We start from the raw sequence: 115,343 nt of genomic DNA on the forward strand, positions 1-115,343 counted from the left end.
GCGCCCGCGAAGGCCTCCGCCGCCTCACGCCGCTTCTTGGCCTCCTTGGTCAGCACCTTGACGACCTCGTCGTCCGAGAGCTGCCTGGCCTCCTTACCCGCGACCTCCTCCGTGCTGACGGCCGCCAGAGCCATGCGGAGCGTCCGCGTCCGCAGCTCGTCCCGCGCCTTCATCGCCGTAGTGAGATCGGCCTTCAGCTTGTCCTTCAGAGCACTCATGGCGACCATCTTGCCGTGAGGAGGCATGGGCGGGTGGGCTCGGGCATCATGAAGGGGTGAGGAAAGCTGCCGCGATACCCCTGTCCCTGCTAGGTCTCGGCGTCGCCGGGCTCGGCTACGCGTCCGTCGTCGAGCGCAACTGGTTCCGGCTGCGCCGCTTCGACGTGCCGGTCCTCCCGCCGGGGCAGCGTCCGGTGCGCATTCTCCACCTCTCCGACCTGCATCTCACCCCGGGGCGCACCCATCTGATCAACTGGGTCCGCTCGCTGGACGCCCTCGAACCCGATCTCGTGGTGAACACCGGCGACACCATCGCCCACCCGGACGCCGTCCCCGCCTACCTGCGCGCGGTCGAGCCCCTGCTGGCCCGTCCGGGCCTGTTCGTCTACGGGTCCAACGACCTGTACTCGCCGCACTTCAAGAACCCCGCACGCTACCTGTGGCGCTCGTCCAAGTCCGACGGCCGGCGCAGCGTCCCCGACCTGCCCTGGCCGGAGCTGGGCGAGGGCATGACGGCGGCGGGCTGGCTGGACATGAACAACACCACCGCCAGCATCAAGGTGGGCGATCTGGACGTCTTCGTGGGCGGCATCCACGACTCGCACATCAACCGCGACCGCTACGACGAGATCGCCGGCCCCGCCCCCGCGGAGGCCGACCTGCGCCTCGGGGTCATGCACTCCCCCGAGCCCAGCAACATGTCCCGCTTCGCCGCCGACGGCTACCAGTTGCTCCTCGCCGGGCACACCCACGGCGGCCAGCTCTGCATCCCCTTCTACGGCGCCCTGGTGACCAACTGCGGCATCGATCGCGCCCGCGTGAAGGGCCTGCACCGCCACGACTCCGCCTGGCTCCACGTCTCCGCGGGCCTCGGCACCTCCCCCTTCGCCCCCGCCCGCTTCTCCTGCCCCCCCGAGGCCACCCTGCTCACCCTCGTCCCCCGCCGCCCCACCCGCCGCTGACCCCTCCGCTCCCCCCTACGAGATGACGCGAGCACCGCCAAAGTCCGCTAGACTCATGCGAGCACAAGCAAAACCGCCAGTGCACCGGGGTGTAGCGCAGCTTGGCAGCGCGCTTCGTTCGGGACGAAGAGGCCGTGGGTTCAAATCCCGCCACCCCGACCCAGCAGTACCAGCTCAAAGGCCGGTTCCGATCTTCGGACCCGGCCTTCTGCGTAGGTGGGTGTCGAGACAACCGGCACGGTCGGCCTCTACGACGCCCGCCACATCATCCGCCTACACCAGCGGAGAGGTACGCCGACAGTTCGCCCTCTGCCGCACGGCATACGTGGAAGGTCGGCGGGTTCTCTCGCATCGCGGCGGCGCAGCTCGGCGACGATCGTGATGAGGTCGGCCAGGGTGCGGGGGCGCCGCTCACAGGCGTGGCCCAGAAATCGGCGATCGCGGATGTAACGGGCGTCATGTCGCCGCGCCGCTTGACCCTGACGCAGGGTCAAGCTTTCAGCATGGTGGCATGGCCACGGAAACCAGGGCGATCGAGGTCGCCGTGCTGTACGACGAGCACAAAAATCATGGAGAGCGGGCGGAGAGAGGTGACAGGACGGTGCGGCACTTCACGATCCACCACGACGGTGTCACGATCCCGGTGTCTCGCGGCGGTCAGGGACGACCGCTGGTCCTGTGCCCTGGCCTGAGCTCGACCCAGGCCGACCTGCGCGAGTTGACCGAGCTGCTGAGGCGCGATCACGACGTGGTGACCTTCGATCTGCGGGGGCATGGCCTCGCCTCGGCCGCCGAGCGGTACTCCTTCGAGGACTTCCTCAGCGATCTCGTCGCGGTGATGGCGGAACTGAGGAACCTCGGCCTCCCAACAGCGCCGGTGCTGGTGGGCTACTCGCTGGGCGCCGACCTGGCCGTGCACTATGCCTCCGAGCATCATGACACCGTCGCCGAGCTTGTTCTCATCGACGGGGCGAACCCGGTGCCCGAACCGTTCATCACCGAGGCGGCCCTGCCGGCGTTCCGCGCCATGTGGGAGGACTTGGCGACGCAGCAGGAGGCCGAGCGGGGTACCGCGCGTCAGGTGCTGCTCACCGCCCAGGAGATTCTCGACCTGAACCTCGAGATCGACGTGATCCGGTCCGAGATCCTCGACCGGTACAGGAAGATCGACCGGCCCGTCAGAATGATCATGTCGACCTCGATGGCCGGCGACAGCAGCGAAGGGCCTGCACCGCGGTTCAGCCAGAACTGGCGTGTCGGCGTCGAGCGGCTTGTCCGCGAGTATCCGCACATCGCCACCAGCTGGCTCGACGCCGATCACCAGCTGGTCTTCACCCATGCCCCGCAAATCGCCCAGATCATCCTTGACGCACCAGGCGCAGCCGGTCGGGCGATCTCTTGAGGAACTCCTGGAGACTGGTCTGATGCTGACCATCGGCGAGCTGGCGTCGTATGCGGGAGTGACGGTGCGCGCAGTGCGGCACTACCACGCCAAGGGGCTGCTGCCGGAGCCCGACCGGGATCACTCCGGCTACCGCAGATACGACGCCGGCGCCGTGATCGAGCTGATCAAGATCCGGATCCTCGCCGACGCCGGGGTTCCGCTGGCGCGGGTGCGGGAGCTGCTGCGGGCCGGAGAGGAGGAGTTCGCCGCGGCGATCGCGGACATCGATGGGAGGCTGCAGGCGGAGATCCAGGAGAGGCAGCGGCACCGCGAGCGAATCGCCCGGCTCGCCTCCGGGGACAGCCTGGTCCTGCCCTCGGAAGTGGTCGAGTATCTCGACCGGCTGCGGGCGCTCGGAGTCGACGAGCGGATCGTCCAGGCGGAGCGTGACGGCTGGATCCCGCTGGCCGCGCACTCACCCGAGCGAGTCCCGGAGTGGATGGCACGCAAGCGGGAGCAGCTCGACGATCCGCGGCTGGTCGACTTCTACCTCACCCTGGGCCAGGCTCTTGAGCGAGCCGACGACAACCCGCGGCTGGTCGAGCTGGCCGACAAGCTGGCCGCCTACATCACGCGTATGGCCGACGAGCGGGGCGAGGACTATGTCGACGACACCGCTATCGAGCTACCGCTCGTCGAGCTGATGGACACGCTGGCGTTCGACACGGTGCCTCCGGCGCGTCGGCTGATCGAACTTCTGAAGCAGCGAGGCTGGAAAGGCTGGACCAAGCTCGAGCGCGTGGCCCCCATACCGGGTGTGACACCCTAGTAGCGCCAGTACGCGCAGGAAGACGCCACAGGCGACGATCCGAGCGCTATTTGTGATGGCGGGCGGGGTACTTTTGGGCGAGGCTTGGTCCAATCGCAACAGCGACCCAGCGACGGATTGCCCTCATGCACCGCCGAGCGAGCCGAGATCGCCGATGCTCAAGCGGGCGCTCATATCAAGGCGCACCTCGCCGTATGGGTTACGTGCGGCCAGAACATTCTCCCAGCTCTGATTCCCGGCGTCCGGTGAGATCGGCGAACGTCCTCGCCATTGAGTCGGGCTGAAACCGTGCAGAAGCTGCTGCCCCCAACTGACTCGCAACACACACCACTGCAATCGAGGGCAGCCATGAGTCATGCAGTCATCTATGAGGCGTTCGGAGATCCCGAAGGTTCTCACGCTCCGAGAAGTCTCAGGGCCGCATGCGGGGGTCGGCGAGGTCCGGGTGCATGTGGCGGCGTGCCAGGGGACCAATACCGGGGCGAGGGGCGTGAGCGGGTGCCTGGGAATCGGGGGAGGGCACTGTGCCTGAGCCGGCTGCCAGGGCGGCGATCGTCTGGGTGGCCGCGGTGGCGCACATCAGTATGAGCGGTGTTCGCCAGCCGGAGGTCAGCGTGTGCAGGAGGCCGAAGATCACTGGGCCGGCGGCGGCCAGCAGGTAACCGATCGACTGGGCCATCGCCGACAACGCGCCGGCCACGGACGCGTCCTGCGCGCGCAGGCTGATGAAGGCCAGTGCGAGCACGAGGCAGGCTCCGCCGCCCAGGCCGAGGATGACACTCCACAGCCACGCCAGTCCCGGCGCCGCGGAAAGTCCAAGGTAGCCGAGGAGCATGATCGCCGAGCAGATCGTCGCCAGGGCGCGCTGGTCACGTGCCCGCCGCAGTGCGCCGGGCACCGCCAGGCTGGTCAGCACCGCGACCGCCTGGAACAGGAAGAGAAGCCATCCCGCCGTGGCCGCGCTCATGCCGTTGTCCTGGAAGACCTGCGGCAGCCACGTCACGACGACGTAGAAGCCGAGCGACTGCAGGCCCATGAACGCCGTGACCGCCCAGGAGAGGCCGGAGCGCCACGGCAACGGGTGCCGGCGAATCGCCTGGGCGGCACGCCGCGGAGCGCGCATCTGAGGGATCCACAGCAGGACGGCCACCAGTGCGAACACGAGCCAGCACCCCAACGCGGTGTGCCAACCGCCGGGCGCGACCGCGCTGATCGGCACCGCCACCCCGGAGGCCACTGCGGCGACACCTCCCATGACGGTGGCGTAGGCGCTGGTCAGCAGTCCCACCTTGGTGGGGAAATCGCGCTTGATGAGGCTCGGCAGCAGCACGTTGCCGACGGCGACGCCCGCCCCGATCAGCACGGTTCCGCCGAACAGACCGGCTGCCGTCGGCACCCACCGGAGCGCGATCCCCAGCGTGAGCACCACGAGCGCACCTCCAAGGAGCCGCTCGGCTCCCCACCGCCCGACCAGTCGGGGCACCAGTGGGGACAGCGCCGCGAACGCCAGCAATGGCAATGTGTTGAGCAGGCCCGCCACGGCCGGGGTCAACCCAAGATCAGCCTGCACGTGGTCCAGCAACGGCCCGACGCCGGTCAAACTCGCCCGCAGGTTCGCCGCCACCACGAGCAGCCCCCATACCAGCAACGCCTGCCCCGAACGCCGCGTCAGCGTCTTCTCCATGGACATCACGATCGAGCAGCACCGCAGCCGGCAACCAGGCCGTGTTCAGGGCTAGCCCTCGCAGGGCCACCCTGCGCACTGCCACGATGGAACACTGTGCGATCAACGGGCCCGGGTAGCCTGTCGGCGTGGGGTCACCACTGGGGAACTTCATCAGGTCGAAGCGTGACAGCATCCAGCCGGAATCCCTTGGTCTGCCGGACCGCGGCCGCCGCCGGTCACCGGGTCTGCGCCGGCTGGACCTCGCCACGTGCGCCGGCATCAGCGTTGAATACCTGACGCGCATCGAGCAGGGCCGCGACCGCAATCCATCGCCGACGGTCGTCAACGCCCTCGCCGACGCGCTCCGCCTCGACTCCCCGGAGCGCAACCACCTGCGCTACCTCGCGAAGATCACCGGTGACGAATGCTCCATCCTCATCCGTCCCGTGCCACCGTCCCGGCGCGTGCGACCGCCCGTCCTGCGGACGCTCCGCCTCCTCGAACCCAGCGTCGCCATCGTGACCAACCGGCTGGGCGACGTCCTCGCCCACACCAGCGGCTACCGACTGGTCACCAGCGGGACGGGCCTGCTCGACGACGCCCATCCGAACCTCAACCGCTACCTGTTCACCGACCCCCGCGCCCGGACGTTCTTCGTCGACTGGGACGACGTCGCGGACGAGCAGGCCTTCGATCTTTGGCAGGCGCCGTCCCTGGAGAACCTCGAATGGCTCACCGCGGAGCTCACCCCCATCGCCGGGCCTGACTTCACCGACCGCCTGAACCGTCACGTGGTGCCGCGACGCGGCGTCCTCCGGCTCGACCACCCGTCCGGTCACCGGCTTCGACTGCTTCGTGAGACCCTCGAACTGCCCGCGGAGGCCCAACAACTGGTCGTCTTCCTCCCGGCCGACGACCAGACGGCCGAGGCCATCGACCAGCTCGAGCACGAGTCCCGCGGCCGACCCGGTCCATCTCGTGACACACCGCGAACTCAGCACTCCCAACCGGTCCAAGCCACGGTGTGACTCGTCGTGATGGGTTCTATCGGGCGGTTGGGTCACACAGCCTCGACACTCCCAGACTCCTGCGCTTCCTTTGGGACGAAGAGGCCGTAGGTTCAGTTCCTGCCGCCGCGACCACGTAGTACGAGTACCGAGGCCGGTTCCACAGATCGGAGCTGACCTTCTGTGCTCTCTGCGGGCCCATGGCTTCGAGCCATTGCGGAGCATGCGGCCCTGGCTGCCGGACCAGTAAGGGTCGCACGGCATCACCCCTTCAGCCTGTACTGACCATGCAGACGTCGCGGCTCAATGATCGTGGCAAAAAAGGGCGCCTACTCTAACTTCCTGTCACTATGACAAGAAGTTACGGTGTACTCATGAGCGTCGAACCTTGGGAACCGCCCAGCGTTCTGCTGGCAGTGGACCTGGTGATCTTGACTCTGCGGAGTGCCCGCTTGCATGTGTTGCTCATCGAACGTGGTGTTGAGCCTTATCGCGGTTCGTTCGCCTTACCTGGAGGATTCCTCAGCCATGGAGATGAGGACATATTCGTGGCGGCGCGTCGTGAGCTGTCCGAAGAGGCCGGTCTTGCCGATGTGCCGCATCTTGAGATGCTGAGTGTGTACGGTGAGCCAGGACGCGACCCTCGTGGCCGAGTGATCTCGGTGGCCTACCTGGCGATCGCACCGCGCTTGCCGGAGCCTGTCGCCGGCACGGATGCGGCGGGTGCCTGTTGGAAACCCGTAGAAGATGTTTTGTCCTCCGGTCTGAAATTGGCGTTCGACCATCGGCGGATCATCGCGGATGGCGTCGAATGCGCGCGCGTGAAGCTGGAACATTCGGCACTCGCCACGGCGTTCTGCGCTGACACCTTCACCATCTCGGAACTACAGCAGGTGTACGAGGCGGTGTGGGGTGTCCGGCTTGATCCTCGGAATTTCTATCGCAAGGTTCAGAACGCCCGCGGCTTCATCGTCCCGGCCGGCCCTATGCGGCGAACGGAGAATGGGCGGCCTGCCCGGCTCTTCAAGCCGGGCCCGCTCCAGGTTTTGTATCCCCCGATGGCCCGTTCGGCGCAGTCCGTATCCGCGCCCCCTGGCGACTCGACGGCGCAGAACCCTGAAGGAGGTGTGCTCTCATGAACGAGCGCCCCGTCGTGATCCTCACCGCTCTGGATCTGGAGTACGAAGCAGTCCGGAGACACTTATCCGACCTACGACTACATCGCCACCGGGCTGGGACGCGATTCGAGATCGGTCGTCTCCCGAACGGCTGCCACGTGGCCCTGGGACTGGTCGGAAAGGGTAACCAACCCGCTGCCGTGCTCACTGAGCGGGCGATCACCGAGTTCGATCCGTTCGCCTTGCTGTTCGTAGGCGTCGCCGGTGCCCTCTGGCCCGACGTCGACTTAGGCGATGTTGTGATCGCGACCCACGTCTACGCCTACCACGGCGGCACCAGCGAGGACGACGGGTTGAAAGCACGTCCTCGCGTCTGGGAGATCTCGCACGAGCCGGATCAGATTGCCCGTCATCTGGTCAGGAACGGCACCTGGAAACGCCGCCTTCCTGCCGATCAGGCCGCGGCGGAAGTCCGCTTCGGGCCGATCGCGGCCGGCGAGGTCGTGCAGGATTCCGCGATTTCAGCACATGCTCAATGGGTTCGCCAGACCTACAACGACGCGCTGGCGATAGAGATGGAAGCCGCCGGGGTGGCGCAAGCCGCCCATTTGAACAGATCGCTTCCGATGGTCGTGATACGCGGCATCAGCGACCGGGCCGACGGCACCAAGGTGAAGACCGACGGCGTTGGCTGGCAGGCGAAAGCGGTGACGAATGCCGCAGCACTCGCTCTCGCCCTCGCCGAGGAACTTGCTCGGGAGACGCTCCGTGGCAACGTCGCCGACAGGACAGAGAAGGCGGAAGGCGAATCCATGCCCGAAATCGTGAGGAACGTTGCCAAGGGAAGTGCCCATGTGGGGGTACAGGCCGGCCGTATCTACGGCAATGTGTCGATCGGGCAGCCGTCTCAGGCCGTACTCGATCCGGCAGGACAACTCGCGGACCTCCGCCACAAGCTCTCAAAGGCCTGCGCGGCCGGAGATGTGGACGTGGCCACCTTCACTGCAGCAGAGGAAGAGATCGACGTCGCCGCCCAATCGCTGTCGGAGAACACCGACCAGGGCAAGAACAAGGCGATGATCGCACTCCGGAGGCTGCGGGGGCTGCTGATGGATGTGGCCGACCTGGCCTCGAAAGTCGCCTCGGTCATCGCCGCGATACGAGGCACGTTATGAACGCGTCCACCGTTACCTCGGCCAACATCGCTGAGGAGGGGGCAACCGTCGGCGTTCAGACGGAGGCGCTACACGGAGACGTCTATGTGTATCAACTGCCTCCCGATGCGACGCCGCAGCAAAAATTCGAGGTGGGAGTCAAATGTCTGCGCGGTGGCATGTCGGCGAGGGCGAGAGAGTACATCAGCGATGCCGTGGTGCAGGGGCATGTGACGAGCCGCTCATGCTTCTATCTGCTCCTCGCTCTGCTGAGCGGCCGTACACTGCAGCAGGTCCCGAAGGAGGACCTCGACGTATTGCGGTCCGTCCAGGCGCGAATCGTCGAGCGGCCTGGTGACACGTGGGTAATTGCGGTCAGGATGCTCAGCGACCTTCTGACGTCGCTCCAGACCGGTTCCGTGGATTCGGAAGCCATAGAGCGGGATCTTCAGGCATTAGGCACCCGTCAGCGGGACGAGATTTTCCGGCATCTCGAAATGCTTCTGAGTGGTCCCGCTCTGGACGGGCTCTGGGCGCGTGCGTTTGCGTCGGCGAAGGCGGAGCGGTGTGACTATGAGCGCCTGCGGCGGGTCTGGAAGTTCTTCCAGCCCGAGCCGATCGGCGCACGGGTACGGTCGCCGCGTCCGGCAGCGATCACGGTTGGCGATTGGATCCGATCGATCGCCACCACGATGCTGTCGCTGACATCCGTCAGCTTCATCGGAGCGGTGTCGTGGCAGCACGCCTGGTCATCGACGGCGCTGGCCCTACCCCTCTTCACCGCTGGTTGCCACGCCTGTGCACGACACGGCGTGGAGTGGCGGTTCAGGGTGCAGCGCCGTCAAGAGAAAGACCGACAACATTGGACCGCGGGGCAACGACCGATCGCCGCCCCGCAAGGCGGTTTCGCGAATCAGATCGACCGTCAGTTCGACTACTATTTCGCGAGGTACGTTCCACGAAACACTGACAGGGCGGAGTGGCTCACCCGGACGGCCGCTATCCGCCGATGTCTACGTGATGAAGTCGTGGAGCTGTACCGGGAGAGCAGGGTCGATGCGAAACGAGTGGCCTGGCTCACCAGATATCTCGTCAGCGACGTGAAAGGACGCTGGCAGGACGGCACGCTATGGGATTACCGCGACCGACTGAGGGTCACGGCATCCATGAAGGTGCTGTTCACTCTCGGGGTAGCCGCCCTTATCGTGGGCGGGGCGATGATGACGTGGAGCGCGCTGTACGTCAGACCGCTCAGTGTCGTCGGTGCCACCGTCGTCGCCATATGGGGCGGATGGATCGCATGCGCGACCTGGTTACGCATAATCCTCGAACACAAGAGGCTGACCGCGGAGCAGGCGGAGGCGGATCTACTCCTGGCCGAGCGCCGTGCGGCCTTCGAACGATGGAAGAGCAAGCTGGCGGACAAACCCACCGATTTGGAGATGGCCCACTGGCTGGACTGCGATCGTAAGGCGTTGATGGAAGAGGCGATGCGGCACTACAAGCTCGCCGCAGCCGATGTCATCGCCCATGCCTTCATCGAGGCACCTGCGAGCTACTACAAGCGGGCCAGGGTGCGAAAGGGCCCCTGGCGCTATTCGAGGTACAAGCTGCTGACCTTCCTGCTCACCGCCGATGGTGTGCGCCAACTGACCGTTGAACTCGACTTCGAGAAGGCCACCTTCCATGATCGGGCACGTATCAACTACCGCTACGACGCTGTCGCGGCGGTAGAGGTGACCGAAGCCGATGATGGCCACAAGACGTTCGAACTCACACTCGTCAACGGTCATCCGATCGAGGTCGAGGTGACCGGACCCCCACCCGGAACCGACCAACTGGGGGAGGACACGCGCATGGTGTCCCAGGCGACTCTCGATACCGCAGGATTGGGGAACACCCTGCACATTCTTGAAGGTGTCGCCGCCGAAGGAAAGGAATGGATCAGGAACGAGCGCGAGCGTGAGCGAGTCGGGTCAGCCGATCTCGCGGATGCGGCCCGCAGGCTTCTCGCTTAGCCGCTGCGGATTCGAGATCATCGACGGGACGACCAATTCTCGTCAGGAGCGTCCGGAACCCCGCCCACGTCGACCGCGCGCTCCAGGCGGGCGTGGCCTGGCGGCAGGTGGCCACGGCGACCGGACGGGAGGAGCGGGACGCGCGCCGGGACTATCAGATATGGGCCGACGACCGGTACGACCTGCATCGCAACTATCCCGGTACCACAAGCGGCATGACCGGCGAAGAGCACGCGCAGGCCACCGCTCGAGCGGCCATGCCCTGATCGGTACGGCCGCCTCCCCAACGCCTGTTCCGCTCTGGAGCGGATGGGGAAGGTGAAGGGTGAGGGGAGGAGGCGGATATGAAGGCTGAAGTTGGGGATCGGCTGGTTCTTGAGGGGACGCGGCCGGGGAGTCATCGCCGGGTCGGCGTGATCACGGCGTTGCATCATGACGATGGGTCGCCGCCGTATGACGTGCACTGGCTTGATCAGGATCACGAATGCCTGGTCTTCCCTGGGCCGGACGCCCATATCGAGCATCCGGCCACCGGGCGCCAGGGGGGCTGACGGCCGGCGGACCAGGTGTCACCGGGGCTGAACGCGGCCGGGTGAGGGGGTGCCCGGACGATCGCGTCATGCTCTCCTCGCCGGTCATGGGCCGATGCGGTAGGGGCGCATCATTTCGTTGTCCTCGTGTTCGAGTAGGTGGCAGTGCCAGACGAACAGGCCGGGGCGGTCGAAGTAGGCCTTGACGCGGGTGATCTGGTGGGGGTAGGCGATCACGGTGTCCTTGTAGCCGCGTTCCCAGGGCTCGGGGGGCCGGGTGCCGTGGTCGAAGCCTCGGCGGTCGGCGACCTGGAAGGCGATCTCGTGGATGTGGATCGGGTGGGCGTCGGGGGTGAAGTTGTGGATCTCCCAGATCTCGGTGGCGCCCACGGCGGGGGTCTCGGTGAGCCGGTCGGACCACATCATGGGCATGGGACGGTGATCCTCATCGAGGGTGCCCAGCAGCACGGCGGCCGGACCGGCGCCGCGCACTACCGCCGAGTTCCGTTCGACCAGGGCCACCCGGCGGGTCGCGTTCTCCGTGCCCAGGTGGGGGAACGACGGCAGGGTGAGGCGGTCGGGCGGCACGCTGCGGTCGGGTCCCCGTGAGTCGCGGACGGCGAACTTCATCACCTGCCCGGTGGTCGCCGGGTCGGCCGGCGCGGCGTGGGGGTCCCCTTTGTAGGCACCGTCCGGGCCCTCGTTGATCAGGTAGAGATCCGTGCCGGGCCGTACGCCGGTGAAGTCCACGATGACGTCGGCGCGTTCGGCCGGGGCGAGCAGGACGTGGCCGAGGCGCACCGGGGCGGGCAGGAAGCCGCCTTCCGATCCGATGTGCCAGAACGGCAGGGCCGCCCGCGCGGGTCGCCTTGCCAGCGGGTCGGTCACGATCTTCAGGTTCAGGACGCGGCCGTTGGAGCCGTTGAGGATGCGGAAACGGAACCGGTGCGGCTCGACCTCCAGGTACGGCCAGGTGCGGCCGTTGACCATCATCGCCGCGCCGAAGAACTCGGGGTTCCAGATGGGCGGGATGTCGCCGCGCGGCGCGTACGGCCCACTGAAGCGGTCGAAGTAGGCGCGCCCGCCGGGGTAGAACAGCGCGCCGTCGGCGGTGAACGAGCGGTCCTGCACCACGATCGGGATCTCACGGTACCCCCTGCGCCCGCCGTCGCCGGCCGTCGGCGCCGGCCCGGGGAGCACGCCGGGGGGAAGGTCGGAAGGGCCGCCCCGCAGCAGGTAGAAGCCTGCCAGGCCGGCGTAGGTGTTCAGCCGGGTGATGCCCAGCGCGTGGTCGTGGTACCACATCGTGGCGGCCCGCTGGTCGTTGCCGTAGTGGAACACCGCCGACCCCGGGGGCCAGGACCCGCCGTGCGCCGCGGCGTACGCCGCGGCGAACTGCGCGTACCACGATCCTTCCGCCGCGTAGCCCGTCGGGAGGTTCCGCGCCGCGGGCAGGTACCACGCCTCGGGAAAGCCGTCGCTGTGGTCGGCGCTGTGCCCGCCGTGCAGGTGGGTGACCAGCGGGACCGGCCCCCGGTAGCGGCCGGGGGTGGCGTCCAGGTGCGGGCGGCCGTCCCTGCCGGTCGGGCCGCCCGGAGGGTTGGCCCAGTGCAGGGTGGGGTCCACCGGGAGCAGGTGCGGCAGATACCTGCCGTCCTGGTCGACCAGCTCGTTGGCCCACCGCACCCGTACCGGACGGCCGGCCACGGCCTCGATGGTGAACCCCGGGCTGCTGAAGGTCCGCGGGTCGTGCGTCGCGCCGTAGCCCCACACCACGGTCGGCGGATGGCCGGGCGGCAGGATCTGCTGCCGGAACCGCCGCACCCCGATCGTGTACCGGTCGAGGGCCCCGTCCTGCCCCGGGGTCTGCGGCATCACCGGCGGGACGATCAGCGGCGTGACGTACTTGGCGATCCGCCGGGGGTCCGCCGGCGGCACCGCCCGTACGCCGCCCGCGATCGCACCGGTGAGCAGGACGGCCGTCCCGCCCGCCGCTCTCAGGAACTCGCGTCTGGTGAACACTCCGGCCTCCCCTCGCCGGATCGGACGCCCGGCACGCCGAAACCCCGGGTCCGTCCTCCCTGCGAAGCCACCCCCCACAAAAGCCCCAAATGTGGACATACCCACCGGCCGAGCTAGGACATCGACGTACGGCTGGGCTCTGGTCGGCGGTGCGCCGGGGCGGCGTTCAGTGGGTGGTTCTCGGGTTCACGCGGCAGTTGGTGTGCAGGTATTGGGCCGGGCCGTTGGTGAAGTCGTAGATGGCCACGGTTTGGGGGTCCTCCTGGGGGGCGTCGGAGAGCATCAGGAAGTGGGTTTCGCTGACGGGGAGGAGTTCGTAGTCCAGGCGTTCCGATTGGCGGAGGAAGGCGGCCTGTGCGGGGTTCTGGACCAAGGTGAGAACGAGCCTGCCGGCCTCGGCACGCACTTCGTAGCGGATGCCGGGGCGCCCGTAGACGCCTTCGTAGCGGGAGAGGTCGAGGGCGAGCGCGGGGTCGGGGTGCGGCAGGCCGGGGATCGTGGGCAGGTTCAGGGCGGAGAGGATCTCGTTGAACGCCTTGCGGTAGAAGCCGTCGCGTGGGCCCGCGTTCGCCAGCATCGTGAGGGCGGTGCCCGAGTCGGGCAGGACGCGCAGGCGGGCGTTCTGGCCGATGGTGCTGCCGTCGTGGGCGTAGACGGTCTCGCCGTGCCAGTCGCAGACGATCAGGCCGAGGGCCCATTCCTGTCCGAAGGTGTACGGGTCGGGTATCGGCACGCGGGACCGGGTCATCTCGTGGACGGCCTCCGCCGAGAGGACGCGGGCGCCGTCCGGCGCCTCTCCCCCGCTGAGGAGGACGTGCGCCATCGCGAGGACCTCCCGGGCGGTCGAGGAGATGTTGCCTCCGGGGCCGAACGCGCGGGGCAGATGGCTCACGGGTGAGACGACCGGGTCCTCGTCGAGGGACGGGATCAGATATCCCGTGGCGGCCCGGGCCGGGTCCACCTGCCCGTGCCACGTGGTCGTGGCCGTCAGGCCGAGGGGGACGAAGAGGCGGTCGCGCATGACGGCGTCCCACGGTTTGCCGTCGATCACCTCCATGACGCGGGCGAGGATCGCGTAGCCGAGGGCGGCGCTGTACCCGTGGGTGTGGCCCAGCGGGTGGACCTGGGGGGCGTCGGCGATGGCGGCGACCATGCGCTCGTACACGTCCTCGCCCTCGCCGGGGTTCCCGATGTCCTCCTCGATGCCGTGCGTGTGGTTCAGCAGGTGCCGGGGGGTGACCTTGGCGCCGACCTCGGGGTCGGCGACCCGGAAACCGGGCAGGTACGTCCGCACCGGCTCGTCCAGGCCGGCCTTCCCCTCGTCGACGAGTCGCATGAAGGCGAGGGCGGTCCAGGTCTTGCTCATGGATCCGCACTGGTAGACGGTGTCGGTCGTCGCGGGTTCGCGCGTCTCCAGGTTCTTCAGGCCGACGGCGAAGTCGGTCACCCGCCCGTCGTGGAGGACGCCGACCACCGCGCTCGGGATCCGGTACTCGGCGAGCAGCTCGGCCATCCGGGCGCGGACGCGCGTCAGATCCGGTTCGTCGGTCATCGGGGCGGCCGCTATCGCGGAAGGCCGACGGCGTTGGCGGCGTCGGCCTCGAAGTACTCCGTCGCGGCGAAGGGGGCGGCGTGCCCCTCGAAGAAGGCGCGGACGTCGTCGAGCGAGTCGTGGACGATGACGTTCACCGCCCTGGCGCCGTCGGTGCTCGCCACCGCGAGGGTCCATTTCGCCCCTTGGGGCAGACGGCCGTGCGCCTTCTTCAGGGAGTCCCAGAAGCCGTTCTCGTCGGAGATCGCGGAAATCGCCATCACGTGCATCGCCGTGTCCTTTGCGTGTTCTGCGTCGGTGAGTGCCCAGTGCTCTGTGATGCGGAGGGGATGTCCGCCATGCGCTTTCCAGGCGAGCAAAGGCTACGTTGCGTTTTAGAAAGCGTCAACGATTAATAGGCAAGATGGTGGGTTTGTGTGCAGGTATATCCTGCAATCGTTGCAACAGCATTGCGGTCTAATGCAATGCCCGCCGAGAAGCCGTTGCAATGTAGTGTGGGTGAACGCACCGGAGCGTGAACCGTCGGGACAGGAGGCGAGCGGCGTGCCCGGAAGCAGGCTGACCCACGACGACCGGCGGCGGATCTCGGCCTGGCTCGCAGAAGGGCTCGGGTACGCCGAGATCGGGCGGCGGCTCGGCAGGCCCACGTCCACGATCAGCCGCGAGGTCGCCCGCAACGCCGACCGCGGTGCCTATCAGGCCGACCACGCCCAGCGGGTCGCGGGCGGGCGCGCCCGCAGGCGCAGGCCGGTGCCGGGCGCGGAGCCGCCACCCGGCGGGCGGTCCGAGGCGGCGCGTGCCTTCGTGGAGCGGTTCGCGGGCCTGCTGGCCGGGACCGGGCTGCCCCGGATGGCCTCCCGGGTGTTCGTCTGCCTGGTCACCTCCGACTCCGGGAGCCTGACGGCCGCCGAGCTGGTCCACGGCCTGCGGGTGAGCCCGGCGTCGGTGTCCAAGGCCATCGCCTACCTGGAGGCGATGGAGCTGGTCGGGCGCGAACCGGACCGTGGCGGACGGCGTGAGAGGTACTTCGTCGGCGACGACGTGTGGATCCGGGCGTGGCGCGCGGACACCGGGGCGCACGCGGAGGTCGCGGAGGCCGCGCGGCGGGGAGTCGAGATCTTCGGTGACGGCACGCCCGCCGGGGATCGCCTGGCACGGATGGGCGGGTTCTTCCGCCGGATCAGCGAGCAGATGGGCGGCGTCACCGGCACGGCCGGGCGCGACGCGCTGACGGTGCTCGCCGCGCTGGTCTACGCCGGCAGGCCGCTCACCGTGGAGGATCTGGCCGCGGCGCTGGGCTGGCCCCGGGAGCGCGCCGCCGCGGCCCTGGACATGGCGGAACACCGGCCGGACGTCACCGGCCCGCTCGTGCTGCGGCGCGCCGGCCCCGGCACGTACACCGTCAGCCCCGGAGAGGACCGTCTGAGTGCGGCGCAGCGCGCGGCGCTTCGTCCGGAGGAGTCGCGGGAAACGGCACATGGGGGGCCGGTCGTTGCCGGGCAAAGGGGCACGTCACCTACCCGTTAGCCTGACATGGTGATGATGGATGGCACGGCCAAGGCGGTCGCACGGGCGATCGCGGGGCCGGTTCTGCTGTGTGCCATCGTCATCGGGTTGTTCGCCATGCACGGGATTCAGCCCACTCCCGGGCCGGTGCGGATGCCCGGCGTCCTGACCCTGCACGACGGCGGGACCATGACGTCCGGGAGGGAGATGGCGGTCGTCGGCGCGCATTCGCCCACCAAGGCCGGGGCGCGCGACGGGCAGATGCCCGGTCATGGGGGGCATGGGGGCGGGGAGGTGTGCCTGGCGCTGCTGCTCGCCGGGCTGCTGGTGTTCTTCGTGGGCGGGGCGCTCGGGGCCTGCCTGAGCGTCCAGGCGGCCGTCGGCGGCGGGGTCGTGCCCCGGGCCGGGCCGAGGGTTCTGCCGCGCGGGCCTACTCTGGCGCGGCTCTGCGTGCTTCGGCGGTGAGATGCCCCGCGACGGCCTCGGCCGTCCACGGACAGTCACCGGACACAAGCACGGAGTAGTTCGCATGAAACGTTTCATCACCGTTCCCGCCGCCCTGGTGGCGGCCGGGGTGCTCGTCACCGGCTGCGGCGCGGGCGAGACCGGCCAGGAGTCGCAGGCGGGCGGCGGCCACATGTCGCCGACGATGTCGCCCACCACCATGCCCAGCACCATGCCCAGCGGCATGGCCTCTGCCATGCCCTCTGCCATGCCCACCGGTACGCCGTCCCCGCCGTACTCCGGGCAGGACGTCATGTTCGCCCAGATGATGATCCCCCACCACCGCCAGGCGGTGGAGATGGCCGGGCTGGCCGCGTCGCGGACCGCCGGCGCCGAGGTCAAGCGGCTCGCCGAGCGGATCGAGGCCGCCCAGGAGCCCGAGATCACGGCCATGAGCGGCTGGCTGGCCGACTGGGACATGCCGGTCGCCCACGACATGGCGTCGATGGGGCACGACATGCAGGGCATGATGTCCGACGGCGACATGCGCCGGCTCAAGGGCATGTCCGGCACCGCCTTCGACCGGGCCTTTCTCCAGATGATGATCGAGCACCACGAGGGGGCGATCTCGATGGCCGAGCAGGAACGGACGGCCGGGAGCTTCGCGCCCGCCAGGACGATGGCCGCGTCCATCGTCGAGAGCCAGAAGGCGGAGATCGCCACGATGCGGCGCCTCCTCGGGCGGAAGTAACCCGTTCACGTCCGGGGCGCGCGGTCCGCGCGCCCCGGACGCCGTCCCCTCTGAACGGCGGCGGAAGGCCGGACGCGCGGCACCGCCGACAAGGGCCGGAGCGGCGTGTGATCGCGATCTCTTTTCATGGTTTCCCGTGCCCGGCTCCCGATCTTGACCGGACAATCTAGGCACATTCGTCCAGAACTCATGGGAAGCGGTAGCCGGTGGCACCACACGAGCGTGTTCGTTCCGTCCTGGAGAACCGGCTGACGCAGCGGGCGATCATCGCGGTCATCGTCGTGAACGCCGTCACCATCGGGTGCGAGACCAGTTCGGCCCTGATGGACCGGGCGGGCGGCTTCCTGCACGTGGTCGACAGGGTGGCGCTGGGGATCTTCGCGCTGGAGCTGGCCGCGCGCCTGTACGCCTACCGCGGGGCGTTCTTCAAGGACCCGTGGAACTGGTTCGACGCCGTGATCGTGACGCTGGCGCTGATCCCGGCGTCCGGGCCGACGTCGATCCTGCGCGCGCTGCGCATCCTGCGGGCCCTGCGGCTGCTGTCGGTGGTGCCGAGCATGCGCCGGGTGGTGAGCGCGCTGCTGGCCGCCGTGCCGGGGATGGCCTCGATCATCGGGCTGCTGGTCCTGCTGATCTACATCGCGGCGGTGATCGCGACCAAGCTGTTCGGCGGCATCGCGCCGGAGCGCTTCGACGAGCTGCCCCGGTCGCTGTTCACGCTGTTCCAGATCATGACGGGCGACGACTGGGGCAGCACCGCGCAGGCCGTGATGGAACAGAAGCCCTGGGCGTGGATCTTCTTCATCGTCTACATCCTGATGTCCACGTTCGTGGCGCTGAACCTGTTCATCGCCGTCGTCGTGAACGCCATGAACGACGCCGAGCCCTCGCCCTCGGAGAACCGGGCCGAGGCGGAGCTGCGCGAGCTGAAGCAGGACATGGCCGTGCTCAACGCCAAGCTCGACCGGCTCCTCGCCCGGCCGAACGGGCATCAGCCCCGGTCCCGCACCCCGGCCTGACGCAAGGCCCGCCGCCGGGGAGACGGGCCTTGGCCAGAGGACGGGTCAGCTCGTCAGCAGGCCGATGCCCAGGGTCAGCACGCCCGCGGCGAGGCAGAGCGCGCCGATCCAGACGAGGACGATCAGGCGGTTCGGCCGGGTCACGTCGCGCCCGATGGAGGAGACGAAGAATCCGGCCGACATGAGGATGGCCGCGGCGGGGACGCCGAGCCGTGCGATCCACAGGGCGACGCCGCCGAGGCCGGTGTAGTCGACGTAGAGCTCGCAGACGAGGCTGAGGATGACGAGGACGCCGGCGTGGGCGTGCCCGGCCCGGGCGAACGCCTGCTGGAAGGGGGTCATCGGGATCTCACCGCGGACGATTCTGGTGAGGAACCAGCCGCCGAACTCGATGGTCACGATGGTGAGCAGGACGACGCCGGCGATCCACCGGGTCTCCTGGCCGAGCTGCAGGGAGGTCATGGTGCTCCTGTCGGGACATCAGTCGGAACCGATCACGCAGGCCCAGTGTGACCCGCGATGATCGATGCGGGCCCGCGCCGACCAGTGTCCCGGAGGGACTTCGGCAGGTCAGCGAGGACGACCTGATGCTCTTGGTCCGTTCACCCGGCGGTCAGCGGCCCGCCTCCAGCGCCGACTCCGGCAGGCCGAGCATGCGGGCGAGGTCGGACAGCTCGGCCTCGAACAGCGCCCCGGAGTGGTCGCCGATGACCCGCGTCAGCCCGAGCGACTCCACGCAGACCATGCCGAACAGCCGCAGCCAGCAGCGCGTGAAGGCGACCGCGGCCTCGGAGGACGGCAGGGGGATCTGCAGCCGTTCGAGCAGCCGGTCGGCCAGGGCCTCGCTCGCCGCCGGGTGGATGCCCGGCACGGTGGCGGACGCGCCGTACTCGTGCCAGACATGGAGGAAGATGTCGCCGAAGAACGCGCCGACCTGGGCGCGCGCCTGCCTGACCACGGCGTCGTCGTCCTCGGGGGTGGCCACGACGAGGGCGAGCTGGAACTCCGGCACATGCTCGACGGCCCAGCGGCGCAGGGCGCGGCTGGCCGCGATGAGCCGGCGGGCCGCGTCGGACTTGTCCTGCTCGTCGGTGGCGGAGGCGATGTACTCGGTGAGCTCGTCGAGGATGTCGACGATCACCGCGTCCATGAGCTTGCGATGGCTGTCGAAGTAGCGGTAGATGCCCGGCGGGGTCATCCCCATCTCGCGGGCCACCGCGCGGATCGTCAGGGCCTCGACGCCCTGGCTCGTCAGGATCTCGCGGCTCACGCTCATCAGTTCGCGCAGCGTGGCGTCGCGAACCCTCTGCCGGCGTGACGTGCTGCTGCTCATCGCGGCCCCTCCACGTGTCTGCTCCTCGTCCGGATCCCTCGGGCACCGTAGCGAATGATCCACTCCTGTCGCGTCAAGTGTTACCGGGTGTTAACTTTTGCTGCTGCCCTTCGCGGAAGCATCTGGGCACAACCAATGTTACCTTCATTCGTGAGAGTTTCCATGAGGGAGGCAGGCGAGTGGTAGCGGCCGTTCAGGAAACCAGGCGAGAGACGGACACGCACGGGGGTGCAGCTCTGATGGACGGCTCCGGGACACGGACGCCCGGTTCCCCGAACCCGCGCGAGCTGCTGGCGGCGGCGTGCCGGGAGGGCGACCAGCGGGCGTGGAGGGAGCTCATCAAGCTCTACACCCCTGTCGTGTGGTCCGTGGCCCGATCGTTCCGATTACGGGCGGCGGACTGCGAGGACGTCTGCCAGCTCGCCTGGCTGCGTGTGGTGGAGAACATCGACCGGCTGCGCGAACCGGCCAAGTTCGCGTCCTGGCTGGTCACGATAACCCGCCGTGAGGCGATCAAGCACATCGAACGGAACCGGCGGCACGTGCCCGTGGGGGACTACGCGCCGTTCGACGACCGGCCCGACGACACCGTGTCCGTGGAGGACGCCGTCATCGACCGCTGGCAGGACCCTCGCACGCTGGAGGCGTTCCGCGGCCTGGAGAAGCACCACCAAGCGTTGCTGGCCATGCTCATGCACGAGCCGGCGATGAGCTACGACGAGATCAGCGCCGCGCTGGGCATCCCCCGCGGCTCCATCGGCCCGACCCGGAACCGGATCCTGCGCCGTCTGCGCGAGAGCGTCCGGCCCGAACCCGCACTCGTCGGCTGACACGCCCCCGCGCGTCGGCACGACCCCACTCGCGTCGGCCGCCCGATCCGGTCTCCCGGACGGGCCTTCCTCACCTCCGCGCCCGCGGCGGGGGCGTTTCCCGCCCCGGTCCTATGGCGCGTCCCCATCTCATATGAAGTGACCGGTTCATACGTCTCATACCGTGAACCGGTCACTTTGTCATGCCTGCGGTAAGACGCCGTTCCAGATGGGAGGACCCATTTCCCGAGAAATCTCTCCAAAGGTGTATCCAGGCCGCCCACCGGCCTCTCTTTAACTAGTGAGAAGCGCGACAGGGACGGACACGGGAGGCACGGGTGACTCCGCGAGTGGCGGTCGTCGGCGGCGGGATAGCGGGTTTGTCCACCGCGTATCACCTGCGGGACGACGCGCGTGTGACATTGTTCGAGGCCGATTCCCGGCTGGGCGGCCACGCCAACACGATCGAGGTGCGCGAGGGTGAGAAGACCCTCGGCCTCGACACGGCGTTCATCGTGTACAACGAGGCGCACTATCCCATGCTGACCGAGTTCTTCCGCGAACTCGACGTGCCCACGCAGGACCACCCGGGTCGATTCTCCTTCTTCGACCTGGACCGCGGGCGCAGCTACGTGTCGGAGGATTTCGAGCGCACAGAAGAGGAGATCGCCCGGCGTTACGACGCCGATTTCACCGGCCTGTGGCGCGAGGCGCGCCGGTTCCAGACCGAGGCGCCGCGCGACTTCGTCAGGAAGCGCGCCGACATCCCCCTCGGCGAGTACCTGGACCGCAACGGCTACAGCGCCGCCTTCCGGTACGGCTTCGTGGTGCTGATCGCCACCGCCGCCTGGTCGGTGCCCGCCGAGCGGATCTGGGAGATGCCGGCGAGCACGGTCATCGCCTTCTTCTTCGCGCACGGCCACGAAGGGCTCGGCGGCCGGACCGCCCCCTGGCGCACGGTCACCGGCGGCAGCGTCTCCTACGTGCGCCGCGCGGCCGACCTGCTCACCCGCTCCGGCGCCGACCTGAGGCTCAACGCGCCGGTCAAGCAGGTCGCGCAGGACGGCGACCAGGTCGTCGTGCACGGCCCCGGCGGGCCGGAGCGCTTCGACCACGTGGTGCTCGCCACCCACGCCGACGACGCGCTGGCCGTGCTCGCCGAGCCGACCGCGGCCCAGCGGCGGCTGGAGGTCATCCGCTACCACGGCACCCGCACCGTCCTGCACACCGACGCCTCGGTGATGCCGGCCGACCGGGAGCGGTGGCGCAGCTGGAACTACGGCCGGGTCGGCGAGGGCGAGGACCAGCGGTCGTGGGTCGTGTACTACCTCAACGAGCTGCAGCACCTGCGGGCCGGCGCCGACTATTTCGTCACGCTGGACTGCCCGCTGCCGATCCGCGAGGACGCCGTGATCCAGGAAATGGCCTACCGGCACCCCGTCTTCACCACCGAGGTGCGCGCCCTCCAGCGCGACATCCACACGATCAACGACGACGGTTCCCGTATCAAGCTCGCCGGTTCCTATTTCCACTCCCGGAAGATGGGAATCGACATCATCGGCAGTCACGAATCGGCTTTCGACTCCGGCGCGGCCGCCGCGGATGCCGTTCGCCGCACGGCGGGAATCGCCCCGGCCCGCGCCTAGGCCGCCGAATCCCCGCCCCTTTTCCCAAGAACGCCAATAAACGGTCTGTAGCGAGGAATGCGATGAACAACCAGGTGACGGCGGCGACCGCCGGGCTGACCGAGACCGAGGTCCGTGAATGGCTGGTCGGAAAGCTGGCCCACCGGCTCGGCGTGCCGGCGGAACAGGTGGACGCCGACCAGTATTTCGACGAGTTCGACCTGGACTCGACCGAGGCGCTGGTCCTTTCCGGCGAGCTGGAGAACTGGCTCGGATTCGAGCTGGAGACCACCGCCCTCTGGTACCACCCGACCATCAACGAGCTCGCCGGCTACATCGTGGAGAAGCAGCGCGATGCGACGGCCCGATAGGAAGCCAGCCCGGACGGTGAGCCGGGTGGGGTCCGCCCCCGAGGACGCGCCGGCGGTGGTCCTGGTCCACCCGGGCGCGCTGCCGGCCACCGTCTACGCCGGCCTCGCCGCGGCGCTGTCCCCCGGGGCGGCCCTGCACGTGGTGAACCTCGAACACGTGCCGGAGTACTTCGAGGCGGCGCTGCGCGGCGGCGCCCCCGCCACCTCGATCCCGGCGCTGGCGGAGCGGATCGCCGCCGACCTGCGCGGCCAGGGACTGACCGCCGGCAGGTGGTGCCTGGCCGGATGGTCCTTCGGCGGCGTGGTGGCGCTCGAACTCGCCGGGCTGCTGGAGGAGCGGGAGCGCCCGTGCGCGCTGCTGGCCCTGGACAGCATCGCCCCCGTGCCCGAGTACACCCGGCTGGACGGCGACCTCGACGACGCCGGGGTGCTGCGCTGGTTCGCCATGTACCTGGGCGCCCGCCGCGGCGTGGCGGTGCCGCTGGACGGGCCGCTCCCCGATGACAGGGAGAAGGGGCTGCGGGAGGTCCTCGACCGGGCGCGTGCGGCCGGGGCGCTGCGGCCCGACACGACGCTGCCCGGCCTGCGCAAGGTGCTGGACACCTACCTGCAGGGGCTGGTCCGCAACAACCGCCTGGCCGTCGCCTGCGAGCCGCGCCGCTCGCCGGTGCCGGTGGTGCTGGTCAGGCCCGAGCACGGCCTGCTGGACGTGCCCGACCCGCTCGGCTGGGGCGGGCTGGCCGAGGACCTGACGGTGCTGGGCTGCCCCGGCGACCACTACACGATGCTGCACGATCGCGAGGCCGTGGACCGGATCGCCGGGACGGCGCTGGACCTCCTGGACGACCGGGCGGCCGCCGGCCCGCCCGCCGCGGGCATCGCGACGCTCTCGACCGGAACGGACCGTGTCATGGACAGCGAGAACACCTCCCCCACGCGGACGGGCGACACCCCCATCGCGATCGTCGGCCTCGGCGCGCTCTTCCCGCGCTCGGGCGACCTGCGCGAGTTCTGGGGCAACGTCGTCGACGCCGTCGACTGCATCGAGGACGTGCCGGAGACCCACTGGCGCGTCGAGGACCACTACGACCCCGACCCCAAGGCCCCGGACAAGACCTACGCCAAGCGTGGCGGGTTCATCCCCACGGTGCCGTTCAACCCGCTGGAGTTCGGCCTGCCGCCGAACACCCTCGAGGTCACCGACGTGCTGCAGTTGCTCAGCCTGGTGGTGGCCAAGCAGACCCTCGCCGACGCGGGCGCGCCCGGCTCCGAGTGGTACAAGCCGGAGCGGACCGGCGTCGTGCTCGGCATCACCGGCGCGAACTCGCTGACCCAGCCGCTGGCGACCCGTCTGCAGACCCCCGTGCTGAAGGAGGTCGTCCGCAGCTGCGGTCTCACCGAGCGCGACGCCGAGGAGATCGCCGCCAAGTTCGTCAAGGCGTTCGCGCCGTGGGAGGAGCACTCCTTCCCCGGCATGCTCGGCAACGTCGTGGCCGGCCGCGTCGCCAACCGCTTCGACCTCGGCGGCACGAACTGCACCGTGGACGCGGCGTGCGCCAGCTCGCTCGCGGCCGTCCACATGGCGGCGGCGGAGCTGATCTCCGGCCGGGCCGACCTGATGCTCACCGGCGGCTGCGACGCCGAGAACACGATCCTGATGTACCTGTGCTTCTCCAAGACGCCCGCGTTCTCCAAGGCGGGGGCGATCCGTCCCTTCGACGAGACCGCGGACGGCACGCTGATCGGCGAGGGCCTCGGCATGCTCGCGCTCAAGCGCCTGGCGGACGCCGAGCGCGACGGGGACCGTGTCTACGCGGTGCTGCGCGGCATCGGCACCTCCAGCGACGGCCGGTACAAGAGCATCTACGCGCCGCGCAAGGAAGGCCAGATGGTCGCGCTGCGCCGGGCCTACGAGGACGCGGGCTTCGGTCCCGAGCAGGTCGGGCTGGTGGAGTGCCACGGCACCGGCACGCCGGTCGGGGACCTCACCGAGGTCGGCGCGCTGCGCGAGGTGTTCGCCGCGGCGGGCGCGGGCCGCGAGGCCGTCGCGCTCGGCAGCGTCAAGAGCCAGATCGGGCACACCAAGGCCGCCGCGGGCGCGGCCGGCATGATCAAGACGTCGCTCGCGCTGTACCACAAGCTGCTGCCGCCGACGATCAACGTGACCGAGCCGCGGGGCGCGATGGAGTTCGGCTCCTCGCCGTTCTACGTCAACACCCGCACCCGGCCGTGGATCACCGATCCCGCGCGTCCGCTGCGGCGGGCCGCGGTCTCCTCCTTCGGGTTCGGCGGCACCAACTTCCACTGCGTCCTGGAGGAGCACGACCCCTCCGGCGCCGCGCTGACGGTGCTGCACCGGACGTCGCGGGTCCACCTGTGGCACGGCACGGACCCCGAGGCCCTGCTGAAGGCGGTCCAGGACGACCCGGCCGGGCTGGACGACACGGCGCCGGTGCCCGCCGGGCACGCGCGGCTCGCCGTGGTCGCCCGCGACGAGGCCGAGCTGGACCGGCTGCGCGGGCAGGCGTGCGCGCGCCTCGCCGAGAACCCCGGCGTGGCGGCGTTCGAGCTGCCCGGCGGCGCCTTCTACCGCCGCGCCGCGGCGGCGCCCGGCAAGGTCGGCGCGCTGTTCGCGGGCCAGGGCAGCCAGTACGTCTCCATGGCGGCGGAGGCGGCGCTCGCGGTCCCGCCGGTGCGGGCCGCGTTCGACGCGGCGGCGGCGCACTTCGCGGACGCCGAGCCGCTGGGACGGGTGGTCTTCCCGCCGCCCGCGTTCGACGAGGACGGCAGGCGCCGTCAGGACGACGCGCTGCGGCGCACGGACTACGCCCAGCCCGCCATCGGCGCCGTCTCCGCCGGGCAGTACACCTTCCTCAAGGAGCTCGGCTTCGCCGCCGAGGGCGCGCTCGGCCACAGCTTCGGCGAGGTGACCGCCCTGTGGGCGGCGGGGAGCCTCACCACCGAGCAGTTCTTCCGGCTGGCCAGGGAACGCGGCGCGGCGATGGCGGAGCGCGGCGAGGGCGACGACCCGGGCACGATGGCCGCCGTCCCGGCGGGCCTGCCGGAGGTCGAGCGCCTGCTCGACGGGCACCCCGACGTCGTCGTCTGCAACGTCAACGCGCCCGACCAGATCGTGGTCGGCGGCGGACGCGACGCGGTCGCGGCCTTCGTCGAGGCGTGCGCGGCGGCGGGGGTGAAGGCGAGCCCGCTGCCGGTGGCGGCGGCCTTCCACACCCGTTACGTCACGCACGCGGTCGAGCGGTTCGCCTCGGCGGTCGCCTCGGCGGTCGTCGCGCCCCCGGCCATCACGGTCTACGCCGACACCGAGGGCGCCTCGTACGGCGCCGACACCGGCGAGAACGCGCGCGTTCTCGTCCAGCAGCTCGCCCGCCCCGTCGGCTTCGCGCCCCGGGTCGAGCAGATGTACCGCGACGGATACCGGGTCTTCGTCGAGTTCGGGCCGAAGAAGGTCCTGACCGGCCTGGTCCGGCGGATCCTCGCCGACCGTCCCGACGTGGTCGCGCTGTCGGCCGACGCCGGGCCCGGCGGTGACAGTGACCACGCACTCAAGCAGCTCGCCGCGCGCCTGGCCGTCCTCGGCCTGCCGCTGACCGGTTTCAACCGCTACACCGCGACGGCGGCCGAGCCGCCGCACTCCGAGGGGATGACGATCCAGTTGAACGGTGTGAACTACGTGCCCGAGGCGCGCCGCCGCGAGTACCGTGACGCACTCGAGAACGGGTACACGGTGGAGGGGACGTCCGCGGAGGGCGCCGCCACCGAGACCGCCCCGGCCACGGGCCAGACCAACGGCCACGCCGCCAACGGGCACGGCTCGAACGGGCACGTCAACAACGGGCACAGCGCCAACGGCCACAGCTCGAACGGACACGGCACCAACGGCCACAGCTCGAACGGGCATGGGGCCGGCGGGCACAACGGCAACGGGCACCCGGCGCCCGGCGCGGCGCCGAGCGTGGGCGCCATCGCCGCCAGCCACCTCGCCATGCACGGGGAGTACCTGCACAGCCAGCTCCGCCTGTCCGAGCGCCTGACCAACCTCGTCGAGGAGGGCAGCCGCCAGGACGCCGGCCCGTCGGAGAACACGATCGCCGGCATCACCGCCGTCACCGAGCACAGCCTGGCCATCGGCCAGAGCCACGTCTGGGCCAGCGAGGTGCTGCGCAGCTTCGCCCAGCTCGAAACGACCATGATCGCGCCGGACCGCGCGGCCGGAGGCGACCTGGCGGGCCCGTCCCTGCCCCAGGCCGTCGCGCCGTCGTACGAGCTGCGCGCCATCGGCTCCCGTCCGGGCGCCTGGCCGCAGGAGGCGGAGACCGGGTACGACGGGCGGAACGGCAACGGCCACAACGGCTACGCCGCCAACGGGCACCAGGCTCAGGGCCACACCGCCACGCTCGCCCCCGCCGCCCCGGTCGCCTTCGCCGAGGCCCCCGTCCAGGCTCCCGCCCCGGCTCCCGTCGTGGAGACCACCCCCGTCGCCACGGCCCCCGCTCCGGTCGCCGCGGCGCCCGCCCCCGCTCCGGCCCCCGCGCAGGCCCCGGTGCAGGCCGGCGCCGCCCCGGCCGCGGCCGACGCCGCGACCGTCCAGGCCGCCCTGCTGTCCATCGTCGCCGAGAAGACCGGCTACCCCACCGACATGCTCGACCCCTCGATGGACGTGGAGGCCGACCTCGGCATCGACTCCATCAAGCGCGTGGAGATCATGGGCGCGCTGCGCGAGTCGTTCCCCGGCTCGCCGTCGGTGAGCCCCGAGCGGCTCGCCGAGCTGCGAACGCTCGAGGACATCGTCCAATTCATCGCGGGAGCGGCGGCCGAGCCGACCGGGGCGGAGGTGGTGAACGGCCCAAAAGCTGAGGCCCTGCCGCGGATCGACCGCCGGCAGGCCCGTCTGACCCGGCTCCCGGTCCCCGACCGGCAGGAGGACGCCTACAGAGACGCTCCGCTGGCCCTGGTGACCGGGGCCGGCGGGCCGCTCGCCGACGCGGTGGCCGCCAGGCTCCGGTCCGCCGGGTGGCGTACGGCCGGGCCGGACGCCGCGGAGGACGGGCTCGACCTGGTGCTGTACCTGGCGCCGGAGCGGGTGGACGGCACGCCCGCCGCCCTGGCCGCGCTGCGCGAGACGGCGATGCTGGCCCGCGACACCCAGCGCGCGCTGGAGTCGACGGCCGGCCGGTCCGCCTTCGTCACGGTGACCCGCCTGGACGGCCGCCTCGGCGTCACCCCGAACGCCGGGCCCACGGGCGACGACGGCCTCGCGACCGTCGCGCTCGGCGGGGTGTCCGGCCTGGTCAAGACCCTCGCCATCGAGGCGCCCACCGTGTTCTGCCGGGCGATCGACGTCGAGGCCGGGCTCGCCGACGAGCGGGTCGCCGAGATCGTCCTGGCCGAGCTGTACGACCCGCGGGCCGGGCTGCGCGAGGTGGGTCACACCGCCGACGGCGCCCGGTGGACGACGACGCTCACCGGCGAAGGGCCTCAGGCGGCGCCGGTGGCGCCGCCCGGAGAGGGCGACCTGCTGGTGGTGACCGGCGGCGGGCGCGGCGTGACGGCCGCGTGCGTGGTCGAGCTCGCCCGGCGGCACGGCACAGGTCTGCTGCTCCTCGGCCGCACGCCGCTGGCCGACGAGCCGGAGTGGGCCCGCGAGGTGCCCCTGGACCGGCTGAAGGCGGCCATCGCGGCGGCGCTCAAGGCGGGCGGGGCGAAGGTGACCCCGCGCGACGTCGAGCCCCGCTTCCAGGAGCTGAAGGCGCAGCGCGAGATCCGCACGACCCTGGCGCTGGTGGCCGAGGCCGGAGCGGCGGCGACGTACGTGCCGGTGGACGTGACCGACCCCGCCGCCGTCCGCGCGGCGCTCGCGCCCTACCGGGACCGCGTGGCCGGGGTCGTGCACGGCGCGGGCGTCCTCGCCGACCAGCTCATCGTGGACAAGCGCCCGCAGGACGTCGACCGGGTGCTCGGCACCAAGCTCGCGGGCCTCGCGGGCGTGCTCGCCGCGCTGGACGCCGACCGGCTGCGCCACGTCGTGCTCTTCTCCTCGGTGGCCGGGTTCTTCGGCAACCAGGGGCAGGCCGACTACGCGATGGCCAACGAGGCGCTCAACCGCATCGCCTCCCGGCTGCGCGGCGCGCACCCCGGCGCGAGGGTGACCTCGATCAACTGGGGCGCGTGGGACGGCGGCATGGTCACCCCCGAGCTCGCCCGGCTCTTCGCCGAGCGCGGGGTGGACCTGATCCCGCTGGAGACCGGGGCGTGGATGTTCGCCGAGCAGTTCGACGCCGAGCGCGGCGGCGACCTGGTCTGCGTGATCGGCCCGGACAAGCCGCTGTCGGAGGCCGAGCCTCCGGCGCTGCCCGCGGGCGGGGTCACGGTGACCCGGGACCTCGGCACGCTGGCCGGGGAGCCCGTGCTCGCGAGCCACTGGATCGGGAACCAGCCGGTGCTGCCCGCCACGGTGGCGCTCGGCGGGATCCTCGCCACCGCCTGGGAGGCGACCGGCTCGCGGTCCGCCGCCGCCCGGGACTTCACCGTCCTGAAGGGCGTGGTGTTCGGCGCCGAGGCGCCCGAGGCCTTGCGGTTCACGCTCACGCCGGACGGCGAGGGCACGCGGGTCGAGGTGCGCGACGAGACCGGCCGTCCCCGCTACCGGGCGGTCGTGGACCACGCGGTCCCGGCTCCGGCGCCGGTGGGCGGCCTGCCCGCCCTCGACGCGGGCGAGGACTGCGCGGCCTACTCCGACGGCACCCTGTTCCACGGCGAGGTCCTGCGCGGCCTGCGCCGGGTGCTGGACCCGGGACGGCGCATGGTCCTGCGCGCCGAGCTTCCCCCCACCCCGTTCGCCGCCGGCGCCTACGGCACCGGCGACTACGACCCGGTGCTCGCCGACCTGCTGCTGCAGGCCGTGCTGGTCTGGGTGCGCCGGCACACCGGCCAGGCCAGCCTGCCCGCGGGCGTGGGCCGCGCCGAGGTCCACGCGCCGATCCCGGCGGGCGAGCCCTTCCTCATCGTGGTCGACGAGGCCACCGTCAGCGGGCCGCTGGTGCGCTGCACGGTCACCGCGTGCGACGGCGACGGGCGGGTCCTCACCCGGTTCGCCGGGGTCCAGGCGATCTGCCGCGACGGCGTCGCGCAGTAAACGCCCCTCGTTCGAGAGCGGATGGAGAGTCATGTCCACGCCAGAGCATGTTGCGGATACCGGACAGGAACCCGTAGCGATCGTCGGGATCGCCTGCCTGCTGCCAGGCGCCGACACACCCGAGCAGTTCTGGGCCAACCTGCGGTCCGGGGTGGATCTGCGCCGCCCCGGCGGCCGCGAGATGTTCGGCACGGACGACGCCGTCCCCGGCGGGTGGGGTGACCCGGAGCACCGGGTCACCGCCACCCGGGGCGGGTTCGTCACCGAGCCGCCCATCGACCTGACCGGCCTGCGCGTCCCCGCGGCGACGCTGGACCGGCTGGACAAGGTGGTCCGGTGGCCCCTGCACACCGCCCGCCGCGCCCTGGCGGACGCCGGCATCGCCGAGGACGCCGCCGTCCTGGCGCGCACCGGCGTGATCCTGGGCAACTACGCCTTCCCGACCGAGACCTCGGTGCGCGCCTGCGTGCCGCTGGTCAGGAACGCGGTGACCGCCGGCCTGCGCCGCGCCGGCCTCGACCTGCCGGAGACCGCCGGGACGGCGACCGGGGAGGAACCCGCGGAGCTGTGGCCGTTCGGCCTCCCCGCGACCGTGGTGGCCGACGCCCTGGGTCTCGGCGGCGCCCGGCTGACCCTGGACGCGGCGTGCTCCTCCGCGCTCTACGCGCTGGCCCTGGCCCAGCGGCAACTGTCGACGGGCCGGGCCGACGTGATGCTCGCCGGCGCGGTGTGCGCGCCGGACCCCCTTCTCATCCACCTGTCCTTCTCCGACCTGAAGGCCTACCCCGCCGACGGGGTGAGCCAGCCGTTCGACGCCCGGTCGCAGGGCATCGTGACCGGGCAGGGCGCCGGGATCTTCGTGCTCAAGCGCCTGTCGGACGCCCGGCGGGACGGCGACCACGTCCACGCGGTGCTCGGCCCGATCGGGCTCAGCAACGACGGCGCGGGCGGGCACCTGCTCACCCCGCGCAAGGACGGCCAGGTCGAGGCGTACCGCCGCACGTACCTGGACCACGGCGTCGACCCGGCGCAGATCGACTACATCGAGTGCCACGCCACCGGCACGCCGATCGGCGACAGCACCGAGCTGCGCGGCCTGGCCGAGTTCTTCGGCGGGCGCGGCGGGGTGCCGCCGCTCGGCTCGGTGAAGGCCAACGTCGGCCACCTGCTGACCGTGGCGGGCTTCACCAGCGTGCTCAAGGCGATCCTGGCGCTGCGGCACGGGATCATCCCGGCCACGCCGGGCGTCGCCGAGCCGCTGCGCCCGGCCGAGGCGCTGCCCGCCGCCGGCCGGGTCGTGGTGTCCGAGCGGCCCTGGCCGCTCCCCCGGGTCGAGCGCGACCCCGGCCACCGGGTGGCCGCGGTGTCGGCGTTCGGCTTCGGCGGCACCAACGCCCACGCGATCCTGACGACCGACGAGGCGGCCGGCGTCCTGCCCTCGGGCGGCGCCGCCACCGGCGGTCGGCTCGCCGTGGTCGGGCTCGGCCTGCGGGCCGGACCGCTGACCGGCGTCGCGGAATGGCGGCGCGCCGCGCGCACGGGCACGCCCGCGCTGGTGGAGCGTCCCGGGCACCGCTGGTACGGCCTGCAGGACGGCGACCCCGCGCCCGCCACCGGCGACCACGCCGGCGCGGCCGGGTACGCCGACACGATCGACGTGGACGCCCGCGCCTACCGCATCCCGCCGGGCGAGCTCGGCCACGCCAACCCGCAGCACCTGCTGCTGTTCGAGGCGGCCGAGCAGGCGCTCGCCGACGCCGGGTACGACGAGCGGCCGTCGGGGCGGCGCGCGAACCAGCTCCCGGAGCGGCGGGTGGCCGTGGTCGTCTCGATGGAGCTGGAGCCGCGCACCCACACCCACCGCGCGCGGTTCGACATCGGCGCCCACGTGCGGGCCGAGGTCGAGAGGTCCGGGCTGGCGCTGGACGACGAGGCCGTGGACCGGCTGGAGGCCGCGGTGCGCGGCGCGGTGCACGACCCGATCGGCGCCAACGAGGTGCTCAGCTACATCGGCAACATCATGGCCAGCCGCATCTCCTCCTCCCGCAACCTCACCGGGCCGTCCTTCACGGTGGCCGCCGACGCCACCGGCGGCGCCCGCGCCCTGGAGGTCGCCCAGCTCCTGCTGCTCGACCCGACGGTGGAGGCCGTCCTGGTCGGCGGGGTGGACCTGGCGGCGGGCATCGAGAACGTGGCCGCGAGGACGGCGCTCGCCCGGGCGGAGGGCGGCCTGCCGCCGGTGCCGGGCGACGCCGCCGCCGCGGTCGTGGTCACCCGGCCCGGCGACGCGCGCGGCCGGCGGGTCTACGCCACCATCGAGTCGATGGCGGTGTGCTCCGACCCGGCCGGTCCGGGGGCCGCGCTGGCCGCCGCCGCGGGCGCGAGCCTGTCCGCCGCGGGCCTCGGCCCGCAGGACGTGGACTACCTGGAGCTGGCCTCCCCGGCGACCCCCGAGGTCACGGGAACGCTGGCCGCCGCCTACCCGGCGGACGGCGGGGACGGCGAGGGCTGCCTGATCGGCGGCGCCGCCGCGCTCGCCGGGGACTCCCAGCAGGCGTCCGTGCTCACCGCCCTCGTCAACGCGGCCGGGTGGCTGCACACGGCCGAGCTGCCCGCCACCCCCGAGCCGCTGCGCGAGGCGCTGGACGGCCTGCCGCCGACCCGGCTCGAGGTGTCGGCGGACCCGGCGCCGTTCCTGCGCCGCGCGCACGACCGGCCGCGGATCGCCGCCGTGGCCGCCTGGGACGGCCGCGCGCTGGCGGGCGGCGACACCGCCGCCCACCTGGTGCTGGCCGGCGCGGACACCCGCGGCGCGGCGGTGGAGGCCGACTGGCGGGACGCCCCCGGCCACCTGATGCTCGCGGTCAGCGCCGACGACGCGGGCGCGATGACCGACCTGGTGCGCCAGTACCGGTCCGCGCTCGACCACGGCCGCGACCCGTGGGAGCTGGTCCGCGAGGCCGCGCCGCGCGGCGGGTCGCGGCGGTACACGGCGGTGCTGGTCGCCGCCGACGGGGAGCGGCTGCGCCGCGAGCTGGACGCCGCCGAGCGCGACCTGCCGTCCGTGCTGGCGAACGGCGGCGAGTGGGCGACCCCCGCGGGCAGCTTCTGCACCGCGCGCCCGGTCGGCGAGGGACGCGTCGCGTTCGTCTACCCCGGCGCCTTCACCGGCTACCCGGGCATGGACCGCGACCTGTTCCGCCTGTTCCCCGGCCTGCTGGAGCGCTTCGAGCGCGAGGCCGACCGGCCGCGCGACCGGTTCAAGCACCGCTGGCTGTACCCGCGCGGCTCCCGTCCCCTGGGGCGGCGCGACCTGATGCGGCACGAGGAGCGGCTGATCGACGAGATCCCCGTGCTGCTCGCCGCCGGCACCAACACGGCGGTGCTGCGCACCCAGCTCCTGCGCGACGTGCTCGGCGTCACCCCGCACGGCGGGTTCGGCTACAGCCTCGGGGAGAGCAGCATGCTCTTCGCGATGGACGTGTGGGCCGCCGCCGCCCGCGACGACGCCAAGCTCGCCGCCACGCCCCTGTTCCGCGACCGGCTGCGCGGCCCCAAGCACCTGGTCCGCGAGACGTGGGCGCTGCCCGAGGACACCCCGGACGCGCAGGTGTGGGCGAGCTACCTGCTGCTGGCCGGCCCCGAGGCGGTCGGCGCGGCGATGGAGGGCCTGGACCGCGTCTTCCTCACCCACGTCAACACCCCGGGCGAGGTGGTCGTCGGCGGCGACCCGGCGCAGATCCGCGAGCTGATCCGCCGGGCGGGCTGCCAGGCCGCCAAGGCCCCGGCCAACCACGTCATGCACTGCCCGATGGTCGACCCGGGCCTCGCCGAGCTGGCCGAGCTGAACCGGTACCACGCCGGCACGCCCCACCCGTCGCTCGAACTGCTGTCGGCCTTCGACTACGACACCGTCGACCCGGCGGACCTGGAGACCGTGGCGACGCGGATCGCCTGGACGCTGCGCAGCACCATCGACTTCGCGCGCCTGACCCGCGTCGCGCACGACCGCGGCTTCCGGTTCTTCGTCGAGGTCGGCCCCGGCGCGACCTGCACCCGCTGGATCGGCGAGACCCTCGCCGGCCTGCCGCACGTGGCCGTCTCGGTGGACCGCCGGCACACCTCGGTGAGCGGCGCGCTGGCCCAGGCCCTGGCCCGGCTGGCGAGCCACGGCCTGCCCGTGGACCTCGGACGGCTGCTGGGCGGCGCCGAGCAGGCGGGCGCGGCGCCGGCGGAGCGGCGGCTGATCCGCACCGTCCCGTGCGGCGGCGAGTCGATCGTCGAGCGGGTCGCCGACCGTGCCACCCCCGTTCTCGACCGTGCCACCCCTGTTCTCGCGACGGCCGGGCACGACGCCCCGGTCGCCGCCGACGCCGAGGAGGCGCCTGCCGTCATGCCCGACCCGATCGTCTACTGGCCCGAGGACATGACCGTCTGGGACCTCGACGCCGAGGACGTCATCACGCTCGAAGGCGAGCCGTTCGTCTTCGTCCCCGACCCGCCCGCGCCCCAGGCGGTGCCCGCGCCGGCGCCCGTCCCCTTCGCCGCGCCCACGGGCCGGCACGAGACCCCGGTCCGCCGGGTGCGTCCCCCGCGCGCCGGGTCCTGGAACCCGCGCGGGCGCCGCCCGGCACCCGAGGCCCTGACCGGCACCGTGGCGTCCATGGCGGCCTGGGTCGCCGAGGCGCACCGCGCCGCGCTGCGCGCCCACGACGCGATCCTCGACGGCGCGGTCACGCGGCTCGAACTCGCCACGTCCGGCACCGTCACCGCCCTTCCCCCCGTGCCGCCCGCGGGCGGCGACCTGCCGGAGGGGCCGCGGCCGGTGCTGGACGAGGCCGACCTGCTGGAGTTCGCCACCGGCGAGGTGGCCAACGTGTTCGGCCCGGCGTTCGCCGAGGTGGACGCCTACCCCACCCGCACCCGGCTGCCCGCGCCGCCCTACCACTTCGTCACCCGCGTGACCGCGCTGGAGGGCCGCACGGGCGTGTTCGAGCCGTCGTCGATCACCACCGAGTACGACGTGCCCGCCGGGGCCTGGTACGGCGTGGACGGCCTGGTGCCGTGCGCGGTGACCATCGAGGCCGGGCAGTGCGACCTGCTGCTGATCAGCTACCTCGGCATCGACCAGCGCCACCGCGGCGACCGCGTCTACCGGCTGCTGGACAGCAAGCTGGTCTTCCACGGCCCGCTGCCGCGCGAGGGCCAGACCCTGCGGTACGAGATCAAGATCAAGCGGTTCGTGTGGAACGGCGACGCGCTGCTGTTCTTCTTCGGCTACAAGTGCTACGCCGACGGCGAGCTGATCCTGGAGCTGCTCGACGCCTGCGCCGGCTACTTCACCCAGGCCGAGCTGGACAACTCCCTCGGCGTGGTGCTGTCGGAGTCCGACAAGGCCCGGCGCGCCGCGCTGGAGCGGACCTGGTTCAAGCCGCTGGCCCGCACCGAGCGCACCGCGCTGAGCGGCGCCGACCTGGCGCTGCTCGCCGAGGGGCGCCGCGCGGAGGTGTTCGGCCCGCAGTACGACCAGGGCGACGCCAACCCGTCGGTGCGGCTGCCCGGCGAGATGCTCCGCATGATCGACGAGATCCCGTCGATCGACCGCCTCGGCGGGCCGTGCGGGCTCGGCGAGCTGACCGCCGTCAAGCGGCTCGAACCGGACGGCTGGTACTTCACCTGCCACTTCCCCGGCGACCCCGTGCTGGCCGGCTCGCTGGTGGCCGAGGGCGCGGTGCAGCTCCTGCAGACGTACGCGATGTACCTGGGCATGAACCTGGTGCTGCCGGACGCCGAGTTCCAGTCGGTGCCGGGGCTGCAGACCGAGGTCAAGGTGCGCGGGCAGATCACCCCGGGCACGAGCGAGATCCGCTACCAGGCGGAGATCATCGGGCTGACCCTGCTCCCCCGGCCCACCGTGATCGCCGACATCACCGTGTACGACGGCGACAAGCCGATCGTGGCGATGCGCAACTTCGGCGTCCAGCTCCGCGAGAAGCCGGGCGCGCCCTACCGTCCCGGCCCGGGCGGGGTGCCCGAGGACCTGGGCAGGCGCAACGCCAAGGGCGAGATCGCGTTCATCAACGAGCTGCACCTGGCGCACGCCGCCAAGGGCGACCTCGGCACCGCGATGGGCCCGGAGTTCGACGTCTACCGCGACCGCAGGGCGCCGCACATCCCGAACGGCGACTTCCAGTTCGTCGACCGGATCATGGCGCTGGAGGGCACGCGGGGCAGGCTGACGCCCGGCGCGAAGATGGTCACCGAGTACGACTCGCCGCCCGAGGCCTGGTACTACGCCGACAGCCCGACCGGCGGCATGCCGAACGCCGTGCTCATGGAGACCTCGCTGCAGGCGGCCATCCTGTGCGGCTACTACCTGGGCGCGACGCTGGCCAGCCCCGAGGACGAGTTCGCGATCCGCAACCTGGACGGCAAGGCCACCCTGGTCCGCGACGTGGACCTGCGCGGCAAGACCATCAGGCAGCGGACGACCATGCTGTCCAGCCAGGCGGTCACCGGGGCGACGCTGCAGAGCTTCCGGTACGAGCTGCTGGCCGACGACGAGGTGTTCTACGCCGGCGAGTCGCTGTTCGGCTACTTCACCGAGGCGGCGCTGAGCAACCAGGTCGGCCTGGACTCCGGCAGGTACGTCGCGCCGTGGCTGGAGGAGCAGACCGGCCTCGACCCGGCCCGGGTGCGCCGGCTGGAGCTCCCCGCCGGCGACTCCCGGCGGGAGCGGCGGCCAGGGCTGCGGCTCGGCGACGGGCACCTGGGCCTGGTCGACGAGGTGACGCTGGTCGCCGACGGCGGCGCGCACGGCAAGGGCTACCTGTTCGGCCGCCGCGCCATCAACCCCGCCGACTGGTACTTCACCTGCCACTTCCACCGCGACCCCGTGATGCCAGGGTCGCTCGGCGTGGAGTCGGTGCTCCAGGGCCTGCAGGCCTTCGTGATCGAGACCGGCCTCGCCGACGACATCCCCGGCGCGCGGTTCGCCTCCGCGGTGGACGTGCCCATGGGCTGGAAGTACCGCGGCCAGATCCTGCGCGAGGACCGCGAGATGACGTTCGACCTGCACGTCAAGGAGGTCCGCCGCGAGGAGGACCGCCTGGTCGTCATCGCCGACGCCAGCGTGTGGAAGCCGGGGCTGCGCATCTACGAGCTGACCGATGTGGCCATCGAGGTCCGGGCCGGCGCGTCCGGCCGGGAGGAGTGAACCCCATGACCGTCACCGTCCAGACCGGCGCCGCGCCCCGCACCACGGGCGTGGTCCGCACCGACCCGGCCGGGGTGCACGAGGCCCTGGCCCGCCTGGAGCAACCCGTCTACGTGGTCCGCACGGGCGCCGGGATCGGCGTGAGCAACGCCCGCCCGGCGGACACCGGGGCGATCGTCGCCGCGGCCGGCCCGCTGCCCCCCGAGCGCCTCGGCGACGCCGGGTTCCGCGCCCGGCACGGCCTGCGCTACGCCTACATGGGCGGCGCGATGGCCGGCGGCATCGCCTCGGAGGACCTGGTGATCGAGCTGGCCAAGGCCGGCACCCTGGGGTCCTTCGGCGCGGCGGGGCTGCTGCCCGAGCGCATCGAGCGGGCGCTGAAGCGCTTCGCCGCCGAGATCCCCCGCCTGCCGTACGCGGTCAACCTGATCCACGCGCCGAGCGAGCAGGAGCTGGAGCGCGCGGGCGTGGAGCTGTTCCTGCGCCACCGGGTGCGCTGCGTGGAGGCGTCCGCCTTCATGGACCTCACCCCGCACATCGTGCGCTACCGGGTCGCGGGCCTCTACCGCGACCCGCAGGGCCGCCCGGTCGCCGGGAACCGGGTGATCGCCAAGGTGTCCCGGCCGGAGGTCGCCGAGCGGTTCCTGCGGCCCGCGCCCGAGTCCGTGGTCGCGGACCTGCTCGCCCGGGGCCTGGTCACCGCCGAGCAGGCCGAGCTGGCCCGCGTGGTGCCGATGGCCGACGACATCACCATCGAGGGCGACTCCGGCGGGCACACCGACCGGCGCCCGCTGGTCGCGCTGTTCCCGGTCATCGCCGCCCTGCGCGACGAGGCCCAGCGCCGCACCGGGTACCCCGTGCGGCTCGGCGCGGCGGGCGGGCTCGGCACCCCTGCCTCCATCGCCGCCGCCTACGGGCTCGGCGCCGACTACGTCGTGGTCGGCTCGGTCCACCAGGCGTGCCTGGAGTCCGGCACCTCCCCCGCCGTGCGGGCGATGCTGGCGGAGGCCGGGGTCGCCGACTGCGACATGGCCCCGGCGGCCGACATGTTCGAGCTGGGCGTGGACCTGCAGGTGCTGCGCAAGGGCACCATGTTCCCGATGCGGGCCCGCCGCCTCTATGAGCTGTACAAGCAGTACGACGGTGTGGAGGCCCTGCCCGCCGGCGAGCGGCGCAAGCTGGAGACCCAGGTCTTCCGCCGCCCGCTGGACGACATCTGGGCCGACGTCCAGGAGTACTTCGCCCGGCGCGACCCCGACCAGCTGGAGCGGGCCGGGCGGGAGCCCCGCCGCAAGATGGCGCTGATCTTCCGCTGGTACCTCGGCATGGCGTCGCGGTGGGCGACCGTCGGCGAGGGCGACCGGGTGGCCGACTACCAGGTCTGGACGGGGCCGGCGATCGGCGCGTTCAACGCCTGGACCGCCGGCACGCCGCTCGCCGCGGTGGAGAACCGGCGGGTGGCCCTGGTGGCGTCCGAGCTGATGCGCGGGGCCGCGTTCACCGGCCGCGTCCAGCAGCTCACGCTCGGCGGCGTCCGGCTCCCCGCGTCGGTCCGCTCCTACCGCCCCGCAAGCCTCCGCGAGACGTCCGAGGTCGTGGCGGCATGACCGAGCTGACCCTGGACGCCCTCCCCGCACCCCCCGGCGTGCCAGAAGCGGATTCACTCACGCCTCAGTGCTCGACCGGCTCTCCTACCCCCCAACCCCTGACCGCTTCGCCCACCTCCTCCGGCCTGCCCGGGCCGGTGGCGCGGTACGCGGTGGCGGCCGGGCTGGACCGGTCGCTCGGCGACCCGGCGTCCGCGGCGAGCCCCTTCGGGTTCGCGGCGGCGGCGGCCCGCGACGAGGCCGCGGCGTTCCCCGCCGAGCTGTCCGCCGCCGCGGGCCCGGCGCTGCGGCTGTCGTACGTGCCCCGCGCCGACGGCGGCACGCTGGACGCCGCCGACGAAACGCTGATGACCGTCCGGGCGGCGGCCCGCAGGGACCTGACCGTGATGCCCGCCACGATGTTCGGCATCACGGCCGCGACCTGCGTGCTGCTGGCCGGGGACGCGGCGCAGCGGGCCCGCGTGACCGAGCTGCTTCGCCGGGGCGGCGCGGTGGGCTTCGCGCTCACCGAGGACGGCCACGGCAGCGACCTGCTGGCCAACGAGTGCCGGCTGGAGCCGGACGGCGAGGGCGGGTACCGGCTGTGGGGCCGCAAGTGGCTGGTGGGCCTCGGCGACCGGGCCGAGGCGCTGGTCGTCTGCGCCCGCACCGGCCGCAGGGGGCCGGGAGCGTTCACGCTGGTCCTGCTGGAGGGCCCGGTGGTGGCCGCGTGCCGCACCGGGACGCGGCCGAGCGCCGGCATGCGCGGCATCGGGTTCGCCGGGTTCGAGTTCGCCGGGGTTCCGGTCCCGGCGGGCGCCCGGGTGGGCCGGGAGGGCCGCGGGCTGGACGTCGCGATGCGGGCCATGCAGTACGTGCGGGTCATGAGCACCGGGGCGAACCTCGCCGCCGGCGACACCGCGCTGCGGCTGGCCCTGGACTTCGCGGCCGGGCACCGTGTGGGCGACCGTCCGCTGGACGGCCTGCCCACGGCGCGGCGCGAGATCGCCACCGCCGTGACCGCGCTGCTGGCCGCCGAGGCCGGCGCGCTCGGCGCGGCCCGCGCCCTGCACCTCGCCCCCGAGGCACAGGGCCTGTGGTCGAGCGTGGTCAAGCACGTGACCATCGACGCGGCGGGCGATGTCTTCGCCCGCTGCGGCGACCTGCTCGGCACGCGTGGCCTGCTGCGGGAGGGGCCGGCGGCGGCGTTCGACACCTTCCGCAGGGACAACGCGGTGGTCCGGCACATCGACACCGGCCCTGTGGCCAACCTGCGCCTGGTCACGACCTGGCTCACCCAGGCGGCCCTGACCCGCTCGGGTAGTCCCGGCCGCTCGGCCCGCTCGGACGTGACGGAGCTGTTCGACCTGGCCACGGCGCCGCCGGAGGCACGGCTGGACGGGCTGGCGGTGGCCGGGCGCGCCGACCCCGTCACGGAGGCGCTGCCGGAGGCGGCCGCGGCCGTACGGGCCGAGCTGGCGGCCGTCGGCGGGCCGATCGCCGAGCTGGCGGCCGTCGGCGGGCCGATCGCCGAGCTCGCGGACCAGGTGGTCGCCCGGCTGTGCGCGGCGGTGGCCGAGGTGCCGGAGCGGGTGCGGGCCCTGCTCGCCGACCGCAGGGACGCGGCGACGCCCGACCTGCTGGAGGAGGCCGAGCGGTTCTGCTTCCTGCACGCCGCCGCGAGCTGCGTCCACCTGTGGCGGGCCGGCCGTGAACAACCCCTGCTCACGGGCCGGGAGCCGTCCTGGCTGGCCGCCACGGTGGGCCTGCTGCTGGCCCGCGCCGAGGGCGGGACCTGGCGTCTGCCCGCGCTCCTGGACGACCCGATGGCCGAGACGGCGCTGCGCCTCCACCGCGAGGGCCGGATGTTCTCCGTCACCGCGCTGCCCCTGGCCGAGCACGACCGGGCCGCCGACAGGACCCCCGACAGAGCCGACAACAGGGCCGACAACAGGGCCGGCCGAGAGACCGACGCAGGAGAGGAGGAGACGCCGTGACCGTCAAGGAGCAGGTCGCGGTGGCCGAGGAGCTGGAGCGCCACCTCGGCGACCCGCACGACCCGGCGAGCCCGATGTCGTTCGCGAAGGTGCTCGACCACGACGAGCGTGAGGAGTTCCCCCACGAGCTGGTCGGGCTACTGCAGCGCTGGAACCTGCACGAGTACTGCCTGCCGTCCGCGTTCGGCGGCCGGGCGGGCGACGTCGAGGTGGGCTTCAACCTGCTGCGCCTGGTGGCCCGCAGGGACCCGACCACGGCGACCGCGCTGATGCTGACCAACCTGGCCTTCATGCCGGCCTGGATCGCGGGCACCGACGAGCAGAAGCGGTACTTCGTCGAGGCGATCAAGCGCGGCACCCGGATGGCCTGGGGCCTGTCGGAGCGCGACCACGGCAGCGACGTGCTCAGCAACGAGATGCGCGCCGAGCGCGTCGAGGGCGGCTACCTGCTGACCGGCGAGAAGTGGCTGATCGGCAACGCCACCGTCGCCGACGTGGTGAGCGTGCAGGCGCGCACCAACGAGCGGGGCGGGCCGGGCGACTGGTCGATCTTCGCGGTCGAGAAGCGGCACTGCCCGGCGGGCTCGGTGGTGCACCTGCCCAACGAGCGCATCCACGGGCTGCGGGCGCTGGACATGAGCGGCATCCGCCTGGACCGCCTGTTCGTCCCGGAGTCCGCCCTGCTCGGCAGGGAGGGCCAGGGCCTGGAGCTGGCACTGAAGAGCGGCCAGGTCGCCAGGACCACGATCAACGGCATGGGGCTCGGCGCGGTGGACACCGCGCTGCGGGTCACGATGGACTTCGTCACCGAGCGGGTCATCTTCGGCCAGCGCGTCATCGACGTCCCCTACACCCGCAGGCAGCTCGCCGAGAGCTTCGCCGACCTGGTGGTCGCGGACGCGGCCACCACCGGCGCGGTGCGCGGCCTGCAGGCCAACCCCGGCCAGGCCAGCGTCTACTCCTCGGTGGTCAAGTACCACGTGCCGACCTCGCTGGAGCGCACGCTCGCGCAGCTCTCGGTGGTGCTCGGCGCGCGGCTGTACCTGCGGGCGCACCCGCACTACGGCATCTACCAGAAGATGCTGCGCGACGCGCTCGTGGCGATCTTCGCCGACGGCAACACGGTGGTGAACCTCAAGAACATCGCCCTCCAGCTCGACGGCCTGCTGCGCACCGCGGCCGGCCCGGTGACGCCGGAGGCGGAGGCCCGCGTCCAGGCGCAGTACGACCTGGACGCACCGCTGCCCGAGTGGCGGCCCTGCGACCAGCAGCTCTTCAGCCGGGGCGGCGACGACACCGTGCTGCTGCTGCCGGACGGCGTGCGCCGGCTGCGGGCGATGGCCGCGGCGCACGCGGACGAGCGGCAGCGCCACTGGCTGTCCCGGGCCGCCGACGTCGCCGCGTCGCTGGTCGTGGAGCTCGGCCGCCTGCGCGAGGAGGTCACGCGGCTGCGCGAGACGCACGGCAAGGGGTACGCCGGCACGGCCGAGCTCTTCCGCCTGGCCGAGCAGTACTGCGCGGTCCACGCCGCCGCCGCGGCCGTCCACCTGTTCACCCGCTCGAAGGACGCGCTGGCCGAGCCGTTCCCGGACGGCGCGCTGCTGCTGATGTGCCTGGAGCGGGCGACCCGGCACTTCCACCCGGCCCGGCCGGTGACCGACCAGGAGGTGGTGGACCGGGTGGTGGAGATCCTGCGGGGCCTGCACTCCGACCGGCTGCTCTTCTCCTTCTGGCAGTTCCGGCTCAGCGCCTCGGGAGAGCGGCGATGAGCGCCCTGCTCGCCCCTGCCCCCGCGCCCGCCCCCGAGCTGGTCCGCGAGGCCGGCGTCTGGCTGCTGGCCGAGTCCGAGGTGGACGCGCTGGCCGACGCCGCGCCGCCCGAGCGGGTGCTCTCCGCCGGCGAGCGGGACCGGGTGGCGCGCCTGCGCGCCCCCGGCGCCCGCAGGCGGAGCCTCGGCGCCCGGCTGCTGGCCCGCCTGCTGCTGGCCAGGTACGCCGCGGTGGAGCCGTCGCGGCTGTCCTTCGTCACCCGCTGGTACGGCAGGCCCGAGCTGTCGCCGAACCCGTGGAACCTGCGGTTCAACCTCTCGCACAGCGACGGCTGGATCGCCTGCGTGGTCACCTCGGTGGCGCCGTGCGGCGTGGACGTCCAGAGCCCCCTCGGGGACGACGCCCTGCGCCACCTGCCCGGCGCCCTGTCCGAGCCCGAGAAGGCGCGGCTCGACGCGCTGGACCCGGGGACGCGGGCGGAGGCGCTGCTCGACACCTGGGCGGTGAAGGAGGCGTACACCAAGGCGCTCGGCTACGGGCTCCGGTACGGCTTCGAGCGGCTCACCGTCGGCGGCGTGCCCGGCGGCCCGGTCACGCTGCGCGACGCGCGGCGCGGCGCCGCCGAGGACCGCGCCTGGACCTTCCACCTCGACCACCTGCACACCGGCCACTGCCTGGCCGTCGCCGTCCGCACGCCGGGGACGGCCCCCTGTCCGATCGTCGTCCGGCACGTCATGGATCCGTCAGAAACCTCCCTGGAAGGGGTGCTCCCGTGAACCCACGCCGTGGGCTCGCCGCCACAGTCGTGGCCGCTTCGATACCCATGTTCCTGGTGGCGCTCAACAACCTCGTCGTCACCAACGCGCTCCCCGAGATCGGCCAGGACCTGAAGGCCGGGCTCGACGACCTGCAGTGGGTGGTCAACGCCTACGTGCTCGCCTTCGCGGGCCTGCAGATCACCGCCGCGGCGCTCGGCGACCGGCTCGGCCGCCGCCGGCTGTTCGTGGTCGGCATCCTGGTGTTCGTCGCCGCCTCGGCCCTGTGCGCCGTGGCCGAGTCCACCGCGGTGCTGCTCACCGCGCGGGTGTTACAAGGCGTCGGCGCCGCCGCGGTGTTCCCGCTCTCCCTGACCCTGCTGGCCGCCGGGGTGCCCGAGCGGCGCAGGAACCTGGCCGTCGGCCTGTGGGGCGCCGTCTCCGGCACCGCGGTCGCGGTCGGCCCGCTCGTCGGCGGCGCCGTCACCGAGGGCCTGAGCTGGCAGTGGATCTTCTGGGTGAACGTCCCGATCGGCCTCGCCGCCGTCGGCCTGGTCTACCGGGTGCTCGGCGAGAGCAAGGGCGTGGGCCGCAACATGGACCTGCCCGGCATGGTGCTCGGCTGCGCCGCGATCACCACGGCGGTCTGGGCGATCGTCGAGGCCCACGGCCGCGGCTGGACCGACCCGGTCATCCTCGCCGCGTTCGGCGGCGCGGCCGTCCTGTTCATCCTGTTCGTCGCCTGGGAGCGGCGCACCCCCAACCCGCTGCTGCCGCTGACCTTCTACCGGTCCCGCCCGTTCGTCCTCAGCAACCTCGTGTCGCTGGCCATGTACTTCGGGGTGTTCGGCTCGATCTTCCTGCTCGTGCAGTACCTGCAGGGCCCGCTGGCCTACTCGCCCCTGGAGGCGGGCGTGCGCACCCTGCCCTGGACGCTGATGCCGATGTTCCTCGCCCCGGTGGCCGGCCTGCTCGTCGGCAAGGTCGGCGGCGGCAGGCTCATGGCCGCCGGTCTCGGCCTCCAGGCCGCGGCCCTGTTCTGGATCGGCACGCTGGCCGACCCGGGACGCGAGTACACCGCGCTGATCCCGGCCCTGATCGTCGCCGGCATCGGCATGGGGCTGACGTTCGCGCCGAACTCGGCGGTCGTGCTGGCCGCGGTCCGCACCGAGGAGCACGGCAAGGCGTCCGGCGCCAACAGCACGATCCGCGAGGTCGGCGGCGCGCTCGGCGTCGCGGTCCTGGCCACGGTGTTCCAGCAGTCCGGCGGCGTGGTGGGCCCGTCCCCGGCCGCGCCGACCGCCTTCTTCGACGGCATCGTGCCCGCCCTGTACGTGGGCGCGGCCGTGGTCGCGGCGGGCGCGCTCGCCGGGGCCCTGATCCCGCGCGTCGTCCGCGGCCCCGCCGAGGCCGAGGCCCGGCGGAACGTCCGGCAGGAGGCCGCCAGGACCGGCGGCGCGTCCTACGCCCCCAGCGAGGCGGGGGTCTGACCCGCGGCGAGGCTCCCGGTGGCGCCGTGCGGCGCCACCGGGGCGCCCCGCCCGACCAGCGCGAACACCTCTGAGCACGTCTGACAGTTACGAACCGGGAGCCACAATGACTTCGGTGCTGAGCCGGCCGGTGACCGATCGATCCGGCGACGAGAACCAGTGGACCAAATGCCCCTCGTGCACGTCCCTGCTGTACCTGCGCCGGTTGCGGCGCCAGGACTGGGTGTGCCCCGAATGCACCCACCCCCTGCGGCTGAGCGTGGCCGACCGCCTGGACCTGCTGCTCGACCCTGGCTCGTTCCGCCGGCACGACGCCGACCTCGAACCCGTGGACGTGCTCGGCTTCACCGACAGCAAGCCCTACCCCAGGCGCATCGCCGAGGCGCGTGAGCGCACCGGCGCGAACGAGTCGGTCGTGTGGGGCACCGGGGCCATCGAGGACATGCCGCTGGTCGTGGCGGTCATGGCGTTCGAGTTCATGGGCGGCAGCGTCGGCGGCGTCAGCGGCGAGCTGATCGCCCGCGCCGCCCGGCACGCGCTGGCGGCCCGGCTCCCGCTGCTGCTGATCACCGCCTCCGGCGGGGCCCGCATGCAGGAGGGCGCGATCTCGCTGATGCAGCTCGCCAAGACCGCGCAGGAGCTCGGGCGGCTGCGCGAGGCCGGGCTGCTGTGCGTCAACCTGCTCACCGACCCCACCTACGGCGGCGCGACGGCCTCGTTCGCCGTCCTCGGCGACATCGTGCTGGCCGAGCCGTCGGCCAGGATCGGCTTCGCCGGGCCTGGGGTGATCAAGCAGACGATCCGGCAGGACCTGCCGAAGAACTTCCAGCGCGCCGAGTCGCTGCTGGCCTGCGGCATGATCGACGACGTGGTGCCCCGGGACAGGCTGCGTCCCACCCTCGGCCGCCTGCTGCGCCTGCACTCCGGCCCCCGGGACGCCGACCCGGCCCCGGCCGGCGGGGTGCCGTACCTGACCGACCCGATCACCCTGGACCACCTGCCGGCCACGGAGGTCGTCCGCACCGCGCGCAACATCGACCGTCCCACCACGCTGGACTACTGCGCGCAGATCTTCGAGGAGTTCTTCGAGCTGCACGGCGACCGCTGCTCCGGCGACGACAAGGCGATCGTCGGCGGTGTCGCCTCGCTCGGCGGGCGGCCGGTCGTGGTGATCGGCCACCAGAAGGGGCACGAGACGCCCGAGCTGATCCGCCGCAACTTCGGCATGCCGCAGCCGTCCGGTTACCACAAGGCCCGGCGCCTGATGGACCACGCCGAGCGGTTCGGCATGCCGGTCGTCACGTTCGTCGACACCCCCGGCGCCTACCCGGGCGTCGAGGCCGAGGAGCGGGGGCAGGGGACGGCCATCGCCGAGTGCATCCTGCGCCTGTCCCGGCTCCGCGTCCCGGTGGTGTCGGTGGTCACCGGCGAGGGCGGCAGCGGCGGCGCGCTGGCGCTCGCGACCGCCAACCGGCTGCTGATCCTCGGCAACGCGTACTTCTCGGTGATCAGCCCGGAGGGGTGCGCGACGATCCTGTTCGGCAGCGCGGGACAGGCCGACCGCGCCGCCGCCGAGCTGCGGCTGACCGCCCGTGACCTGCTCGAACTCGGGGTGGTGGACGGCGTGGTGCCCGAGCCTGCCGAGGGCGCGCACGGCGACTGGGCGGCGACCGGAGCGGCGGTCCGCGAGGCCCTTCTGGCCGGACTAGCCGAACTGTCGCCGTTGTCCGCGGACAACCTCGTCAAGGATCGGTACGGCCGCCATACTCGCTTCGGTGATCCGAATTGTCAGCCCTCAGTCACTCGGTGGTGAGGGATGAGCGAGGAGTTGGGCGACGTGGTGCACGAGGAGAAGAACGGGGAGGTGACTCTGGCGGACCTGCGGCACGAGGTGCGCCAGCTCATCTCCGACGTGGGCCGGCCGATCCGCCGGGTCAGTCTCAAGGCGGGGACGGCCGTCATCGAGGTGGAGTGGGAGTCCAGCGCTGACGGCGCGGCCGCGGAGGCGTCCCGCCCCGCGCCCGCCGCGCCGCCGCGCGACCAGCAGGCCGCCGCGCCCGCTCCTCCTCCCCCCGCCGCGGAGCAGGCCCCGGACCGCCACCGCATCGTCGCGCCGCTCGTCGGCACCTTCTACGGCGCGCCCTCGCCGGGCGCGGAGCCGTTCGTGGGCGTCGGCGACGTCGTGCAGGCGGGCAAGCAGGTGGCCATCGTCGAGGCGATGAAGCTGATGAACGCGGTGACCGCCGACCGTTCCGGCACGGTGGTGTCGATCGAGGTGAGCGACGGCGAGTTCGTCGAGTACGGCCAGACGCTCATCGTCATCGAGCCCGCCGACGGGCCTGAGTAGGGAGCGGCGCATGTTCCGCAAGGTGCTCGTCGCCAACCGCGGCGAGATCGCGTTACGCGTGCTCCGCGCCTGCAAGGAGCTCGGCATCCGCACGGTCGCCGTCTACTCCACCGCCGACGCCGACTCCCTGCCGGTGCGCCTGGCCGACGAGTCGGTCTGCATCGGCCCGCCCGCCTCCCGGCTCAGCTACCTCAACGTGCCGAACATCATCGGCGCCGCGCTGAAGACCGGCGCCGACGCGATCCACCCCGGGTACGGCTTCCTGTCGGAGGACCCGTACTTCGCGGAGATCTGCGCCGACAACGGCATCACCTTCGTCGGCCCGCCGCCGGAGGTCATGGAGCACCTCGGGGACAAGTCGACGGCGCGCAAGCTCATGCAGGACGCGGGGCTCCCCCTGCTGCCCGGGACGGTCAGCCCCATCGTCTCGGCCGAGGAGGCGCTCGCCCTCGCCGACGAGATCGGCTACCCGGTGGTGCTCAAGGCGTCCGCCGGGGGCGGCGGCCGGGGCATCACCGTGGTGCAGCGCCGCGAGGACCTGCCCGAGGCCGTGCGCGCCACCCGCGCCAACGCCCAGGCCCTCTTCAAGGACGCCGCGATCTACCTGGAGAAGTACCTCACCGGCGCCCGGCACATCGAGGTGCAGGTGATGGCGGACGACTACGGCACCGTCGTCCACCTCGGCGAGCGCGACTGCTCGGTGCAGCGGCGCAAGCAGAAGCTGATCGAGGAGTCCCCCTCGGCCGTCGTGGACGCCGGCCTGCGGGCGCGCATCGGGCAGGCCGCGGTCGACGGCGCCCGCTCGGTGGGCTACCGGGGCGCCGGCACGATGGAGTTCCTGCTGGACGGCGAGGGCCGGTTCTGGTTCATGGAGATGAACGCCCGGATCCAGGTGGAGCACCCGGTCACCGAGATGGTGACGGGCGTGGACCTGGTCCGCGAGCAGCTCCGCGTGGCGGCGGGCGAGCCGATGTCCCTGCGCCAGGAGACCATCGACCTGCGCGGCCACGCGATCGAGTGCCGGATCAACGCCGAGAACGCCGCCGCCGGCTTCGCCCCGACCCCCGGACGCCTGGACCGCTTCGACGTCCCCGGCGGGCCGTGGGTCCGCCTGGACACGCACTGCCTGACCGGCACCCGGGTGCCGCCCTACTACGATTCCTTGATCGCCAAGCTGATAGTGTGGGGGCCGGACCGGGACGCCGCGCTCGACCGCATGGCCCGGGCCCTCGACGAGTTCCAGATCGAAGGCCGCGGGGTACATACCACTATCGAGCTGCACCGCCGCGTCCTCGAACACCCCGAGTTCCGGGCCGGCAGCGTCACCACCCAGTTTCTCGACCAGTATCTGAGCGGCAATGGCACGCCCCCGTAGCCTGTGAGCCCCCCCGGGGCCGATCGGCGCGGGCCCGCGCCGCCGGCGAGGCGGTGCGGGGACCCGGCCGCGGGGCCGGATCGGCACAGGTTCCCGCATCGGCGGAAGGTGATTCCAGATGGACCACGACAGGTCGGACATCGCGCACGACGCCGAGCTCGACGAGACCATGGACTCCCTCAGGACGGCCCTCGGCGGCGTGCCCCGCGGCCTGACCGACCGCCTGGCCTCGACCCTCGACGCGGCCCGCGACCTCCGCGACCTTTCCTGAACGTCCCGCGCGCCGCCACGGGCGCGCGGCCGGTCACGTGGCGATCGTGAGCTTGTCGGCGGTGCGCGAGAGCACCGTCAGCTCGAAGGGGGCGGCGCGGCCGTCCGGGAAGGTCACGCGCACGTGGCCGTCCCGGGCCCGCCAGCGCCCCGCCACCTCCCGCGGCCGGTCGTCCGGCCCCGGGCGCAGTTCCACGAACGTGCCGTCCGGGCGGAACTCCAGGCCGCGGCGCGGCCTTCTCGACGGCCGGAACGGGTGGTCCGCGGGACGGTAGACGGCCGTGCCGCCGGTGTCCTCCTCGTAGGAGTGCAGCCAGGCGCCGGTGACGTCGGGCTCCCTGGTCACGCGCCGCCCTTCGCCGGGGTCATCCGCCCGCCTGGTCGACGACCATGCCGAGCGCGGCGCGGATGTCGCTCAGGACCTCCGCGGTCAGCCGCTCGCTGTCGTGCAGCAGCCGCTCCACCTCGCCGTCGTGGGCGGGCCCGCCCGGCCCTGGGACGGGCACACCGGCCGTGGCCGGCGTGGGCGCGGCGGCCGGAGCGCGTGCCAGCAGCGGCGCGACCAGGAGCGACGCCCGCGACCCCTCCAGGCAGGCGTTCATGCGCGTCACCTGGCCGGAGGTGAACATGAACATGGCCGCGTCGTCGGTGTAGTCCATGAAGTTCATGAACATGTCGCCGTTCGGGCCGTTCTCGCAGGTCACGTGCGGGAAGGCCGGCCTGCCGTGGTTCGCGCCCGCCTGGTTCGGCGTGTCGGCGACCTTGTCGTCGCTGCTGCACGCCCCGTCGTCGTCGCCCCAGATGTGGTACAGGTCCAGCCAGTGCCCGATCTCGTGGGTGGCGGTGCGCCCGCCGTCGAAGGGCGCCGCCGCCGTCCCCGTCGTCCCGAACGCCGAGTGCAGGATCACCACGCCGTCGGTCTGCGGCGGGCCGCCGGGGAACTGCGCGTAGCCGAGAAGGCCGCCGCCCAGCGCGCACACCCACAGGTTGAGGTACTGGTCGCTGGGCCAGGGGTCGGAACCGCCGGTGACGTGCGACTTCACGCCGTCGTCCCAGCTGAAGACCCGTTCGCCGGTGGCCACCCTGACGATACCGTCCGTCGGCGCGCCGTCCGGGTCGCGGTCGGCGAGGCGGAACTCGACGCGCGCGTCGGTCACCAGCGACCGCCACACCGGCGGCACGCCGCCGACGTCCGGGTTGGCGGCGCGGAAGTCCCGGTTGAGCACGTCGATCTGGCTGTGGACCTGGTCCGCGCCGATGTCCTGCTCGGGCGCGGCGCGGTTGTGCACCACGTGCACGACGACCGGGATGGTGACCACCTCGGTCCGCGCGGGGGCGCGGCGGCCCTGCTCGTACCGCAGCGCGCGGTTCTCGATCGCCGCCCGGCGCGCACGGTAGGTCATGCTCTCGTTGAGCAGCCTGCGGTGCACCAGCATGGTGCCGCACAGGTCGCGGGCCGGTGGTTGCGGGAAGCCGGGTTCTGTCATGGCCGTCCCTCCTGGTCCAATCGGGGCGCGGGTGCCGCGCCTGTCCCGTCCTGGGAGAGGTGCTTTTGCAGTTCGTAGTTCCTGAACTGGTAGAAGGGCCCTTCGGTGCGGAGCAGGCCGAGGCGGTGGGCGTCGTCGAAGAAGCTCATGGCGCGGAGCGGCAGCCGTCCCTTCCCGGCCAGCCGGGGCATGGTGACGCTGTAGGCCAGCCAGGCGTGGTGGCTGCCGAGGACGAGCCCGAGCACGAGGCCGAGCAGCACCCCGCCGACGATCACGGTCGGTCCGTCCAGCCCGGCGGCCCACCCGATGGCGCCCGCCATGAGCCCGATCGCCGCCCCGCTGACCGCGCGGACCAGCGTGAGGTTCATGTCGGCCTTCCAGGTGGAGCGGGGCGACCGCGCGGTGGTGCTCTTGGTGGGGCGCTCGACGAACCGGCTCAGGCCGATCGTCACGAGGAACATGAGCGCGGACAGCGCCCCGATCATGAGCGCGCTGCGCGCCTGACCGCCGCCCATGCCCCAGCCCACGACCGCGCCGAGCAGCCCGACGATCAGCCCGTCCCTGAGCGCCCCGACGACCAGCGAGCGCCGTCCGTGGAGCTGGAAGCCGGCGCGGCCCGGCGCCTCGCTGAACCACGTCCCGCTCATGACCACGACGACGAGCGCCGCCAGGACGCCGGCCACCAGGCCCACCGGCGGCGACACCGTCACCAGGCCGAGCACGGCCCCGACCACGACCCCGGTCCCGAGACCCACCAGCGCCCGGACCGGCCAGGTGGAGGTGTAGCCCGCGAGCCGCCACCAGGCCATGTCGCGGGCGTCCTCGCCGGAGACCAGGAGCTGGCGGGAGAGATAGGCCAGCCATCGCCGCACCTGGTCGGGGCTCCAGGCGTGCCGGGGACGGAACGGCTCGGCGGCGGCGGGGGGACGGGAGTCGACCACGGCCGGGATGAGGCGGTCGCAGAGGTGGTCGTTCAGGGTGGACGCGTCGCCCTGGCCGAGGGTGAGCAGCGGGGCCGGATCCCGCCGGGAGGAGACGTAGGCGGCGCGGACCAGCCAGAGACCGAGCGGCGTGCTCGTCACCTCGGCGAGGGCGGGCACGGCGCCCTTCCGCAGCGCGTCCAGGACCCGCTGCCATGAGGGCGGGGGCCTGCGGGGCAGGCATGCCTCCAGGTAGCCGGCGGACGCGGTGGCGGACAGCGGGTGGGGCTCGATGACCGCCGCGGCGGTGAGGACGTCCCCCGCCGCCTCGACCGACTCGGCGAACTCGGCCGTGCGGCAGGTCACGATCAGCTGGTCGGAGTCCGACATCGACCGGTTCAGCGTGGACAGGATGCCGGCCCCGGCGTCTCCGGGCAGCTCGTCCAGACCGTCGAGGATGGGCAGCACCTCGCCGCGGACCGCGAGCGTGACCGGGGCGTCGGGGGGGAGCCCTTCCGCGCGCAGGGCGGGGTAGTCCATGTCGAGGCAGGCCGCCACCCAGTCGTGCAGGCGCGGATGCGCGTCGGTGTCCCAGCGGGCCGCCGACAGCAGGATCGGGATGGGCTCGTCGGGCTGCCGCGTTCTCAGCAACTCCATGATGAGCTGGACGGCCAGGGTCGTCTTGCCCGATCCCGGGCCGCCGAGGATCACCAGGCGGCGGCATCGCAGCGCGCGGAAGTCCTCCGCCATGGCGGCGATGTGGTCGGTGAGGCTGGGGAAGCTGACGGAGCCCTCGGCGATCAGGCGGGGGTGGTCCATGAGCTCCTCGTGCTCGGTGGACCGCCACGGCACGGGGATCGGCTCGGGGTCCGCGAGCGACCGCAGGATCGTCTCGTCCTGCCACTTCTCGGCGGCCAGACCGGCGAGGGTGTCCTTGGCCCTGCCGACGTCCGTCGGCGTCGGGGCGGGCGCGGGCCGCAGCGACCTGCGCCACGTGGTCAGGAGGAGCAGCACTCCGTTCATCAGGCCCACGACGCCGCCCGCTGTCGTCAGGATCTGTGTGGCGTTCAGGGAGTGGACCTTGCTGCCCTCCTCTGAGGGGAACCCTTGCCTCAGCAGCACCAGAATGAGGACGCCGACGGCCAGGGACACGAGCCCCAGCACCAGAGACCGCCTGGCCGACGATCGGCGCCTTCCGTAAACCGCCGCCATAACCCCCATGATGCGATCCGGTGATATCCGGTCGTAACTACGGCTTGCATAGCGAACGGTCTAATGAACGGAAAGCCTTCTACGTTTGCCCATATGTACGGCAATTCTCCGGCATCAGTCGGCAGGCGGGCCCTCCATTCGCCCGCGCGGCCGCCCCGTTCGCGGCGGCGGCTCGTCCTCGTGCGCCCGGCACCATCAGGTTGCCGTCCGTGATCAACATGAACCGCTCCAGGCCCGGCACGACGACGTGCACGACGGTGATCTCGCCGGGGAGCACGGCCACCGTGCGGTAATAGGGCGTACGGCCGTGCGCGGCGAGCGTGGCGACCAGCTCGCGCACCCGGTCGCGGGGGTGCGCGGGCGCGGGCTCCCGGCCCAGGGGCACCGTGCGGGCGTCGCGCAGGTGCGCGGTGAGATCGAACCGCCCGCACGCGTGCAACTCGGGATGCCGGGCCAGCCCTCTCAGGTCACCACGCCGCGCCGACCAGGACAGAGACTCGGCCGCCACCGTCTGGACGAGCTCGGCGACCGCGCGCCGCGCCGCGTGCGCCGGACTCGCCGACGCGCCCGAGCCCCGCCGATGCGGCCGGCCGCCGTCCGGAGCCACGTACGCCAGCATGACCGGCACCCCCAGATCGGCGGTGACGTCCACCAGCCACACCGGCCCCCCGGCGAGCCGCTCCGCCCGCGCGAGACCGCGCGCCAGATCGGACGGCAGCGTGGCGGCATCCACCACGGCAGGCCGAAACCGCCCTCGCCCGAGAAAGGCACGCACCAGCACCAGGGACAGCGCGTCACGCTCGACCGTCTCGTTCAGCGCATGCAGCAACGCCTCATCCGCCGTGACCCCGATCGCCGAACCGCTGTTACAGCTGTAACGCATCAACCGGCCGTAGTCACAGAAGTCCCCGACACGCTCCCGCAGCCCCGCCGCGCCCGTCTCCACGTACCAGGGACACGACACGAACAACGGCACCGCGACCCCATCCCCCACCCCGACCGGCCGATAACGGCAACAGGCCACCCGCCCGCCACCCGACACCGCCCGCGACGTCGAGGCCGTGGTCTCCGCCGCCCCCGCCGTCCGCGACATGTCCGCCAGTGCCAGGAGCCATGGCTCGTCGGCCAGTGGTCCGGCGGCGAGGTGCGCCGTCTCCTCCATCGCCACGCACGCGGCGTCGAACCCATCCGGCCCGGTCACATGGTGCTCAAGCGCCTCGAACAGCGCCCCCACCCGGGCCTCGTCGTACCGCCCTTTGCCCATCCCCCGCGCCGACGGCAGCAGGGTCCCGTCCGCGGTACGCACCTGGCAGACAGCCGCGCACAGCCGGTCGTCACCGGCCGACTCGGCATCCCGCGGCAACTCCGCGTCCCCGGGCGACTCGCCATCACCGGCCAGGAAGAGGACCTCGGGCGTCAGTCCGAGCCCGGCCAGCGCGCCCCTAACGCGCCGCTCGGCCTCCGGCAGCGCCACGACGCGCTCCTCCGGCGTCCTTCCCGCGAAGGAGCTCTTCGAGCCGCTCATTCTCGGCGTCCGTCAGTTCCTGGCCTTCCGCATCAAGCGACTCGGCCTTCGTGTAGTCCAGCCCACGACCCATGACATCCGCCTCCCTTCTCAAGTCCCGTGCCCGGACGCCCCTCCCGCGAATACCACGAGCCCGCATACACCGTTGAACGCCCTGAATATCCGCACGCCGATACAACCCACGAAACCCGAAAGACCCGAAAATCAATATTCATCCGCTCGGAGGCGGCGCGATACCGGCCGGAACCTCCCCACAGCGGCTCGTCTCAGTGCTTCCAGCGGGTGCGCCGGGCGATCTCATCGGGTGTGGCCCCGGCGAAAAGCGCGATCTCGCCGCGGCGCACGGTCGCGACCGTGTCGATGACGGCCTCGCCGAAGGCGTCCTTCAGCGTGGCGTCGGCCTCGAACGCCGCCACGGCCTCCTCCAGCGAGGACGGCAGCGGCGTGACGTCGTCGCCCAGCGTGGCCGGGTCGACGTCCACGGGCTCGGGCAGCGTGCCCCGCTCGGCGACGCCCGCGCGCCCGGCGGCGAGGAGCGCGGCCAGCGCCAGGTAGGGGTTGGCGGCCGCGTCGAAGCACTTGACCTCCAGATTGGCCGCCCGCCCGCGCTCGCCCGCCGACCCGGTGACGAACCGCAGCGCCGCCTCCCGATTCTCCAGACCCCAGCAGGCGTACGCGCCCGCCCAGTGCGAGGGGACCAGCCGCAGATAGCTGGCCACGGACGGCGCGCCGACCGCGAGCAGGGCGGGCAGGCGGGACAGGACGCCCGCGGCGAACCCCTCCCCCTCCGCGGTGAGGCCGTACCGGCGGTCGCCGCCCGCCATCAGGTTGGCGCCGTCCCGCCACAGGCTGAGATGGACGTGCCCCCCATTGCCCACCCCGTCGGCCAGCACCTTCGGCGAGAAGGACGCGCGCAGGCCGTGGTTCAGGCTGACGGCGCGGATCGTCTCGCGAACGAGGACGGCGGTGTCGGCGGCCCCCACCGGGTCCTCCGCCGCGACCGACACCTCGTACTGCCCGGCCGCGTACTCGGGGTGGATCTGTTCGACCGCCACCCCCGACGCCGCCAGCGTCTCGACGATGTCACGCAGGTAGGCGGACCGCTCGGTCAGCCGCGTCATCCCGTACGCCGGCCCGGTGCAGGCGGGGACGAAGTCGTCGCCGTCCCCCACGGACGCCGCCCACTCGACCTCGAAGGACGCCCGCACCGAGAAGCCGCCCTCGGCCAGGCGCGCCACCTCACGGCGGACCAGGTGACGCCCGTCCAGCGGATGCGGCGCGCCTTCCTGGTCATACCGGTCCGCCGGCGCCCACGCCCACCCGGGCAGCGCGGGCAGCACCACCAGCCGGTCGAGATCGGGATACAGACGCAGGTCCCCCACGGGCCCCCCGGCGAAGCGGCCGCTCACGATCGAGTCATCGAGCAGAAACGTGTCGAACACCGGCGAAGCCCCCACCCCCCACACGGCCACATGCTCCAACCGCCCGACCGGCACGCCCTTAACCCGAGTCACCCCACTGGTATCCACCCACGTGACGGCGACCTCCCCGACCCCGCCCGCACAGATCACCCCCGCGACCTTCCGCGCCGCCTCACCCCGCCGCCCACGCTCCCGCTCATCCACCCCGCCATCTTCCCCACCCCGACCCGCCCGCGTCGACAGAACGCGGCCGTGGCATGTCCTCAGGCCACCATCGACAGGGCTGATTCATCGAGAGCGGGCCCACGCGTCACCCAGCCTGTGCGCCTGGCCGTCAGCGCGGCGTGCCACATGGCCGGACGGATGACCCCGTACTGGAGAAGAAGCAGGAACGGGGTGCCGAGCAGCCAGGTCGCCGTCCGGGACCAAGCGCTCACGCCCGGGCGGCGCAGAGCGTAGCGGGAGCCGATGATGTAGGTGAGCCCGAGCCAGTACAGGGCTCCTTCCAGGGGAAACGGCTTGCCCATGAGGGGAGAGCCGACGCACATCCACAGCAGCGCGATCGGGTTGAGCGCGCTCATCGCCATGGCGTAGATCCGCCAGGCGGCAGGGAGGGCGCGCAGGTGGGAGACCTCCCACAACGCGTAGACCCAGTAGGAGCGGTACCAGCGGGTGCGCTGGCGGTATGTGGTCCTGACGGTCTCCGGCATATCGGTGAACACCCACGCCTCGTCCACCGCGACGGTCTGGCCGCGCTGCAGGGCATAGTGGGTCAGGCGGCGGTCATCTCCGACGGTCCCGCTGGTGATGTAGTCGTCGAGGTTGTCCAGGACGAGGTCGGCGCGGTAGAGGCTGAGCGCTCCCGAGCAGGGCGCGACGACGCCGAGACGCGAGCGTGCCGCGCGCTGGGTGAGGCACGCCGACACCATCTCCAGGTCGAGCAGGCGCGTGAGCAGATTCTTCGTGCGGTTACGCAGCATGGGCAGCCCCGTCGCCGCCTGAACACGCTCGTCGGACATCGCCCGCAGCAGGTGGCGGATCGCGCGCCTGTCCACGACGCTGTCGGAATCGACGGTGAGAATGAAGTCCGCCCGTCCGCGCCCGTGGTCACGGGCCCAGCGCAGTTCACGCAACACCCATGCCTGCGCTTCTCTCTTGCCGCCGTTCTCCCGCCGGTGCCAATGGACGAATGGATGGGCGAATCGGACGGCGGGCGTCTTCGAGCCGTCGTCCACCACATGGATCTCGTCCGGAGGCCTCGTGGAATTGAGCAGGGCCGCGATTGTCGAGTTCAGAGCCTCCGTGGTCTCGTTGTAAGCCGGCACGATCGCGACGACCCTGCCTTTCGCGGGCGGCAGGTGAGTGAACCGGCGCGGATAGACGGTGGAGCCGAGAATGGCGATGAGGACCCCGGTCGTCAGAAGGTAAACACCCATCGACTCCCAGTGACCGGGATTGCCGATGAAGGCGCGGAAAACGAGAATCCACACGACGGCCGCCGCCAGCACGAGAACACCGGCCGCGACCATCCGCAGGTTCTCGTTGTCTTTGCGTCTTCTCACCGCGACCGTCGCCGTCGCGTCACGTAGCGATACCCCAGCAGCCCTCCTACGACCGCGAGCCCCACCCCGGTCAGAACCATCGAGAGGACGGCGGGGGCCCCTGAGGACAGCGACGCCACGTCAGCGATTTCCCCACGCACGATGTTCCCTTCATATGACTTCTGCTCATACGTACTGATCTGCGCGATCAGCGCTGGACCGGGGAACGGTACCAAAAAATCGATTCAAATCTTGAGATTTGCCCCTTCCGCGGCACCACCCCGCGAACCACGACAGAAAAGGCGCTCTCGACGACCGCGGAATTGACGAACTTTCCGACTGACAAATACTTACTCAGACATGCCCAGACCCCGGCCTACAGGAAGGTGCATGAGGTCACAGACCCGGCATCGGCGACACCAAAGACATATAATGACTATCCAACCCGCACCGTAATGGATGATTCGGGCAGCCCGTGCCGCATTACGGGCTTCTCTATACCGAAATTACAGTCACTCAATATCGCAAGAGCGAATGTTCGGAAAAGGAGGTAGATGCGCGACTTGATCGCACGGCACACGAGGGATCCGCAGCCCGTCGGGACGACCGAGCACGTCCTAGAAGGAAGCCTCGGCGGCGCATGCCTCCCACTCCCCGCCCACCAGGTCGGCCAAGGGCTCACCCGTCAGCACATCGTCACCGTCCCGACAGAGCGCCGGCCCCGCCTCTTTGAGCCGCCGATGCGCCGAACGCCACCACCGCTCGGCCCAGCGGGAATGACGCGTGAACAGTGCGTGAAAAAACGCTCAGCGTGATCAACGTCACATCACGCTCCGAACGTGTGCGCGTTCGTGCTGTCGCCACGTGAGGTCCTTCATCGGCATACCCCGGTGGCGGGCGGCCGTGGAACTTCACTCGGCGGATCCGGCCGACGCGGCGACGAAACCCACTTCGCCACCTGCCGTTTGACCGGATCAGTAGCGAGATCCTGACTTGCCGTCCCGTCAATCTGACCACCTCGGGCATGTCGCGACGGCGAAACGGGCGTTCAAGATCGGGAAAAGCCTTGCGAATTTTCACGATCGTTCCCTGGGCCAAATATGGCTTTCACCCCGTACCGTTGGTGTCGGGGGTTTCCACAGAGCTGATCCGGGCAGTCCGGTCTGGTTGATGTTGGCCGTTGACCGTCCGATTGGGAGGTCGTGCCTGCCTGGGGGTGCCGCGTACGGCGGTTTCCTGGGTCACGGCGGCTTGCCTGGCCGAAATGACGGATTGGACCACGGAAGAAGGTCGTGATGACGAACGAGGTCACCGAGAGCAAGGCCGCCGCGCGCGCGCTGGCGGCGCGGATGCCCGGATGGACCGTCTGGTACGGGGAGCACACCCGGCGTTTCTGGGCGATTCCCCGCTCGGCCGTCCCCGCCGGCACGCGGATGGCCGAGGCCGACACGGTCGAGGAGCTCGAAGAGGTGGTCCGCCGCATGATGGGCGCCCCGCCGCGGCAGCTCGAGGCCCCGGCGGCGCGTCCCGAGACCGCGGCCGGGCAGGTTCCCATGCCGGGTCCGGCCCCGCAGCAGCACCGTCAGCCCGTCGCCACGGGCTGACCGCGAGGCGCGCCGGCCGTCGACCGGCGTGGCCCGCGGCCTTCCGTATGCTCGGACGGTGACCACCCCGCGCACCCTCGTCCTGTGGGACATCGACCACACGCTGATGAACACCGCGGGCGTCGGGCGTCGCGCGTACGCCGACGCGTTCGAGGTGGTCGCGAGCCGGCCCCTGGAACAGGTGGCCGACATGGCGGGACGCACCGACTGGGCGATCACCGTCGACACGTTGCGCATGCACGGCATCGAGGCGTCCACCGATCTCCTCCGGACGTTCGGTGACGCGCTGGCCCGTGCCTTCGTCACCTATGAGAGCGCGGTCAGGGAGAACGGCCGCGTGCTGCGCGGCGCCCGTGAGGCGCTGGAGGCGCTGGCCGGGCGGGACGACGTCGTGCAGTCCGTCCTCACCGGGAACATGGAGCCGATCGCGATCGGCAAGCTCGCCGCCTTCGACCTCGGCCGCTTCATGGACCTGCGGGTGGGCGCCTTCGGCATGGACCACGAGGACCGCGCCGAACTCGTGCGCCTCGCGCAGCGGCGCGCCACCGACATCTACGGCCAGCCGTTCGGCCGCGACAACACCGTCCTCGTCGGCGACACCCGCCACGACGTCCAGGCGGGCCACCTAGGCGGCGCCCGCGTGGTCGCCGTCGCCACCGGCGCCAGCGACAGAAGAACCCTGCTGGACGCCGGCGCCGAACTCGTCCTCGACGACCTCTCCGACACCCCCACCGTCATCCGCGCCATCCTCACCCCCGCCGACCGCTGACCCGTCCCGAGGGGCGACATGCGCATCGTCATACCGCTGTACGAGGGTTTCACCGCACTCGACGCCGTGGGCCCGTACGAGGTGTTCAGGTTGGTCCCCGGAGCCGAGGTCGTCTTCGCGGGCCCGGAGCCGGGGCCGGTGCGCGACGCGCCCGGACACCTGGCCCTCGTCGCGGACGTCGCACTGTCGGCGATCGACTCCTGCGACGTGCTGCTCGTCCCGGGCGGCCCCGCGACACGGCGGCTGGTGCACGACGACGCGCTGACCGGCTGGATCCGACGTGTCCACGCCACCACGGCCTGGACGACGTCCGTTTGCACCGGGGCGCTGCTGCTCGGCGCCACCGGCATGCTCCAGGGTCTGCGGGCCACGACGCACTGGGCCGCCGCGGACGTCCTAGAAGGTTTCGGCGCCTCCTACACGGCCGAACGCGTCGTCTTTCAAGGGAAGATCGTCACCGCGGCCGGGGTCTCGTCGGGCATCGACATGGCGCTCGCCCTGGCCGAGCGACTTGCGGGCCGGACCGTCGCCGAGGCGATCCAGCTCGCCATCGAGTACGACCCCCGACCGCCGTTCGACTCCGGATCGCTGACCAAGGCGCCTCAGAAGGTCAAGGACTTCGTCGAGTCCGGGGGCCTGCGCCGTTGAGGGTTCGTGGTCAGTTCCTCCTTGCCGGGGTGGAGGGCTCGTAAGATCCCGGTATGGCGGAGGTCTTGGTGCGCGATGGGGCGTGGGTCTTCGATGGCGAAAGCATTCGGATCACTCCGTCCGGGGACCGGCATGTCCACAAGCTCCGGCGGCTGGTCGGCGAGCGGTCGGTGCCGCTCATGGCCGTGGCCGGCATCACCTACGAGCCGGGGCGGAAAGGGGGACGGCTCAGGCTGCGCCTCCGCGAGGGGGCCGATCCGTTCGAGCAGGCCACCCGGGGGCGCATCGCCGACGCGGGCGACCCGTACCAGCTCGCCGTCGACCAGGACCGCACCGGCGTGGCGGAGTACTTCGCCGACGAAGTGCGCAACGCGCTGCTGATCGAGCAGGTGCCCGACGGTCCCTGCGACCACTACCTGCTGCCCGGCCCGGCGGTGCCGCTGACGGCGACGGCGGGGGACGGCAGCGCCGTGTTCGACGGCTCGACGGTCCACCTCGCCTGGAACTGGGCCACCGAGTCCGGCAAGCGGTCGGCGGGCGCGCAGCAGATCGCGCTGAGGGACCTGGAGGGCGTCGACTGGTCGCCGTCCGCCGGGCTGGAGAACGGGCACATCCGCTTCCGGGTCCGGGGGGTGACCACCCGGCAGCAGCCCAAGCACGACCCGTTGTGCCTGGTGTTGTGGGGCATGGAGAAGGAGACGCGGACGTGCGCGATGCTGATCGCGGCGATCACCGCGCGGCTGCCGCATCCGTTCGCCCCGCAGGACGCGCCGGTGCACCCGGACACGGCGCACCAGGTCCGCCCTGGACCGGCGCGAGCCCTGACGGCTGCGGAGACTGCCGACGGGAGCGATCCCGACGCTCTGCTGCGGCGGCTGCGCGAGCTGGGCGACCTGCGCAAGGACGGTGTGCTGACCGAGGAGGAGTTCACCGCGGCGAAGCAGGCCCTCCTCCGCAGGTTGTAGGCATCGGCAGCTGTCACCGATCGCAGGGTGCGTCCCGTTCTGGCGAGCGAGTGTGCGCCCGACCTTGACGAATGCAGGTCGCCGTCAGGCGTTCCGGGGGGTGGGCGGGGCGGTCAGCAGTTCGTGGAGCCGTTCGGCGAAGGGCAGCGGCTCGGCGAGGTAGCCGACGTGGTCGCCCGGGAACTCGGCGAGCTCGGCGCCGAGGCGCTCGGCCACCGCCATGGCCGCCTTGTACGGCATGTACGGACGGCCCTGCACTCCTCCGGCCACGATGACCGGCGCCCCGCGCAGTGCCTCGATGTCGGGGACGTAGGCGGAGAAGGACCGCACCTGGTGGCGGAAGAAGAACTCCATGTTGGCCGCGACCCTGGCCAGCATCCGGCGCGTGTCGGGAGGCAGTTCGGCGGCGGCGTCGAACTGCCGGGGCAGGTTCACGGCCTCGGCGAACTTGCGCAGGGCCGCGCCGGTGCCCTGCTCGGCCTGGGTGTCGTGCACCTCGCGCAGTAAGGCGGTCCAGTGGGCGGCGTCCGGCAGGAACGACACCGCCGGCGGTTCGTGGGCGACGAGGGTGCGCACCTGTTCGGGGTGGCGTGCCGCCAGGTCGAGGCCGATGAGGGCTCCGGAGCTGCTGCCGAAGACGTGCGCGGGCCCGTCGCCGACCTCCTTCAGCAGCAGCGAGACGTCCTCGGCGTACACCTCGATGCGCTGCTCGCCGGGCTCTTCGAGCAGCGGGCTGCGTGAGCTGCCGCGCGGGTCGAAGGTGACCACCGTGTAGCGGTCCTCGAGGGCACGGGCGAGGCGGGCGTACGCCTGGGCGTCGCCCCCGCCGCCGGCGACGAGCAGGAGGACGGGGCCGGCGCCCCGCACCTCGTAGTAGATGTCCGCGCCGGGCACACGCAGGGTCGAGGTTCGCATGGCAGGCCCCTCTCGGTCGCCGTCTCGATCAGGTATGTCGATCTAAGTTGACACCGTCAGGTTGTCACCGAAACTGACGAACGTCAGGGGTACGACCCATCCCGCGGACATGAGCAGCGGGGACGGACGTCACCCCGCGACGCCGTCGCCGAAGATCACGGGAGCCAGGACACCCGGCCGCGCAGCAGGCCGTACCCCACGAAGGCCACGGCGTCGATCAGCGTGTGCGCCACCACCAGCGGCATCGCCCGCCCCCACTTCTGGTACAGGCGCCCGAACAGCAGCCCCATGGCCACGTTGCCCACGAACCCGCCGAAGCCCTGGTACAGGTGGTAGGACCCGCGGATCAGCGACGACACCGCGACCGCGCGCCACGGGGCCCAGCCGAGCCCGGCCAGCCGGTGCAGCAGGTAGCCCGCGACGACGACCTCCTCCAGCACGCCGTTCTGCGCCGCGGCGAGCAGCAGGACGGGCACGCGCCACCAGACGTCGGGCAACTGGTCGGGCACGACGTCGAGGTTCACGCCCGCGCCGTAGGCGATCAGGTAGAACACCAGCCCGGTGCCGCCCACGACCGCCGCGAGGACGGCCCCTCTGAGCAGGTCACGGCCCGGCTCGCGCGCGTCGGCCCCGATCGTGCGCAACGACCCGTGCGAGCGGGCCAGCAGGTAGGCGACGAGCGCGACCGGCGCGAGAGAGACGGCGATGTCGACGAGCTGCAGCGTGAGGTCGAACCACGGCCGTCCGGGCGCGCGGGTGCCGACGAGCACGGCCTGCTGGCCGCTGAGGGCGCGGGGCGCGGTCAGCGAGCCGATCAGGGACACGAGCGCGCGCAGGCCGCTGGCGCCGAGCGACACCGCGAAGACCACGAAGATCTCCATACGGGCGAGCCGGGGGGTGAGCTCCGCCGCGCCGTCCAGCGCCTGAGGCGGGGAAGAGGCGTGCATGCCCGCAGCGTAGCCCCGGCCCCGTAAACCAGGCGTTCGCACGCCCCCCACCACCCCACCCCTACGCCTCTCCCCGATCCACCCCTCTCCGCGCCCCCGCACCTCCGCAAGCTCTACGCCCCGCACCTCTCCGACGTCCACGGCCCCCGGCTCTCTGCGGCCCGCGCCTCCCGCGATCCCCGGCCCCCGCCTCTCGGTGATCCCCGGCCCCCACCTCCCGGCCCGCACGTCCGCAGATCAGGCCCCGCGCCTCTCCGTCATCCGTAGTCCGCGGCTCCGGTGATCCGCCCCCACGCCACGGGCAAGACGGCACCCGTCTCGAACACCTCTTCGAAAACTTGTCCACGACCTGCGGGTTCGCATTGCGGGAGGGAGCGGCGGGTTGATATTGCTAGCGCTAGCGGCCCCCCGATCGGATCGAATGATCCTTTTGGTGGGAGGTGGGCCGCGTGGCCAGATCGAAGCGGTACAAACTGGTGCGCGTGCTGGAGGACGCCGCCACGGTCGTCACGGCGACTACGGGCCTGCTCCGGCACATGTCCGGCCTGCTGCGCCAGCTCGTGATGATCGTCGGCTGGCTCGTGCTGCTGGCCGGATCGATCCGCCTGCTCGTGGACCCGCCGCCCGCGCTCTCGCCCGAGCACTTCCTCGCCCCCGCGGCCGGCGCCGCCGCGATCTTCCAGGGCGTGATCAGGCCGTGGCGGTCCCCCGGACGACGACAACCCGCCGCCGAGGAGGCCCAGGAATGAGCACGACCCACCGCCGGAGCCGGATCGGACCGCGGAGCGGGTCACCGGCCATACGCGGCAAGCCGGAGAGCACCGGTGGCGGGCCGTGCGTGGGAGTAACGCACCCACCCTTGGCGACCTCAGGCTGCCGGTTCCTGACCTAGCCTCGAAGTCATGGAGATGGAGCAACCGCTCGGGCGGTTCTCGCGGACCCGCCGCGTCCCTCTCCGGTCGGAGTGCCCCAGCACGCCGGACGGGCCCCGTGGCCGCGTCGTGCGCCCGACCCCCCACCTGTCCGAGTTCTGATCCACCACGCGCTCGACAGTCGGCGCGTCCCCTCGCCGCGCGTCCTCGGCCCGCGGACCACACACCCGTACGACACGTGGTCCCGCCATGCCGTGCGGCCCAAGCTCATTGGAGTGACACCCGAAATGACGGTAGACAACACCCCGGTCTGGTTCATCACCGGCTGCTCGACCGGGCTCGGCCGGGCGCTGGCCACCGCCGTCCTGGAGCACGGCCTGCGGGCCGTGATCACCGCCCGCGACCCCGCCCAACTGGCCGACCTGTCCGACGCGCACCCGAACCGCGCGCTGGCCCTGCCGCTCGACGTCACCGCCGAAGACCAGGTCGAGCACGCGGTCAAGCGGGCCGAGGCCGAGTTCGGCCGCATCGACGTCCTGGTCAACAACGCCGGCTAAGGCTGCCTGGCCGCCGTCGAGGAGGGCGAGGACGAGGAGGTCCGCGCGCTGTTCGACACCAACGTCTTCGGCTTGGTCGACGTCACCAGGGCCGTCCTGCCGGGCATGCGCGCCCGCCGCTCCGGCCACATCGTGAACATCTCCTCGCTCGGCGGCCTGGCCGCGTTCGGCGCCACCGGCTACTACCACGCGACGAAGTTCGCGGTGGAGGGCCTGTCGGAGTCGCTGGCGGCCGAGGTAGGCCCGCTGGGTATCAAGGTGACGATCGTGGAGCCGGGCGCGTTCCGGACCAACTGGTCCGGGCCGTCCATGCGCCAGTCCCGGGTCCGCATCGACGACTACGCCGAGACCGCGGGCGCACGCCGCACCACCACCCTCGCCACCTACGGCCACCAGCCCGGCGACCCGGCCCGCGCCGCGGCGGCGATCCTCACGGTCGTGGAGTCGGACGACCCGCCACTGCGCCTACTGCTCGGCAAGGCCGCCTACGACGTCGCCTCCGCCCGCCTGAACACCCTCAAAACCACCTTCGACACCTGGCGCGACCTCACCCTCAGCGCCGACTACCCCGCCCCCTCAGCGGACGCGTGACCGCTCCGGGCTGCCGTGTCACGCGGCGGGCCGGTGGGCGAAGAGGATCCTGATGGCGTTGACGGTGGCGTGGCCGCGCCATTCGAGCGCGGACGCGGGCGACTGGGCGGCGAAGTCCACGGTCCAGCCCCCGTCGTCCCGTTGCCCGGCGGCCAGCCGCCTCAGGTCCGCGGCCATGACGTCCGCCGGGAGAAGGCGGCGCAACGGGCGGTCCGGCCACGGGGAGATGTCCAGCGGGTGCAGCGCCTCGCCCTCCAGCCCGCCCTCGACCGGCAGCGTCCCGTCCTCGGGCAGACGGGCGGCGAGCCGCGCGAGGTCGCCGGCGGTCTCGGGCATGGCGTCCTGGATCGCGTCGAGGAACGCCAGCACGTACCGCAGTTCATAGGCGCTGGCAGGCGGGCGCTCGGCGATCTCGCGCAGGCAGAAGGCGGTGACGCGCGCGAGCCAGGCGTGGTCGCGGACGGCCTTGTCGTGCCGCGCGAGCCGGTGGGCGGCCGCGGCGACGGCGGCGGTGATGTGCAGCGACGACGCGGCCGGGTCGGCGCCGCGCCACCAGGGGGCGGTACCGACCGGCTCGGCCACCGGCAGCGCGAAAGGCAGCCCACCGTCGGTCAGGGTGACGGAGTCCAGCCAGTCGCACAGGGCCGGGGCGAGGCCGCCCGGGTCCGATCCCGCCTCTTCCAGCACCTCGAGGGCGTGCAGCGCGCCCGCGGGCTGGCTCTCCCGCGACCGCAGGTCGGGTTCCAGACCCCAGCCGAAACCGCCGTCGCCGTTCCGGTAGGCGGCGAGCGCCGCGCGCAGGGCGTCCGCCGACCCGTCCATGCCGGTCGCCACGGCGAACCGGTGTCGGTCGAGCACGCGAGCGTGCGTGGCCAGAAAGGTCTCCGCTTTCGCGAGGTTCACATCGAGTTCCATACCGCCCATCGTCTCCGGTGCCGGAGGACGGCGGCTTGTACGTATCGGACATGTCGCCGGCGCTACCCGACCACCCGGAACCCGCCATGCCGGACTGATCCGCATATTAAGTGACATGCGAAAACACCTGCACACAAGGGACAAGTGGTCCTTGACGGCGAACGGCCCTGACAAGAGGATGCTCTTGTCCTTACCAGCCCGAGACAGATCACCGAACGGGACCACGCGCACAGAAGCCGCGCCCAACGGCCCGGCGATGCCACGATGAACACCCTCGGAGACGACACCGAGCCCGTCCGCGCCCCCGGCCCCCAGCCGAGCCCACCCCGCGCTCACGGCCCGGCCCCCGAGCAGCCGATCACGCCTTGCTCGCAGCCCAGGACACGAGCCGGGCCCGCGCCGGCCACACCGAGGCACCACCACCGCGCGCCGACACCCGCCCACCGAATCCCCTGGACCACTCGCACAGGGCCCGGCGAGTCCATAGAACCGACAAGAGGTTCACAACGGAACAGGGATCTATAACCGCGACGGAGGTCCATAACCGGACATATGCCTATCCCAAAAGGTTTATCCCGGGTAGAGGCCCATCCCAGGTAGACGTCCATCCCAGGTAGACGTCCATCCCAGGTAGAGCATCACGAACAGAGGCCTAACCCGAGAAGAGGCCAATCCTGGGCAGAGGCCAATCCCGCAGGAGTCCATCCCGGGCAGAGGTCTACGCCCCCGACAGAAGCCCGTGAACCCGACAGAGAGGTCAGCTTCATGAGCATCGTCGACGACAGGTCCGCCGAGACCGGGAACCGGCGCGTCGCCGAGCTCGGGCTCGTCGGCGTGGCCGTGTGCTTCGGCTTCACCTTCACGATGGTCCAGGACGCGATCCGCGACACACCGCCGTGGACGTTCAATGCATTCCGGTTCCTGCTGGCGGCGGCCGTCCTGCTGATCCCCTACGGCGCCCGGCTCCGGCGGCTCCCCGCCGCGGGCTGGCGGGCCGGGCTGGTCCTGGGGCTGCTGCTCACCGCCGGGTACGCCTTCCAGACCATCGGGCTCGGACACACCACGGTCTCCAATGCCGGCTTCATCACCGGCCTGTACGTGGTCCTCACCCCGGTCCTCGCCTGGCTCGTCCTCCGCCAGGCGATCAGCGCCTGGGTATGGGGCTGCATCGCCCTGGCCGCCTTCGGCCTCTTCCTGCTGTCCGGTTTCGGCGGCGCATGGCACCCCCTCGGCGACGCGCTCACCCTGCTGTGCAGCCTCGCCTTCGCCGCGCACATCATCGCCACCGACCGCGTGATCCGCCGGTTCCCCGTGGGCCCCCTGGTGACCGTGCAACTCGCCGTCGTCGGCCTCGTCTCCCTGGGCGCCTCCACCGTAACCGGCGACCTCGCCCCGCCCGCGAGCACCGACGTCTGGTGGGCCATCGCCTTCACCGCCATCGTGGCCAGCGCCATCGCCTACTTCATCCAGTCCTACGCCCAGCGCCGCACCTCCCCCGTCCGCGCCTCCCTGATCCTCGCCACCGAACCCGCCTTCGCCGGCGTGTTCGGCTTCTGGCTGGCCGGCGACCGCCCCACCCCCCTCGGCTGGACCGGCGCCGCCCTAATGCTCCTCGCCGTCCTCCTCGCCGAGGCCCGCCGCCCTGCCGACCCACCCCAGCACGTCTCGCACACGCCCACTCCAGACGCACAGACCAGGTCTTGACCACGTCGGTCGAAACCTGGGCGCTTTAGAAATGTCGCCATAAGTCCAGCAAGAAGAACGAGCCGCAGGTGATAAAGAGAATAAAGGAGCTGTATTGATGTGACAGACTGGGGTTTTCCCGTACGGCATGGCGAAGGCTTCTCCGTGGAATTCGTCCTGGACGTGAAGGAGCAGGAGGCGCCGGAGACCGCCGACTACGTCGACGCGTTCGTCACCCTGCACGATGATGGGACCGTTTGGGTCGGAGTCTTCGTGTCCCTTGAAAAGCTTGGGCAACTGATGCGCAAGCTCAGCGGCACGCGGGAGTGCCGGGGCGGGTTGTACTACTGGGAGAGCGGCCTGGTCTTGATGCGAGAGCCGGGTGTCGACGCCATATTCGAGGCGATTCAGGACATGGTGGAGGATAGCGCGATCCGTCGGCACCTCGTCAAACAGGACGACGAGGACGACGACGCCTGAGCCGTCGGGGATGCGGGGAACGCGGATAGCGAGGGGCCGGATCCGGGAACGGGAGTGGTGGCACAGCGGGTGCGTAAGCGCTGGTCCGTGGGTGCGGAACAAACCACATCGCATCGAAGATCATAGCGTCTGATCGGCGGGGCGGGACCGCTTGTTCCGCTGTGGCCACCTGTGCAGTGGTTGCCGGACTAAGATCGCGTTTCGTCGTTTCGGATAATGTCTGGCGGATTATCAGGATTGCGTTAGTAGGTCGGCGGGGAAAGGCCGCTACCGGCTCCGTGTCCACGTGCGGGTCGACGACGCAGGAGAGGAGCAGCACCTGCTCGTCGTGTTCCCGGGTTCGTCGAGGAAGAGGCTTACGCTGAAGCCGTGAGCCCCTACCCATCCGCCAGGGAAGCTTCTTCGCTCGGCTGAGCCGGCTGGCCCGGGCCTGGGAGGAGGTCGATGTCGGTGGCGTGCATTGGGCGGTCGCAGACCGAGCAGTGGAGGTCTACGTGGGCGATCTGGCCGCAGGCGTGGTGGCGGTAGAGGACTGGGGGGCCGGCTTCGCCGGCGGTCCAGCGGTCGCCCCAGCGGACCATTACCAGGAGCAGGTCGCATAGTTCGGTGCCCTTGGGGGTGAGCACGTACTCGTGACGTGGGGGGCGGGTGGAGTATTCGCGGCGTTCCAGGACGTCGTTCTCGACCAGCCATTTCAAGCGTTCGGTCAGGACCTTGCGGGAGATGCCGAGGTCCTGCTGGATCTGCTCGAAGCGGGTCATCCCCACGTAGACATCTCGCAGGATGAGTGGCGACCACGGCTCTCCGATGACATCGAGGGTGCGGGCGATCGAACAGGCCATGTCGCCGAAGCGGGTGCGCTGCATGCACACGATTCTAGCTCAGCAGGTTCCCTTAGGGAACTGATCCTGCTAGTGTCCATTCCCTGAAGGAACTAACCAGGGAAGGGGCAGCCGATGAACCGTCCACCCGTCGTCTCCGCGCGGGAGTGGCAAGCGGCGCGGGACTCGTTGCTGGTCAAGGAGAAGGAGCTCACCCACGCGCTCGACGCGCTGGCCGCCGAGCGGCGCCGGCTGCCGATGGTGCGGTTGCGCACGGATTACGTGTTCACCGCGCCGGACGGTGCCACGGCCGGTCTCACCGACCTGTTCGAGGGCCGCCGCCAACTGGTCATCTACCACTTCATGTTGTCGCCAGGGCACAGCCACGTGTGCACCGGCTGCGCGTCGTTCACCGACAACCTCACGGACAGGTCCCACATCAACGCCCGGGACACCACGCTGATCCTGATGTCGCCCGCGCCGCAGCAGGAGATCGACGTGGTGCGGCGGCGGTTCGGCTGGACCATGCCCTGGTACTCGGCCTACGGTAACGACTTCTATTCCGACCTGGACCTCGGCGGCATTTTCGGGCTGAGCGTGCTGCTCCGTGATGGCGATGAGGTGTTCCGGACTTACTACACCACCGCGCGCGGGGTCGACCGGCTTCGGCTGGACTTCAACCTGCTCGACCTGACCCCCTACGGCCGGCAGGAGCAGTGGGAGGACTCTCCGGCCGGGTGGCCGCAGGACCCGACCATGAGCTGGCTCAGGCCCCGAGACGAGTACTAGGAGATCACGATGGCACGGACCCTCACCAGCGCCGAACGCGAGAGCTTCCTGGCGCAGCCCCGTATCGGCGTGCTCAGTGTGCCCAGCGACGACGACCGCCCGCCGCTCACCGTTCCCGTCTGGTACGCCTACCAGCCCGGCGGGAACATCACGTTCTTCACCGGCACCCAGGGCCGCAGGGCGCGCAAGACCGGGCTGCTCGAACGTGCGGGGAAGCTCAGCTTCTGCGTCCAGCGGCCAGAGCACCCGTACGCGTACGTGACCGTCGAATGCACGGTCGTCGATGTGGACCGGAAGCCGACGGTCGCCGATGTCGTCGCGATCACGAGCCGTTACCTGCCCGAAGACGCCGCGCACGGCTTCGCGGAGGCCGAAGTCGGCAGCCCCACGGGCACTTTCGTACTCTTCACCGCGCGACCGGACCGCTGGCTGAGCTTCGACTTCGGCGCGGAGTAGCCCTTCGGTAGCCCGCGCCTTGCCGGCTGATCCCCACCCGTCCGAAGAGGGCAGGCATCATGAAGACCTTCCCCACTTTCGGCGGCAGGAAGGGCGAGAAGAAGTGACCGCACCTGGCTGCGTGTTCTGCGCCATCATCGCGGGCCAGGCCCCGGCCACGGTGGTGCGCCGGTGGGCGGACGCCATCGCCATCAGCCCGGACCACCCGGTCGCCCCCGGCCACGTGCTGGTCATCCCGCACGCCCATGTGGCCGACGTCGGCGTCGACCCCGCGGTGTCGGCCGCCACCATGGCGCGCGCCGCCGAGCTCGCCAGGCGGTGGCCCGCGGTCAACGTCATCACCTCCCGCGGCGCCGCGGCGAGCCAGACGGTGTGGCACCTGCACCTGCATGTCGTGCCTCGCGTCGACGGGGACGGGCTGCCGCTGCCGTGGACACCGCGGCACGCCGCCCGGGACGCCGCCACGGCGGCGGGGAGCCGGACGTGAGCGTCACCGTGGTGTGGGCCCGCGAGCCCATCCCGGGCGGACCGTCGGTGTTCCTCGCCGGACCGACGCCCCGCGTGGACGGCGTGCCGTCCTGGCGGCCGGCGGCGATCGACGCCCTGCGGGCCGCGTGGGACGGGGCACAGCCGCTGGTCGTGCTCACCCCCGAATCCCGGGACGGGGTGCGGGCCGCCTCCTACGACGACCAGTTCGCCTGGGAGACGGCCGCCCGCGAGGCGGCCGACGCGATCCTGTTCTGGATCCCCCGGAACCTGGCCACGCTGCCGGGTTTCACCACCAACGTGGAGTTCGGGCATGACGTGCGCACCGGCCGCGCGGTGCTGGGATGCCCACCGGACTGCCCTAACCCCGAGCGCAACCGGTACCTGATCCACCTGGCGCACCGCTACGGGGTCCCGGTGCGCCAGAGCCTCGGCGAGACCGTGACGGCGGCGCTCGTCCTCGTCAACGCCAGAACCGTCTGACGCGGTCGGTCATGGTCTGCCGCCGGTCAGGGGCTCGCCGTGGCTCACGATCGTTCAGCGGAGGCTCGTCAGGAGGTCGTCCCAGTCGGCGAGGAAGCGTTTCAGGCCGTATCTGGACAGGGCGGCGGTGCGGGCTTGCCGGCCGGTGTGGTGGGCGTGGGCCAGGTCGCCGGTGAAGGTTTCGAGGGCGGTGCGCAGGGTGGCGGGGTTGGTGGAGAGGACGCCCGCGCCGGGGGGGACGGCCTCTACCGCCTCGGTGGTGGCGAGCGCGACCACGGGGAGGCCGAGGAGCATGGCCTCGATGAGGGACAGGCCGAGGGACGTCCAGCGGTAGGGGTGCAGGTAGACGCGGCGGCGGGCCAGTTCGGCGTGCATGGCGGCCTGCGGGAGGTCTTCGTGGACGGTGATCCGGCCGGGTGGCGTGGCCAGGTGGGACGGCAGGCCGGTCACGCCCATGCCGAAGACGTCGAGAGGGACGGTCGCGGCGAAGGCGGGGAGGAGGTCGGTGCCGGCCACGCGGGTGCGCCGGATCGGCTCATTGACGACGACCCCGGCGCGGGGCAGCTCGCCCGTGTAGTGGTGACCGGGGTCGACGACGCCATGCTCGATGACGTGGACGGGCGCGCGGCCGGAGTCCCAGAAGAGGGCGTTGAAGTGGGTGACGTGGACGAGGGGGATATCGTCGCGGTCGGCCAGGGGGTGGCGGGTGCGGGGGACGTCGCCCGCGGGGGTGTTGTGCTCGACGTAGACGGCGGGGACGTCCCGGCCGGGGCGGCGGCCGGTCCAGCGGTGCGCCAGCTCGATCTCGTGGGGCCGTTGCAGGACGACCACGTCGAAGTCCTCGCCGACGAGCCGGTCCGCGGGCACCTCCCGGACGCTCGCGGGCCACGGGTACGTCCGCGCCCGTCCCCGCCCGTCCGGGCCGCGGCCCGGGACCACCGGGACCAGGTAGTCATGCGCGCCCTGGACGAAGGCCGTGGCCCACGACCCGTGCACATGCCAGAAGAGGATCCTCATGCGTGCCCCGGCGATCGGGAGGAGCGGAACGCAGTGCGGCGCCGTGAGGCTTCCGCGCGGACGGCACGCCGCCGGGAACCGGGTTCCGCACGTCCCGTGACGGGATCCACCACATCAGGGATGTCCTCCGCACACGGCGAGGGGGAATGACCGGCGAAACCCTGCTCGTCCGGAAAGCGGGGACGGTCGAGGACGGCCGCCGCATCCGCGCAGGGATGACGACCGGCGAGATCATGCTCGTCCGGAGAAGGGGGAGGGCCGAGGGTGGCCGTCATGGGTGGCCGGGAGGGATGGCCGGTGGCGGTCTTGCGGTCTGGGCAGGGGGGGCAGGTCGGTGGGGCCGGGGTCGGGCGAGGCGTTAAGGCCATTTCGACGGCGAGGGGGAGGTCGGCGGCGACCTCGGTGGCGGAGGTCACCTCGGCGGGGAGGGTTTCCGGGGTCGGGACGAGGATGCCCCGGGCGCCGGCGGCGTGGGCGGCTCGCGTGTCGCGGGCTATGTCGCCGATGAGGACGCAGTCGCGGGGGGCGATGCCGAGGACGGCCGCGGCGCGCAGGATCAGGCCGGGGGCGGGCTTGCGGCAGGGGCAGCCGTCGCCGTCGTCGTGGGGGCACACGGCCCAGATGGCGAACGGGCCGAGGAGGTCCTCGACGCGCCTGTTGACGGCGTCGAGCTGGGCGGGGGTGATGAGTCCCTTGGCGATGCCGGACTGGTTGGTGACCACGCCGACCGGCACGGACGCGGCGCGCAGCCGGTCGAGGGCGGCGCGGGCGCCGGGCATGGGTTCCACGCGCGCGGGGTCGGTGTTGTAGGGGACGTCCTTGACGAGCGTCCCGTCTCGGTCGAACAGCACGGCGGCCGGCAGATCGACTCCCATGGCCCTGGGCTACCCGGCCCCCCAGCCGACAAACACCCCCCGTCCGCTACTAAGCGTGACAAAGCTCAAGATTACCGCCTCTCTACCTCGACTTATGCGCAAAGCCGCGTTTGCGAGCCGCTTCGCTCGGTAACCAGACTCCCGCGGCCCTACGGAGGTAAGCCGATGCGGTTTCTGGGGATCAACGCCATATTTCACGACCCTGCCGCGGCCCTGGTCGTGGACGGAGAGATCGTGGCGGCGGCCGAGGAGGAACGGTTCAGCCGCCGCAAGCACGGCAAGCGCCCGGTGCCGTTCTCGGCGTGGGAGCTGCCCGAGCAGGCGGCCGCCTGGTGCCTGGAGCAGGCGGGACTGCGGCCCGAGGACCTGGACGGCGTCGCGTACTCCTACGACCCGGAGCTGACCCGGAACGCCGTCCCCGCCGAGGACCCGCGCATGGCCGCGCGGGACCTCGGGGCGGCCTCCAAGGGGATGGCGGGTGAGGACCGTGACATGGCCGCGTACTGGGAGGACCTGCGCACCACCTACGCCAGGCGCGCCCCGTCCTTCCTGGCGACCGCGCTGCCCGGCCTGGACACCGCGCAGGTCAAGTTCGTGCCGCACCACATCGCGCACGCGGCCTCCGCGGGCCTCGCGGCCCCGTACCGCGACTCGGCGGTGCTGGTGTGCGACGGCCGGGGCGAGGCCGTCTCGCACCTGGCCGGGCACTACCGCGACGGCGAGCTGACCGTCCTCGCCACCCAGGAGCTGCCGCACTCGCTCGGCCTCATGTACGAGGAGGTCACCGAGCACCTCGGCTTCCTGCGCTCCAGCGACGAGTACAAGGTCATGGCCCTGGCCTCCTACGGCGAGCCCCGCCACCTCGGCGAGCTGCGCGAGCTCATCCGCACGACCGGCGACGGCGGCTTCCGCGTCGAGCCGATCGACTGGAGGGGGTACGCCAAGCCGCTGCGCCGCGGCCAGGCGTGGACGCCCGACCACGCCGACCTGGCGGCCAGCGTGCAGCGGCGCCTTGAGGAGGTGCTGCTGGAGCTGGCCGGGTGGCTGCACGAGCGCACCCGGGAGCGGTGCCTGACGATGGCGGGCGGGGTCGCGCTGAACTGCGTCGCCAACACCCGGCTGCTGGCCGAGGGGCCGTTCGACGGCATCTGGGTGCAGCCCGCCGCGGGCGACGCGGGGACGGCGCTCGGCGGCGCGCTGCACCTGGCCCGCGCGCACGGCGACACCGTGGCGCCGATGTCCGGCGCCGACCTCGGCAGAAGCTGGACGGACGCGGAGCTGGCCGCCTGGCTGACCACGGCCCGCGTGCCGTACACGCGCCCGGCCGACCTGGCGGACGCGGTGGCCGCCGAGCTGGCCGCCGACCGGATCGTGGCCTGGTTCCAGGGACGGTCGGAGTACGGGCCGCGCGCGCTCGGCCGCCGCTCGCTGCTGGCGCACCCGGGCCACGCCGCCAACACCGACCGGCTCAACGCCGTGAAGGGACGCGAGCGGTTCCGGCCGATCGCCCCCATGGTGCTCGCCGGGCGCGCGCACGAGATCTTCATGCGCGGCCCGCTGCCGAGCCCGTACATGACGTTCGTGCACGACGTGCGGGCCGAGTGGCGCGACAAGATCCCCGCGGTGGTGCACGTCGACGGGACGGCGCGCGCGCAGACCGTGGACCCGGTCAGGGAACCGCTGCTCGCCCGGATGCTGGAGGCGTTCGCGGCGCGCACCGGCCTGCCCGTGGTGGTCAACACGAGCCTGAACACGGCGGGACGGCCCATGGTGGACGACCCGCGCGACGCGCTCGAATGCTTCGGGTCCGCGCCGGTGGACGTGCTGGCCATCGGCCCGTACCTGGTGCGGCGGCAGGAGGTGCGCACGTCATGATCACCGTGGTGATCCCGACCATCGGCCGGCGCAGCCTGCACCGCCTGCTCGCCGCGCTGGGCACCAGTCTGGAGACCATCGTGGTGGACGATCGCCCGCGGTTCTCCCCCGCGCTGCGCGTCCCCGGGCACGTCCGCGTGCTGCGCACCGGCGGGCGCGGTCCCGCGGCGGCCAGGAACGCGGGATGGCGGGCCGCGGACACGCCGTGGATCGCCTTCCTGGACGACGACGTGCTGCCGCCGCCCGGGTGGACCGACGCGCTGGTCACGGATCTGCGCAGGCTGGGCGCGGACATCGCGGGCTCGCAGGGCCGCCTGGAGGTCCGCCTGCCCGCCGGGCGCAGGCCCACCGACGCCGAGCGGAACACCGCGGCGCTCACCCGCGCGGGCTGGGCGACGGCCGACATGGCCTACCGCCGGGCGGCGCTCGCGGCCGTGGGCGGGTTCGACGAGCGTTTCCCCCGCGCCTACCGGGAGGACGCCGACCTCGCGCTGCGCCTCATGAGGGCCGGGCACCGGCTGGTCAAGGGGCGGCGCGTCACCGAGCACCCCGTGCGGGACGACGGCTTCTGGGCGAGCGTGCGCGCCCAGCGCGGCAACGCCGACGACGCGCTGATGCGCCGGGTGCACGGCCCGGGATGGCGGGCGGCCGTCGGCGGCGTGCCGGGACGCCTGCCGCGCCACGCGGTGACGAGCACGCTCGGGCTGGCCTCGTGCCTGCTGCTCCTCCTGCACGGCGTCCGCCCGCCCGAGGGCGTGGCCCGGGGGCCCGGAAGGCTGATGGGGCTGGCCGCGGCGGCGGGGTGGCTGGCGATGACGGCCGAGTTCGCCTGGGCGCGGCTGGCTCCCGGCCCCCGCACGCCGGGCGAGATCCTGCGCATGGCCGTGACCAGCGTGGTCATCCCGCCGGTCGCCTGCGCGCACCGCCTGCGCGGCGAACTGCGAGCGCGCCGGTGACGCGCCGCACCACCGTGCTCGTGGCACGGCTCGACAACGCCGGGGACGTGCTGCTGGCCGGGCCCGCCGTCCGGGCCGTCGCGGCGGGCGCCCGCAGGGTGGTGCTGCTGACCGGGCCGAACGGCGGGCAGGCGGCACGGCTGCTGCCGGGCGTGGACGAAGTCCTGGAGTGGCACGCGCCGTGGATCGACCCCGACCCCCGCCCGCTCACCCGCGCCCACACCGAGGAGCTGATCTCCCTGGTCGAGGCCGCCGCCCCCGGCCAGGCCCTGATCCTCACCTCGTTCCACCAGTCGTCCCTGCCGCTGGCGCTGCTGCTGCGCCTGGCCGGCGTGCCGTGGATCGCCGCGATCAGCGAGGACTACCCCGGCTCGCTGCTGGACGTCCGCCACCTCGTGGACGAGACCGAGGACGTGCCGGAGGCCGAACGCATGCTCGGCCTGGCCCGCGCCGCCGGGTTCGTGCTCCCGCGTGGCGACGACGGCGCGCTCGCGGTGCGCCGTCCGCTGCCCGACGTGGAGCGCTTCACCGGCCCGCCCGGGTACGTGGTGGTCCACCCGGGGGCCTCCGCGCCGGCGCGCGCCTGGCCGGCCGAACTGCACGCGCGGGCGGTGCGCGACCTCGTCCTCGCCGGGGTGCGCGTGGTCGTGACCGGCGGCCCCGACGAGCAGGCGCTGACCGCGGGCGTCGCCGGGGCCTACGGGCAGGACCTCGGCGGGGTGACCACGTTCGCGGAGCTGGCCGCCGTGCTGGACGGCGCGGCGGCGGTCGTGGTGGGCAACACCGGCCCCGCGCACCTGGCCGCCGCGGTCGGCACGCCGGTGGTGAGCCTGTTCGCCCCGGTCGTGCCCGCGGCGCGCTGGGCGCCGTACCGGGTGCCGGTGACGCTGCTCGGCGACCAGGAGGCGGCCTGCCGGGGCAGCCGGGCGCGGGTGTGTCCCGTGCCCGGGCATCCGTGCCTGTCGTCGGTGCCGGTCGAGGAGGTCGTGGGGACCGTGCTCGGCCTGGTGGGGCCGCTCTCCGGCGCGCCGCTGGACGGCCGCGCCGGGGTGAGGGAGGGGGCGCGATGAGGATCGCCATGGTGTCCGAGCACGCCGACCCGCTCGCCGCGGTCGGCGGCGTCGACGCGGGCGGGCAGAACGTCCACGTCGCGGGGCTGGCCGCCGCGCTGGCCGGCCTGGGCCACGAGGTGACCGTCTACACGCGGCGCGCCGCCGCCGGCGACCCGGCGACGATCGCGATGGCGCCGGGCGTGACCGTCGAGCACGTGCCCGCGGGGCCGCCCGTCCCGCTGGCCAAGGACGACCTGCTCCCTCACATGCCCGCCTTCGCCGACCATCTGAGGCGCCGCTGGCGGGCGAGCCGCCCGGACGTGGCGCACGCGCACTTCTGGATGAGCGGCGTGGCCGCGCTCGAGGCGGCCGAGGACCTCGGGGTGCCGGTCGCGCAGACCTTCCACGCCCTCGGCACGGTGAAACGACGCTGGCAGGGCTCGGCCGACACCAGCCCGCCCGAACGCCTCGCGATCGAGCGCGACGTCGGGCGCCGCGCCGCCGCGGTGATCGCCACCTGCTCCGACGAGGTGCGGGAGCTCACGGCCATGGACGTGCCGGTCGACCGGATCACGGTCGTGCCGTGCGGGGTCGACCTCGGGCTGTTCCACCCGGACGAGGCCGGCACGCGAGGTGAGCCGGACGTGCGGATCCTCAGCATCGGCAGGCTGGTGCCGCGCAAGGGCGTGGACACGGTCATCGAGGCGCTGTGCCACGTCCCCGGCGCGCGGCTCGTCATCGCGGGCGGCGAGCCGGGCGACGAGGACACGCCGAGGCTGCGGGCGCTCGCCGCGGCGCGGGGCCTGGCCGGGCGGGTGCGGCTGGCCGGCGCGGTGGCGCGGGAGGACGTGCCGGCGCTGATGCGGTCGGCGCAGGTCGTCGTCACCGTCCCCTGGTACGAGCCGTTCGGGATGGTGCCGGTCGAGGCGATGGCCTGCGGGGTGCCGGTCGTGGCGTCCGCCGTCGGCGGGCACCTGGACACGGTGTCCGGCTGCGGCATGCTCGTCCCGCCGCGCAGGCCGCGCCTCCTCGCCGCCGTGCTGCGCGACCTGCTGGCCCGGCCCGAGCTGCGCGCCGCGCTCGGCGCGAGCGGGGTGCGGCGGGCGCGTTCCCGGTACGGCTGGCCGCGGGTGGCCGCGCAGACCGAGTCGGTGTACCGCAGCCTGATCGGCGACCGGCTCGGCCGGCTCGCCGCGGCGGGAGGGTGAGCCATGCATCCGCATCTGTCCCAGCTGAGCGCCGCGCTGACCGCCGTCGACCCCGACACCCCGAAGATCCACGCCTGGGGAGCCGCGCTCGCCCGGGTGCTGCGCGCGGGAGGACGGCTGCTGGCCTGCGGCAACGGCGGGTCCGCCGCCGAGGCGCAGCACCTGACGGCCGAGCTGGTGGGCCGCTTCCGCGCCGACCGCCGCCCGTACGCGGCGATCCCCCTGCACGCCGACACCTCGACCTCCACGGCGATCGTCAACGACTTCGGCGCCGAGGAGCTGTACGCGCGCCAGGTGCGGGCGCACGGGCGGCCCGGCGACGTGCTGATCTGCCTGTCGACCAGCGGGGCCAGCAAGAACGTGCTGGCGGCGGTCGAGGTGGCGCGGGAGGCGGGCCTGGCGACCTGGGCCCTGACGGGGCCGGCTCCGAACCCGCTGGCCGGGCTGTGCGACGACGCGCTCGCCGTGCCGTCCGACGACCCCACCACCGTGCAGGAGGTCCACCTGGCGGTCATCCACATGCTGTGCGACGTGATCGAGGCCGCGGAGCCGGGCACATGACGGCCGGGCCGATCGTCGTCGTCGGCGACTCGTTGCTCGACGTGGACATCGAAGGCGACGCGGAGCGGCTGTGCCCGGACGCCCCGGTGCCGGTCGTGTGCGGGCGCGCCGAGCACCGCAGGCCGGGCGGCGCCGGGCTCGCCGCGCTGCTGGCCGCCCGCGAGGGCGCCGAGGTCGTGCTGATCACGGCGCTCGGCGAGGACGCGCCCGGGCGGGGGCTGCGGGCGCTGCTGTCGGGGTTCGCCGAGGTCGTGCGGCTGCCGCTGCGCGGCACGACCTCCCGCAAGACGCGGGTGCGCGCCCGCGACCAGACCCTGCTGCGGATCGACACCGGCGACGGCCGGGCCTGGCACGTCCCGGAGGGCGGCGAGGGACAGCGGGCGGCGCGGGCGCTGCGCGGCGCGGGCGCGGTGCTGGTGTCGGACTACGGGCGCGGCGCGGCGGAGACCGTCCGCGACCTGCTGAACCGGCTGGCCGTGCCGCTGGTGTGGGACCCGCACCCGGCGGGGTCGATCCCGGTGCCCGGCTGCGCGCTGGTCACGCCGAGCCTGGTCGAGGCGGCCGTGCTGTGCGGGCAGGCCGACCCGCAGGGAACCGGGAACGGGAAACCGGGCGCCACGCCGGAGGCCGCCGCGCGCCACCTGGCGCGCGCGCTGCACGCCGAGGCGGTCGCGGTGACGCTCGGCGGGCGCGGGGCCGTGCTGTGCGACGGGAACGGGCGCACCACCCGGGTGCCGCCGCCCGCGCGCGTGCTCGGCCGCGACTCCTGCGGGGCCGGGGACCGGTTCGCCTCGGCGGCGGCGCTCGCCCTGCGCGACGGCGCGACGGCCGCGGAGGCGGTGGCGGCGGCCGTGCGGGCGGCGACCCGCTTCGTCGAGGCGGGCGGCGCCGCGGGCATCCGCCTCCCCGAGGCGCCGGCGGCGGACCGTCCCCGCACGGCCATCGAGCTGGCGGCGCTGGTCCGCGCGACCGGGGGCCGGCTCATCGCGACGGGCGGGTGCTTCGACCTGCTGCACGCCGGGCACGTCCGCCTGCTGCGGCAGGCCAAGGCGCTCGGCGACGCGCTGATCGTGTGCGTCAACGCCGACGAGTCGGTGCGCCGTCTGAAGGGGCCGGGACGCCCGGTGGTCCCGGAGGAGGACCGGATGGAGGTCCTGCGGGCGCTCGGCTGCGTGGACGCGGTCGTGCTGTTCGCCGAGGACACCCCGACCCGGCTGATCGAGCACCTGCGGCCCGACGTGTGGGTGAAGGGCGGTGACTACACCGGGCTCGACCTGCCCGAGGCCGAGGCGGTGCGCCGCACGGGCGGGGAGGTCGTGGTCCTGCCCACCTTCTCCGGCCACTCCACCACCGGCCTGATCGCCGCCGTCCAGGAAGTCAGGTGACCCGGGCTCCACGGCAGTTCACGACCGTCCACGTCACTTCACGGCTCTTCACGGACTCTCTGCGGATCGAAGCCCCCCTGGACCAGGAGGTACATCGATGCTTGGGAACATCCTGATCACCGGCGGGGCGTCGGGCCTGGGGAAGGCCACCGCGCACGCCGTCGCCGAGGCGGGCGGCCGGCCACTGGTGATCGACGTCACCGCGCCGGACGCCGCACCCGCGTACGCGGCGTACGAGCCGGGCCGCGCGGCCGGCGGCGCCGCACGTCCGCGGCCCGAGGCAGGGCGCACGGCACGGCACGGCGGCCCGGGATCCGAGGCGGGGCGCACGGCGCGCTCCGCCCCCGCCGACGCCGCGCGCGCGGAGTCCAACGGCGGCGCGCGCGGCGGCGTCAGGTCCGGCGACCACGTGGTGGCCGACCTGGCCGACCGCGGGCAGGCCGAGCGCGCCGTGCGCGAGCTGGCCGAGCGGGCGGGCGGCCTGGACGCCGTGGTGACCTCCGCCGGCATCGACCGGTGCGGCCCGCTGGCGCGGGTGGAGGCCGAGGAGTGGGAGCGGGTGGTCCGCGTCAACCTGCTCGGCACCGTGTCGGTGATCAGGGCGGCGCTGCCGTACCTGACCCGGTCGCGGGGCCGGGTGGTCACGGTGGCCTCGACGCTCGGGCTGCGCCCGCTGAGCGACGCGACGGCGTACTGCGCGGCCAAGGCGGGCGTCGTCGGCTTCACCCGGGCGCTGGCGCTGGAGCTGCGCGGGCAGGTCGGGGTGACGCTGCTCGTGCCGGGCGGCATGCGGACGCCGTTCTTCGACGGCAGGGACGAGCAGTACACGCCCGGCCCCGAGGCCGACCTGAACGCGCCCGAGGACGTCGCGGCGACCGTGGTGTTCGCGCTGACCCGGCCGCCGGGCTGCGAGGTCCGCGAGCTGGTCGTGTGCCCCGCGCGGGAGACGTCATGGCCGTGAACGACCGCCCCCCGGACACCCCCGCCTCGCGCCGCTCCGCCGCCGGGCCGGCCGGCGAGGCGCAGACGGACCGGCGGGCGTACGGCAGGCGTCCCGCGCCGCGGCGCATCGTCCCCCGCGAGCCCGCGCCCGAGCGCCGCGTGCTCACCGGCCGCCGCCTCCCGGGCGGGCGGGCCGGGGCGCCGGTCCTGCTGGTGCTGCGCGGGCTCGGCTTCGGCGACCTGCTCACGGCCGTGCCGGCGCTGCGGGCGCTGCGGAGCGCCTACCCGGGTCACCGCCTGGTGCTCGCCGCGCCCGCCGCGCTGTCCGGCCTGGTCTCGCTGATCTCCGCGGTGGACGCGCAGCTCGACGTGTCCGGGCCGGGCCCCGTGCCGCTCGAACGCCCCGACCTCGCGGTCAACCTGCACGGCAGCGGCCCGGAGAGCATCGTGGCGCTGTCGCGGATCCGCCCCGGGCGGCTGCTCAGCCACGCCCACCCGGAGTTCCCCGGGCTCGACGGCCCGATGTGGGACCCGAAGGCGCACGAGGTGCACCGCTGGTGCGACCTGCTGGCGTGGTACGGCGTCCCCGCCGACCCGGCCGACCTGCTGCTGCCCGCCACCTCCACCATGTCCACCATGTCCACCACGTCCACCACGTCCACCACGACCGGCCACGTCGTGGTCCACCCGGGCGCGGCCTCGCGGGCCCGGTGCTGGCCGGTGGAGCGGTTCGCCGAGGTGGCCGCCGCGCTGGCCGAGCGGGGCCACCGCGTCATGATCACCGGCAACGCCGCCGAGCGGTCGCTGGCGTTCCGGGTCGGCACGCTGGCCGGGCTGCCGGTGGAGTCGGTGCTGGCCGGGCGCACGGACCTGCGCGACCTCGCCGGGCTGGTAGCCGGGGCGCGCCTGGTGATCTGCGGGGACACCGGTGTCGCCCACCTCGCCACCGCCTGCGCCACCCCTTCGGTCGTGCTGTTCGGCCCGGTGTCCCCCGACCAGTGGGGCCCTCCGCCCGACCCCCGCCACATCGCCCTGTGGACGGGCCGTTCGGGCGACCCGCACGGCAACCGGCCCGACCCCGGGCTGCTGGAGATCGGCACCGAGGTCGTGCTGGACGCCGCGGCGACCCTGCTGCAGGCGGAGGCCGTCCGGTGACCGCGCGCCGGGTGGTCGTGACCGGGGGCGCCGGCTTCCTCGGCTCGCACCTGTGCGAGCGCCTGCTGGCGGGCGGCGCGAGCGTCATCTGCATGGACAACTTCCTGACCGGCGCGCCCGCCAACGTGGAGCACCTCATGGGACGGCCCCGGTTCCGCCTGGTCGAGTGTGACCTGACCGGGTTCGTCCACGTGCCCGGCGAGGTGGACCTCGTGCTGCACTTCGCCTCGGCCGCCTCCCCCGCCGACTACCTGCGCCATCCGATCGCCACGCTCAAGGTGGGCAGCCTCGGCACTCTGCACGCCCTCGGCCTCGCCCGCGAGAAGGGGGCCCGGTTCGTGCTGGCCTCCACGAGCGAGGTGTACGGCGACCCGCTGGAGCACCCGCAGCGGGAGACGTACTGGGGCAACGTCAACCCGGTCGGGCCGCGCAGCGTGTACGACGAGGCCAAGCGGTTCTCCGAGTCGCTGACCACCGCCTACCGCGACTCCCACGGCGTCGACACGGGCATCGTGCGCATCTTCAACACCTACGGCCCGCGCATGCGCCCCTACGACGGCCGGGCCATCCCGACGTTCATCCGCCAGGCGCTCGCCGGCGAGCCGATCACCGTCACCGGGGACGGCTCGCAGACCCGTTCCATCTGCTACGTCGAGGACACGGTCGAGGGGATACTCGCCCTGGCCGACGCGGCCTTCGAGGGGCCCGTCAACATCGGCAACCCGTCGGAGCTGTCGATGCTGCGGCTGGCCACGACGATCCGCGACCTCGCCGGCTCGTCCTCGCCGATCCGGTTCGTGGCCCGCCCGGTGGACGACCCCGCCGTGCGCCGCCCCGACACCTCCCTGGCCGCCCGGCGGCTCGCCTGGCGGCCCCGCGTGGACGTGGACACGGGCCTGCGCCGCACGATCGCCTGGTTCCGGCGTGAGCTGCTGGAGAAGACCCGTCCGGCGTCCTGACGCGGTCAGCCGACGTGGACGCGGGGGCGGCGCTGCGGGTCGGGCTCGGCTCTGCGGAGGATCTCGCGGGTCATCGGGGCGACGTCCCCGCCGCCGAGGATGAGGTAGCCGACGAGGGCCAGCATCGGGTTGCCCTCGGCCCAGTGGAAGTAGACGTCGGGGATCACCCCGGTCTCGTCGCGCAGGTGCAGCAGGATGGCGGCGACCGCGTTCGCCACGGACGGGCTGCGGGCGGTGAGGAACCGGCAGCCCTCCCGCTGCCGGCCGGTGACCTCGACGACGCTGATGAACTCCGAGGCGTCGCCGATCGTGATCTCCAGGAACAGCAACGGCTGGTCCGGCGGCAGGTGGTGCAGCTCGCAGGCCCGCCGCTCCTTCTCGGGGAAGCGGACGCGCCCGCGGTCGTCGGGGTTGGACGCGACCAGCGGGAGATGGCCGGACGCCGCGACCTCCCGGACGAAGCGGCGGGCCCGCGCGTCGAGCCGCACCCCTTCCACGCGCAGCTCGAAGGAGCGGGTGGCGCGGGACAGGAACGAGGTCACGATGATCGTGCCGATGAAGAACGAGGCGATCTTGATGCCTTCCGGGCGCTCGAAGATGTTGGCGATGGTGGTGTAGGTCAGCACCGCCGTGATGGCGACGTAGAACGGCAGCCTGCGCCGGGAGCGGGCGCGGTGCGCCGACAGGGTCACGGCCAGCGCCGCCGAGAGGATCACGACGAGCACGCCGGTCGCGTACGCGCCGCCCTGGGCGTCCACGTCGGCCCGGAACAGGATCGTGATGCCGAACGCGACGGCGGTGAAGATCAGGACGAGCGGGCGGGTGGCCGCCGCCCAGTGCGGGGCCATGCCGTACCGCGGCAGGTAGCGGGGCACCACGGTGAGCAGGCCCGCCATGGCGGACGCGCCCGCGAACCACAGGATCGTGATCGTGCTGAGGTCGTACAGGGTGCCGAAGCCCTCGCCGAGGTAGCCGTGCGCGAGGTAGGCGAGGGCGCGGCCGTTCGCCCTGCCGCCCGGCTGGAACTCGTGGGGAGGGATGAGCACGGCCGTGGTGAAGCTGCTGGCGATGAGCAGGAAGCTCATGATGACCGCGACCGTGGCGAGCAGCTTCCTGGCCTCATGGATGCGCCCGGCCGGGTGGGCGGGGTCGTCGCCGGGCCGTCCTCTGATCAGCGGCATCACCGCGACGCCGGTCTCGAAGCCGGACAGGCCGAGCGCCAGCCTGGGGAACACCAGCAGCGCGAACCCGACCAGGGCGAGCGGCGAGGCGTAGCGGGCGGTGAGCGCGTTCTCCCAGTGGACGACCGCGCCCGGGCTGGTGAACAGGTGGTCCACGGCGACGGCCACGACCGCCAGGTTCAGCGCCAGGTACACCGTGACCAGGACCACGGCGATGCCGATGGCCTGGCCGAACCCGGCGAGGAACACCGCGCCGAGCACGGTGACGAACGCCAGCGTCACACCGACGCGGTGGCCGCGCAACGCGTCGGGCGCGAAGGGGTTCTCGATGACGTGCGCGGTGGCGTCGGCCGACGACAGGGTGATCGTGATGATGAAGTCGGTGGCGAGGAAGCCGAGCAGCACGAGCACGAGGAACTTCCCCGGCCACCCGGGCAGGTAGCGCTGGAGCATCGAGATGCTGCCGCGCCCGTGCGGGCTCTCCTCGGCGACGTGGCGGTAGACCGGCAGCGCGCCGAACAGCGTGACGGCGACCAGCACGAGCGTGGCGACCGGGGACAGCACCCCCGCGGCCAGGAAGGCGATGCCCGGCTGGTAGCCCAGGGTGGAGAAGTAGTCGACGCCGGTGAGGCACATGACCCGCCACCAGGGATGTCCCTCGGACGGCTCGGCCTCGGGCTCCTTGGCGACGGGCGTCTCCAGGAACCACCGGGACAACCCGCGCCACCGGGCCGCGCCACCGCCGACCCCGCTGTCCCCGTCCCCGGCCGCGCCCGTCCCCACTGGCGTCGCTCCCGTCACCGCCCCCGGACGTCCCGGGCCCCGTCTCCTCCCTCATTCCCCGCCCGCGAGGCCGCCCGGTGCGACCGGCGATTCAATACGTTTCTTTACCGCCACGGCACGGAATCGACATTTATCGGCAGGCGGAAATCCGCCCCGCGTACTTCTCCGGAGTGAACGGCGACGACGGGTCAGCGTGCCATCGCCGGGGAGCCACCCGTGAGGTAGAAAGTGGTCCCGTCGTCGCGGGCGTCCAGGGCGGCGTGCAGCCTCCTCACCAAGTACGCCGGCATCAGGCGGGCGGCCTCGCGGAGGTCGAAGAACCCGTGCGCGTCCAGTTCCTCCTCCTGCAGGACGATGCCCGCGTCGTCCGGCAGCGTGCCGCAGTCGAACAGGAAGTGGATCAACGGCATCGGGCGGTCGCCGAAGGGCGGAACCCAATGGACGCCGAGCAGGCGCCCCACCCGCAGGAAGAGCCCCAGTTCCTCGGTGATCTCGCGGGCGCACGCCTGGTCGGGCGTCTCGCCCTCGTCCACGTGACCGCCCGGCCAGAGCCAGTGATCGCGGTAGTTGGGCTTGACCAGCAGCACGCGGCGGGCCGGGTCGGTGATCAGCGCGCCCGCGCCCGCCAGCGTCTTGTTGATCCGGGCGTAGAACTCGTCGGGCGAGAAAGTGGCCATGATCCGACCGTAGTGCGGGCGCCCGGCCCCTCACCCCTAGGGGCCACCCCGTACATCCAAAGGCGGATACGCCGCGGGCGATCTACCCCTCTCGTACTATCCGACAGCTAGATTCCATGGCCGATGTATTGGTTTACCCCGGCTTCTACCTTCAGAGAAAACGACTTTCGCTGGGGGAGACATAAGATGAGACGCCGGGGGAACCTGGCCGCCACGATCGGCGGGTGGAGCGCCCGCCACCGCTGGGCGGCGATCATGATCTGGGTCGCCTTCGTGGCGGCGGCGACGTTCGCGGGCAACGCCGTCGGGACCGCGAAGATGAAGGGCTACGAGAGCCAGAACGGCGACTCCCGCAAGGCCGGGCAGATCCTCGACGGGGCGAACTTCAAGGACGTCGCCGGTGAAGTGGTGCTGGTCCAGGCCAAGGACGGCGGGCCGACGGTCCAGGACCCGCGGTTCCGCGACGCGGTCACCAAGGTCAAGGAGGCGGTCACCGCCACCGGCCAGGTCGAGAACGTCCGCACGCCGTACGACAAGGAACCCTCGCCGGTGACCGAGGACCGGCGCACGACGCTGGTCCAGTTCGACATGAAGGGCGACGGCAAGGACGCCGACAAGCGGGTGCAGCCCGTCCTCGACGCGGTCGCCGGGGTCCAGAAGAGCTTCCCCGAGTTGCGCGTGGAGCAGGCGGGCGGCGCGAGCGCGGGCAAGATGATCGGCGAGGCGATCGACAAGGACTTCGTCCGCGCCGAGCAGCTCTCGCTGCCGATCACGTTCGGCATCCTGCTCGGGGCCTTCGGCGCGCTGCTGGCCGCGCTGGTGCCGCTGGCGCTGGCCATGACCGCCATCGTCGGCGCCACCGGCCTGCTCGCGCTGACCAGCCACCTGCTGCACGTGGACGACGCGACGCCGAACCTCATGCTGCTCATCGGCCTGGCCGTCGGCGTGGACTACTCGCTGTTCTACATCCGCAGGGAACGCGAGGAGCGGGCCGAGGGCCGCGACAAGCGGCGCGCCATCGAGATCGCGGCGGCCACCTCCGGACGTGCCGTGCTCATCTCCGGCATCACCGTCATGGTCGCCATGGCGGGCATGTTCCTCACCGGCAACGGCATCTTCATGGGCTTCGCCGAGGGCACGATCCTCGTCGTCCTCGTCGCCATGATCGGCTCGCTCACCGTCCTGCCCGCGCTGCTCTCGCTGATCGGCGACAAGATCGACGCACGGCTGATCCACGGCACCGTGCGGGTGCTCACCGGCGGCCGCGTCACCTGGGCCCGCAAGCTCGGCGGCCGCGGCGGCGAAGGCGGGCGGATCTGGAACGCCGTCCTCACCCCGGTCCTGCGCCGCCCGCTCGTGTCCGCGCTCGTCGCCGGCGGCCTGCTGGTCGCCCTGGCCGCGCCCGCCTTCACGCTGCGCACCGGGCCGCAGGGCTTCGACGACCTGCAGGGCGACTACGCCATCGCCGAGACGTTCAAGCGTATCGACAAGGCGTTCCCCGGCGGCAACGCGCCCGCCGTGGTCGTGCTCAAGGCGCCCGACGTCACCACCCCGGCCGTCACCTCGGCCATCGAACGGTTCAAGCGGCAGGCGTTCGCGACCGGCCAGGCCAACGAGCCGTTCGGCGTCGAGGTGAACCCGGACAAGACCGTCGCCCGCATCTCCATCGGCCTCAAGGGCGAGAAGGAGGTCGCCGAGCAGGCCGTGCGCACGCTGCGCGAGAAGGTGATCCCCGCGACGCTGACCGGGGCCGGGGAGGCGCACGTCACCGGCGAGACCGCCGGGTCGATGGACTTCAACGACCAACTCGGCCGCTCGATCCCGCTGGTGTTCGGCTTCGTCCTGCTCCTGGCGTTCATCCTGCTGCTGACCTCGTTCCGCTCCCTGGTCGTCGCGGTCAAGGCGATCCTGCTGAACCTGCTGTCGGTCGCCGCGGCCTACGGCGTGCTCGTGCTGGTCTTCCAGCGCGGCTACGGCGAAGGGCTGCTGGGCTTCACCTCGACCGGGTTCATCACCGACTGGGTGCCGCTGTTCCTGTTCGTCATCCTCTTCGGCCTGTCGATGGACTACCACGTGTTCATCCTCAGCCGTATCCGCGAGGCGTACGACCGGGGCATGCGCACCGAGGACGCGGTCTCCTTCGGCATCAGGTCGACGGCCGGCGTGGTGACCAGCGCGGCGATCATCATGGTCGCGGTCTTCGCCACCTTCGCCACGCTGTCGCTGCTGACCTTCATGGAGATGGGCGTCGGCCTGGCCGCCGCGATCCTGATCGACGCGACGCTCGTCAGGGCGGTGCTGCTCCCGGCCACCATGAAGCTGCTCGGCGACTGGAACTGGTACCTGCCGCGCTGGCTGAACTGGCTCCCGCAGCTCTCCCACGGCGACGAGGACGACGACGACCCCACGCCGCAGCCGCGCCACCGGATTCCCGTGGGCGTCTGACCAGGGCCGCACGTCCCGCCCGAACGCGCGAGAGGAACGACCATCGTGGTATACGGCGTATACCACGATGGTTTACGCTGTATACGTGAGCGTTCCCAGCACGGCGGAGAAGATCGCCGACGCGGCGGAGGACATCCTCGTGAACGAGGGGTCCGACGCCGCCACCATGCGACGCGTGGCCGAGATCGTCGGCGTGTCCGCGATGGCCATCTACAAGTACTTCCCGAATCGCCAGGCGCTGCTCGACGCGGTGGCCGCGCGGGCGTTCCGGCGGCTGTCGGAAGCCTGGGGGACCCGCGTCCCCGACGGCTCCTGGGAGGAGCGGGTGTTCGGCCTCATGGACGACTTCCTCGACTTCGCTCTGGGGCGGCCGCATCTGTACACGTTCCTCATGACGGAGCAGCGGCCACGCGCCCGGCGCTTCCCCGGCGACTTCCAGGGCGGTGGATCACCGGTCTTCGGCGCGCTCGTCCTCCTGGTCGAGGAGGGCATGCGCGACGGGCTGCTGCGCGAGGACGACCCGCTGGAGGTGACGCTGGCGCTGACCTCCACCGCCCAGGGGCTCGTGCAGCTCTACCTCGGCGGCCGCATCGGCCTGGACGAGGAAACGTTCCGGCTGCTGTGCGCGCGCACGACGAGGAGGGTGCTCGATGGCATCCGGGCCTGACCGGCGACCGGTCCGGAGAAGACGCTTATGGGCCGCCTTGACGGCGTTCCTGGTCCTCGTGGTCGTGGCGACGGGATTCGGCGCCTGGTTCGGCAGCGATCAGGGGATCGCCGTCGTGCACTACGGATCGAGCAACACGCGGGTGCTCGCCGTCCGGGGCGACATGGTGACGCTCGAGCGGTCGGCGCAGACCGGCAAACCGGGCACGTACTGGCTGGAGTGGGGCGGCGCCTCCTCGATGCTCGGCGACATCGTGTCCCAGGATCGGGGCGGGGTGACGCGCAGGGTCCTGCGCGGCCAGGTGCCCTCCCTGGGCACTCCCGGGTGGTTCGACAATGTTCCCCCCGGCGATCCCAAGGTCGCCTGGGGGATCGACTACTCCGAGATCATGGTGCCCACCGAGCTCGGGCCCGCCCCCGCCTGGTACGTGCCCGGCCGGGGCTCCACCTGGGTCGTCGCCGTTCACGGCCAGAACGGGCGCCGCAAGGCCCAGCTCAAGATCCTCCCGGTCGTCCACGAACTGGGGCTTCCCTTCCTGGACATCAGCTTCCGCAACGACGAAGGGGCGCCGCCCTCGCCCGACGGGCTGCTGCATCTGGGCGACTCGGAATGGCGTGACCTTGAGGCCGCCCTGCGTCACGCGCGGAAGATGGGGGCGCAGAGGTTCATCCTGTTCGGCACCTCGATGGGCGGCCAGATCGCCGGACAGCTCCTCGCCAGGTCGCCGCTCGCCACCACCGTCGACCGGGTCATCATGGACGCGCCCATGATCGACGTGCTGATCACCGGGGAACAGGGCGCCAGGAACCACCACCTGCCCGGCTTCGTCTCCACGCTGTCGAACCTGGTCACCGAATGGCGCACCGGAGTGGACGTGGCCCGCCTCAGCCTGATCCGCCACCCACCGAAGATCCGGCCGCCCCTGCTGCTGATCCACACCCGTCCCGACACCGACCATCCCATCGAGGAGTCGCGCGGCCTCGCCGCCGCCGCCGGGCGGCTGGGGTGGAAGATCCAGTTCGAGGAGTTCGCGCAGGGACAGCACACCGAGGCGTGGAACGTGGATCGCGCCCGCTACGACAGGCTGGTGCGCGACTTCCTCTCCCGGCCCTGACCGGAGAGCGCGCCTCGCCCGCGGGAACCCCGGCCGCCTAGATCCCCGGGTCGGTGAAGGGCTCGGGGAAGTGGCCGGTGCCCAGCAGGCCGTGCCGGGCGCGCACCTCCCGCAGGAGCGCCTCCCTGGTGGTGGCCGCGCGTTCGGCGTCCTCGTCGTAGGCGTACCGGACCGCCGGGTTAGCGAGCTGGACGGGGTGCAGGACGACGTCCCCGGTCAGCGTCAGCGACCCGACCTCCACGACCTGGTGGCCCGGTGTGTGCCCGGGCGTGTGGGCGACGCGGACGCCCGGGACGATCTCGGCGGCGCCGTCCACGGCGTCGACCAGCCCGGTCAGCGGGCGCAGCACCCGTTCCAGGATCGGGTTCGGCCCCGCGCCCTCGATCCAGTCGACCTCGGCGCGCTGGATGACGTGCCGCGCGTTCGGGAACGTGGGGACGCCGTCGGTGACCGCGCCGCTCGCGTGGTCGCTGTGCAGGTGGGTCAGCACGACGGTGCCGACGTCCCCGGGCGCGACGCCCACGGCGGCCAGCTCGCCGACCAGGCCGCCGGGCACCGGCGCCCAGCTCGACGCCGGCGAGTCCGTGCCGCCGATGCCGACGTCCACCAGGACCACGCGGCCGAAGGCGTCGCGCAGCAGGTAGCAGCGGAAGTGGAGGACCCATTCGGCCGGCGTGCCCGCCCAGTCGTCCGGCGACGCGCCGGTGAAGAGCTCGGGAAGCGGACGCCTGATCGACGGGCCCATGGGGCCCACCGCGTCGCGCAGCGGCGTCACCTCGAACCCGCCGAACGTCCTGGGCGCGTACGACATCGGACTCCCTCATCGGTCGGCGTCGCCTCAAGACTATGAGGCCGTGACGGCCGGGCGGAACCGGCGGGCTTGCGCGCAGGGCCGGAATTGCTGTTATCGTGGAGATGGCTGCTCAGGTCCCTCGGATTTCTCGGCGGCGCGCTAGGGCTCGGTCCCCGCGCCCCCTCCCAGGGTCTTCTCTCTCTCGATTCATCTCTTCTCATCGAATTCACGCGATTCTTTCGCAGCCGCGTTCCACCGGTACCGGCGTACGCCGGGCCCGTACGCGTTCTCCGAGGCGCCCCGTTCATGGACGCGCGCCTCCCGTTCGGCAGCCGAATTTCCCGTGCACGAAAAGTCCGGCATTTCCTCTCCGCGAGAGCCGCGTTCCACCGTCCTCGGTTTCACGACACGCGTCCTCTCGCGCATTCCCCAGCGAAAGGCATTTCCCATGACCGTGTCCACCGTGTCCACCGTGTCCACCGTGTCCACCGTGTCCACCGTGTCCACCGTGTCCACCGTGTCCACCGAGGCCCCCGTCAGGCCCCCCGACCGCCCTGACCAGCCGATCCGGCACATCACCGGCCTGGTCGACGTCCGCGACAAGACCGCCTTCATCCGGACGGGCGGCTACGCCCCCGGCGAGGGCGACGTCCGCCTCTCCCTGCCGGAGGTCCGGCGCCTGGGGCTGCGGCCCGGCGACCTGGTCACCGGCACCGTCCGCGCCCCGTACACCCGGCTGGCCGGCCTGCTGTCCGTCAACGGCCGCGAGCCGGGATACGACCGGCCGCACTTCGCCGACCTGACCCCGGTCCACCCCCACGACCGCCTGGTCCTGGAGAACGGCTCCCCGATCACACGCCTGATCGACCTGGTCGCCCCCGTCGGCAAGGGGCAGCGCGGCCTGATCGTCGCGCCGCCCAAGGCCGGCAAGACCATCGTCCTGAAGGCCATCGCGGACGCCGTCACGGCCAATCATCCGGACGCCCACCTCATGGCCGTCCTGGTGGGCGAGCGACCCGAGGAGGTCACCGACTTCCGCGAGTCCGTCCACGGCGAGGTCGTCGCCTCCACCTTCGACCATCCCGCGCGCGAGCACACCGCGCTGGCCGAGCTGGCCGTCGAGCGCGCCAAGCGCCTGGTCGAGCAGGGCACGGACGTCGTCCTGCTGCTGGACTCCCTCACCCGCCTCGGCAGGGCGTACAACGTCACCGCGCCGAACGGCGGCAGGATCCTCACGGGCGGCATCGACGCCCAGGCCGTCTACCTGCCCAAACGCCTCTTCGGCGCCGCCCGCGCGGTACGCGGGGGCGGGTCACTGACCATCTTCGCGACCGCGCTCACCGAGACCGGCTCGCGCATGGACGACAACTTCTACGAGGAGTTCAAGGGCACCGGGAACATGGAGCTGCGGCTCGACCGCGCCCTCGCCGAGCACCGGCTGTACCCGGCCGTCGACGTGGCGGCCTCCGGCACCCGGCGGGAGGAGATCCTCCTCGCCGGGCAGGAGCGCGAGCTGATGTGGCGGCTGCGCCGCGTGCTGTCCGGCCTCGACCGCGAGCAGGCGCTGCGCGTCCTGCTCGACCGGCTGCGCGAGACGCGGTCCAACGCCGCCTTCCTCCGCCAGGTGGCCGCCACGGCCCCCTGAGTCCCTCAGTTGGCGACGCCGACGGCCTGCTTCAGCGTGGCGGGGTCGTCGAGCGCGGTGAGCATGGCGTGCGCGGTGTCCGCCCGCGAGATCGTGTAGCCGCGCGGCACGCTGCCGCCGATGACCCGGCGGTAGGCCCCGGTGAGCGGCTTGTCGGTCAGGCGGGGCGGGCGCACGATCGTCCATTCGGTGGCGCTGCGCCGGACCTCGTCCTCCATCACCGCGAGGTCGGCGTACACGTCGCGCAGGAACCTGCGGATCAGCGGCCTGAGCACCGCCCGGTACAGGAGCCCGTCGTCTTCGGGCGTGGGGCCGAGCGGGGCGGCGCTGATGACGACGAGGCGCCGCACGTCCATGGTCTCCATGGCGCGGATCACCGACCGCAGCGCGATCGCGGCGATGCCCGCGTCCTTCCTGGTCCTCGGCCCGAGCGCCGAGATCACGGCCTCGCGTCCCGCCAGCGCGGGCCGCAGCGCCTCGGGGGCGGTGACGTCCGCGGTCACCACTTCGAGGGCCGAGTGGCTGATGGGAAGCCGGGCCGGGTCGCGCACGACGGCCGCGACCTGGTGCCCGGCGTCCAGCGCCTGCCGGACGACCTCCTTGCCGACCCCTCCGGTCGCTCCTACGACGGTGAGCCTCATGAGCTACCCCTCCCATAGGTTGGTGAGCACTCACTCACATCCTAGAATGAGCACCCCGCGGTGCGCGCACCCGGCCGTCCCGCACGTCAGAATCACCGGGAGAACCCGGAGAAAGGGGAACGATGCCCCAGCGGCCCACGGCCTCAGGCGCGCGCACGCGCCAGCGCATCCTCGACGCCGCGGAGCAGCTCATGCGCACGGTCGGCATCGCCCGCGCGACCACCAAAGAGATCGCGCGCGCCGCCGGCATCAGCGAGGCGGCGCTGTACCGGCACTTCTCCGGCAAGGAGGAGATGTTCGTCAAGGTGCTCGAGGAGCGGCTCCCCGGCCTGAGCACGCTGATCGCGAACCTCGCGCAGGACCCGGGCGAGCGCACGACCGAGGAGTGCCTGGCCGAGATCGCCCGCACGGCCACCCTGTTCTACGAGGCCAGCACGCCGATCGCCGCGCCGCTGTTCGCCGAGCCCGCGCTGCTGGAACGCCACCGCGAGGGGCTGCGCAAGCTCGGCGCGGGGCCGCACCGGCCGCTGGACACGCTCGCCGGCTACCTGCGCTCGTTGCGCGAGGCCGGCCGCGTCCGCGCGGACGCCGATCCGGACGCGGCGGCGGCCCTGCTGCTCGGCGCCTGCTACCAGCGCGCCCAGCTCACCCTGCTCGCCGGCGAGGAGTCCCCGCCGGCCTCGGTCGACGCCTTCGCGACGTCCCTGGCCCGCACCCTGCTCGACGGCATCCGCTGACGTCCGCACGCCCGGAGAAGGCCCCGCGAAGGCACCGAGAAAGCCCCGAGAAGGCGCGGAGAGGACGCGGCGCGGGTACGACACCACCTGGACGCGGCGCCGCCGGGCCGTGGCATTATGTTACTCACGAGTAGCCTATGCGAGGAGCCAGCCGTGCCAACGTCACGTGACGTCGTGTTCGTCGACGGCGTGCGCACGCCCTTCGGCAGGTCGGGCCCGAAGGGCCTGTACGCCGAGACGCGTGCCGATGACCTGGTCGTCCGTGTCATCCGTGAGCTGATGCGCCGCAACCCGGGCCTGCCGCCCGAACGCGTCGACGAGGTCGCGATCGCGGCCACCACCCAGATCGGCGACCAGGGCCTGACCATCGGACGGTCCGCCGCCGTGCTGGCCGGGCTGCCGAAGACCGTCCCCGGGTACGCCGTGGACCGCATGTGCGCGGGCGCGATGACCGCCGTCACGAACGTCGCGGGCGGCGTCGCCTTCGGCGCCTACGACGTCGCCATCGCGGGCGGCGTGGAGCACATGGGCCGCCACCCGATGGGCGAGGGGGTGGACCCGAACCCCCGGTTCCTGTCGGAGAGCCTGGTCGACGGCTCGGCGCTGATCATGGGCATGACGGCGGAGAACCTGCACGACCGGTACCCCGACATCACCAAGGAGCGCGCCGACGCCTACGCGGTGGCCTCGCAGGAGAAGGTCGCCAAGGCGTACGCCAACGGCAGGATCCAGCCGGACCTGGTGCCGATGGCGGCCCGCAAGGCCGCCGAGGGCTGGGGCCTCGCCACCGAGGACGAGCCGCCGAGGCCCGGCACCACCATGGAGGGCCTGGCCGGGCTGAAGACGCCGTTCCGCGCGCACGGCCGCGTCACCGCGGGCAACGCGGCGGGCCTGAACGACGGCGCGACCGGCTGCGTGATCGCGGCGGCGGACGTCGCGGCCGAGCTGGGCCTGACCGCCAAGATGCGCCTGGTCTCCTACGCCTTCGCCGGGGTGGACCCGGAGGTCATGGGCGTCGGCCCGATCCCGTCCACCGAGCGCGCGCTGCGCCTGGCGGGCCTCGGCATCGGCGACATCGGCCTGATCGAGATCAACGAGGCGTTCGCCGTGCAGGTGCTGGCCTTCCTCGGGCACTTCGGCATCGCCGACGACGACCCCCGCGTGAACCCCTACGGCGGCGCGATCGCGTTCGGCCACCCGCTCGCCTCGTCGGGCGTCCGCCTGATGACGCAGCTCGCCCGCCAGTTCGGCGAGCGGCCCGACGTCCGCTACGGCATCACCACGATGTGCGTCGGCATGGGCATGGGCGGAACGGTCATCTGGGAGAACCCCGCCTGGGAGGGCGCCAAGTGAGCGACATCACCGAGATCTTCGACGACGAGGTCGTGACCCACGCCCTCGTCCGCGACGTGAGCCTTCCCGGCGGCGCGGGGACGATGGCCCTGATCACGCTGGACAACGGCTTCGACCACACCAAGCCGAACACCTTCGGGCCGCGCGGCCTCACCGAACTGGACAAGGCGCTGGACGCGATCGCCGCCCGCGACGACCTGACCGCCGTCGGCGTGACCGGCAAGCCGTTCATCTTCGCGGTCGGCGCCGACCTCAAGGGCGCCGCGCTGGTCCGGGCGCGCGGGCAGGCCGAGGAGCTCGGCAGGCTCGGGCACGAGGTGTTCCGCAGGCTCGGCGAGCTGGAGGTGCCGTCGTTCGCGTTCGTGAACGGGGCGGCCATGGGCGGCGGCCTGGAGATCGCGTTGCACTGCACCTACCGGACGATCTCGTCGGGCGTGCCGGCGGTGGCGCTGCCGGAGTGCTTCCTCGGACTGGTGCCCGGCTGGGGCGGCACGCAACTGCTCCCCCGGCTGATCGGGCCCGCGTCCGCGCTCAAGCTCATCATCGAGAACCCGCTCTCGCAGAACCGCATGATCAAGGGCCGGGATGCCTTCCGGCTCGGCGTCGCCGACGCGATCTTCGAGCCCGCCGACTTCCTGGAGGAGTCGCTGCGCTGGGCCGCCCGGGTGCTGACCGGCGAGGCCGCGGTGTCCCGCCCGCCGTTCACCTCCGACGCCGCGGCCTGGGACTCGGCCGTCGAGGGCGCGCGGGCGCTGGTGGACATGAAGCTGCGCGGCGCCTCGCCCGCGCCGTACCGGGCTCTCGACCTGGTCGCGCTCGCCCGCACGGCCGGGCGGGACGAGGGGTTCGAGGCGGAGACCCGGGCCCTGGCGGACCTGCTCATGGGCGACGAGCTGCGCGCCGGGCTCTACTCCTTCGACCTGGTGCAGCGCCGCGCCAAGCGGCCCGCGGGCGCGCCCGACAAGGCGCTCGCCCGCAAGGTGACCAAGGTGGGGGTGGTGGGCGCGGGCCTGATGGCCTCCCAGCTCGCCCTGCTGTTCGCGCGGCGGCTGGAGGTGCCGGTCGTCCTCACCGACCTGGACCGGGAACGCCTGGACAAGGGCGTCGGCTACGTGCGCGCCGAGGTGGACAAGCTGCTCGCCAAGGGCCGGGTGAACGGCGACCAGGCCAACCGGCTGAAGGGCCTGGTCTCGGGCTCGCTGACCAAGGACGCCTTCGCCGACGCCGACTTCGTGATCGAGGCCGTCTTCGAGGACCTGAAGGTCAAGAAGCAGGTGTTCGCCGAGGTCGAGGCCGTCGTCGGGCCCGAGTGCGTGCTCGCGACCAACACCTCCTCGCTGTCGGTGAGCGCGATGGCGTCGGGGCTGCGCCACCCCGAGCGGGTGGTCGGCTTCCACTTCTTCAACCCGGTGGCCGTGCTCCCGCTGCTGGAGATCGTCCGCGGCGAGCGCACCGACGACGCCACGCTGGCCACGGCCTTCGCGACCGGCAAGGCGCTGAAGAAGTCGTGCGTGCTGGTGAAGGACGCCCCGGCGTTCGTGGTGAACCGCCTGCTGACCCGCTTCATGGGCGAGGTCATCGGCGCGGTGGACGAGGGCACCCCGGTCGAGACGGCCGACCACGCCCTGGACGGCCTGGGGCTGCCGATGTCGCCGTTCGCGCTGCTCCAGCTCGTCGGCCCTGCGGTGGCGCTGCACGTCGCCGAGACGCTGCACGAGGCGTTCCCCGCCCGGTACAAGGTCTCGGAGAACCTGGCGAACCTGGTGAAGGCCGGCAAGCCCGGCGTGTTCGCGCCCGACTTCACGATCGACCCGGAGGCGCGCCAGATCTTCGAGGGCTCCGGCCTGACCGGGCCGCCCGCCGAGGAGGTGCGGGCGCGCGCGCTGCGGGCGCTGGCCGAGGAGGCGCGCCTGATGCTGGACGAGGGCGTCGTGGCCGCCGCCGAGGACCTGGACCTGTGCATGCTCCTCGGCGCGGGCTGGCCGTTCCACACCGGAGGCATCACGCCGTACCTGGACAGGACGGGCGTGTCGGCCGAGGTGACCGGACGCCGCTTCCTCCCGCCGGGCGTGGCCTCGGTCCCCGCCTGACCGTCCCCGCCCGTTCGCGCCGGCCTCTCGGGGCGTCCCGGGGGCCGGCGTCAGGGGGCGTAGTCCTTGAGCGTGACGCCCTCGGAGGCGCCCCGCATCTTCTTGGCGATGAGGCCCCGCCACGGCAGGTACGGGATGCTCCTGATCATGAGGTTGCGCCCCCAGACCTGCGCGGCGGAGGTGGGCATGAGCCCCGAGGACGCCTTCCCGTCGTCGGCCCGCGCCTGGGCCTTCGCCACGTACCCGCGCATCACGCTCTCGTACGCGGCGAACCCGGCGCGGTGGTCGCCGCCCGCCGCGGCCAGCTCCCCGGCCAGCACGTACGCGCCCACCAGGGCCAGGCTGGTGCCGAGGCCGGTGAGCGACGACGGGCTGTAGGCCGCGTCGCCGAGCAGGACGACCCGCCCGGCCGACCAGCGGTCCATGCGGACCTGGCTGACGGTGTCGAAGTAGAAGTCGTCGGCCCCCGCCATTGCCTCCAGCAGGCGCGGCGCCTCCCAGCCCACCCCGGCGAACCTCCCGGCGATGATCGCCTTCTGGGCGTCCACGTCGCGCCGGTCGTAGGCGAGCGGCGGCGAGGTGAACCCGAACAGGGCCTTGGCCTCGCGGGGCCTCGGAGTGGGCCGGACGCCGACCACCCGGCCTCCGAGCGGCGTGTGGTAGAGGTCCCACAGCCCGTGCTCGACCGGGTAGGGGATCGTGAAGTAGGACGTGTAGCAGCCGAGATGGCGGCGGAAGCGCGACTCCGCGCCGAAGACCAGCTCGCGGACCCGGGAGTGGACGCCGTCGGCGCCCACGACCAGGTCGAACCGCCGGGCCCTGCCGCGTTCGAAGGTCACCTTCACGCCGTCGCCGTCCTCGTCGAGCGCGGCGATGGAGTCGTCGAAGACGTATTCGGTGTCGCGGCGGGTGGCGTCGTAGAAGACGCGGGCCAGGTCGCCGCGCAGGATCTCGATCTCGGCGACCGCGCCCTCGCCGCCGAACAGGCCGGCGGGCATGGCGGCGACCCGCCTGCCTTCGGCGTCGACGAAGGACATGCCGCGCGTGCCGACGGCGGCGGCCCGCACCTCGGCCATCAGCCCCGCCCGTTCGACCACCTCCTTGGACACCCCGCGCAGGTCGATGTTGTGGCCGCCGTCCCGGAACGCGGGGGCGCGCTCGACCACGACCGGCTCGAACCCGTGGCGGCGCGACCACAGGGCCAGCGCGGGCCCGGCGATGCTCGCTCCCGAGATGAGGACGTTCCTGTTCTTCATGCCGATCTCCTTCGCCGGTGGACGGCCGCGGCCTCCTCCGGCGCGTACGCCGTACATCACTTGTCGCGTACACCGTAAACGCACCCCTAGCGCACCGCAATGGCCGGGCAGGACATGGCCGCGACGAGCATCTCGCCCTAGTGCACTATGCTGCGACACGACCGCCCGCGTGACCGGCGCCTTCCCTCACGGGACGCCTCGCGGGCGTGTACCACCAACGGATGGCGCACTAGTACGGCCCTCCGCACGAGCACGACCGAGCACGACCGAGGAGGACCCTGTGGACGGACCCGCCCCGCACCCCGAGCCGCCCTACCTGCGCATCGCCGGGGAGATCAGGCGCCGCATCGCCACGGGCGAGCTGCGCGCGGGCGACCCGGTGCCGTCCACCCGGGAGATCACCCGGCGGTGGGGGGTGGCGATGGCCACCGCGACCAAGGCGCTGACCGCGCTGCGCCAGGAAGGGCTGGTGCGCGCGGTCCCCGGCGTCGGCACGGTGGTCCAGGCCCCGCCACCCCGGGAGGCCGCGCCCGCGCCGCGCACTCCTCCCTCGCGTGCCGGCGACCACGAGCTGACCCGGGAGCGCGTCGTGCGGGCCGGCATCGAGATCGCCGACGCCGAGGGGCTGGCCGCGCTGTCCATGCGGCGGGTCGCCGCCGCGCTCGGCGTCGCGGTCATGTCGCTGTACCGCCACGTCCCGGGCAAGGACGAGCTGGTGACGCTCATGACCGACGCCGTGTACGCCGCGCACCCTCCGGGCCCCGACGCGCCGGACTGGCGTCGCGCGCTGGAGGAGACGGCACGGCTCATGTGGGCCGTGTACCGGCGGCACCCCTGGCTGCCCCATGCCGTGTCGATGACCCGTCCGCAGCTCTCCGTCGGCGGGCTGGCCCACACCGACCGCGTGATCCGCGCGCTCGCCGGCGCCGGGCTCGGGCCGAACGCCCGGCTGCACGCCGCGATCACCGTGATCGGCTTCGTCCGGGGCGTGGGCGTGAACCTGGAGCCGGAGAACCTGGCGCGGCAGGACACCGGGCTGACCGAGGACGAGTGGATGAACGCGCAGCCGGCCTTCGCCGAGGTGCTCGCCGCCGGCTCGTTCCCCGGCCTCGCCGCCGTCGTCACCTCGCCTGAGGCCGACCTCGACCTGGACACGCTGTTCGAGTTCGGCCTGGCCCGGCTGCTGGACGGTCTGGCCGTGCTGATCGACCGCGCGGCGGGCTGAGAATCACCACCCGTACGGACATATCCCGCCGATTATGTCCGTACCTGTACAGACCACTCGATAGGCGGGCGCCCTGTCCGAGGCGCCGCCGGAGTTCGGGATGATGGAGTTCATGCTCGCCGACGCCATCGACGCCCTCGCCTGTCCCGCGTGCCGGGGCGACCTGTCGCTGCACGGCACGGCCGTGCGGTGCGCGGGAGGGCACGCGTTCGACGTGGCGCGGCAGGGCTACGTGAGCCTGCTGACCGGCTCCGCGCCCCCCGGCACCGCCGACACGCCGGCCATGGTGGCCGCGCGGGCGGAGTTCCTCCAAGCCGGACACTACACGCCGCTGGCCGACCGGGTGCGGGCGCTCGTCGGGGAGGTCGCCGCGCCGGGCCCCGGGATCGTCCTGGACGCCGGAGCGGGCACGGGCTACTACCTGGCCCGCGCGCTGCGTCCCGACGACGCAGGGATCGCCCTGGACGTCTCCAAGCACGCGCTCAGGCGGGCCGCCCGCGCCCACCCGCGCGTCGCCGCGGTCGTCGCGGACGTGTGGCGCGCGCTGCCGGTCAAGGACGGCCGGGTGGAGGTCGTGCTCGACGTGTTCGCCCCCCGCAACGGGCCCGAGTTCGCCCGCGTGCTGCGGCCCGGGGGGACGCTCGTCGTGGTCACCCCCACCTCACGCCACCTGGCGCCGCTGGTCGAGACGCTCGGCCTGCTGTCGGTGGACGAGGACAAGGCCCGCCGCGTCGGGGAGTCCCTCGGAAGCCACTTCACGGAGATCTCGCGGGAGGTCCTGGAGAGCCGTATGCTCCTCGACCACCGGGCGGTCGCCGCGGCGGCCGGGATGGGGCCGAGCGCATGGCATGTCGATTCCGGGGCACTGGAACAGGAGATTTCCCGCCTGCCTCTCCAGGTGGCCGTGGAAATGTCATGCCACATCTCACTCTTCCGTAAGATCGCCTAGAACAACCCGAATTACGAATTTCCCCGACTTTGTAGACCAACATCCGATTAGAAGCGACATACTTAACGGCAACCCACCGATGCCGGTCCGGGAGAGCGTGAGGGAGGGGCACGCCCATGAAGGCCGAGGAACGCTGGCAGGCCAGGTTCCGCGCGGCACGTATGACACTGCCCGTTTGGGCACGGCTCGCACCGTCCCGGGCCGTGTACCGCTGCAACATCTCCGGCATCTGGGAGATCCACGCCTGGGACCGGTCGAACGGCGCCACCCGGCAGGTCACCAGCCGCCCGCGCGGCACCTCGCACGCCGCGATCGACCCCACCGGTCAGTGGATCTGGTGGTTCTCCGACACCTACGGCGACGAGTTCGGCATCTGGATGCGCCAGCCGTTCACCGGCGGCCCCGAGATGCCGGCCCACCCCGACCTCGCGCCCGGGCACCCGACCGGCCTCGCGCTGTCCGCCGCGGGCACCGCCGCCGTCGGGCGCAGCAGCCGCCACGGCTTCCAGGTGCTGCACTTCCGCGTCGGCGGCGACGAGCGGCCCGCCGTCATCTACGAGTCCCGCGAGTTCGCGCAGGTCTCCGGCATGTCGCTGGACGGCTCGCTGATCGCGGTGAGCCACAGCGAGCACGGCGACTCCCGCCACCCCGCCCTGCGCGTGATCAGGCCGAACGGCCAGGTCGTCGGCGACCTGCACGACGGGCCCGGCAAGGGCTTCAGCGGCGTGCGGTTCGCCCCGACCATGGCCGACCGGCGCATCCTCACCCTGCACGAGCGGCGCGGCCGCCGCGAGCCCCTGGTCTGGGACCCGCTGACCGGCGAGCAGCGCGAGATCTGGCTGCGCGTGCCCGGTGAGATCACCGCCGACTGGTACCACGACGGCAGGGCGCTGCTCATCGGCCACAACAACCGGGCCAGGACCGAGCTGTTCCGCTACGACCTCGGCGGCGGCGACCTCGCGCCGATCAAGACCCTGCACGGCGTCATCCACGACGCCATGCCCCGGCCGGACGGCACGGTCGAGTACTCGTGGTCCAGCGCGGCCCACCCTCCGGTGGTCCGCGCCAGCGACGGCCACGTGGTCATGAACCAGTCCGGGCCCTCCGCGCCGCCCTCGGTGCCGCTGGAGGACGTCTTCGTGGAAGGCCCCGGCGGGCGGATCCACGCGCTGGTGTCGCGCCCCGAGATCGGCACGAGCCCGTACCCGGCCGTCTTCCTGCTGCACGGCGGCCCGGCCGCGCAGGACGACGACTCGTTCCTGCCGAACGTCGCCGCCTGGGTCGACGCCGGCTTCGTGGTCGTGCGGGTCAACTACCGCGGCTCGACGGGCTACGGCTCGGCGTGGCGGGACGCGCTGCGCGGCGACGTCGGCCACATCGAGCTGTCCGACGTCGCGGCGGTCCGCGACTGGGCCGTCACCACGGGCCTGGCCGACCCCGACCGCCTGGTGCTCGCGGGCGCGTCCTGGGGCGGGTACCTCACGCTGCTCGGCCTCGGCACCCAGCCCAAGAGCTGGGCGGCCGGGATCGCCGCCGTGCCCATCGCCGACCACGCCGCCGCCTACCGCGACGAGACCGAGGGACTGCGCGCCTACCACCGCGCCCTGTTCGGCGGCTCGCCGCAGGAGGTGCCCGAGCTGTACGCGGCGTCGTCGCCGATGTCGTACCTGGACGGGATACGGGCGCCGCTGCTCGTGCTGGCGGGCGAGAACGACCCGCGTTCGCCGATCCGGCAGATCGAGCAGTACCTGGGCAAGCTCGCCGAGCGGGACCACGCCTTCGAGGTGTACCGCTACCACGCCGGCCACGGCTCCCTGGTCGTCGAGGAGCGCATCCGCCAGATGGCGGCGCAGCTCGACTTCGCGCGCAAGCACGCCGGCCTCGCCCAGCCCGCCTCGGCGCGGACCTGACGGAGGCGGGCCCGGTACGGACCGGCCCGCCCCCACTGGTCTAGACCGCCTCCGCGAACGGGACCCGCGTCCGCCGGGCGGACGGCCGGCTCCGCCGTCCCGGGACGGGGTCAGTCGGCGCGCAGGACCAGGATCGCGAGGTCGTCGGCGCTGGGCTCGTTGGCGTACTCCTCCACGGCGCGGCGGATGCGCTCGGCGACCGCGCGCGCCGACAGCTCGGCGCACTCGGCCAGCAGCTTGGCCAGCCCGCCGTCGTCGTCGAGCAGCCGCTCCCCCGAGCGGCGTTCCGTGACGCCGTCGGTCACGCCCAGCAGCACGTCCCCGTGGGCCAGGTGGACGTGGTCGGCCTCGAACTCGGCCTCGGGGAACACGCCGAGCAGCGACTGGGAGGTCACCACGGCCTCGACCACGCCGCTCGGCCGCAGCCGCAGCGCCTCCGGGTGCCCGGCGGAGATCAGGGAGAGGTCGAGCCCGTCGTCGGTGCGGGTGATCTCGCCGTGCAGCAGCGTGAGGAACCGGGCGCGCTCGCCCTCCTCCAGGATCGCCCGGTTCAGCCGTGAGACGACCGCGGCGACGTCGTACCCCTCGCGGGCGAGCAGCCGCAGGGTGTGGCGGGCGAGGCCGGTGACCGCCGCGGCCTCGGGCCCGGTGCCGCAGACGTCGCCGATCGCGAAGCGCCAGCGGCCCTCGCCGGTGGCGAAGAGGTCGTAGAAGTCCCCTCCGACCTCGTTGTTCTCGCCCGCGGGCTCGTACACCACCCAGTAGTCCAGGCCAGGGGTCTCTGCCGGGGTGCCCGGCGGCAGCAGGCTGCGCTGCAACGCCCGGTTGGCGTCGGCCTGCTGGGCGTACAGGCGGGCGTTGTCCATGGCCAGCGCGGCGCGCCGGGCCAGGTCCTCGGCGAGCCTGGCCACCTCGTCGGGGAAGCGGCCGGCGCGCCCGAGGCACATGAGGCCGAGGCTGCGCCCGCGCGCGGTCAGCGGGAAGGCCAGCGACTGCCAGTCGGCGAGCTGGATCGGCGTCGGGGTGAGGTTCTCCAGCGCGGGGATCTCGGTCTGGTCCAGCTGCTCGCGCAGGACGTCGATCTGGGACTCGTCGGCGTGCCAGAGGTAGGCCGGGGTGGGCGGCTCGGCGCCGGAGACGGCGGTGTAGACCGCGCACCAGGTGGCGAGCCGGGGGACGACGATCTGGGCGATCAGCGCCGGCACCATGTTGAGGTCCAGCGTGCCCGCGAGCAAGTCGCTGGCGTCGGCGAGGAACCCCAGCCAGCCCGGCCCCTGCGAGGCCGCCCCGCCGAGCGTCCAGTCGTCGGGCTCCTCTCCCCCGGAGTCGCCGGGCAGGGGCAGGCGCGCCCAGCGGGTGCGCAGCGCGCCGGAGAAGCTGACGCCCCACACCGTGACCGGGGCCGAGGGAGCCGAGGCCGTCGCCGGGTCGTGGTCCTTCTCCCGGACCTCGATCTGGAGCGAATCGCCCTGATGCATCCATACGATCTCAAAAGGACCGTCCTGCACGCCGGCCACGAGCTCACCGGTGAGCCGCTCCGCGTCGGTCCTGATCGGAGCGGCGGCCCACGCGGTCATGACCTCGCGCGTGAACCGTATGGCCGCGGGTAGGGCCGTATCGCCGGCCGCGAAGGAGGCGGCCAGCACACCCCGGGAAGAACTTGTCATCGCACCGTGCTTACCACACTCCGCGGTCACATGCGGTCAACCGACCGGGCGACCGCATAGCCGCCTTCATGCCAGACTGGCACTACTCCGAGTCCCGCCCGAACAGCGTGAAGGAGGCTTCATGAAGGGTACCCCGACCAAGGAGCCCGGTTCGGAGCGGTCGTATACCGAGTCCGAGCTTCGCCCCCTGCTGGAGACGCTCATCACCTGGCGTGACGGCGACTTCCGCCGCCGGGTGCCCCACGCCCCCCACGGCATACTCAGCGAGATCCGGCTCCTGGTGAACGAGGTCGCCGACCGCCGCGAGCACCTGGCCAACGAGCTGCTGCGCGTCCGCAAGGAGGTGACCAAGGAGGGCCGCTTCGGCGTGCGCCTGACCCCCGGCCCCGGCGTCGGCTCGTGGGCCGAGAGCGTCGACTCGGTGAACGCCCTGATCGACGCGCTGGTCGGCCCGGTCAGCAGCGCCGCCGACGTTCTCGACGCCGTCGCCCAGGGTGACCTGTCGCGCCGCATCGACATGGAGACCACCAGCTCGCGGGGCGAGGTGCGCCGCCTCGGCAAGGCCATCAACGGCATGGTCGACCAGCTCGCGCTGTTCACCTCCGAGGTCACCCGGGTCGCCCGCGAGGTCGGCTCGGAGGGCCGGCTCGGCGGCAAGGCCAACCTGGCCGACATGTCCGGAAGCTGGCGCGATCTCACCGACGCCGTGAACACCATGTCCAGCCGGGTGTCCGCCCAGGTCCGCGACATCGCCGTCGTCACCACCGCCGTCGCGCGCGGCGACCTGTCCCGCAAGGTCACCGTCGACGCCGTCGGCGAGATGCTGGAGCTCAAGAACACCGTCAACACCATGGTCGACCAGCTCTCCGCCTTCGCGGAGGAGGTCACCCGCGTGGCCCGCGAGGTCGGCACCGAGGGCGAGCTCGGCGGCCAGGCCCGCGTCCGCGGCGTCTCGGGCGTCTGGAAGGACCTGACGGACAACGTCAACGTCATGGCGGGCAACCTCACCAGCCAGGTGCGCAACATCGCCACCGTGGCGACCGCCGTGGCCCAGGGCGACCTGTCGAAGAAGATCACCGCCGACGCGCAGGGCGAGATCCTCCAGCTCAAAGAGACCCTCAACACGATGGTCGACCAGCTCTCGATGTTCGCCGACGAGGTCACCCGCGTCGCCCGTGAGGTCGGCACCGAGGGCCAGCTCGGCGGGCGCGCCAACGTGAAGGGCGTCTCCGGCGTCTGGAAGGACCTCACCGACAACGTCAACTCGATGGCGTACAACCTGACCTACCAGGTGCGCAACATCGCCCAGGTCACCAAGGCCGTCGCCGGCGGCGACCTGTCCAAGAAGATCGACGTGGACGCCCAGGGCGAGATGCTGGAGCTGAAGTCCACCATCAACACGATGGTCGACCAGCTCTCGTCGGTCGCCTCCGAGGTGAGCCGCGTGGCCCGCGAGGTCGGCTCCGAGGGCCAGCTCGGCGGCCAGGCCCAGGTCCGCGGCGTGTCGGGCGTCTGGAAGGACCTCACCGACAACGTCAACTTCATGGCCAACAACCTGACCTCGCAGGTCCGGCAGATCGCGGCCGTCTCCAACGCCGTCGTGCAGGGCAACCTGTCCAGGAAGATCACCGTGGACGCGCAGGGCGAGATCCTGCAGCTCAAGGACACGGTGAACACCATGGTCGACCAGCTCTCGCTGTTCGCCGACGAGGTCACCCGCGTCGCCCGCGAGGTCGGCACCATGGGCCAGCTCGGCGGCCAGGCCCGCGTCCGCGGCGTCTCGGGCGTCTGGAAGGACCTCACCGACAACGTCAACTCCATGGCCACCAACCTGACCTACCAGGTCCGCAACATCGGCGAGGTCACCACCGCGGTCGCCAGGGGCGACCTGTCGCGCAAGATCGACGTGGACGCGCAGGGCGAGATCCTCGTCCTGAAGACCACCATCAACCGCATGGTGGACCAGCTCTCGTCCTTCGCCTCCGAGGTCACCCGCGTGGCCCGTGAGGTGGCCTCCGAGGGCCGGCTGGGCGGCCAGGCCCGGGTCGAGGGCGTCGAGGGCACCTGGAAGCAGCTCACCGAGAGCGTCAACGAGCTGGCGGGCAACCTGACCACCCAGGTCCGCGCGATCGCCGAGGTCACCAGCGCCGTCGCCCGCGGCGACCTCACCCGCTCGATCAGCGTCGAGGCGCAGGGCGAGCTGGCCGACCTGAAGGACAACATCAACACGATGGTGTCCAACCTGGTCGCCTCCACCAAGGCCAACCAGGAGCAGGACTGGCTCAAGAGCAACCTGGCCCGTGTCTCGCGGCTCATGCAGGGCCACCGCGACCTCCACGAGGTCGGCAAGCTGATCATGAGCGAGCTGACCCCGCTGGTGCAGGCCCACTTCGGCGCCTTCTACATGGTCTCCAGCCCCAGGGACGCCGAGCTGTGGCTCATCGCCGGGTACGGCGTGCGGCCCGGCGCCGGCGTGCGAGAGCGGTTCGCGTTCGGGCAGGGCATCGTCGGGCAGGCGGCGTCCGAGGGCCGTCCCATCGTCCTCGACCACGTCCCGTCCGACTACCTCACCATCGACTCCGGGCTGAGCAGCTCCACCCCCGCGCAGATCGTCGTGCTCCCCGTCCTGTTCGAGGAGCAGGTCCTCGGCGTCATGGAGCTGGCCTCCTTCAGCCGGTTCAGCGAGGCGCACCTGGCCTTCCTCAACCAGCTCGTCGAGACCATCGGCGTCACGATGAACACGATCATCGCCAACTCGCGCACCGAGGGCCTGCTGGCCGAGTCCCAGCGCCTCACCACCGAGCTGCGCGAACGCTCCGACGAGCTGCAACGCCAGCAGGAGGAGCTGCGCAGGTCCAACGCCGAGCTGGAGGACAAGGCCGCGCTGCTCGCCAAGCAGAACCGCGCCATCGAGATCCAGAACTTCCAGATCGAGCAGGCCCGCCGCACGCTGGAGGAACGCGCCGAGCAGCTCGCGGTCTCCTCGCGGTACAAGACCGAGTTCCTGGCCAACATGTCCCACGAGCTGCGCACCCCGCTCAACAGCCTCCTGGTGCTGGCCAAACTGCTCACCGAGAACAGCGAGGGCAACCTCACCCCGCAGCAGGTCGAGTTCGCCAGGACCATCCACGGCGCGGGCTCGGCGCTGCTGCAGCTCATCAACGACATCCTCGACCTGTCCAAGGTCGAGGCCGGGCGCATGGACATCCACCCGCAGCAGATCTCCATGCCCAAGCTCGTCGAGTACGTCGAGGCCACCTTCGGCCCGCTCGCCCTGGACAAGGGCCTGTCCTTCTCCGTCTACGTCGACCCGGCCGTGCCCGAGGAACTGCGGACCGACGAGCAGCGCCTGCAACAGGTCCTGCGCAACCTGCTGTCCAACGCGGTCAAGTTCACCCCCAAGGGCGAGGTGCGGCTGGACATCACGCGGGCGTCCGACGTGCCGTACGTGGACGAGACCCTGCGCGGCAGCGACGACATCCTCTCCTTCGCCGTCGTGGACACCGGCATCGGCATCGCGCCCGAGAAGCTGGACGTCATCTTCGAGCAGTTCCGCCAGGCCGACGGCACCACCAGCCGCAAGTACGGCGGCACGGGCCTCGGCCTGTCGATCTGCCGCGAGATCGCCCGCCTGCTCGGCGGCGAGATCCACGCCAAGAGCGAGCCGGGCAAGGGCAGCACGTTCACGCTGCACCTGCCGGTCAGCTACTCCGGGCCGCTCGCCAACGCCGACGGCGGCGCGGCCATCGCGCCGCTCGACACCCCGCAGGAACGCTCGCTGGAGCTCACCGCCTCCGATGTCCTGCCCGAACTGCCGCAGATCATCGAGGAGCCGCCGCTCCCCGCGCCGCAGACCTGGCAGGGCGACGATCCCCTGAACGATGCGAAGATTCTCATCGTGGACGACGACATCCGTAACGTCTTCGCGCTGACCAGCGTCCTGGAACGCCACGGCGCGACCGTCGTCTACGCTGAGAACGGCCTCGAAGGAATCGAACAGCTCGAACGCAACGAGGACGTCGCGCTCGTGCTGATGGACATCATGATGCCCGAGATGGACGGCTGGGCGACCACCTCGGCGATCCGGCGCATGCCGCAGTTCGCCGACCTCCCGATCATCGCGCTGACCGCCAAGGTCATGCGCGGGGACCGCGAGAAGAGCATCGCCTCCGGCGCGTCCGACTACGTGCCGAAGCCGGTGGACGTCGACCGGCTCCTGGAACGCCTTCGTGGCTGGCTCACGCGCGGCCGGGTGGCCTCCGGCGACGGGAGAGAGGGACGCGGTTGATGCCGGATCGAGCAAAGGTCCTCCTGGTCGACGACCGGGAGGAGAACCTCATCGCCCTGGAGGCCATTCTCAGCTCCCTGGACGTGACCGCCGTACGGGCGCGGTCGGGGGAAGAGGCCCTCAAGGCGCTGCTCGGCACGGACTTCGCCCTGATCCTGCTGGACGTCCGCATGCCCGGCATGGACGGCTTCGAGACCGCCGCCCACATCAAGCGGCGCGAGCGCACCCGCAACATCCCGATCATCTTCCTCACCGTGGTCGACAGCGCCCCCGACTACGCCTTCCGCGGCTACGCCGCCGGCGCCGTCGACTACCTGACCAAGCCGTTCGACCCGTGGGTGCTGCGCGCCAAGGTGTCGGTCTTCGTCGAGCTGTACAACATGAACCGCCGCCTCACGGAGCAGGCCTCGCTGCTGCGTGAGCGCCTCAACGTCGAACTGCCGGACGGCACGGGCGCGGAGGTCCTGCCCGAGCTCTCCCGCCGCCTCAGCGCCGTCGAGGAGGAGCTGGCCCGCATCAAGGACCTGGTCCACCACGCCAACGGCAGCACCGCCCTCTCCGGCCCTCTCGGCGACCTGACCGACCGCGTGACCCACCTCCGCGCCGGCTTCGACGCCCTCTCCTGACCTTCGCGTGCCCGCGGGCCCCCCGCTGACCGCGCTCGCTTCGCGGCGGGGGCCGGAAGGCGGCCCTCACCCCTTCTTCTGACGACGCCGGTGATCTTCCGCACGGGTGCATGCGACTGCGCTACGTCACTGATCCGGCACCTGTCGTCACGGGTGAGGCGTGAATCCTCACTCTTACATTCATCTCTCATTCCGTAAAGAGCGATTGTTCGCAAATATCAGGATGAATCCTGATGAAGGGCTGTTCCAGCATTCGGGACCGGATCCGTTCATTCTTGGGCGTTGAACGACCACTGTCATGAGCGCCATCCCCCCGGACAAAGGCAGAGCCCCATGGTCAAGCGCGCCCTCGCGACGGTCGCCCTCTCCCTCGCCGCGTTACCCGCATTAACGCTCCCCGCATTCGCGGTGACGCTGGAGCAAAAACTCTCCGCACTTTCCGGCTTCACCCAGTCCACGGCCTCCAGCGCCTCCGCGTGGCGCTCCGCCTGGCAGAACCAGGGAGCCTGGGCGGACTACGCCTTCGACTGGTCGACCGACCTCTGCTCCAGCAGCCCCGACCAGCCGCTCGGCTTCGACTTCAGGATGCCGTGCCACCGTCACGACTTCGGCTACCGCAACTACAAGGCCGTGGGCCGCTTCCCGGCCAACAAGTCGCGTATCGACGACTCCTTCTACTTCGACATGAAGCAGGTCTGCGCCGGGTACTCCGGCGCCGCCAAGACCAGCTGCGACGGCGTGGCCTGGACGTACTACCAGGCCGTCAAGCAGTTCGGCTCCCTCAAGGTCACCCAGTCCCAGCTCGACCGCATCCGCGAGCAGGCCGAACGCGCCGCACGGGCCCTCGGCGCGTAGCCCCTCTCGATCCGTCCGCGCAGCCAGGGGCGTCGGCCCGCGACCGCACGGCCACCGCCCGGCGCCCCTGGCCTTGATCACTTCTCCGCGTGTCCCGCCTCATCGCAGGCCATCAAAATGGACACCAAGGGATGAATTCCCGGACTTCTCATCACATCTGCCACTAACGCAGAACTAGTTGCAGAATGTCTGATCTGCATGCGATTCTGACGGCTTATGACCACGGGGAGTACGGCAGACTTAGAGGCTGCCTTATCGAGGGTGATTCGGCTGGCCGATGAGCACGCCCGGGCACTCGATTCTCCCGCGCAATGCATGGCCGCCAGCGCATGGGTAGGCGGCGGGGCGCCCGCCTTCTCCAAAGCCCTGACCGAGCACCGCACGACCATGCAACGAGCCTTCCAGGACGCGGCCGAACAGATCGCCACCCGCATCCGCCAGGAAGGCGGCCAGGCACCGCAGGTGCCCTCCTTCTCCACCCCCATGAGCGTGATGTCCGCCACCCACAACGGCTTCGACGGCATGGACATCGCCAAAATGGAACGCCTGGTGACCGACCTCCACCGCGCCGCCCAACAACTCCCCGACGCAGGCCACCGATTATCGGGCGAACTCTCCGCGATGTGCGTCCCCGCCGCCTCGGGCGCACAGGTCGCCGCCGCAGGCGACTGGGCGCGAAGCCAGGTGAACGACCTACGCACCCGGCTGTCCGTCATCCAGAAGGACCCCGGCTCCACCCGCACCACCACAGCCCTCACGGCCTTCGGCCTCTTCGGCACCCACGCCCCAGACCCCGGCGGCGTCACCAAGCTGACAACGGCAGCCTCCAACGGAGACCCCAAAGCACTCCAGGCCCTCGTGAACCTTCAAAACACCGGCAAGGACGCGACTCTGGCAAGCCGGCTGAACGTCTGGTGGCAACAGTTGAGCCCGACGACCCAGCAGAGCCTACTGAGCCAACGCCCCCAGCTGATCGGGAGCCTGAACGGCCTGCCGGCCGCGACGCGAGACCAGGCCAATCGGGCATATCTCGAGGGTGCCAAGGTTGTACTGGACGAGCAGATCAACGAACTGCGCGCACTGCCGTACCCCGGATTGGTGTCGAGGACCATGAAGGACACGGAGCTCAAGAGACGACAGCTCGCCTCCGTGGAAACGGCCCTGGCCCTTGGCGGGAAGGACGGCCGCCCTCCGGCATATCTGCTGCAACTGGAACTAGGTGATCGCGGCAAGACCGCGATCTCATACGGCAATCCCGACGAAGCCGACAATATCGTTACATATGTGCCGGGTACTGACACCAAGCTCGACGGATTCGGTGGCAGCGACGCCAAACGTGCAGCCTACTTATGGAATCAGGCGAACAGCTCCGCGCCGAACAAGAAGATCGCATCGATCGCCTGGCTCGGCTACGAACCACCACAGTGGGGCGAAACCCACAGTTCGCGGCATACGGTGCTTAATCGCAGTGCCGCTGAAGCAGGCGCGCCACTCCTCGCCAGCTTCACCGATGGGCTACACGCCGCTCATAAGGCAGCATCCGACGTACGACTCAGCGTCCTGGGGCACAGCTACGGATCAACAGTGGTCGGATTGGCCACCCAGCAGCGCTTCCACGGCTTCGCCGACCAAGTGATCTTCGTGGGCAGCCCCGGTGTCGGAGTCGACACGGCCAGGCAACTCGGTGTCGGCTCGGTATGGGTAGGTGAGGCCCCGAACGATCCGGTCGGCGATCTCGGTAAGGCTTCCCCCATCACCCCACTCGGCAAAGACCCCAGTGGTAAGGAATTCGGTGCCCACCATTTCTATGTCCCTGATAATGGTGCGTCGACTCTGAGCTTCAAGGGCCACTCCAGCTATTGGGGAGACACAGAGAGAGGCTGGGACCAGTTCTCACCCGCCATGCAGAATCTCGGACTCCTGGTCAACGGCCAGTACGAAGACCTGACCCGTGCTCCGAAGCACACGGAACCAACGCCGCCCCCTCGACTTCTGGCGCCCGGCCCCCTACCGGTGTCAACGGACGACATCGCGCCTCGCTCGCTCACCTAGCCCGACCGGTCGGAGGATGAATGTCACGCACCACGGTGGTCGCCATCGCCGTCGTCCTACTCGCCGCCGGCTGCGGTGCCCAGGGAGAAGTCGTGAACAATAGGCCAGCCATGACAGAGAGCCAGGCCCTCGCCCGGATCGCACAACTGGTCGATGGGACCGTGAGTGTGATCCAACCGAAGCCTCACCTGGAGTTATACCGTCCCAGCCTGGACAGCAGGCCGTGTTCCGCCTCCGGGGAGGGAGGCCCTGAGGACGGCGTCGTGATAAGTCGGGGCTACTACCTCAACGGCGTTCCAAAGGAACAGCTCAAAGAGGTGTCCGAGAAGATCAGGCTGTATTGGGAACAGCAGGGTCATGTGATCGAGACAGCGTCCGAGACCGGGATAAACATCGGCGCACGTTCTCGACCGGACGACTTCATAATGGCGCTGTTCCGCACGAACGAGAATGTGCTGGGCGTCGGAATCACCTCGACCTGCGTCCTGGCCCAGAAAACTCCTCGGCCCTCGGACGGCTGAGCTGGGAACGGTCAGCGGCGGGCGCGTTCCAGGGCGTCCCAGAAGCCGCGGCGGAGGGCGTGGCGGACTTCGTCGTGGAGGAGGAAGTCGATGGGGAGGGATGAACCCTGGAGGAGGCGGGCCTCCAGGTCGGACGGCATGCGGGGTTTGCGGGCGAGGACGGCCTCCAGCCAGAGGGCCGGGGCGTCGCGGGCGACGGACTCGCCGAAGTCGTGGCCCTCCTTGTGGGCGGCTTTGACGGCGTCCGCCAGGGTGGTCGTGCCCGGCATGCCGCTGGGGACCGGAGCGGGCTGCGGGCCGGTGTACGGGCCGAGCTGGGAGGTCGGGTAGGCAGAGCCGGAGGAGCCGCCGTTCGACGGGGCCGAGGAGCCCAGGGTGTACTGACCGCCCGCCTGGGGCGGCACCGGCGCGGCCAGGGGCTGCGACGCGGGGGGCTGGGAGCTCCGGGAGGACGACGGGGCGTCCGAGTAGTTCGAGTACGCCGGGGGCAGAGCGGGTTGCGACGAGCGCGACGACGAGTCGGAGCGGGGACTGTTGGAGGAGACCGAGCCCGACCGCGTGCTCGATGGCACGGAGGAGATGGAGCCCGGGTCGGACGAGGCATGGGCGCCCGCCCCCGGGGAGGTTCCGGCCGGGGAGTTCGCCGCGAGGTTTCCCGAGGCGGACCCTGAGGAGGTTCCAGCATAGGAGCCTGCGGAGCTTCCGGCATGGGGGCCCGCAGAGCTTCCGGCATGGGAGCCCGCAGAGCTTCCGGCGTGGGAGGCTGTGGAGTTTCCGGCATACGACCCCGCGGAGGTGCCGGCGTGGTTCCCCGCGTGGTTCGGGGCCGGATTTCCCGCGTGAGAGCCCGCATGGTTCGCGGTCGGGTTTCCGGCGTGAGAACCCGTGGGGTTCGGGGTGTGGGTTCCTGTGCCGTAGGTGGAAGGGTTCTGGGAGGTCAGGCCGCCGGTTGGGGAGGCGTATGAGCCGGTCCCTGCCGTGCCGAGCGTGCCGCCTCCCGTGCCGTGGGTCCCGCCGCCTGTGCCCGGCCCGGTGGCGTGCGCGCCGCTCCCCGCGTCTCTTGGGGACGGGGGGCTGGTGGAGAGGCCGTGGGAACCCGTACCCGTTCCCTGCGAACCCGGGGTCGTCGAGAGGCCGTGCGAACCCGCGCCTGTCGAGGAGCCGGGTGAACCGGTGCCCGCGGATCCTTGGTTGCGGGAGCTGGTGCCCAGAAAGCCGAAGTTGTGGACGCCGGTGAGCCCCACCTGGTCGGCGGGCGAGGGCGTGGTGTGCGAACCCGAGCCCGCCGGAACGGTCCCGGACGAGCCGCCGCCGATCGAGCCGGCCCCGCCCGCGTTCGGCCCCGGAGTGCCGGACCCACTGGAGGCCGAACCAAGGGAACCGGACCCGCCCGTGTGCGAACCAAGGGTGCCGGACCCACTGGACGTCGAGCCCAGAGAACCGGACCCGCCCGTGTGCGAACCAAGGGTGCCGGATCCGCCGGACGTCGAGCCCAGGGAACCGGACCCGCCCGTGGTCGAGCCCAGGGAACCGGATCCGCTGGAGGGGGAGCCCAAGGAAGCTGAGCCGCCGGCAGTGGAGCCGAAGGAACCGGACCCCGGGGAGGTCGAACCGAGGGAACCGGATCCCGGCGAGGTGGGGCCGGGGGAAGCGGGTCCTGGCGGGGTGGAGGCGAGGGAGCCTGATCGTGGAGAGTTCGGGCCCAGGGAGTTGGAGCCTGGGAGGTTGCCGGACGCGCCGGGGGATCGGGAGGCGAGCGGGCCGCCGTGCGGGGACGTCTGGCCAGGCTGGTCCCCTTGCGCGCCCGCGCCGTACGCACCGGAGCCCTGGGCGCCCACGCCGTGCGAGCCGGAGCTCTGGCCGGTCGCGCCGTGCGTACCTGTGCCCGGCGATCCCGAGGCGTAGCCGCCGGTGCCCTGGGCGGTGAGGCCGTACGAGCCCGCGCCGTGCGAACCGTCTCCATGGGGGCCCGCGCCGTAGGACCTTGCGCCGTGCGACCCGTCTCCGTGCGAACCGTCCCCGTGGGAACCCGCGCCCTGCGATCCATTCCCATGGGCGGCCGCGCTGTGCGGCCCGTCACCATAGGGACCTGTGACGTGGGAGGTGGTGCTGTGGGAACCGTCGCCGTGGGGACCGGTCACATGGGATGCGGTGCCCGAGAGGCCGTCGCCGTGGGAGCCGGGGGAATCGGTTGAGAAGGTGAAATTTCCGGTATTGGAGGCCGTGCCGGCAGCACCGGAGCCCGTTGGGTACGAGCCGGTGCCGTGGGGGCCGGATCCGTACGAATCCGCCCCGAGTGAGCCGCCGCCCTGGGAACCGGTGGAAGCTCCCAGGTTCCCGGACGGGAGAGCGCTCTGGCCGTGAGCGTCCGAACCCGCCTCTGTGCCGCTGTTTCCGGACGTGTCCCCGCCCGGCCCGTAGGACGAGGAGGTCGGTCCCGCCTGGCCGGACGCCCCCGGTCCGAGGGACGCCGAAGGGCGGCCCCCGGTACCGCGCGTCCCCGTGTCAGGGGAACCCGCGCCGCCGCCCTGGGAGCCGGCGGAGGAGGCCGGGGAGCCGCCGTGGGCACCGGACGTGCCAGAGGTCGACGTGCCGGCGCCGCCGGGAGCGGAGGCGAAGGAGCCTGTGGCCGGGCCGGTGCCGAGTGAGCCCGTACTGAAGGATCCCGTGGCCGGACCGGTACCGGGCGAGCCGGAGGCGGGACCCGTACCGAGAGAGCCCGAGGCCGGGCCGGTGCTGAGGGAACCCGAGGTGAACGGGGCCGAGGCGGGAGAGGGGGCGAAGGGGCCGGTGGGTGGCGCCGTGGTGAAAGGGCCGGTCGGCGGCGGGGTGGAGGGGTAGGCCGATGCGGGGCGGCCGTTGTAGGCGGTGTCGCGGGGGCGGCCGTTGCCGATCGGAGCCGGGAGGTGGAAGCCGTTGGACGGTCCGCTGTCGGGGCCGGCGGCGATGTTGCCCGTCACGAGGCTGACGTACGGCCGGAGGTGGCCGCTGCCGATCTCGATGAGGTCGTCGCATTCCTGCTGGAGGGTGCGGGACACCGCCCAGCCCCCCTCGGCCGCGATGTGGATCACGGTGACGCGGATGCCGAGGTCCTGCGCGTCGCTGACGACCTGGGCGAGGTCTTCGTCCCCGCTGACGACGACGGCGTCGCAGATGGCGTTGTTCCGGGCCAGGGTCATGAGGTCGCGGTGGACCTGCGCGTCCACGCCTTCCCTGCGGCCGGGGCGGATGCGGGCCAGGCGGAGCTTGAGGCCGGGGATGTCGGCGAGGGCGTCGTGCTCGGGAGTGCGCCGTCCCTCGACGGTCGCCTCATACCAATAGCACCGCAACAGGGGCAGATCGGTACGCTCGCGGGAAAGCGTGGAGAGGAGTTGCAGCAGGCCGGGGTAGTCCCAGGCGACGGCCTCGCGATGGCGGGTCCCATGCACGGCCATCGCGCCGTCCGCCAGCAGATAGCCAGCGTCCACGAACAGCGCGCAGCGATCCACGCGACACCGCCCTCTCATACATGGCCAAG

General features: G+C 72.1%; 87 protein-coding genes, 1 tRNA gene and 3 pseudogenes (1 of these 91 running past the window's edge). 64 read left to right on the plus strand and 27 right to left on the minus strand.

All coding sequences use genetic code 11. The features are described 5' to 3' along the window. Positions 1–218, minus strand: partial view of a GatB/YqeY domain-containing protein gene (locus tag BJ981_RS06510; RefSeq protein ID WP_184608946.1) — the start only. Its footprint begins 238 nt before the window's first position; only the first 218 of its 456 coding nucleotides appear in the window; the start codon lies at positions 216–218; its stop codon lies beyond the left edge, outside the window. A gap of 56 nt (positions 219–274) precedes the next feature. On the opposite strand from BJ981_RS06510, the gene BJ981_RS06515 reads away from it, so the two are divergent. The 4 genes from BJ981_RS06515 (at position 275) to BJ981_RS06530 (ending at position 3,393) form a co-directional block, all read left to right on the plus strand. Continuing rightward, complete coding sequence (locus BJ981_RS06515) at positions 275–1,180, plus strand: metallophosphoesterase (RefSeq protein WP_184608948.1); 906 nt, start codon at positions 275–277, stop codon at positions 1,178–1,180. 85 nt (positions 1,181–1,265) lie between these two features. After that, positions 1,266–1,339: transfer RNA gene (locus BJ981_RS06520), tRNA-Pro, on the plus strand. Positions 1,340–1,691: 352 nt separating this feature from the next. Beyond that, on the plus strand, positions 1,692–2,582 hold the full coding sequence (locus BJ981_RS06525) for an alpha/beta fold hydrolase (RefSeq protein WP_184608950.1): 891 nt from the start codon (positions 1,692–1,694) through the stop codon (positions 2,580–2,582). Between the two features lie 22 nt (positions 2,583–2,604). After that, entirely contained in the window at positions 2,605–3,393 is a 789-nt protein-coding gene (locus tag BJ981_RS06530) for a MerR family transcriptional regulator (RefSeq protein ID WP_184608952.1), read from the plus strand. Between the two features lie 412 nt (positions 3,394–3,805). Here BJ981_RS06530 and BJ981_RS06535 read toward each other — a convergent pair whose 3' ends face one another. Next, positions 3,806–5,077 (minus strand): CynX/NimT family MFS transporter, encoded by a 1,272-nt coding sequence (locus BJ981_RS06535; protein WP_184608954.1) that lies wholly within the window; start codon positions 5,075–5,077, stop codon positions 3,806–3,808. 128 nt (positions 5,078–5,205) lie between these two features. Here BJ981_RS06535 and BJ981_RS06540 point away from each other — a divergent pair, with 128 nt between their 5' ends. The 6 genes from BJ981_RS06540 (at position 5,206) to BJ981_RS06560 (ending at position 10,907) form a co-directional block, all read left to right on the plus strand. Then, positions 5,206–6,087, plus strand: coding sequence for a helix-turn-helix transcriptional regulator (locus tag BJ981_RS06540; RefSeq protein ID WP_184608955.1), 882 nt, complete (start codon positions 5,206–5,208; stop codon positions 6,085–6,087). Positions 6,088–6,440: 353 nt separating this feature from the next. Continuing rightward, positions 6,441–7,205 (plus strand): NUDIX hydrolase, encoded by a 765-nt coding sequence (locus tag BJ981_RS06545; protein WP_184608957.1) that lies wholly within the window; start codon positions 6,441–6,443, stop codon positions 7,203–7,205. Further along, a complete protein-coding gene (locus BJ981_RS06550; protein ID WP_184608959.1) occupies positions 7,202–8,359 on the plus strand; it encodes a 5'-methylthioadenosine/S-adenosylhomocysteine nucleosidase family protein in 1,158 nt (385 codons plus the stop codon). The genes BJ981_RS06545 and BJ981_RS06550 overlap by 4 nt, the downstream gene beginning before the upstream one ends. Beyond that, complete coding sequence (locus BJ981_RS06555; RefSeq protein WP_184608961.1) at positions 8,356–10,356, plus strand: hypothetical protein; 2,001 nt, start codon at positions 8,356–8,358, stop codon at positions 10,354–10,356. The genes BJ981_RS06550 and BJ981_RS06555 overlap by 4 nt, the downstream gene beginning before the upstream one ends. A 107-nt stretch (positions 10,357–10,463) precedes the next feature. Next, positions 10,464–10,622: a hypothetical protein gene (locus BJ981_RS37405; protein ID WP_204070339.1), complete on the plus strand. Its 159-nt coding sequence runs from the start codon at positions 10,464–10,466 to the stop codon at positions 10,620–10,622. Positions 10,623–10,700: 78 nt separating this feature from the next. Next, positions 10,701–10,907 carry a DUF1918 domain-containing protein gene (locus BJ981_RS06560; RefSeq protein ID WP_184608963.1) on the plus strand — a complete coding sequence of 69 codons (207 nt, stop codon included), beginning with the start codon at positions 10,701–10,703 and terminating at the stop codon, positions 10,905–10,907. A gap of 84 nt (positions 10,908–10,991) precedes the next feature. Here BJ981_RS06560 and BJ981_RS06565 read toward each other — a convergent pair whose 3' ends face one another. The 3 genes from BJ981_RS06565 to BJ981_RS06575 form a co-directional block, all read right to left on the minus strand. Then, positions 10,992–12,908 carry a multicopper oxidase family protein gene (locus tag BJ981_RS06565; RefSeq protein WP_239139325.1) on the minus strand — a complete coding sequence of 639 codons (1,917 nt, stop codon included), beginning with the start codon at positions 12,906–12,908 and terminating at the stop codon, positions 10,992–10,994. Positions 12,909–13,074: 166 nt separating this feature from the next. Continuing rightward, a complete protein-coding gene (locus BJ981_RS06570; protein WP_184608966.1) occupies positions 13,075–14,460 on the minus strand; it encodes a serine hydrolase domain-containing protein in 1,386 nt (461 codons plus the stop codon). 11 nt (positions 14,461–14,471) lie between these two features. Then, complete coding sequence (locus tag BJ981_RS06575) at positions 14,472–14,729, minus strand: hypothetical protein (protein ID WP_184608968.1); 258 nt, start codon at positions 14,727–14,729, stop codon at positions 14,472–14,474. A 229-nt stretch (positions 14,730–14,958) separates the two neighbouring features. Between BJ981_RS06575 and BJ981_RS06580 the strand changes: the two genes are divergently transcribed. The 4 genes from BJ981_RS06580 (at position 14,959) to BJ981_RS06595 (ending at position 18,180) form a co-directional block, all read left to right on the plus strand. Beyond that, positions 14,959–15,987, plus strand: a complete 1,029-nt coding sequence (locus BJ981_RS06580; RefSeq protein ID WP_311745341.1) for a GbsR/MarR family transcriptional regulator — start codon at positions 14,959–14,961, stop codon at positions 15,985–15,987. A 6-nt stretch (positions 15,988–15,993) separates the two neighbouring features. Then, a complete protein-coding gene (locus BJ981_RS06585; protein ID WP_184608970.1) occupies positions 15,994–16,431 on the plus strand; it encodes a DUF6153 family protein in 438 nt (145 codons plus the stop codon). Between the two features lie 64 nt (positions 16,432–16,495). Then, on the plus strand, positions 16,496–17,161 hold the full coding sequence (locus BJ981_RS06590) for a DUF305 domain-containing protein (RefSeq protein WP_184608971.1): 666 nt from the start codon (positions 16,496–16,498) through the stop codon (positions 17,159–17,161). Between the two features lie 206 nt (positions 17,162–17,367). Beyond that, the gene (locus BJ981_RS06595; protein WP_184608973.1) at positions 17,368–18,180 is read left to right on the plus strand and encodes an ion transporter; all 813 of its coding nucleotides are present in this window, start codon (positions 17,368–17,370) and stop codon (positions 18,178–18,180) included. 45 nt (positions 18,181–18,225) lie between these two features. Here BJ981_RS06595 and BJ981_RS06600 read toward each other — a convergent pair whose 3' ends face one another. Both BJ981_RS06600 and BJ981_RS06605 read right to left on the minus strand, forming a co-directional pair. Further along, a complete protein-coding gene (locus BJ981_RS06600; protein WP_184608975.1) occupies positions 18,226–18,642 on the minus strand; it encodes a hypothetical protein in 417 nt (138 codons plus the stop codon). Positions 18,643–18,793: 151 nt separating this feature from the next. After that, positions 18,794–19,513: a TetR/AcrR family transcriptional regulator gene (locus BJ981_RS06605; RefSeq protein ID WP_184608976.1), complete on the minus strand. Its 720-nt coding sequence runs from the start codon at positions 19,511–19,513 to the stop codon at positions 18,794–18,796. Positions 19,514–19,752: 239 nt separating this feature from the next. On the opposite strand from BJ981_RS06605, the gene BJ981_RS06610 reads away from it, so the two are divergent. The 14 genes from BJ981_RS06610 (at position 19,753) to BJ981_RS06675 (ending at position 48,280) form a co-directional block, all read left to right on the plus strand. Continuing rightward, positions 19,753–20,343: an RNA polymerase sigma factor gene (locus BJ981_RS06610; protein ID WP_184608978.1), complete on the plus strand. Its 591-nt coding sequence runs from the start codon at positions 19,753–19,755 to the stop codon at positions 20,341–20,343. Positions 20,344–20,672: 329 nt separating this feature from the next. After that, positions 20,673–21,968: an NAD(P)/FAD-dependent oxidoreductase gene (locus tag BJ981_RS06615; protein WP_239139329.1), complete on the plus strand. Its 1,296-nt coding sequence runs from the start codon at positions 20,673–20,675 to the stop codon at positions 21,966–21,968. 62 nt (positions 21,969–22,030) lie between these two features. After that, positions 22,031–22,318 carry an acyl carrier protein gene (locus BJ981_RS06620; RefSeq protein ID WP_184608981.1) on the plus strand — a complete coding sequence of 96 codons (288 nt, stop codon included), beginning with the start codon at positions 22,031–22,033 and terminating at the stop codon, positions 22,316–22,318. Positions 22,319–22,343: 25 nt separating this feature from the next. Then, on the plus strand, positions 22,344–29,474 hold the full coding sequence (locus BJ981_RS06625; protein ID WP_184608983.1) for a type I polyketide synthase: 7,131 nt from the start codon (positions 22,344–22,346) through the stop codon (positions 29,472–29,474). 31 nt (positions 29,475–29,505) lie between these two features. After that, the gene (locus BJ981_RS06630; RefSeq protein ID WP_184608985.1) at positions 29,506–36,690 is read left to right on the plus strand and encodes a beta-ketoacyl synthase N-terminal-like domain-containing protein; all 7,185 of its coding nucleotides are present in this window, start codon (positions 29,506–29,508) and stop codon (positions 36,688–36,690) included. A gap of 5 nt (positions 36,691–36,695) precedes the next feature. Continuing rightward, a complete protein-coding gene (locus BJ981_RS06635) occupies positions 36,696–38,297 on the plus strand; it encodes a PfaD family polyunsaturated fatty acid/polyketide biosynthesis protein (RefSeq protein WP_184608987.1) in 1,602 nt (533 codons plus the stop codon). Further along, a complete protein-coding gene (locus BJ981_RS06640) occupies positions 38,294–40,273 on the plus strand; it encodes an acyl-CoA dehydrogenase family protein (RefSeq protein WP_184608989.1) in 1,980 nt (659 codons plus the stop codon). The genes BJ981_RS06635 and BJ981_RS06640 overlap by 4 nt, the downstream gene beginning before the upstream one ends. Continuing rightward, complete coding sequence (locus BJ981_RS06645; protein ID WP_184608991.1) at positions 40,270–42,042, plus strand: acyl-CoA dehydrogenase family protein; 1,773 nt, start codon at positions 40,270–40,272, stop codon at positions 42,040–42,042. The genes BJ981_RS06640 and BJ981_RS06645 overlap by 4 nt, the downstream gene beginning before the upstream one ends. Then, positions 42,039–42,818, plus strand: coding sequence for a 4'-phosphopantetheinyl transferase superfamily protein (locus tag BJ981_RS06650; RefSeq protein ID WP_184608993.1), 780 nt, complete (start codon positions 42,039–42,041; stop codon positions 42,816–42,818). Before BJ981_RS06645 ends, BJ981_RS06650 begins: the two co-directional genes overlap by 4 nt. After that, positions 42,815–44,287, plus strand: a complete 1,473-nt coding sequence (locus tag BJ981_RS06655) for a DHA2 family efflux MFS transporter permease subunit (protein WP_204070336.1) — start codon at positions 42,815–42,817, stop codon at positions 44,285–44,287. Before BJ981_RS06650 ends, BJ981_RS06655 begins: the two co-directional genes overlap by 4 nt. 106 nt (positions 44,288–44,393) lie before the next feature. Next, the gene (locus tag BJ981_RS06660; protein WP_184608995.1) at positions 44,394–46,100 is read left to right on the plus strand and encodes an acetyl-CoA carboxylase carboxyltransferase subunit alpha; all 1,707 of its coding nucleotides are present in this window, start codon (positions 44,394–44,396) and stop codon (positions 46,098–46,100) included. A gap of 3 nt (positions 46,101–46,103) precedes the next feature. Beyond that, positions 46,104–46,634, plus strand: coding sequence for an acetyl-CoA carboxylase biotin carboxyl carrier protein (gene accB / locus BJ981_RS06665; RefSeq protein ID WP_184608996.1), 531 nt, complete (start codon positions 46,104–46,106; stop codon positions 46,632–46,634). Positions 46,635–46,644: 10 nt separating this feature from the next. Beyond that, entirely contained in the window at positions 46,645–48,009 is a 1,365-nt protein-coding gene (gene accC / locus BJ981_RS06670) for an acetyl-CoA carboxylase biotin carboxylase subunit (RefSeq protein WP_184608998.1), read from the plus strand. A 118-nt stretch (positions 48,010–48,127) separates the two neighbouring features. Further along, complete coding sequence (locus tag BJ981_RS06675) at positions 48,128–48,280, plus strand: hypothetical protein (RefSeq protein ID WP_184609000.1); 153 nt, start codon at positions 48,128–48,130, stop codon at positions 48,278–48,280. A 33-nt stretch (positions 48,281–48,313) separates the two neighbouring features. Here BJ981_RS06675 and BJ981_RS06680 read toward each other — a convergent pair whose 3' ends face one another. The 6 genes from BJ981_RS06680 to BJ981_RS06705 all read right to left on the minus strand — a co-directional run bounded on the left by BJ981_RS06680 (position 48,314) and on the right by BJ981_RS06705 (position 56,352). Further along, positions 48,314–48,625 (minus strand): hypothetical protein, encoded by a 312-nt coding sequence (locus tag BJ981_RS06680; RefSeq protein ID WP_184609002.1) that lies wholly within the window; start codon positions 48,623–48,625, stop codon positions 48,314–48,316. Between the two features lie 19 nt (positions 48,626–48,644). Then, positions 48,645–49,766: a zinc metalloprotease gene (locus BJ981_RS06685; protein ID WP_204070335.1), complete on the minus strand. Its 1,122-nt coding sequence runs from the start codon at positions 49,764–49,766 to the stop codon at positions 48,645–48,647. Then, positions 49,763–51,850 (minus strand): NACHT domain-containing protein, encoded by a 2,088-nt coding sequence (locus BJ981_RS06690; protein ID WP_184609004.1) that lies wholly within the window; start codon positions 51,848–51,850, stop codon positions 49,763–49,765. The genes BJ981_RS06685 and BJ981_RS06690 overlap by 4 nt, the downstream gene beginning before the upstream one ends. 127 nt (positions 51,851–51,977) lie before the next feature. Next, positions 51,978–53,372: a YcaO-like family protein gene (locus tag BJ981_RS06695; protein ID WP_184609006.1), complete on the minus strand. Its 1,395-nt coding sequence runs from the start codon at positions 53,370–53,372 to the stop codon at positions 51,978–51,980. Positions 53,373–53,689: 317 nt separating this feature from the next. Beyond that, entirely contained in the window at positions 53,690–54,865 is a 1,176-nt protein-coding gene (locus BJ981_RS06700) for a type I glutamate--ammonia ligase (RefSeq protein WP_275422302.1), read from the minus strand. A 242-nt stretch (positions 54,866–55,107) separates the two neighbouring features. Continuing rightward, entirely contained in the window at positions 55,108–56,352 is a 1,245-nt protein-coding gene (locus BJ981_RS06705) for a glycosyltransferase family 2 protein (protein ID WP_184609010.1), read from the minus strand. A gap of 1,328 nt (positions 56,353–57,680) precedes the next feature. Between BJ981_RS06705 and BJ981_RS06710 the strand changes: the two genes are divergently transcribed. The 4 genes from BJ981_RS06710 to BJ981_RS06725 are packed head-to-tail and all read left to right on the plus strand — an operon-like array spanning position 57,681 to position 60,371. After that, positions 57,681–57,989 (plus strand): hypothetical protein, encoded by a 309-nt coding sequence (locus BJ981_RS06710; protein WP_184609012.1) that lies wholly within the window; start codon positions 57,681–57,683, stop codon positions 57,987–57,989. Positions 57,990–58,047: 58 nt separating this feature from the next. Continuing rightward, positions 58,048–58,758: an HAD family hydrolase gene (locus BJ981_RS06715; protein WP_204070334.1), complete on the plus strand. Its 711-nt coding sequence runs from the start codon at positions 58,048–58,050 to the stop codon at positions 58,756–58,758. Between the two features lie 18 nt (positions 58,759–58,776). Further along, positions 58,777–59,406 carry a DJ-1/PfpI family protein gene (locus BJ981_RS06720; protein ID WP_184609014.1) on the plus strand — a complete coding sequence of 210 codons (630 nt, stop codon included), beginning with the start codon at positions 58,777–58,779 and terminating at the stop codon, positions 59,404–59,406. Positions 59,407–59,459: 53 nt separating this feature from the next. Then, positions 59,460–60,371, plus strand: a complete 912-nt coding sequence (locus BJ981_RS06725) for a DUF4429 domain-containing protein (RefSeq protein ID WP_184609016.1) — start codon at positions 59,460–59,462, stop codon at positions 60,369–60,371. Positions 60,372–60,455: 84 nt separating this feature from the next. Here the strand turns inward: BJ981_RS06725 and BJ981_RS06730 are convergent, their stop codons facing one another. Together BJ981_RS06730 and BJ981_RS06735 are read right to left on the minus strand one after the other, a co-directional pair. Further along, positions 60,456–61,286, minus strand: a complete 831-nt coding sequence (locus BJ981_RS06730; RefSeq protein ID WP_184609018.1) for an alpha/beta fold hydrolase — start codon at positions 61,284–61,286, stop codon at positions 60,456–60,458. Between the two features lie 155 nt (positions 61,287–61,441). Next, positions 61,442–62,233 carry a CPBP family intramembrane glutamic endopeptidase gene (locus BJ981_RS06735; RefSeq protein ID WP_184609020.1) on the minus strand — a complete coding sequence of 264 codons (792 nt, stop codon included), beginning with the start codon at positions 62,231–62,233 and terminating at the stop codon, positions 61,442–61,444. 449 nt (positions 62,234–62,682) lie between these two features. On the opposite strand from BJ981_RS06735, the gene BJ981_RS06740 reads away from it, so the two are divergent. Both BJ981_RS06740 and BJ981_RS06745 read left to right on the plus strand, forming a co-directional pair. Next, positions 62,683–62,982, plus strand: a complete 300-nt coding sequence (locus tag BJ981_RS06740; protein ID WP_184609022.1) for a hypothetical protein — start codon at positions 62,683–62,685, stop codon at positions 62,980–62,982. Positions 62,983–63,392: 410 nt separating this feature from the next. Then, a pseudogene (locus tag BJ981_RS06745) lies at positions 63,393–64,253 on the plus strand (oxidoreductase). A gap of 18 nt (positions 64,254–64,271) precedes the next feature. Here BJ981_RS06745 and BJ981_RS06750 read toward each other — a convergent pair. Beyond that, positions 64,272–65,168, minus strand: coding sequence for a hypothetical protein (locus tag BJ981_RS06750; protein ID WP_184609024.1), 897 nt, complete (start codon positions 65,166–65,168; stop codon positions 64,272–64,274). 765 nt (positions 65,169–65,933) lie between these two features. On the opposite strand from BJ981_RS06750, the gene BJ981_RS06755 reads away from it, so the two are divergent. Next, positions 65,934–66,872: a DMT family transporter gene (locus BJ981_RS06755; protein WP_184609025.1), complete on the plus strand. Its 939-nt coding sequence runs from the start codon at positions 65,934–65,936 to the stop codon at positions 66,870–66,872. Between the two features lie 144 nt (positions 66,873–67,016). Beyond that, positions 67,017–67,331, plus strand: a complete 315-nt coding sequence (locus BJ981_RS06760) for a hypothetical protein (RefSeq protein ID WP_184609027.1) — start codon at positions 67,017–67,019, stop codon at positions 67,329–67,331. A 377-nt stretch (positions 67,332–67,708) separates the two neighbouring features. Here BJ981_RS06760 and BJ981_RS06765 read toward each other — a convergent pair whose 3' ends face one another. Beyond that, positions 67,709–68,197 (minus strand): winged helix-turn-helix transcriptional regulator, encoded by a 489-nt coding sequence (locus BJ981_RS06765; RefSeq protein ID WP_184609029.1) that lies wholly within the window; start codon positions 68,195–68,197, stop codon positions 67,709–67,711. A 90-nt stretch (positions 68,198–68,287) separates the two neighbouring features. Here BJ981_RS06765 and BJ981_RS06770 point away from each other — a divergent pair, with 90 nt between their 5' ends. From BJ981_RS06770 to BJ981_RS06785, 4 genes are all read left to right on the plus strand, one after another. Then, the gene (locus BJ981_RS06770) at positions 68,288–68,941 is read left to right on the plus strand and encodes a DUF899 domain-containing protein (protein ID WP_184609030.1); all 654 of its coding nucleotides are present in this window, start codon (positions 68,288–68,290) and stop codon (positions 68,939–68,941) included. Between the two features lie 9 nt (positions 68,942–68,950). Beyond that, positions 68,951–69,397, plus strand: coding sequence for a pyridoxamine 5'-phosphate oxidase family protein (locus tag BJ981_RS06775; protein ID WP_184609032.1), 447 nt, complete (start codon positions 68,951–68,953; stop codon positions 69,395–69,397). 103 nt (positions 69,398–69,500) lie between these two features. After that, complete coding sequence (locus BJ981_RS06780) at positions 69,501–69,884, plus strand: HIT family protein (RefSeq protein WP_184609034.1); 384 nt, start codon at positions 69,501–69,503, stop codon at positions 69,882–69,884. Further along, positions 69,881–70,366, plus strand: a complete 486-nt coding sequence (locus tag BJ981_RS06785; protein ID WP_184609036.1) for a nucleoside 2-deoxyribosyltransferase domain-containing protein — start codon at positions 69,881–69,883, stop codon at positions 70,364–70,366. The genes BJ981_RS06780 and BJ981_RS06785 overlap by 4 nt, the downstream gene beginning before the upstream one ends. A 54-nt stretch (positions 70,367–70,420) precedes the next feature. On the opposite strand, the gene BJ981_RS06790 is transcribed toward BJ981_RS06785, so the two are convergent. Both BJ981_RS06790 and BJ981_RS06795 read right to left on the minus strand, forming a co-directional pair. Further along, the gene (locus tag BJ981_RS06790; protein ID WP_184609037.1) at positions 70,421–71,383 is read right to left on the minus strand and encodes a glycosyltransferase; all 963 of its coding nucleotides are present in this window, start codon (positions 71,381–71,383) and stop codon (positions 70,421–70,423) included. Then, positions 71,380–72,258, minus strand: coding sequence for a D-glycero-alpha-D-manno-heptose-1,7-bisphosphate 7-phosphatase (locus BJ981_RS06795; protein ID WP_184609039.1), 879 nt, complete (start codon positions 72,256–72,258; stop codon positions 71,380–71,382). The genes BJ981_RS06790 and BJ981_RS06795 overlap by 4 nt, the downstream gene beginning before the upstream one ends. 165 nt (positions 72,259–72,423) lie before the next feature. Here BJ981_RS06795 and BJ981_RS06800 point away from each other — a divergent pair, with 165 nt between their 5' ends. From BJ981_RS06800 to BJ981_RS06840, 9 genes are all read left to right on the plus strand, one after another. After that, complete coding sequence (locus BJ981_RS06800) at positions 72,424–74,133, plus strand: carbamoyltransferase family protein (RefSeq protein WP_184609041.1); 1,710 nt, start codon at positions 72,424–72,426, stop codon at positions 74,131–74,133. Continuing rightward, positions 74,130–75,089, plus strand: coding sequence for a glycosyltransferase family 2 protein (locus tag BJ981_RS06805; protein ID WP_184609042.1), 960 nt, complete (start codon positions 74,130–74,132; stop codon positions 75,087–75,089). Before BJ981_RS06800 ends, BJ981_RS06805 begins: the two co-directional genes overlap by 4 nt. Further along, positions 75,086–76,159 (plus strand): glycosyltransferase family 9 protein, encoded by a 1,074-nt coding sequence (locus BJ981_RS06810; protein WP_204070333.1) that lies wholly within the window; start codon positions 75,086–75,088, stop codon positions 76,157–76,159. Before BJ981_RS06805 ends, BJ981_RS06810 begins: the two co-directional genes overlap by 4 nt. Next, complete coding sequence (locus tag BJ981_RS06815) at positions 76,156–77,349, plus strand: glycosyltransferase (RefSeq protein WP_184609044.1); 1,194 nt, start codon at positions 76,156–76,158, stop codon at positions 77,347–77,349. Before BJ981_RS06810 ends, BJ981_RS06815 begins: the two co-directional genes overlap by 4 nt. A gap of 3 nt (positions 77,350–77,352) precedes the next feature. Then, the gene (locus tag BJ981_RS06820; protein WP_184609045.1) at positions 77,353–77,910 is read left to right on the plus strand and encodes a D-sedoheptulose-7-phosphate isomerase; all 558 of its coding nucleotides are present in this window, start codon (positions 77,353–77,355) and stop codon (positions 77,908–77,910) included. Further along, positions 77,907–79,295, plus strand: coding sequence for a D-glycero-beta-D-manno-heptose 1-phosphate adenylyltransferase (gene rfaE2, locus BJ981_RS06825; protein WP_184609047.1), 1,389 nt, complete (start codon positions 77,907–77,909; stop codon positions 79,293–79,295). The genes BJ981_RS06820 and rfaE2 overlap by 4 nt, the downstream gene beginning before the upstream one ends. Before the next feature lie 97 nt (positions 79,296–79,392). Then, a complete protein-coding gene (locus BJ981_RS06830; RefSeq protein ID WP_184609048.1) occupies positions 79,393–80,256 on the plus strand; it encodes an SDR family oxidoreductase in 864 nt (287 codons plus the stop codon). Beyond that, positions 80,247–81,392, plus strand: a complete 1,146-nt coding sequence (locus BJ981_RS06835) for a glycosyltransferase family 9 protein (RefSeq protein WP_184609050.1) — start codon at positions 80,247–80,249, stop codon at positions 81,390–81,392. Before BJ981_RS06830 ends, BJ981_RS06835 begins: the two co-directional genes overlap by 10 nt. Continuing rightward, positions 81,389–82,351, plus strand: a complete 963-nt coding sequence (locus BJ981_RS06840) for a UDP-glucuronic acid decarboxylase family protein (protein WP_184609051.1) — start codon at positions 81,389–81,391, stop codon at positions 82,349–82,351. Before BJ981_RS06835 ends, BJ981_RS06840 begins: the two co-directional genes overlap by 4 nt. Positions 82,352–82,356: 5 nt before the next feature. On the opposite strand, the gene BJ981_RS06845 is transcribed toward BJ981_RS06840, so the two are convergent. Beyond that, complete coding sequence (locus tag BJ981_RS06845; protein WP_184609053.1) at positions 82,357–84,315, minus strand: APC family permease; 1,959 nt, start codon at positions 84,313–84,315, stop codon at positions 82,357–82,359. A 188-nt stretch (positions 84,316–84,503) separates the two neighbouring features. Next, entirely contained in the window at positions 84,504–84,992 is a 489-nt protein-coding gene (locus BJ981_RS06850) for an NUDIX domain-containing protein (RefSeq protein WP_184609054.1), read from the minus strand. A gap of 186 nt (positions 84,993–85,178) precedes the next feature. Here BJ981_RS06850 and BJ981_RS06855 point away from each other — a divergent pair, with 186 nt between their 5' ends. From BJ981_RS06855 to BJ981_RS06865, 3 genes are all read left to right on the plus strand, one after another. Beyond that, complete coding sequence (locus BJ981_RS06855; protein WP_184609056.1) at positions 85,179–87,437, plus strand: MMPL family transporter; 2,259 nt, start codon at positions 85,179–85,181, stop codon at positions 87,435–87,437. Between the two features lie 85 nt (positions 87,438–87,522). After that, a complete protein-coding gene (locus BJ981_RS06860; protein WP_184609058.1) occupies positions 87,523–88,104 on the plus strand; it encodes a TetR/AcrR family transcriptional regulator in 582 nt (193 codons plus the stop codon). Between the two features lie 37 nt (positions 88,105–88,141). Then, entirely contained in the window at positions 88,142–89,218 is a 1,077-nt protein-coding gene (locus BJ981_RS06865; protein ID WP_184609059.1) for an alpha/beta hydrolase family protein, read from the plus strand. A gap of 37 nt (positions 89,219–89,255) precedes the next feature. Here BJ981_RS06865 and BJ981_RS06870 read toward each other — a convergent pair whose 3' ends face one another. After that, positions 89,256–90,029: an MBL fold metallo-hydrolase gene (locus tag BJ981_RS06870; RefSeq protein ID WP_239139320.1), complete on the minus strand. Its 774-nt coding sequence runs from the start codon at positions 90,027–90,029 to the stop codon at positions 89,256–89,258. 430 nt (positions 90,030–90,459) lie between these two features. On the opposite strand from BJ981_RS06870, the gene rho reads away from it, so the two are divergent. Beyond that, complete coding sequence (gene rho, locus BJ981_RS06875) at positions 90,460–91,656, plus strand: transcription termination factor Rho (protein ID WP_184609061.1); 1,197 nt, start codon at positions 90,460–90,462, stop codon at positions 91,654–91,656. A 5-nt stretch (positions 91,657–91,661) separates the two neighbouring features. Here the strand turns inward: rho and BJ981_RS06880 are convergent, their stop codons facing one another. Further along, complete coding sequence (locus tag BJ981_RS06880; RefSeq protein WP_184609063.1) at positions 91,662–92,297, minus strand: NAD(P)-dependent oxidoreductase; 636 nt, start codon at positions 92,295–92,297, stop codon at positions 91,662–91,664. A gap of 122 nt (positions 92,298–92,419) precedes the next feature. Here BJ981_RS06880 and BJ981_RS06885 point away from each other — a divergent pair, with 122 nt between their 5' ends. The 3 genes from BJ981_RS06885 to BJ981_RS06895 all read left to right on the plus strand — a co-directional run bounded on the left by BJ981_RS06885 (position 92,420) and on the right by BJ981_RS06895 (position 96,477). Further along, on the plus strand, positions 92,420–93,034 hold the full coding sequence (locus BJ981_RS06885) for a TetR/AcrR family transcriptional regulator (RefSeq protein WP_184609065.1): 615 nt from the start codon (positions 92,420–92,422) through the stop codon (positions 93,032–93,034). 174 nt (positions 93,035–93,208) lie between these two features. Beyond that, positions 93,209–94,387 (plus strand): thiolase family protein, encoded by a 1,179-nt coding sequence (locus BJ981_RS06890; protein WP_311745739.1) that lies wholly within the window; start codon positions 93,209–93,211, stop codon positions 94,385–94,387. Then, the gene (locus BJ981_RS06895; protein WP_184609069.1) at positions 94,384–96,477 is read left to right on the plus strand and encodes a 3-hydroxyacyl-CoA dehydrogenase NAD-binding domain-containing protein; all 2,094 of its coding nucleotides are present in this window, start codon (positions 94,384–94,386) and stop codon (positions 96,475–96,477) included. The genes BJ981_RS06890 and BJ981_RS06895 overlap by 4 nt, the downstream gene beginning before the upstream one ends. Positions 96,478–96,527: 50 nt before the next feature. Here the strand turns inward: BJ981_RS06895 and BJ981_RS06900 are convergent, their stop codons facing one another. Next, positions 96,528–97,733, minus strand: a complete 1,206-nt coding sequence (locus BJ981_RS06900; RefSeq protein WP_184609071.1) for an FAD-dependent monooxygenase — start codon at positions 97,731–97,733, stop codon at positions 96,528–96,530. A gap of 280 nt (positions 97,734–98,013) precedes the next feature. On the opposite strand from BJ981_RS06900, the gene BJ981_RS06905 reads away from it, so the two are divergent. The 3 genes from BJ981_RS06905 to BJ981_RS06915 all read left to right on the plus strand — a co-directional run bounded on the left by BJ981_RS06905 (position 98,014) and on the right by BJ981_RS06915 (position 101,817). Next, positions 98,014–98,958, plus strand: coding sequence for a TetR/AcrR family transcriptional regulator C-terminal domain-containing protein (locus BJ981_RS06905; protein ID WP_239139319.1), 945 nt, complete (start codon positions 98,014–98,016; stop codon positions 98,956–98,958). A gap of 100 nt (positions 98,959–99,058) precedes the next feature. Next, complete coding sequence (locus BJ981_RS06910) at positions 99,059–99,907, plus strand: putative RNA methyltransferase (protein WP_239139318.1); 849 nt, start codon at positions 99,059–99,061, stop codon at positions 99,905–99,907. A 116-nt stretch (positions 99,908–100,023) separates the two neighbouring features. Beyond that, a complete protein-coding gene (locus BJ981_RS06915; RefSeq protein ID WP_184609072.1) occupies positions 100,024–101,817 on the plus strand; it encodes a S9 family peptidase in 1,794 nt (597 codons plus the stop codon). Positions 101,818–101,927: 110 nt separating this feature from the next. Here BJ981_RS06915 and BJ981_RS06920 read toward each other — a convergent pair whose 3' ends face one another. Continuing rightward, positions 101,928–103,484, minus strand: a complete 1,557-nt coding sequence (locus BJ981_RS06920; RefSeq protein WP_184609074.1) for a PP2C family protein-serine/threonine phosphatase — start codon at positions 103,482–103,484, stop codon at positions 101,928–101,930. A 121-nt stretch (positions 103,485–103,605) separates the two neighbouring features. Here BJ981_RS06920 and BJ981_RS06925 point away from each other — a divergent pair, with 121 nt between their 5' ends. The 5 genes from BJ981_RS06925 (at position 103,606) to BJ981_RS06945 (ending at position 111,826) form a co-directional block, all read left to right on the plus strand. Next, positions 103,606–107,772 (plus strand): HAMP domain-containing protein, encoded by a 4,167-nt coding sequence (locus BJ981_RS06925; RefSeq protein ID WP_184609075.1) that lies wholly within the window; start codon positions 103,606–103,608, stop codon positions 107,770–107,772. Then, positions 107,772–108,398 carry a response regulator gene (locus BJ981_RS06930; protein ID WP_184609077.1) on the plus strand — a complete coding sequence of 209 codons (627 nt, stop codon included), beginning with the start codon at positions 107,772–107,774 and terminating at the stop codon, positions 108,396–108,398. Before BJ981_RS06925 ends, BJ981_RS06930 begins: the two co-directional genes overlap by 1 nt. A gap of 333 nt (positions 108,399–108,731) precedes the next feature. After that, entirely contained in the window at positions 108,732–109,253 is a 522-nt protein-coding gene (locus tag BJ981_RS06935) for a phospholipase (protein WP_184609078.1), read from the plus strand. A gap of 315 nt (positions 109,254–109,568) precedes the next feature. Further along, positions 109,569–111,305, plus strand: a complete 1,737-nt coding sequence (locus tag BJ981_RS06940) for an alpha/beta hydrolase (RefSeq protein ID WP_204070325.1) — start codon at positions 109,569–109,571, stop codon at positions 111,303–111,305. A 20-nt stretch (positions 111,306–111,325) separates the two neighbouring features. Continuing rightward, positions 111,326–111,826: a hypothetical protein gene (locus BJ981_RS06945; protein ID WP_184609081.1), complete on the plus strand. Its 501-nt coding sequence runs from the start codon at positions 111,326–111,328 to the stop codon at positions 111,824–111,826. An 11-nt stretch (positions 111,827–111,837) separates the two neighbouring features. Here BJ981_RS06945 and BJ981_RS39755 read toward each other — a convergent pair. Together BJ981_RS39755 and BJ981_RS06955 are read right to left on the minus strand one after the other, a co-directional pair. Beyond that, a pseudogene (locus tag BJ981_RS39755) lies at positions 111,838–112,068 on the minus strand (NYN domain-containing protein); the annotation flags it as partial. A 2,811-nt stretch (positions 112,069–114,879) separates the two neighbouring features. After that, positions 114,880–115,332, minus strand: a pseudogene (locus BJ981_RS06955) (NYN domain-containing protein); the annotation flags it as partial. Positions 115,333–115,343 lie beyond the last annotated feature (11 nt).

It is taken from the genome of Sphaerisporangium krabiense, from assembly GCF_014200435.1.
In the GTDB taxonomy this organism is placed as follows: Bacteria; Actinomycetota; Actinomycetes; order Streptosporangiales; family Streptosporangiaceae; genus Sphaerisporangium; species Sphaerisporangium krabiense.

Coding starts and splice junctions, on each gene's coding strand:
- BJ981_RS06590 (WP_184608971.1), top strand. CDS start 16,496: ATGAAACGTTTCATCACCGTTCCCGCCGCCCTGGTGGCGGCCGGGGTG.
- BJ981_RS06675 (WP_184609000.1), top strand. CDS start 48,128: ATGGACCACGACAGGTCGGACATCGCGCACGACGCCGAGCTCGACGAG.
- BJ981_RS06855 (WP_184609056.1), top strand. CDS start 85,179: ATGAGACGCCGGGGGAACCTGGCCGCCACGATCGGCGGGTGGAGCGCC.
- BJ981_RS06900 (WP_184609071.1), bottom strand. CDS start 97,733: ATGAAGAACAGGAACGTCCTCATCTCGGGAGCGAGCATCGCCGGGCCC.
- BJ981_RS06535 (WP_184608954.1), bottom strand. CDS start 5,077: ATGGAGAAGACGCTGACGCGGCGTTCGGGGCAGGCGTTGCTGGTATGG.
- BJ981_RS06570 (WP_184608966.1), bottom strand. CDS start 14,460: ATGACCGACGAACCGGATCTGACGCGCGTCCGCGCCCGGATGGCCGAG.
- BJ981_RS06630 (WP_184608985.1), top strand. CDS start 29,506: ATGTCCACGCCAGAGCATGTTGCGGATACCGGACAGGAACCCGTAGCG.
- BJ981_RS06720 (WP_184609014.1), top strand. CDS start 58,777: ATGCGCATCGTCATACCGCTGTACGAGGGTTTCACCGCACTCGACGCC.
- BJ981_RS06730 (WP_184609018.1), bottom strand. CDS start 61,286: ATGCGAACCTCGACCCTGCGTGTGCCCGGCGCGGACATCTACTACGAG.
- BJ981_RS06555 (WP_184608961.1), top strand. CDS start 8,356: ATGAACGCGTCCACCGTTACCTCGGCCAACATCGCTGAGGAGGGGGCA.
- BJ981_RS06735 (WP_184609020.1), bottom strand. CDS start 62,233: ATGCACGCCTCTTCCCCGCCTCAGGCGCTGGACGGCGCGGCGGAGCTC.
- BJ981_RS06765 (WP_184609029.1), bottom strand. CDS start 68,197: ATGCAGCGCACCCGCTTCGGCGACATGGCCTGTTCGATCGCCCGCACC.
- BJ981_RS06800 (WP_184609041.1), top strand. CDS start 72,424: ATGCGGTTTCTGGGGATCAACGCCATATTTCACGACCCTGCCGCGGCC.
- BJ981_RS06545 (WP_184608957.1), top strand. CDS start 6,441: ATGAGCGTCGAACCTTGGGAACCGCCCAGCGTTCTGCTGGCAGTGGAC.
- BJ981_RS06835 (WP_184609050.1), top strand. CDS start 80,247: ATGGCCGTGAACGACCGCCCCCCGGACACCCCCGCCTCGCGCCGCTCC.
- BJ981_RS06815 (WP_184609044.1), top strand. CDS start 76,156: ATGAGGATCGCCATGGTGTCCGAGCACGCCGACCCGCTCGCCGCGGTC.
- BJ981_RS06795 (WP_184609039.1), bottom strand. CDS start 72,258: ATGGGAGTCGATCTGCCGGCCGCCGTGCTGTTCGACCGAGACGGGACG.
- BJ981_RS06830 (WP_184609048.1), top strand. CDS start 79,393: ATGCTTGGGAACATCCTGATCACCGGCGGGGCGTCGGGCCTGGGGAAG.
- BJ981_RS06685 (WP_204070335.1), bottom strand. CDS start 49,766: ATGACAGAACCCGGCTTCCCGCAACCACCGGCCCGCGACCTGTGCGGC.
- rho (WP_184609061.1), top strand. CDS start 90,460: ATGACCGTGTCCACCGTGTCCACCGTGTCCACCGTGTCCACCGTGTCC.
- BJ981_RS06940 (WP_204070325.1), top strand. CDS start 109,569: ATGGCCGCCAGCGCATGGGTAGGCGGCGGGGCGCCCGCCTTCTCCAAA.
- BJ981_RS06925 (WP_184609075.1), top strand. CDS start 103,606: ATGAAGGGTACCCCGACCAAGGAGCCCGGTTCGGAGCGGTCGTATACC.
- accB (WP_184608996.1), top strand. CDS start 46,104: ATGAGCGAGGAGTTGGGCGACGTGGTGCACGAGGAGAAGAACGGGGAG.
- BJ981_RS06585 (WP_184608970.1), top strand. CDS start 15,994: ATGGTGATGATGGATGGCACGGCCAAGGCGGTCGCACGGGCGATCGCG.
- BJ981_RS06775 (WP_184609032.1), top strand. CDS start 68,951: ATGGCACGGACCCTCACCAGCGCCGAACGCGAGAGCTTCCTGGCGCAG.
- BJ981_RS06910 (WP_239139318.1), top strand. CDS start 99,059: ATGATGGAGTTCATGCTCGCCGACGCCATCGACGCCCTCGCCTGTCCC.
- BJ981_RS06805 (WP_184609042.1), top strand. CDS start 74,130: ATGATCACCGTGGTGATCCCGACCATCGGCCGGCGCAGCCTGCACCGC.
- BJ981_RS06530 (WP_184608952.1), top strand. CDS start 2,605: ATGCTGACCATCGGCGAGCTGGCGTCGTATGCGGGAGTGACGGTGCGC.
- BJ981_RS06790 (WP_184609037.1), bottom strand. CDS start 71,383: ATGAGGATCCTCTTCTGGCATGTGCACGGGTCGTGGGCCACGGCCTTC.
- BJ981_RS06660 (WP_184608995.1), top strand. CDS start 44,394: ATGACTTCGGTGCTGAGCCGGCCGGTGACCGATCGATCCGGCGACGAG.
- BJ981_RS06755 (WP_184609025.1), top strand. CDS start 65,934: ATGAGCATCGTCGACGACAGGTCCGCCGAGACCGGGAACCGGCGCGTC.
- BJ981_RS06915 (WP_184609072.1), top strand. CDS start 100,024: ATGAAGGCCGAGGAACGCTGGCAGGCCAGGTTCCGCGCGGCACGTATG.
- BJ981_RS06885 (WP_184609065.1), top strand. CDS start 92,420: ATGCCCCAGCGGCCCACGGCCTCAGGCGCGCGCACGCGCCAGCGCATC.
- BJ981_RS06945 (WP_184609081.1), top strand. CDS start 111,326: ATGTCACGCACCACGGTGGTCGCCATCGCCGTCGTCCTACTCGCCGCC.
- BJ981_RS06635 (WP_184608987.1), top strand. CDS start 36,696: ATGACCGTCACCGTCCAGACCGGCGCCGCGCCCCGCACCACGGGCGTG.
- BJ981_RS06850 (WP_184609054.1), bottom strand. CDS start 84,992: ATGGCCACTTTCTCGCCCGACGAGTTCTACGCCCGGATCAACAAGACG.
- BJ981_RS06725 (WP_184609016.1), top strand. CDS start 59,460: ATGGCGGAGGTCTTGGTGCGCGATGGGGCGTGGGTCTTCGATGGCGAA.
- accC (WP_184608998.1), top strand. CDS start 46,645: ATGTTCCGCAAGGTGCTCGTCGCCAACCGCGGCGAGATCGCGTTACGC.
- BJ981_RS06750 (WP_184609024.1), bottom strand. CDS start 65,168: ATGGAACTCGATGTGAACCTCGCGAAAGCGGAGACCTTTCTGGCCACG.
- BJ981_RS06870 (WP_239139320.1), bottom strand. CDS start 90,029: ATGTCGTACGCGCCCAGGACGTTCGGCGGGTTCGAGGTGACGCCGCTG.
- BJ981_RS06920 (WP_184609074.1), bottom strand. CDS start 103,484: ATGACAAGTTCTTCCCGGGGTGTGCTGGCCGCCTCCTTCGCGGCCGGC.
- BJ981_RS06560 (WP_184608963.1), top strand. CDS start 10,701: ATGAAGGCTGAAGTTGGGGATCGGCTGGTTCTTGAGGGGACGCGGCCG.
- BJ981_RS06935 (WP_184609078.1), top strand. CDS start 108,732: ATGGTCAAGCGCGCCCTCGCGACGGTCGCCCTCTCCCTCGCCGCGTTA.
- BJ981_RS06620 (WP_184608981.1), top strand. CDS start 22,031: ATGAACAACCAGGTGACGGCGGCGACCGCCGGGCTGACCGAGACCGAG.
- BJ981_RS06550 (WP_184608959.1), top strand. CDS start 7,202: ATGAACGAGCGCCCCGTCGTGATCCTCACCGCTCTGGATCTGGAGTAC.
- BJ981_RS06640 (WP_184608989.1), top strand. CDS start 38,294: ATGACCGAGCTGACCCTGGACGCCCTCCCCGCACCCCCCGGCGTGCCA.
- BJ981_RS06770 (WP_184609030.1), top strand. CDS start 68,288: ATGAACCGTCCACCCGTCGTCTCCGCGCGGGAGTGGCAAGCGGCGCGG.
- BJ981_RS06820 (WP_184609045.1), top strand. CDS start 77,353: ATGCATCCGCATCTGTCCCAGCTGAGCGCCGCGCTGACCGCCGTCGAC.
- BJ981_RS06525 (WP_184608950.1), top strand. CDS start 1,692: ATGGCCACGGAAACCAGGGCGATCGAGGTCGCCGTGCTGTACGACGAG.
- BJ981_RS06710 (WP_184609012.1), top strand. CDS start 57,681: ATGACGAACGAGGTCACCGAGAGCAAGGCCGCCGCGCGCGCGCTGGCG.
- BJ981_RS06605 (WP_184608976.1), bottom strand. CDS start 19,513: ATGAGCAGCAGCACGTCACGCCGGCAGAGGGTTCGCGACGCCACGCTG.
- rfaE2 (WP_184609047.1), top strand. CDS start 77,907: ATGACGGCCGGGCCGATCGTCGTCGTCGGCGACTCGTTGCTCGACGTG.
- BJ981_RS06610 (WP_184608978.1), top strand. CDS start 19,753: ATGGACGGCTCCGGGACACGGACGCCCGGTTCCCCGAACCCGCGCGAG.
- BJ981_RS06650 (WP_184608993.1), top strand. CDS start 42,039: ATGAGCGCCCTGCTCGCCCCTGCCCCCGCGCCCGCCCCCGAGCTGGTC.
- BJ981_RS06930 (WP_184609077.1), top strand. CDS start 107,772: ATGCCGGATCGAGCAAAGGTCCTCCTGGTCGACGACCGGGAGGAGAAC.
- BJ981_RS06600 (WP_184608975.1), bottom strand. CDS start 18,642: ATGACCTCCCTGCAGCTCGGCCAGGAGACCCGGTGGATCGCCGGCGTC.
- BJ981_RS06575 (WP_184608968.1), bottom strand. CDS start 14,729: ATGCACGTGATGGCGATTTCCGCGATCTCCGACGAGAACGGCTTCTGG.
- BJ981_RS06880 (WP_184609063.1), bottom strand. CDS start 92,297: ATGAGGCTCACCGTCGTAGGAGCGACCGGAGGGGTCGGCAAGGAGGTC.